General features: G+C 43.1%; 97 protein-coding genes, 1 tRNA gene and 1 pseudogene (2 of these 99 cut by a window edge). 55 read left to right on the top strand and 44 right to left on the bottom strand.

The genetic code is table 11. From position 1 onward, the window contains the following. Window positions 1-287 carry the 3' portion of a hypothetical protein gene (locus CTT31_RS10915; RefSeq protein WP_260491246.1) on the top strand. 115 nt of this gene lie to the left of the window's left edge, so only the last 287 of its 402 coding nucleotides appear in the window; its start codon lies beyond the left edge, outside the window; the stop codon is at window positions 285-287. A gap of 133 nt (window positions 288-420) precedes the next feature. Further along, window positions 421-1,236, top strand: coding sequence for a hypothetical protein (locus CTT31_RS10910; RefSeq protein WP_260491245.1), 816 nt, complete (start codon window positions 421-423; stop codon window positions 1,234-1,236). Here the strand turns inward: CTT31_RS10910 and CTT31_RS10905 are convergent. After that, window positions 1,233-1,811, bottom strand: coding sequence for a TetR/AcrR family transcriptional regulator (locus CTT31_RS10905; protein ID WP_045990613.1), 579 nt, complete (start codon window positions 1,809-1,811; stop codon window positions 1,233-1,235). The two genes, CTT31_RS10910 and CTT31_RS10905, sit on opposite strands and share 4 nt — an antisense overlap. A 156-nt stretch (window positions 1,812-1,967) precedes the next feature. Between CTT31_RS10905 and CTT31_RS10900 the strand changes: the two genes are divergently transcribed. The 5 genes from CTT31_RS10900 to recD all read left to right on the top strand — a co-directional run bounded on the left by CTT31_RS10900 (window position 1,968) and on the right by recD (window position 13,121). Further along, window positions 1,968-3,008: an alkene reductase gene (locus CTT31_RS10900; protein ID WP_260491244.1), complete on the top strand. Its 1,041-nt coding sequence runs from the start codon at window positions 1,968-1,970 to the stop codon at window positions 3,006-3,008. A gap of 305 nt (window positions 3,009-3,313) precedes the next feature. After that, entirely contained in the window at window positions 3,314-4,339 is a 1,026-nt protein-coding gene (locus CTT31_RS10895) for a GGDEF domain-containing protein (protein WP_045990615.1), read from the top strand. Window positions 4,340-4,466: 127 nt separating this feature from the next. After that, entirely contained in the window at window positions 4,467-7,724 is a 3,258-nt protein-coding gene (recC, locus tag CTT31_RS10890) for an exodeoxyribonuclease V subunit gamma (RefSeq protein WP_260491243.1), read from the top strand. After that, a complete protein-coding gene (gene recB, locus CTT31_RS10885; RefSeq protein ID WP_260491242.1) occupies window positions 7,711-11,247 on the top strand; it encodes an exodeoxyribonuclease V subunit beta in 3,537 nt (1,178 codons plus the stop codon). The genes recC and recB overlap by 14 nt, the downstream gene beginning before the upstream one ends. Then, a complete protein-coding gene (gene recD, locus CTT31_RS10880) occupies window positions 11,244-13,121 on the top strand; it encodes an exodeoxyribonuclease V subunit alpha (RefSeq protein WP_260491241.1) in 1,878 nt (625 codons plus the stop codon). The genes recB and recD overlap by 4 nt, the downstream gene beginning before the upstream one ends. Window positions 13,122-13,256: 135 nt before the next feature. Here the strand turns inward: recD and CTT31_RS10875 are convergent, their stop codons facing one another. After that, window positions 13,257-15,443 carry a cation:dicarboxylate symporter family transporter gene (locus CTT31_RS10875; protein WP_260491240.1) on the bottom strand — a complete coding sequence of 729 codons (2,187 nt, stop codon included), beginning with the start codon at window positions 15,441-15,443 and terminating at the stop codon, window positions 13,257-13,259. 94 nt (window positions 15,444-15,537) lie between these two features. Then, window positions 15,538-16,026, bottom strand: a complete 489-nt coding sequence (locus tag CTT31_RS10870) for an aldolase/citrate lyase/malate synthase family protein (RefSeq protein WP_010379126.1) — start codon at window positions 16,024-16,026, stop codon at window positions 15,538-15,540. A 145-nt stretch (window positions 16,027-16,171) separates the two neighbouring features. Here CTT31_RS10870 and CTT31_RS10865 point away from each other — a divergent pair, with 145 nt between their 5' ends. The 3 genes from CTT31_RS10865 to CTT31_RS10855 all read left to right on the top strand — a co-directional run bounded on the left by CTT31_RS10865 (window position 16,172) and on the right by CTT31_RS10855 (window position 20,394). Next, window positions 16,172-17,653, top strand: a complete 1,482-nt coding sequence (locus tag CTT31_RS10865) for a DUF3612 domain-containing protein (RefSeq protein ID WP_211857837.1) — start codon at window positions 16,172-16,174, stop codon at window positions 17,651-17,653. A gap of 653 nt (window positions 17,654-18,306) precedes the next feature. Then, window positions 18,307-19,698, top strand: a complete 1,392-nt coding sequence (locus CTT31_RS10860; protein ID WP_211857836.1) for a pre-peptidase C-terminal domain-containing protein — start codon at window positions 18,307-18,309, stop codon at window positions 19,696-19,698. A gap of 240 nt (window positions 19,699-19,938) precedes the next feature. Next, window positions 19,939-20,394: a GNAT family N-acetyltransferase gene (locus CTT31_RS10855; RefSeq protein ID WP_260491239.1), complete on the top strand. Its 456-nt coding sequence runs from the start codon at window positions 19,939-19,941 to the stop codon at window positions 20,392-20,394. A 55-nt stretch (window positions 20,395-20,449) separates the two neighbouring features. Here the strand turns inward: CTT31_RS10855 and mnmC are convergent, their stop codons facing one another. After that, window positions 20,450-22,435 (bottom strand): bifunctional tRNA (5-methylaminomethyl-2-thiouridine)(34)-methyltransferase MnmC2/FAD-dependent 5-carboxymethylaminomethyl-2-thiouridine(34) oxidoreductase MnmC1, encoded by a 1,986-nt coding sequence (gene mnmC, locus CTT31_RS10850; RefSeq protein ID WP_211857834.1) that lies wholly within the window; start codon window positions 22,433-22,435, stop codon window positions 20,450-20,452. A 176-nt stretch (window positions 22,436-22,611) separates the two neighbouring features. Here mnmC and fabB point away from each other — a divergent pair, with 176 nt between their 5' ends. Next, window positions 22,612-23,826 (top strand): beta-ketoacyl-ACP synthase I, encoded by a 1,215-nt coding sequence (gene fabB, locus CTT31_RS10845; protein WP_211857833.1) that lies wholly within the window; start codon window positions 22,612-22,614, stop codon window positions 23,824-23,826. A gap of 82 nt (window positions 23,827-23,908) precedes the next feature. Here fabB and smpB read toward each other — a convergent pair whose 3' ends face one another. Then, complete coding sequence (gene smpB, locus CTT31_RS10840; protein WP_010379116.1) at window positions 23,909-24,391, bottom strand: SsrA-binding protein SmpB; 483 nt, start codon at window positions 24,389-24,391, stop codon at window positions 23,909-23,911. A gap of 141 nt (window positions 24,392-24,532) precedes the next feature. Between smpB and CTT31_RS10835 the strand changes: the two genes are divergently transcribed. After that, on the top strand, window positions 24,533-24,967 hold the full coding sequence (locus CTT31_RS10835; RefSeq protein ID WP_099028822.1) for a type II toxin-antitoxin system RatA family toxin: 435 nt from the start codon (window positions 24,533-24,535) through the stop codon (window positions 24,965-24,967). After that, window positions 24,967-25,302: an RnfH family protein gene (locus CTT31_RS10830; protein WP_010379113.1), complete on the top strand. Its 336-nt coding sequence runs from the start codon at window positions 24,967-24,969 to the stop codon at window positions 25,300-25,302. The genes CTT31_RS10835 and CTT31_RS10830 overlap by 1 nt, the downstream gene beginning before the upstream one ends. A 305-nt stretch (window positions 25,303-25,607) precedes the next feature. On the opposite strand, the gene CTT31_RS10825 is transcribed toward CTT31_RS10830, so the two are convergent. Continuing rightward, on the bottom strand, window positions 25,608-25,967 hold the full coding sequence (locus CTT31_RS10825; RefSeq protein WP_211857832.1) for an outer membrane protein assembly factor BamE: 360 nt from the start codon (window positions 25,965-25,967) through the stop codon (window positions 25,608-25,610). 181 nt (window positions 25,968-26,148) lie between these two features. Between CTT31_RS10825 and CTT31_RS10820 the strand changes: the two genes are divergently transcribed. Further along, a complete protein-coding gene (locus tag CTT31_RS10820; protein WP_211860033.1) occupies window positions 26,149-26,481 on the top strand; it encodes a GIY-YIG nuclease family protein in 333 nt (110 codons plus the stop codon). Here the strand turns inward: CTT31_RS10820 and CTT31_RS10815 are convergent. The 4 genes from CTT31_RS10815 to ilvC form a co-directional block, all read right to left on the bottom strand. Further along, entirely contained in the window at window positions 26,409-27,344 is a 936-nt protein-coding gene (locus CTT31_RS10815; RefSeq protein ID WP_211857829.1) for a M20/M25/M40 family metallo-hydrolase, read from the bottom strand. The two genes, CTT31_RS10820 and CTT31_RS10815, sit on opposite strands and share 73 nt — an antisense overlap. A gap of 8 nt (window positions 27,345-27,352) precedes the next feature. Then, a complete protein-coding gene (locus tag CTT31_RS10810; RefSeq protein WP_039497346.1) occupies window positions 27,353-28,552 on the bottom strand; it encodes a tetratricopeptide repeat protein in 1,200 nt (399 codons plus the stop codon). Window positions 28,553-28,749: 197 nt separating this feature from the next. After that, on the bottom strand, window positions 28,750-30,651 hold the full coding sequence (locus tag CTT31_RS10805) for a methyl-accepting chemotaxis protein (RefSeq protein ID WP_211857827.1): 1,902 nt from the start codon (window positions 30,649-30,651) through the stop codon (window positions 28,750-28,752). Window positions 30,652-30,921: 270 nt separating this feature from the next. Then, window positions 30,922-32,394 carry a ketol-acid reductoisomerase gene (gene ilvC / locus CTT31_RS10800; protein WP_039497351.1) on the bottom strand — a complete coding sequence of 491 codons (1,473 nt, stop codon included), beginning with the start codon at window positions 32,392-32,394 and terminating at the stop codon, window positions 30,922-30,924. 105 nt (window positions 32,395-32,499) lie between these two features. On the opposite strand from ilvC, the gene ilvY reads away from it, so the two are divergent. The 6 genes from ilvY (at window position 32,500) to CTT31_RS10770 (ending at window position 40,943) form a co-directional block, all read left to right on the top strand. Then, window positions 32,500-33,393: an HTH-type transcriptional activator IlvY gene (gene ilvY / locus CTT31_RS10795; protein WP_010605095.1), complete on the top strand. Its 894-nt coding sequence runs from the start codon at window positions 32,500-32,502 to the stop codon at window positions 33,391-33,393. 63 nt (window positions 33,394-33,456) lie between these two features. Further along, window positions 33,457-34,152, top strand: a complete 696-nt coding sequence (locus CTT31_RS10790) for a response regulator transcription factor (protein ID WP_211857824.1) — start codon at window positions 33,457-33,459, stop codon at window positions 34,150-34,152. A 309-nt stretch (window positions 34,153-34,461) separates the two neighbouring features. Further along, complete coding sequence (locus tag CTT31_RS10785) at window positions 34,462-36,288, top strand: Ig-like domain-containing protein (RefSeq protein ID WP_260491238.1); 1,827 nt, start codon at window positions 34,462-34,464, stop codon at window positions 36,286-36,288. Window positions 36,289-36,370: 82 nt separating this feature from the next. Next, complete coding sequence (locus CTT31_RS10780; protein ID WP_211857820.1) at window positions 36,371-37,639, top strand: imelysin family protein; 1,269 nt, start codon at window positions 36,371-36,373, stop codon at window positions 37,637-37,639. After that, window positions 37,632-39,839: a TonB-dependent receptor family protein gene (locus tag CTT31_RS10775; protein WP_260491237.1), complete on the top strand. Its 2,208-nt coding sequence runs from the start codon at window positions 37,632-37,634 to the stop codon at window positions 39,837-39,839. The genes CTT31_RS10780 and CTT31_RS10775 overlap by 8 nt, the downstream gene beginning before the upstream one ends. Window positions 39,840-39,956: 117 nt before the next feature. Continuing rightward, window positions 39,957-40,943: a sterol desaturase family protein gene (locus CTT31_RS10770; RefSeq protein ID WP_211857818.1), complete on the top strand. Its 987-nt coding sequence runs from the start codon at window positions 39,957-39,959 to the stop codon at window positions 40,941-40,943. 188 nt (window positions 40,944-41,131) lie between these two features. Here the strand turns inward: CTT31_RS10770 and CTT31_RS10765 are convergent, their stop codons facing one another. Both CTT31_RS10765 and CTT31_RS10760 read right to left on the bottom strand, forming a co-directional pair. Beyond that, complete coding sequence (locus tag CTT31_RS10765) at window positions 41,132-41,419, bottom strand: hypothetical protein (protein WP_010373837.1); 288 nt, start codon at window positions 41,417-41,419, stop codon at window positions 41,132-41,134. Between the two features lie 277 nt (window positions 41,420-41,696). Continuing rightward, window positions 41,697-43,268 carry a cation:proton antiporter family protein gene (locus CTT31_RS10760; protein ID WP_045963476.1) on the bottom strand — a complete coding sequence of 524 codons (1,572 nt, stop codon included), beginning with the start codon at window positions 43,266-43,268 and terminating at the stop codon, window positions 41,697-41,699. A 131-nt stretch (window positions 43,269-43,399) separates the two neighbouring features. Between CTT31_RS10760 and CTT31_RS10755 the strand changes: the two genes are divergently transcribed. Continuing rightward, window positions 43,400-44,143: a sporulation protein gene (locus CTT31_RS10755; protein WP_010605088.1), complete on the top strand. Its 744-nt coding sequence runs from the start codon at window positions 43,400-43,402 to the stop codon at window positions 44,141-44,143. Window positions 44,144-44,237: 94 nt separating this feature from the next. Then, complete coding sequence (locus CTT31_RS10750; RefSeq protein ID WP_260491236.1) at window positions 44,238-44,684, top strand: GNAT family N-acetyltransferase; 447 nt, start codon at window positions 44,238-44,240, stop codon at window positions 44,682-44,684. A gap of 35 nt (window positions 44,685-44,719) precedes the next feature. Here CTT31_RS10750 and CTT31_RS10745 read toward each other — a convergent pair whose 3' ends face one another. The 4 genes from CTT31_RS10745 to CTT31_RS10730 form a co-directional block, all read right to left on the bottom strand. Then, window positions 44,720-46,066 carry a sodium-dependent transporter gene (locus tag CTT31_RS10745; protein WP_045987612.1) on the bottom strand — a complete coding sequence of 449 codons (1,347 nt, stop codon included), beginning with the start codon at window positions 46,064-46,066 and terminating at the stop codon, window positions 44,720-44,722. 222 nt (window positions 46,067-46,288) lie between these two features. After that, entirely contained in the window at window positions 46,289-47,575 is a 1,287-nt protein-coding gene (locus CTT31_RS10740; RefSeq protein ID WP_260491235.1) for a sensor histidine kinase, read from the bottom strand. A 21-nt stretch (window positions 47,576-47,596) separates the two neighbouring features. Further along, the gene (locus CTT31_RS10735) at window positions 47,597-48,304 is read right to left on the bottom strand and encodes a response regulator (protein ID WP_039497374.1); all 708 of its coding nucleotides are present in this window, start codon (window positions 48,302-48,304) and stop codon (window positions 47,597-47,599) included. A 119-nt stretch (window positions 48,305-48,423) separates the two neighbouring features. Beyond that, on the bottom strand, window positions 48,424-49,227 hold the full coding sequence (locus CTT31_RS10730; protein WP_211857815.1) for a hypothetical protein: 804 nt from the start codon (window positions 49,225-49,227) through the stop codon (window positions 48,424-48,426). A gap of 98 nt (window positions 49,228-49,325) precedes the next feature. On the opposite strand from CTT31_RS10730, the gene CTT31_RS10725 reads away from it, so the two are divergent. Continuing rightward, window positions 49,326-50,573: a serine hydrolase domain-containing protein gene (locus CTT31_RS10725; protein WP_211857814.1), complete on the top strand. Its 1,248-nt coding sequence runs from the start codon at window positions 49,326-49,328 to the stop codon at window positions 50,571-50,573. Here the strand turns inward: CTT31_RS10725 and yhbY are convergent. Next, the gene (yhbY, locus tag CTT31_RS10720; protein WP_010373854.1) at window positions 50,570-50,866 is read right to left on the bottom strand and encodes a ribosome assembly RNA-binding protein YhbY; all 297 of its coding nucleotides are present in this window, start codon (window positions 50,864-50,866) and stop codon (window positions 50,570-50,572) included. The two genes, CTT31_RS10725 and yhbY, sit on opposite strands and share 4 nt — an antisense overlap. Before the next feature lie 86 nt (window positions 50,867-50,952). On the opposite strand from yhbY, the gene rlmE reads away from it, so the two are divergent. From rlmE to CTT31_RS10670, 10 genes are all read left to right on the top strand, one after another. Then, window positions 50,953-51,582 (top strand): 23S rRNA (uridine(2552)-2'-O)-methyltransferase RlmE, encoded by a 630-nt coding sequence (gene rlmE / locus CTT31_RS10715; RefSeq protein WP_017215956.1) that lies wholly within the window; start codon window positions 50,953-50,955, stop codon window positions 51,580-51,582. A 67-nt stretch (window positions 51,583-51,649) separates the two neighbouring features. Beyond that, window positions 51,650-53,602 (top strand): ATP-dependent zinc metalloprotease FtsH, encoded by a 1,953-nt coding sequence (gene ftsH, locus CTT31_RS10710; RefSeq protein WP_010373856.1) that lies wholly within the window; start codon window positions 51,650-51,652, stop codon window positions 53,600-53,602. A gap of 147 nt (window positions 53,603-53,749) precedes the next feature. Next, the gene (gene folP / locus CTT31_RS10705) at window positions 53,750-54,595 is read left to right on the top strand and encodes a dihydropteroate synthase (RefSeq protein ID WP_260491234.1); all 846 of its coding nucleotides are present in this window, start codon (window positions 53,750-53,752) and stop codon (window positions 54,593-54,595) included. Continuing rightward, window positions 54,592-55,932: a phosphoglucosamine mutase gene (gene glmM, locus CTT31_RS10700; protein ID WP_010373858.1), complete on the top strand. Its 1,341-nt coding sequence runs from the start codon at window positions 54,592-54,594 to the stop codon at window positions 55,930-55,932. The genes folP and glmM overlap by 4 nt, the downstream gene beginning before the upstream one ends. Window positions 55,933-56,011: 79 nt before the next feature. Beyond that, window positions 56,012-56,752, top strand: a complete 741-nt coding sequence (gene tpiA / locus CTT31_RS10695) for a triose-phosphate isomerase (RefSeq protein WP_260491233.1) — start codon at window positions 56,012-56,014, stop codon at window positions 56,750-56,752. A gap of 4 nt (window positions 56,753-56,756) precedes the next feature. Further along, a complete protein-coding gene (secG, locus tag CTT31_RS10690; protein ID WP_010373860.1) occupies window positions 56,757-57,104 on the top strand; it encodes a preprotein translocase subunit SecG in 348 nt (115 codons plus the stop codon). Window positions 57,105-57,127: 23 nt separating this feature from the next. Next, window positions 57,128-57,212, top strand: a tRNA-Leu gene (locus tag CTT31_RS10685). Between the two features lie 580 nt (window positions 57,213-57,792). Beyond that, on the top strand, window positions 57,793-60,036 hold the full coding sequence (locus CTT31_RS10680; protein ID WP_039497382.1) for a TonB-dependent receptor: 2,244 nt from the start codon (window positions 57,793-57,795) through the stop codon (window positions 60,034-60,036). A gap of 241 nt (window positions 60,037-60,277) precedes the next feature. Beyond that, a complete protein-coding gene (locus CTT31_RS10675; RefSeq protein ID WP_260491232.1) occupies window positions 60,278-60,583 on the top strand; it encodes a hypothetical protein in 306 nt (101 codons plus the stop codon). 101 nt (window positions 60,584-60,684) lie between these two features. Beyond that, a complete protein-coding gene (locus CTT31_RS10670) occupies window positions 60,685-61,089 on the top strand; it encodes a PaaI family thioesterase (protein ID WP_249122396.1) in 405 nt (134 codons plus the stop codon). 134 nt (window positions 61,090-61,223) lie between these two features. On the opposite strand, the gene CTT31_RS10665 is transcribed toward CTT31_RS10670, so the two are convergent. Next, complete coding sequence (locus CTT31_RS10665) at window positions 61,224-63,476, bottom strand: TonB-dependent receptor (RefSeq protein WP_211857810.1); 2,253 nt, start codon at window positions 63,474-63,476, stop codon at window positions 61,224-61,226. Between the two features lie 253 nt (window positions 63,477-63,729). On the opposite strand from CTT31_RS10665, the gene CTT31_RS10660 reads away from it, so the two are divergent. From CTT31_RS10660 to CTT31_RS10650, 3 genes are all read left to right on the top strand, one after another. Then, on the top strand, window positions 63,730-64,731 hold the full coding sequence (locus CTT31_RS10660; protein ID WP_017215948.1) for a LacI family DNA-binding transcriptional regulator: 1,002 nt from the start codon (window positions 63,730-63,732) through the stop codon (window positions 64,729-64,731). A 129-nt stretch (window positions 64,732-64,860) separates the two neighbouring features. Further along, window positions 64,861-66,123, top strand: coding sequence for an MFS transporter (locus CTT31_RS10655; protein ID WP_211857809.1), 1,263 nt, complete (start codon window positions 64,861-64,863; stop codon window positions 66,121-66,123). Window positions 66,124-66,131: 8 nt separating this feature from the next. Beyond that, entirely contained in the window at window positions 66,132-67,649 is a 1,518-nt protein-coding gene (locus CTT31_RS10650; protein ID WP_260491231.1) for a trehalase family glycosidase, read from the top strand. On the opposite strand, the gene CTT31_RS10645 is transcribed toward CTT31_RS10650, so the two are convergent. Next, the gene (locus CTT31_RS10645; RefSeq protein WP_260491230.1) at window positions 67,585-68,496 is read right to left on the bottom strand and encodes a helix-turn-helix domain-containing protein; all 912 of its coding nucleotides are present in this window, start codon (window positions 68,494-68,496) and stop codon (window positions 67,585-67,587) included. The genes CTT31_RS10650 and CTT31_RS10645 overlap by 65 nt on opposite strands. A 158-nt stretch (window positions 68,497-68,654) precedes the next feature. On the opposite strand from CTT31_RS10645, the gene exaC reads away from it, so the two are divergent. Further along, window positions 68,655-70,175, top strand: coding sequence for an acetaldehyde dehydrogenase ExaC (gene exaC, locus CTT31_RS10640; RefSeq protein WP_260491229.1), 1,521 nt, complete (start codon window positions 68,655-68,657; stop codon window positions 70,173-70,175). A gap of 61 nt (window positions 70,176-70,236) precedes the next feature. On the opposite strand, the gene CTT31_RS10635 is transcribed toward exaC, so the two are convergent. Both CTT31_RS10635 and CTT31_RS10630 read right to left on the bottom strand, forming a co-directional pair. Next, window positions 70,237-71,880: a sensor histidine kinase gene (locus CTT31_RS10635; RefSeq protein ID WP_260491228.1), complete on the bottom strand. Its 1,644-nt coding sequence runs from the start codon at window positions 71,878-71,880 to the stop codon at window positions 70,237-70,239. A 134-nt stretch (window positions 71,881-72,014) separates the two neighbouring features. Continuing rightward, window positions 72,015-72,731 carry a haloacid dehalogenase type II gene (locus tag CTT31_RS10630; protein ID WP_260491227.1) on the bottom strand — a complete coding sequence of 239 codons (717 nt, stop codon included), beginning with the start codon at window positions 72,729-72,731 and terminating at the stop codon, window positions 72,015-72,017. A 147-nt stretch (window positions 72,732-72,878) separates the two neighbouring features. Here CTT31_RS10630 and CTT31_RS10625 point away from each other — a divergent pair, with 147 nt between their 5' ends. From CTT31_RS10625 to CTT31_RS10605, 4 genes and pseudogenes are all read left to right on the top strand, one after another. Then, entirely contained in the window at window positions 72,879-73,766 is an 888-nt protein-coding gene (locus CTT31_RS10625) for a LysR family transcriptional regulator (protein WP_211857803.1), read from the top strand. A 119-nt stretch (window positions 73,767-73,885) separates the two neighbouring features. Beyond that, a complete protein-coding gene (locus tag CTT31_RS10620) occupies window positions 73,886-74,170 on the top strand; it encodes a hypothetical protein (RefSeq protein ID WP_211857801.1) in 285 nt (94 codons plus the stop codon). A 202-nt stretch (window positions 74,171-74,372) separates the two neighbouring features. Beyond that, window positions 74,373-74,854, top strand: a pseudogene (locus CTT31_RS10615) (YbaK/EbsC family protein). A 331-nt stretch (window positions 74,855-75,185) separates the two neighbouring features. Next, a complete protein-coding gene (locus CTT31_RS10605; protein ID WP_010605063.1) occupies window positions 75,186-75,950 on the top strand; it encodes a class II glutamine amidotransferase in 765 nt (254 codons plus the stop codon). A gap of 64 nt (window positions 75,951-76,014) precedes the next feature. On the opposite strand, the gene CTT31_RS10600 is transcribed toward CTT31_RS10605, so the two are convergent. From CTT31_RS10600 to purM, 3 genes are read right to left on the bottom strand one after another with little or no spacing between them, the layout of a single operon-like run. Then, entirely contained in the window at window positions 76,015-76,710 is a 696-nt protein-coding gene (locus CTT31_RS10600; protein WP_019647394.1) for a DUF3108 domain-containing protein, read from the bottom strand. Between the two features lie 13 nt (window positions 76,711-76,723). Then, entirely contained in the window at window positions 76,724-77,374 is a 651-nt protein-coding gene (purN, locus tag CTT31_RS10595; protein ID WP_010605061.1) for a phosphoribosylglycinamide formyltransferase, read from the bottom strand. Then, window positions 77,374-78,426 (bottom strand): phosphoribosylformylglycinamidine cyclo-ligase, encoded by a 1,053-nt coding sequence (gene purM / locus CTT31_RS10590; protein ID WP_039497406.1) that lies wholly within the window; start codon window positions 78,424-78,426, stop codon window positions 77,374-77,376. The genes purN and purM overlap by 1 nt, the downstream gene beginning before the upstream one ends. A gap of 386 nt (window positions 78,427-78,812) precedes the next feature. On the opposite strand from purM, the gene CTT31_RS10585 reads away from it, so the two are divergent. Then, window positions 78,813-79,055, top strand: coding sequence for a YdcH family protein (locus CTT31_RS10585; protein WP_039497408.1), 243 nt, complete (start codon window positions 78,813-78,815; stop codon window positions 79,053-79,055). Window positions 79,056-79,307: 252 nt separating this feature from the next. Next, the gene (locus tag CTT31_RS10580) at window positions 79,308-80,810 is read left to right on the top strand and encodes a putative bifunctional diguanylate cyclase/phosphodiesterase (RefSeq protein WP_239359244.1); all 1,503 of its coding nucleotides are present in this window, start codon (window positions 79,308-79,310) and stop codon (window positions 80,808-80,810) included. Window positions 80,811-80,871: 61 nt separating this feature from the next. On the opposite strand, the gene CTT31_RS10575 is transcribed toward CTT31_RS10580, so the two are convergent. Further along, entirely contained in the window at window positions 80,872-81,843 is a 972-nt protein-coding gene (locus CTT31_RS10575; protein WP_130126144.1) for a LysR substrate-binding domain-containing protein, read from the bottom strand. Between the two features lie 155 nt (window positions 81,844-81,998). Between CTT31_RS10575 and CTT31_RS10570 the strand changes: the two genes are divergently transcribed. Together CTT31_RS10570 and CTT31_RS10565 are read left to right on the top strand one after the other, a co-directional pair. Beyond that, window positions 81,999-82,979 carry a zinc-binding dehydrogenase gene (locus CTT31_RS10570; RefSeq protein WP_226898914.1) on the top strand — a complete coding sequence of 327 codons (981 nt, stop codon included), beginning with the start codon at window positions 81,999-82,001 and terminating at the stop codon, window positions 82,977-82,979. Window positions 82,980-83,301: 322 nt separating this feature from the next. Beyond that, window positions 83,302-83,889, top strand: a complete 588-nt coding sequence (locus CTT31_RS10565; protein ID WP_039497416.1) for an MlaC/ttg2D family ABC transporter substrate-binding protein — start codon at window positions 83,302-83,304, stop codon at window positions 83,887-83,889. Between the two features lie 78 nt (window positions 83,890-83,967). Here the strand turns inward: CTT31_RS10565 and CTT31_RS10560 are convergent, their stop codons facing one another. Continuing rightward, a complete protein-coding gene (locus tag CTT31_RS10560; RefSeq protein WP_039497418.1) occupies window positions 83,968-84,948 on the bottom strand; it encodes a 2-hydroxyacid dehydrogenase in 981 nt (326 codons plus the stop codon). Then, complete coding sequence (locus tag CTT31_RS10555) at window positions 84,914-85,429, bottom strand: glutathione peroxidase (RefSeq protein WP_010373899.1); 516 nt, start codon at window positions 85,427-85,429, stop codon at window positions 84,914-84,916. Before CTT31_RS10555 ends, CTT31_RS10560 begins: the two co-directional genes overlap by 35 nt. A 128-nt stretch (window positions 85,430-85,557) precedes the next feature. On the opposite strand from CTT31_RS10555, the gene CTT31_RS10550 reads away from it, so the two are divergent. Next, entirely contained in the window at window positions 85,558-86,445 is an 888-nt protein-coding gene (locus tag CTT31_RS10550; protein WP_039497421.1) for an NAD(P)-dependent oxidoreductase, read from the top strand. Window positions 86,446-86,487: 42 nt separating this feature from the next. On the opposite strand, the gene CTT31_RS10545 is transcribed toward CTT31_RS10550, so the two are convergent. The 7 genes from CTT31_RS10545 to CTT31_RS10515 form a co-directional block, all read right to left on the bottom strand. Beyond that, window positions 86,488-87,180, bottom strand: a complete 693-nt coding sequence (locus tag CTT31_RS10545; protein ID WP_211860021.1) for a M15 family metallopeptidase — start codon at window positions 87,178-87,180, stop codon at window positions 86,488-86,490. After that, window positions 87,173-88,300, bottom strand: a complete 1,128-nt coding sequence (dapE, locus tag CTT31_RS10540) for a succinyl-diaminopimelate desuccinylase (RefSeq protein WP_260491226.1) — start codon at window positions 88,298-88,300, stop codon at window positions 87,173-87,175. Before dapE ends, CTT31_RS10545 begins: the two co-directional genes overlap by 8 nt. Next, window positions 88,300-88,647, bottom strand: a complete 348-nt coding sequence (locus CTT31_RS10535) for an ArsC family reductase (RefSeq protein WP_039497426.1) — start codon at window positions 88,645-88,647, stop codon at window positions 88,300-88,302. The genes dapE and CTT31_RS10535 overlap by 1 nt, the downstream gene beginning before the upstream one ends. Then, window positions 88,644-89,156 carry a PTS glucose transporter subunit IIA gene (locus CTT31_RS10530; RefSeq protein ID WP_211857796.1) on the bottom strand — a complete coding sequence of 171 codons (513 nt, stop codon included), beginning with the start codon at window positions 89,154-89,156 and terminating at the stop codon, window positions 88,644-88,646. Before CTT31_RS10530 ends, CTT31_RS10535 begins: the two co-directional genes overlap by 4 nt. Continuing rightward, window positions 89,153-89,533, bottom strand: a complete 381-nt coding sequence (locus tag CTT31_RS10525) for an ACT domain-containing protein (protein WP_010605048.1) — start codon at window positions 89,531-89,533, stop codon at window positions 89,153-89,155. Before CTT31_RS10525 ends, CTT31_RS10530 begins: the two co-directional genes overlap by 4 nt. Before the next feature lie 157 nt (window positions 89,534-89,690). Further along, window positions 89,691-91,838, bottom strand: a complete 2,148-nt coding sequence (gene pta, locus CTT31_RS10520; protein ID WP_211860019.1) for a phosphate acetyltransferase — start codon at window positions 91,836-91,838, stop codon at window positions 89,691-89,693. Between the two features lie 2 nt (window positions 91,839-91,840). After that, entirely contained in the window at window positions 91,841-93,040 is a 1,200-nt protein-coding gene (locus tag CTT31_RS10515) for an acetate kinase (RefSeq protein WP_211857795.1), read from the bottom strand. A 152-nt stretch (window positions 93,041-93,192) separates the two neighbouring features. On the opposite strand from CTT31_RS10515, the gene yfbV reads away from it, so the two are divergent. Further along, window positions 93,193-93,639 carry a terminus macrodomain insulation protein YfbV gene (gene yfbV / locus CTT31_RS10510; RefSeq protein ID WP_017219085.1) on the top strand — a complete coding sequence of 149 codons (447 nt, stop codon included), beginning with the start codon at window positions 93,193-93,195 and terminating at the stop codon, window positions 93,637-93,639. Between the two features lie 67 nt (window positions 93,640-93,706). Here the strand turns inward: yfbV and rlmA are convergent, their stop codons facing one another. The 3 genes from rlmA to xthA all read right to left on the bottom strand — a co-directional run bounded on the left by rlmA (window position 93,707) and on the right by xthA (window position 96,018). Next, a complete protein-coding gene (gene rlmA, locus CTT31_RS10505; RefSeq protein ID WP_039497436.1) occupies window positions 93,707-94,507 on the bottom strand; it encodes a 23S rRNA (guanine(745)-N(1))-methyltransferase in 801 nt (266 codons plus the stop codon). Next, complete coding sequence (locus CTT31_RS10500; protein ID WP_045989339.1) at window positions 94,504-95,127, bottom strand: energy-coupling factor ABC transporter permease; 624 nt, start codon at window positions 95,125-95,127, stop codon at window positions 94,504-94,506. Before CTT31_RS10500 ends, rlmA begins: the two co-directional genes overlap by 4 nt. 81 nt (window positions 95,128-95,208) lie before the next feature. Continuing rightward, on the bottom strand, window positions 95,209-96,018 hold the full coding sequence (gene xthA / locus CTT31_RS10495) for an exodeoxyribonuclease III (RefSeq protein WP_211857794.1): 810 nt from the start codon (window positions 96,016-96,018) through the stop codon (window positions 95,209-95,211). 265 nt (window positions 96,019-96,283) lie between these two features. On the opposite strand from xthA, the gene CTT31_RS10490 reads away from it, so the two are divergent. Then, complete coding sequence (locus tag CTT31_RS10490; protein WP_010373924.1) at window positions 96,284-96,718, top strand: hypothetical protein; 435 nt, start codon at window positions 96,284-96,286, stop codon at window positions 96,716-96,718. A 41-nt stretch (window positions 96,719-96,759) separates the two neighbouring features. On the opposite strand, the gene CTT31_RS10485 is transcribed toward CTT31_RS10490, so the two are convergent. Then, window positions 96,760-97,044, bottom strand: a complete 285-nt coding sequence (locus CTT31_RS10485) for a hypothetical protein (RefSeq protein WP_211857793.1) — start codon at window positions 97,042-97,044, stop codon at window positions 96,760-96,762. Window positions 97,045-97,465: 421 nt separating this feature from the next. On the opposite strand from CTT31_RS10485, the gene CTT31_RS10480 reads away from it, so the two are divergent. Beyond that, window positions 97,466-98,701 (top strand): DEAD/DEAH box helicase, encoded by a 1,236-nt coding sequence (locus CTT31_RS10480; RefSeq protein ID WP_260491225.1) that lies wholly within the window; start codon window positions 97,466-97,468, stop codon window positions 98,699-98,701. 67 nt (window positions 98,702-98,768) lie between these two features. On the opposite strand, the gene CTT31_RS10475 is transcribed toward CTT31_RS10480, so the two are convergent. From CTT31_RS10475 to CTT31_RS10465, 3 genes are all read right to left on the bottom strand, one after another. Further along, window positions 98,769-99,149: a diacylglycerol kinase gene (locus tag CTT31_RS10475; RefSeq protein WP_010605037.1), complete on the bottom strand. Its 381-nt coding sequence runs from the start codon at window positions 99,147-99,149 to the stop codon at window positions 98,769-98,771. After that, window positions 99,139-100,782: a phosphoethanolamine transferase gene (locus tag CTT31_RS10470; RefSeq protein ID WP_260491224.1), complete on the bottom strand. Its 1,644-nt coding sequence runs from the start codon at window positions 100,780-100,782 to the stop codon at window positions 99,139-99,141. Before CTT31_RS10470 ends, CTT31_RS10475 begins: the two co-directional genes overlap by 11 nt. 75 nt (window positions 100,783-100,857) lie before the next feature. After that, window positions 100,858-102,801 carry an LTA synthase family protein gene (locus CTT31_RS10465; protein ID WP_249122390.1) on the bottom strand — a complete coding sequence of 648 codons (1,944 nt, stop codon included), beginning with the start codon at window positions 102,799-102,801 and terminating at the stop codon, window positions 100,858-100,860. Between the two features lie 162 nt (window positions 102,802-102,963). Between CTT31_RS10465 and CTT31_RS10460 the strand changes: the two genes are divergently transcribed. Together CTT31_RS10460 and CTT31_RS10455 are read left to right on the top strand one after the other, a co-directional pair. Next, window positions 102,964-103,641, top strand: a complete 678-nt coding sequence (locus CTT31_RS10460; RefSeq protein WP_102056982.1) for a response regulator transcription factor — start codon at window positions 102,964-102,966, stop codon at window positions 103,639-103,641. After that, complete coding sequence (locus tag CTT31_RS10455; RefSeq protein WP_211857787.1) at window positions 103,638-105,026, top strand: histidine kinase dimerization/phospho-acceptor domain-containing protein; 1,389 nt, start codon at window positions 103,638-103,640, stop codon at window positions 105,024-105,026. The genes CTT31_RS10460 and CTT31_RS10455 overlap by 4 nt, the downstream gene beginning before the upstream one ends. An 8-nt stretch (window positions 105,027-105,034) precedes the next feature. Here the strand turns inward: CTT31_RS10455 and CTT31_RS10450 are convergent, their stop codons facing one another. Both CTT31_RS10450 and CTT31_RS10445 read right to left on the bottom strand, forming a co-directional pair. Then, complete coding sequence (locus CTT31_RS10450) at window positions 105,035-106,693, bottom strand: BamA/TamA family outer membrane protein (RefSeq protein ID WP_211857785.1); 1,659 nt, start codon at window positions 106,691-106,693, stop codon at window positions 105,035-105,037. A gap of 143 nt (window positions 106,694-106,836) precedes the next feature. Further along, window positions 106,837-108,132: an anti-phage deoxyguanosine triphosphatase gene (locus CTT31_RS10445; RefSeq protein ID WP_211857783.1), complete on the bottom strand. Its 1,296-nt coding sequence runs from the start codon at window positions 108,130-108,132 to the stop codon at window positions 106,837-106,839. A gap of 255 nt (window positions 108,133-108,387) precedes the next feature. Between CTT31_RS10445 and CTT31_RS10440 the strand changes: the two genes are divergently transcribed. From CTT31_RS10440 to CTT31_RS10430, 3 genes are all read left to right on the top strand, one after another. Next, window positions 108,388-109,209 (top strand): glucosaminidase domain-containing protein, encoded by an 822-nt coding sequence (locus CTT31_RS10440; RefSeq protein ID WP_130126151.1) that lies wholly within the window; start codon window positions 108,388-108,390, stop codon window positions 109,207-109,209. Continuing rightward, on the top strand, window positions 109,199-109,849 hold the full coding sequence (locus CTT31_RS10435; protein ID WP_211857781.1) for a DUF2987 domain-containing protein: 651 nt from the start codon (window positions 109,199-109,201) through the stop codon (window positions 109,847-109,849). Before CTT31_RS10440 ends, CTT31_RS10435 begins: the two co-directional genes overlap by 11 nt. A 314-nt stretch (window positions 109,850-110,163) precedes the next feature. Then, entirely contained in the window at window positions 110,164-112,830 is a 2,667-nt protein-coding gene (locus CTT31_RS10430; RefSeq protein ID WP_211857779.1) for a TonB-dependent receptor plug domain-containing protein, read from the top strand. A gap of 295 nt (window positions 112,831-113,125) precedes the next feature. Here CTT31_RS10430 and CTT31_RS10425 read toward each other — a convergent pair whose 3' ends face one another. Further along, window positions 113,126-114,460 carry a dicarboxylate/amino acid:cation symporter gene (locus CTT31_RS10425; RefSeq protein WP_211857778.1) on the bottom strand — a complete coding sequence of 445 codons (1,335 nt, stop codon included), beginning with the start codon at window positions 114,458-114,460 and terminating at the stop codon, window positions 113,126-113,128. Between the two features lie 171 nt (window positions 114,461-114,631). Here CTT31_RS10425 and CTT31_RS10420 point away from each other — a divergent pair, with 171 nt between their 5' ends. Continuing rightward, window positions 114,632-115,343 carry the beginning of an Ig-like domain-containing protein gene (locus CTT31_RS10420; RefSeq protein WP_211857777.1) on the top strand. It continues 2,282 nt past the right edge of the window, so the window shows 712 of its 2,994 coding nt (coding positions 1-712); its start codon is at window positions 114,632-114,634; the stop codon falls past the right edge of the window.

The raw sequence follows: 115,343 nt of genomic DNA, 5'->3' as shown, positions 1-115,343 counted from the left end.
GGGACAAAGAATTGGAATTGTTTGAGGCACTTGGGGAAGGTGGTGGGTTCTTTTTTATACTTGGAAATGAAGGCGGTAAGTACGCGTCTTACCAATTGACACCAATAGAAAATAACCGCGGATTACTAACTTTGGATGTTGTGTCTAAGCCAGCTACTTTTGGACTCTTTGGTGGTAAATCTGCTTCAGTCGATTTTGAGCTTGTCTCAATTCCAGAGGCTAAAAGTCATATAAAAGCGCTATTTGAATACTCAATTGATTCTCTGTACGAAAAATATCGAAAGTAACAGTGTTGTATGAAAAGTATCCGTAGATATCAATTCCGGTGATTCATTTATCTTGGGCTTGTTCTCGTTGTATACTCTGCCTTATATCAAACGGTGTGTGGCACGTTTCAACGGGAAATAAAAGGATGTATCAATGAATAGACTTGGCATACTAATTGGCTTGTTATTTTGTTGTAGCTATTCAATCGCTCAGCCCCAGCCGCAAGCAATCACAATTTACAATAACCCTTCTCAAGGTGTTCAAACCGAAAGCCGTGTATTTTCCTATCTGCAAAGCCAATTAACTCAGTTTGAGATTACACAGTCTGATGCCAGTGTTGACCGTGCGCTTAAAAATATTGCAGGAGGTGAAGGGGAGTGCGTTAGAAACTTAGTTGTGAATAAAGCGCGCAGTAAAACATTGCTATTTTCAGAGCCGACCACTTATTTTTTGGGGTTACAAGTTTTTGCTGCACCTTCAGTGCAATTGTTGTCTACACAAACCGAGCAAAACCTAGAGGTATTGTTAACGAGTCATCCCAAATGGTTGTTGGGCGTAGAAAAAGAGCGCTCATATGGTGATATTGCCGATGCCATGATACAGCAGACGCCGCCAGATCAGCTCTACGTGAAAGAAGGCAGCGAAAACGAAGCGCAAATGTATTCTATGTTGATGAGCAAACGTTTTGAGTTGCTGCTTGAATATCCCTCGGTTATTGCATACCACGCGAAAGATGCATCAGAAAAACCCGTACCAATTGCGGTTAGTGGTTTTGCTCCATTTATTACTGGGCATATCGCTTGTCGGGATACACCCGTTACACGCGGGTTTTTAGCGGCGGTTAATTCTGTATTGGCGGGCTTGACGATGGACGAGCGTTTTATTAATTGGCATCTCGAATACATAGACAAGAGTTTACACGATATGTTTAAACAGCAATTTAGCCAAGCGCAAAGCCCTCGGCTTTAAACTGAGACTTCCAATAACCTATCCGCCAGTGCATTTAGGTGTGAGCTATCGCACTGCGTCGCTGCATAAGTTCGAATACCATATACAGACATAATAAAGAAACGGGCCCTCTTTGTGGCTTCATCTTCACTTAATGCTTCACTATCGGGCCAAGCTATCAAAAACTGTTGCCTGATCAGTGATTCAAATTGGTGCAAGTTAGCGCTGAGTGCCGCTTGAATTTCCGCATCCTGCTCGCCAATTTCATTAAGCGTTTTGGTGAGCAAACACACTTTCTTTGACTCGTCGCCTAAACACTCACCGACAAGATCTTGTAAGAATCGCTCAAGTGCACAGCGAAGGCTGGTGCTGTTTTCGAACAGCTTTTGATAATGCACTCGTCGGTCTGCTTGATATTGATCTATGGCGGCTAATAGCAAACCTTTTTTATTTTTGAACGCACAGTAGATAGAACCCGGATGGAGTCCGGTGACTTCGGTCAGTTTGGGCATACTGGTTTTGTTGTAGCCATAAGTCATAAATGCTTGCATGGCATTTCTCAGTACGGTTTCTCTATCAAACTCTGCTGTTCTCATCGATTTCCTAAGTGCACCAAATGTGTTTAAACGTCACCATTATACCAATACTTCACCCCTATTTTTGATAACAATGAAAAAAATGTAAAGGTTTAACTTGAATAATGATTCAAGAATCCCTATCTTGAATGTATATTCAAATATGGAGAGACACGCATGCCACAGATACTTTTTGAAAATGTTAAGCTAAATAACACGATATCACTCAATAATCGCATCTTGATGGCGCCATTGACGCGCTGTATGGCAGACGACGATCTAGTGCCTACCGATGACATGGTGAAGTACTACGCTAAGCGAGCCAAAGCAGGATTAATCATTAGTGAAGCGACGATTATTCGCCCTGATGGGCAAGGCTACCCGAATACCCCAGGTTTGTTTACACAGGCACAAATTGCAGGATGGAAAAAAGTAACAGATGCTGTACATGCCGAAGGCGGCAAGATGTTTGCGCAGTTGTGGCACGTTGGGCGTGTTGCGCACCCGTACTTCTTTGACGGAGAAGTCTTAGCACCGTCGGCTATTGGTATCGAAGGTTCAATTCCAAGAATGCGTGATTTAACCTACCAAACGCCAAAAGCGGCGACGAAGGAAGATATTACAAAACTCATTGCCGACTATGCCCAAGCGGCAGCAAACGCGATTGAAGCTGGTTTTGATGGAGTGGAAATTCACGGTGCCAATGGTTATTTAATTGATCAGTTCTTACATCACGCCGCGAATCAACGTACCGATGAGTATGGTCAAACACCAGAAAATATGAGTCGATTTGCTTTACAAGTCACCGATGCTGTCGCCGATCGTATTGGTGCCGACAGAGTGGGTTTGAGAGTGTCACCCGGTGCTTACTTCAACATGGATGGTGATCAAAGAGACAGAGCGGTATTTGATTTCTTAATCTCGGCATTAAACAGTCGCAACTTAGCCTATCTGCACGTGGGTATCTTTGATGACGCGATGGAGTTTGAATATTTGGGCGGCAGTGCCTCGGCTTATTTGCGTAGCATCTATAAAGGAACGTTAGTTGGTGTGGGGAGCTACACTGCAGCGTCAGGTGCAGAAGCGATTCAAAATCAACAATTTGATTTATTGGCGATTGGTAGACCGTTCATTGCCAATCCTGATTATGTGGAGAAGGTGAAAGCCGGTCAAGCCGTGAAAGAGTATGATGAGTCTATGCTCGCAACATTAGACTAAAACCAACCCATAAGTATGAATTTAGAGAAATGCCAAACACTTAAGTTTGGCATTTTTTTGTACATTGCATAAGCTTAAAGCAGGCGTCAGTGGTAAAGCGAAAACTTTTGATGCAAAAGTTGTCATCTTTATCAATTAAGCTTGAGAGCAGTTAAGTGTTTAACCCTCAAGTATTTGCTAATTAATAATCAACTGGATTGTAGCTTATTTTTTAACATTGATAGGAATAAAGGAGTACTTTGGAGTTTATTTGTTCGCTAAGTGTGTAATAATATGCCAGCAATGCAGTTGTGAGTGCGTCGGACATGCAAGAAGATTTACTAAATTCCGTTATCAAAATAACAAAAACGAGAGACGTTGACTCTCTCGAATACAGCTTAGTGTCTACTATTCAAGAGTTCATAGGCTGTAAAGAGGTCGCTGTTTATAAGGATCTGCTCGTTCCTGGAGAGATCGCGATAGAGAGAAGCTTGTTGCTAAGAAAACTGTCCGATAAGGAATTTGATTGGGAAGAGCGAAGCCTAGTTAAAGAACCTGATAAGGAATTAATTTCTTGCTTGCAGTCAGCCTGTATCATTACGGTACAAGCGAAAGATGGCACCGAGCATCGTTGGGTGCCAATCAGTCTTCAGGAAAAGCCAGTTGGTGCGATAGCGGTTATCAGTACTGGGTTGTCGAGTGCAGATCAAGTATTACTTAATGCATTTTGCCGCATTTTTGAAAATTATCTCACCATTCTTCACGAAAACGAGCGCGATAAACTCACCGGACTACTGAATCGTCAAACGTTTGAAAAGCGCTTGAAACAACTGATTGAAAAGCAAGTTATCAAACAACATAAAACGGTATGGCATGGTGATGTGCGCTCGGTGCATAAAGGTTCAACCTCATGGCTTGCGATCATGGATATCGATCACTTTAAAAAAGTAAACGATAACTACGGACATGTATGCGGAGATGAGGTTTTACTGTTATTAGCACAGCGTATGCGCCAGTTTTTTCGCTCCACAGACTTATTGTTTCGCTTCGGTGGTGAAGAATTCGTACTGGTCTTTGAGCCAACCGATTACGATTCAATCAAAGCCAAGATGGACGAGTTTATGGAGCTGGTACGAAATACCCACTTCCCATTCGTAAAAAAGCTCACCGTCAGTGTCGGAATGTCTCGCATTAGTCCATATGATTTCCCCATCACTGTGCTTGAAAACGCCGACAAAGCGCTTTATTACGCAAAAGATAACGGTCGCGATATGCTTTGTTTTTACGAAGAGTTGCTGTCTGAGCATAAAATTGAAGCGCCGGAAGAGAGCTCTGATATAGATTTGTTCTAACAGTTTAATCTGAGAAGCGACGGTTGTCGCTTTTCTACTCAAGCGCACTCGCATTAACCTCAATAACTACCGCTTATAGGAAGATTCAGATACACTTAACACAGCGTTAAACTGCATGGCAGACAACATGTTACACATCATCCAATCGAATCGAATGGAAATCTTGCAGGCGCAACTCTGCACACTCATAAAATCAGCACCACTCACTAACCCTTTTGCAAAAGAAGTGGTGTTAGTACAATCTCCTGGTATGTCTGAATGGCTCAAACTAGGTATGAGTCAGCACTTAGGAATAAGTGCACAGGTCGACTTTCCATTACCATCTAGCTTCATTTGGAAGCTATACCAAAATTTCATTGATGATGTTCCCAAGGAATCCGCTTTTAATAAAAGCAATATGACTTGGAAGCTATTTACGCTGTTACCTGACTGCATTGATAAGCCTCAATATATTGCGCTTAAGCACTATTTAGGTGACGACCCGTCAGGAATTAAACTCTTTGCCCTGTGTGAAAAAATTGCCGACGTTTTTGACCAATATTTAATGTACCGCCCCCAGTGGGTTGAACTTTGGGAGCAGGGCCAAGATACGCTCATAGATGTGGATGTTGAAGCCATCGCCCCTTGGCAGCCTGATCTCTGGCGTCGTTTAGTCCACCATGTTAAAGCACTTGAACAAAGTCCGTATCACCGTGCCAACATGCACGATCAGTTACTGCAAGGGCTGGCCAATGCACCAGATGGCAAACTTCCCGAGCGGATCTGTATATTTGGACTGTCGGCCATATCGACCAGTCAGCTTGATATTTTTCAAGCGCTTGGCCAAAAAACGAATGTATTTTTATTCTTTTTTAACCCCAGTGAACACTACTGGGGAGATTTAGTCGATGAGAAGACTCAAGCTAAAGTCGCTGCAAAATACGCCAAGATGCCAGAACTTGAAGCGAAAGACGGCGAGTATTACTACATTGGCAATCCACTCCTCTCTTCATGGGGAAAGCTCGGGCGTGACTATTTTGAGCAATTATTGCAGCTTGATGCCAGTTGGATAGATGGATTTGATGACGCGTTTGAGGACAGCCTGCTTGGCCAGGTACAGCAAGAGATCTACCAGTTGGCATTTAAAGGAGAGTCGTTAACCGCTGATCCAAATTGGTTTGTTTCGCAGCAGGGCAAGTTACCCATTATGGCGGATGATACCAGCATCGTTTTTCAGGATTGCCACACGCCACTGCGTGAGGTCGAGCGACTCCATGATTATTTACTCAATCTGTTTGAACAAAATCCAAGCCTGACGCCTAAAGACATTATCGTCATGATGCCTGATGTGGGTACCTATTCGCCATTTATTAAAGCGGTATTTGACAGCAGTGAAGATAGACTACGGATCCCTTATGCGATTTCCGATCTTGCAATCGAGCAAGAGCGTCCTATTTTAACGTCTTTTGTGACACTAACAGACTTACCCAATAACCGTTTTTGCGTGTCGGATATTCTCGATTTGTTGGGCGTTTTGCCGATCGCCGAACAGTTTAACCTTGAAAGCCATGAGTTTGACTTAATTCGCTATTGGCTTGATCAGGTCAGTGTTAAATGGGGCTTAAATGACAGCCATAAAAGTGAATATGGATTGCCAAAAATACCATTAAATACGTGGCAGCATGGACTCAACCGTTTGCTATTAGGGGTTGCAACAAACGACGAACAGACGCCGTTCGCATCTATTTATCCTGCTGATGAAGTCGAAGGTATGTCGGTGGCAGTACTTAACAAGCTTATCGGCTTTGTTGATGCGCTTATCTGGTTAAAACGACAACTCAGCAGCGAAAAGACCTTAACGAACTTCGCAGCAATTCTACGTGAAGCCATGGCGCTATTTTACTCGTCAGATTCTGAACAGAGTTGGGATTTACTTAAGCTTGAGCAGATTATAGAGAACATCGAAAAACACCATGAAAATGGCGATATTCAAGCGCCAGTCTCAGCAAAAATATTAGCGTATTTGGTCAAGCAAGGCGTCAGAGAAAAAGGGGTTGGGCAGCGCTTTTTAGCCGGAGCGGTAAACTTTTGTACGCTGATGCCGATGCGTGCTATTCCATTTAAAGTGGTGTGTATGCTTGGTCTCAATGACGCGGACTATCCTCGTACTGTGCAGCCTATTGGTTTTGATTTAGTCGCACACTCCACGAGACGTAAAGGCGATCGCTCACGAAAACTAGACGACAGATACTTGTTCTTAGAAGCGTTACTCAGTGCTCGAGAAAACTTGTATATCAGTTATATTGGCCGCTCTTGCTTTAACAACGAAGCCCAAGTGCCATCTGTTCTAGTCAGCGAATTGACTGAATATCTAGATCGCAGCTTTTATTTTGAAGATATGCCAAAGCAGTCGCTTGTTACTCGATTAACTTCACAACTGCCATTACAACCTTTTAATCCTGAACATTTTAAAGCAGGCTCACTACAGAGCTACAATCGTACCTGGCTTTGGCAGCATAGAGCGGCGCAAGCTGATGAAATAAAACCGTTGGCACCAGTTTTAGACGCAGAAATTGAGTTTAGCGATTTGCTGCGCGGCGTTTGCGAGCCGCAAAAGTTATTTTATCAGCAAGCGCTGGGCATTAAACTCAAACCAATAGAAGCGTTAACACTCGATGAAGAGCCTTTTGCATTAGATGCTTTGGAGCGCTACCAATATTTAGATGAAGTGTTGGATGCTCAGCTACAACAACAGCCCTTAAATCTTGAACAAATATTACAACGAGGCTCGCTGCCACAAGCAAACATTGGCAAACTACAGCTAGAGGGGCTGCTCAGCCGCGTTGAACCTATGGTTAACGTATTGACCCCGTTGCTGAATGAACCAAAGGAACCTCTAGAGCTAAAACTTGGTGTTGCAGGGCATATACTGGTCGGCTGGCTTGATTGTGTGTATGACAACAGGCAAGTGTATTACCGTAGCGCCAGTATTAAAGCCAAAGATTTGATTAAAGGGTTTTTACATCACTGCGCGGCCTGTGTAATGGGGCATGAAGTCACTACTTATATTGTTGGGCTAGATCAAAGCGTGCACTTTGCCGCTATTTCAAAGCCGCAAGCACAGCAATATTTGGAGCAGTGGCTGGCTTTTTATAAGCAAGCACTGAGTGAACCTGTGGCATTTTTTCCAAGTTCTAGCATGGAATACGCCAAGACACAGGATATTAAAAAGGCGGTAAATAAATTTAAGCCGCAATATGTTGGTCGAGGAGAAGGGGAAGATCCCTATGTTCAACTATGCTTTAGCGATTTGTCAGCTCATGAAGCGCGTTTTTGTGCACTTAGCCTTACTTTGTTAACACCTATTCTTGATGCCGCCGAGGAGGTACGCCATGGAGATGCTTAATCCCATTACTATGCCTCTAAGTGGCCAAAACCTAATTGAAGCCAGTGCAGGTACGGGGAAAACCTACACCATCACTGGTTTATATCTGCGCTATTTACTTGGCTTGCGTACTTCTGATCAACAACATGAGCCGTTAAGCGTCGAACAGATCTTAGTGGTAACCTTCACAGAAGCGGCAACACAAGAGATCAAAGACCGAGTGAGAAAACGCATTATTCAAGCTCGAGACGTGCTACTAGGTGAAGTCTGTAAAGATGAACTGATAGGTGCCATCTTGGCGCAAGTTGAAGATAAAAAGCGCGCCTTTGATCTCCTTGATGCTGCCGCTAAGTCAATGGATGAGGCCGCGATATTCACCATTCACGGCTTTTGCCAAAGAATGCTGAAGCAACATGCTTTTGAGTCTAAGGTGGCATTTAATCTCGAGTTTATTCTCGATGAGAGCGAGCTGATTGACGCCGCGATGGCAGATCATTGGCGACGTTTTGTCTATCCGCTAGACACAGAAAAAACACAGGCTGTGATAGAGCAATTTGCCACGCCGTATGCCCTGGCGAAGCAAGTTAGACCCTTATTAGCAAGAGAGAACGCAGAAATTAAACCCTCTGTTTCCTTAGATGCGGTATTTGCCGCACGTGAAAAATACCAAACATTAGCACTGTGGCTAAAGGCCGAAATAGTCAAAGCCGACTACATCAATGTGTTGAAAAACGCAGGACTGGCAGGCAATCGGGCACCTGGGCGAAAAGCTAATCTTCAAGCTCTGGAGGATTATGTCAACAGTGAGCAGTGGTGGTTTGAGTTTGGTAGCAGTAATCATTCCTTTGGACTTTGGGGCAGTGAAAGCCTTGCCGATGTTGCTCATTATAAAAAGAATACTACGCCGCTGGAGCATAAGCTCATTCGTCACTTTGATACCTTGGCAGAGCTCCATCAATTGGTCGGGAGTGGGCTTAAAATTGCGTTAGTGCAACAAGCGGTGACTGAGGTGAGGGCTTTGCTTCACGCCCACAAAGAAGAATATGGCTTGATCTCTCCCGACGATTTACTTAAGCAGCTGCATCAAGCGCTGATGGGCGACAGTGGTGAGCGCTTAGCCGAAAAAATTGCATTGCAATATCCGGTTGCTATGATAGATGAGTTTCAGGATACCGATCCCATCCAATATGGGATTTTCAGCCGAGTTTATGCAAAGAAAAATACGGCATTAACCTTGATAGGCGACCCAAAACAAGCCATTTACGGCTTTCGTGGAGCGGATATTTTTACTTATATCGGTGCAAAGCAAGGAGTTGCGCAAGACAGGCAGTATACGCTTGCAACCAATTATCGCTCCGATAGTGACGTGGTTGCCGCAGTGAATACGATATTTACTCGCCATCCCAATAGTTTTATCTACAACAAAGATATCCCTTTCATTGAGGTGAGCGCGCAAGGTAAAGCCGAGGATGCGCAATTTACTATCGCGTCTAAAAAGTCGTCAGCTCTGCGCTTTAGTGTATTACCAAATGAGGATGAAGCACTTAGCAAAAGCGCCGCGCAAGCGCGGCTAAGTCAGGCGTTCGCAGGTCGAGTTGCAGCGCTTATCGAGCAAGGGCAGTCGCGGATTGCGAAGATTGGCGAAAACCCAGTAGTGCCAGCGGATATCTGTGTTTTAGTTCGCGACCGCATAGAAGCGAGCTTGATCAAACGAGCCTTAAATCAACTCGATATTGCCAGTGTGTACCTTGCCAGAGATAGTGTATTTAGGCAGCCGTTAGCAATTGCGTTGTATCAACTGCTTGATGTACTGCACGGGAGTTACGACGAAGCGGCGCTCAGAGGCGTGCTTGCGGGACCATTATTTTATTTAAACAATCAAGCGCTGTATGACTTACAGTTTAATGAGCAGCAGTGGCAAGGTTATTTGCAGTTATTTAGTGAGTTAACACAGCTTTGGTATCGCTCTGGTGCAATGGCGATGCTGGAACACTTATTGATAACTTGTGAGCTGCCAGTGATTTGGCAGCAGCAGGGAATGGAAGTGGAGCGTTGGCTAACTGACTTCCGTCATTTGGCTGAGCTTTTACAGCATAAGCAATTAGAGCTCGATGGCACGGGTCGTGTGTTACGTTGGTTTTTATCGCAGCTAAATAACGCCCAGAGTGACAGCAGCCAAATTCGCTTAGAGAGTGATGCCAACCTGGTAAAAATTGTGACCATGCACGCATCAAAAGGTTTGGAGTATCCGATTGTCTTTATGCCATTTGCGCTTGGGTTTCGTGAACCTGATACGTTAGTTTATCACCAAGGGGATAAGCTAGTTGTCGATCTTGAAGCCAGTGACGACGCCAAAGAAAAAGCAGAGCAAGAACGACTGGCTGAGGATATTCGCTTACTTTACGTTGCGCTGACGCGTGCGGTGCATTATTGCGAGCTTGGGCTTTACGACATTCATCAAGGGCGCAGTAAAAAGTCTGCGCTGCACAAAACGGCTTTAGGATTTGCCTTGTTTGGCACGGAAACCTTCGACAGTGCCGAGGCTTGGCAAAGTGCCTTAAGCCAGTTGTGTAAAGCACATGTGGCAATGGAATATGTAAGATTAGATGAAATCACCGCGCCACAGCAAGCGATAAACACTAAACTTGAAGACAAGCCTCTAGCTCTGTCTGCGAAAACCTTCAGCGGTCAGATTGAACGCCACTGGCGTACTACAAGCTTTAGCCAGCTAAGCTATCACACGCATCATGGTGATAAACCAGCTGGGGCCGTGGACGAAAACCATTTACTGGACTTACCTGAGCAGCGTCAAGAGCGGGAAAAAACCTCTTATACTTTTCCTAAGGGCGCCAAGCCGGGTAGCTGTTTGCACGAAATCTTTGAGCTAATAGATTTTACCGCACCGCATTCCCCTAAAAACGAAGATAAGTTTACGCTGACTGAAGCGGTCTCTAAGTCTTTGGATAAGTTTGGTATTGCGACGGAATGGCAAGAGACAACAGAGCGTTGGATAACAAGCTGTTTGGCAGCACCACTTGCGCCACATCCTCATTTACAACTTGGTGTGCTGCCACCGGAAGACTGCATTGTTGAAATGGAGTTTTATTTGCCACTGAAACCACTCAGTGCGGTGAAGCTGAACAAGATCCTCAGTGATATCACTGGACAAAAGTCGTTTTTAAACTTTGATGATGTGAAAGGCATGCTGAAGGGGTTTATCGACTTAATCTTCAAGTGGCAAGGGCAGTTTTTTGTTCTCGATTACAAGTCCAACTACCTTGGTGATAGCCCAGAAGATTATCACTACGATAACCTCAATGCCGCGATGTCGTCTCATCAGTATCATTTGCAGTATATGATTTATACCGTGGCACTTCACCGCTTGTTAAAGCAGCGCCTTGTGGACTATAACCCTGAGCAGCATTTGGGCGGGAACTACTATTTGTTCTTACGCGCATTACCGGACAGTCAGGGGATTTTCTTCAATCAGTTAAGCGTAGAGCAGGTGTTAGAATTAGATGCATTATTTGAGGAGTCTGTATGAGCCAGTTAAGTATGGACTTTGAGGCATTTGACCATCATAGCTTTATAACGTTATTGCTTGAACATAAACGAGTTGGTAAAGCCGATATCGCGTTAGCCAAGTTGCTGAATCAGCAAGGCTACGACGATCACTTCTATGTATTTTTACTATTATTAATCGCTCATGGACGTCAGCATAGTTGTTTAGAGTTAGACAGTATTAATTACCAAGATCCGTTTGAGCTCAGCTACGCGGTTGCGGATGGATCTGTAGAGTTATCGCCATTTTCAAGCACAGGTATAGCCTTTGCAGCGCTTGCACAGCATCCTGCGATCGGTGAAGATAAGCCGCTTCGGCTATACGGTAATAAGCTCTACTTGGCGAGATTAGCAAATTATGAAGCAAGGCTTGCTGGACACTTTGAAATGTTGGCAAAAGCCGATGTTACGCTGGACGAAGCAAAACTGAGTGCACTGTTGGCGTCGTTTTTTCCAGCCAGTGAAGAAGACATTGATTGGCAAAAAGTGGCTTGTACGCTTGCTATTATTAAGCGATTTTGTGTCATCACGGGTGGTCCCGGTACAGGAAAAACCACGACGGTCACAAAACTGCTTGCTATTTTACAGTCGCTTTATAACAGTGCGCCGTTGACCATCAAGCTAGTAGCGCCGACCGGCAAAGCGGCTGCGAGGCTCAGTGAGTCAATTATTGGTGCGAAAGCGAGGTTAAACCTGCCGCCAGCGCTTGCTGATTTACTGCCGGAGCAGGCGCAAACTATTCATCGCTTATTAGGCGTTATTCCTAATAGCGTGCACTATCGTCATAATCAAGATAACCCGCTGCATGTTGATGTGCTGATTGTTGACGAAGCATCCATGGTGGACTTATCGCTTATGGCTAAGCTGGTGGATGCACTACCAAAACATGCACGGCTTATTTTGCTTGGCGATAAAGATCAGCTCGCATCGGTAGATACTGGTAACGTACTCAGCGACTTATGTGAAAACTTAGCGCTTGGGCAAGCACCACATTACAGTCAGGCACTGAAAGCAAAACTAGTTGAGTTGAGTAAACAAAACTTGCCTGAGTCGGGTGATACCAGCGCTGACTTTATGTTGGAAGATAATCTGGCGTTTTTACAAAAAAGTCACCGTTTTGACAGTCGAAGTGGGATTGGTCAGTTAGCATTTGCCGTAAATAGTAACAATAAGCGGCAATTAGACAGCGTGCTGGGGCAAGGTTATAGCGATATACAACATCATGAATTAAATAGTGAAACCTACAATGCCCTAATTGCCAGAGCGGCGGAGCAATACCAACGATACCTTCTTGCCATTCATCATGGTGAGAGTGAGGCCATAATTCATAGCGAGTTTGCCAGTTATCAATTGCTTGCGGCAGTGAGAGAAGGCCCTTACGGTGTGAACGAGTTAAATCGCAGAATAGAGCTTAAGCTTAGTCAAATGGGATTAGTGCAACCGACAGGGCGCTTTTACGTTGGTATGCCCATTATGATCACCCAAAACGATTACCAGTTGAAACTGTTTAACGGCGATATCGGGATCATTTTACGCGATGAACAGGGTGAGCTAAAGGCATCATTTATTGATGAACAGGGCAGCATTAGGCGCTTTTATCCTGCCAGATTGCCGAGCTTTGATAGAGTGTACGTAATGACTATCCACAAATCGCAAGGCTCTGAGTTTGCTTACACGGCAATGATATTACCACCCATTCAACGTGCGCAGCAGGGGATAAATCGCCAGCTTATTTATACTGGGATCACCCGAGCTAAACAGCAGTTTGAATTGGTGGCGCAATATAAAGTATTAGTGCAGGGTATGAATCGAAGTGTAAGTCGCAGTAGTGGTTTGCGAAGTCGGTTATCAAATTAATGAATTTTTTGTTAAAAACTTGTTTTATTTTGTGGTTTGGCTAAGGTTAAAGTGAGCTTGAAAGCTAGCTCGCCCAGTGAGTAGACTTGCCGTCAGTTAACGTGTTAACTGACGGCGTTTTTTATTCCGTTGGTATTAAAACTTCAGTTTATCAATAAGTGTGTTGGGGTCGATTTCCAGTTCATCCATTAACGACCAGCGAGTTTGCTTTTGTACACTACCTTTTCCTAAGATCCAGTAATCATAAGTTTTTTCAATACGGCCATTGGTATGCTGGATAGTCAGCCAAGCATTTACATAACTCAGTAAATCTTGATTACGCTTGGCGACAGCGAATCCAACGGGGTATTTCAAACTCGCCCCTTCCGGTACCACAACACCAAATTCAGGGTAGAACATGCTCCATGCGAAGCCCGCCTCTGCGCTGATCACTAAGGCGTCATATTTTTCTGGGTGCTTAAAATAGCTTTGCAGATTGTTAATGCTGGATACTTTTACCTTAGGATTTTGCTGCGCTAATTGTTTGAGTAGCGGAGCATACTCAACGTGGGCTAAATTCAGCTTATCAAGCGTAAGTAGGGCTGACTTGTCAGCAAATTTCTTTAAATCATGATCTTTGGCCAAGAGCGCCAGTTGCAGCTCCAACACCTTGTCACTAAAGCGCACGCTTTGTAAGTCGGCAATATTAATTTCAAGGCCGGACATTGCAATATCGAAATATCCCTTGTTGAGATACTCTGCCAGTTGTGGCTTTTTAAAAGGAATAAACTCGATTTTAACCCCAAGGTCGGATGCGAGCCTATGTGCGAGGCTGACATCAAAACCCACTAACTGGTCTTTTTGATTAAAGTAACTAAACGGCACATTATCGATAAGATATCCAACACGCAGCAAGTTACGTTTTTTAATCACATCGATATTTGTCAAAGACAACTCACCGCTTTGGTATGCTTTAGGGACATAGCTAAGCACATGAGCAGGTACGGTATCCGAGATCACCATATTAGCTATAGCCTCATCGGCCGATTTAGTTTGCTTACCAAGGTAATTATTTGCTGTAAAACTCAACAACATGAATGCTGGGAGTAGTGCAGATAGTAGCGTTAAATAATAAATCGAGCGCACGCGTTTTAGGTGTAATTGCCTGCGGTTGATGAAAATACATAAAAATACAAATGCGAAGATATATACCACAGTGGTCGGTGAAACCACTTTTGCGGTGAGTACTGACATCGATAAATATAACTGATAAGTATCAGCCGGGACACGCAAGGTATCGAGCAAATAGGGAATCGCGATATGTACGTTTGCAAAGTAACTTAGCATCGCCGATAAAGACACATTAGGAATTTGTTCGATGCCGATTTGGTTGCCGGTAAGCCATGCTGCAAAAGAGACAAAAATGAGGGTCGTAAGCTTTCCTAAACTCGGGAAGGTATAAGCGATAGGCACTAACACCTCAGCGATGTGATCAGAGCTTTCGTCGCTTTGTTTTATTTTGCGTAAATGATCTTTGATCCCCTCGGTGATCACCGGCAATACAATAAAAACGTTTCCGGTACTAAATGCGGTGATCCATGCATTGCGCATAACCATGATGAGGTCGCGGTACTTAACAGGGGTGAGTGCAGCAACAAGCATAGGTAGTAGTACTAACATCAAGTACACGCCGACACATAAAACGACAACCCAGTACACTTGTAATTCAGACAGTTCTTCTGCGCTCATGGTGCCAGCGGTGCTTGCTGTCATCGCAAAAATGCCGATAGGGAAGATGGCAATGATCTTCTTGGAAATCACCGACAGACCTTGACCAACGACTTCTAACACATCGAGTAAACGGTTTTTCTTTTGATTAGAAATAAGCGCCATGCCTAGCGCAATACAAAATATGACTAAGGCCGGTACATTACCTTCTGCCATAGAAGCAAAAGGATTAGAGGGAATATAATGTTTAACGAAGTCTACTTCGGGAGCTGCGGCGACCAATGCTGGGGAGAAAAAGGTCCCGGCATCATGCGCTGGTAATGTCATAATAAAGCACCAGATCACAGCAAGACCTACCACCCAAATGGAGATCATGACTAGCGCTGCTTTTGCAAGAATGCTTTTAACTTGTTCGGGATTAAATTTCCCTAAACCCACGATAAGGCTGACGACAATATAAGGGAGAATGGTGATTTGCATCAGGTTTACAAAACCTGTACCAATAGGTTTTAAAAATGATAACCGTTCACCGAAAACTAAACCAGCAAAAATGCCAAGTATGAGCGCCCAAAGCATCCAGTTAATGTTTTTTAGAAAATTAAGCAATTTAGTCATGTGCTCAGTCGAAAAAAGAGCGGTATTTTAATTAGCTTAGCTTAAAACTTACTGAATGTTTGAGCGATTTGATTACAAATTATCGAGTGTTTACTCAAAGTTCATAATCATCCCCATTTTTGGCACGATAACAGGCTTTTCCTGCTGGTTGTTGCACGCCGTGATAAAAGCTCATCCATAGTTTTTGTAGCTGGGTTTTAGTCTTTTTACCAACCACAGACGCCAGTGGTGTTTCGACGATAATATCTTCGATATGGGCGCTATCAAATTGGCCGAGCATTCCGGTGCGATTGAAGGTAATTTCAATATGTAAGCCATCGTCCTGTTTTAACAAAATAGCCTCCGGTGTTTCACGGTGACCGCAAAGCGCGACGAATTGGCTACAATTTTTTAAACCACAATGGGTGCCGTTGGCAAAAAACGCAAGCAGGTGATTGTAGTAAACCACATAGTCTGTCACCTCCATGTGTGAGCCAAACTCTAAAGGACATTGTTCATCAAGATACTGTTTTGCCAGCATTGACTGTTGCGCTTTCGTATCGTCAATTGGTTGCTCTGTATGCGGTTGTAATTGCGCTGCCATGATCCACCTCACTTGTTCATGTTGTCATAAATTGGGAAATATATTCTGGTTGTTTCGTGTACATTTTGAGTGTAAGTTAAATATTCAAATAATTTCACAAAAAGAATTTCACAGTGTGAATTTCACAAAAATGGGGTGTGAAATCATGGCAAAAGTTGCAAGCTTAATTAGAAAGTCTCACTTTTTGGGCACTAAAATAAGAAATCTAAGAAAGCGTAACCATCTGACTTTAGAAGACTTATCGGCTCGATGCGTTAAGCAAGATCCAGCCAGCGCGCCTTCCGTTTCTTACCTATCAATGATTGAAAGAGGCCAGCGTACGCCAAGCGAAGCGATGCTCGAAAACTTCTCTAATGTATTTCAAAAACCGATTGAGTGGTTTTTAGATAGTCAACCAGAAGCACCGGAGATAGCGCCAGATAAAGGCAATTTCGGTGGGATAGTGGGGATGGCTTTAGAGCCCAACTTTCTATTTGCCAAAGAGATATTACAAATTGCGATCCCAGAAATGCTATCCCAAGCGGGGATCAGTGGTAGGCAGTTTGCGCACCTTTTGATCCGTGCCCACCAAGAACACCATCAAAACCACTTTCCTGATTTAGAGCGAGCAGCCGATGAAGTGGGAGGCAAAAATCTCTATCTCAGCTGTGATGACCTCATGGCAATTTTGCTAGCAAAAGGTCGAAAAGTGGAGTGGTTTGAGCAATCTTCGCCTGACGGAGAGGGGATGATCACTTCTTATTTCAAAGAGCCAAACATGGTGTTTATAAATCGCGCGTTGCACGCACATCCCGCGAGAATGAAATACGATTTAGCCGTTCATATTGGCCATGCAGTGCTTCACAATAGTGAAGGGTTAGAATGTGTACTCACTACCGGAGAAAGTCGTAAAAGTAACGATAACCCCGATCATGATACTCCAAATGCCCAAGATATTTTGAGCGCGTGGCAGGATTTTGAATCGAGCTTCTTCGCAGGGGCCTTATTGTGTCCCCGTACACCATTTCGGCAGTTACTCGAAAGTCGAGGTTACGATGTGCGCGTCCATGAGCAACTTGGTATTTCTGCTTCCGTTGCAATGCGCAGAATGACATCGGTTTCACCTTATCCACATTGGCATTATTTTGATGCTTATCAAGCTGGTAAACTCAAGGCGGTGTATCGGGGCAATGGCATTCCTTTACCTTGGGGTAATATGCGTAGCGTTGCCGATCCGTGTCAACACTGGGCCGTATTTCGTAAATTTCATGATGATAGTAATAGTGCCAGTGCTCAGCTTTCGATCCTGAATGTTAATGGTAAACCGCGTCTGTATTGCTGTGAGTCAGTAAAAATCGTTGATGTGGCGAATCGTCCAAGGGTGCTGTGCGCGGGTCTTGATCTCAATCCTGCTATTAATGCACAAGGAATTGATGCTGACGCCTTGATTGGAGAGTTACAAAAAGCTTGTATTAGCCATGGTGGCGCGAGTGTGGTGCCCTATCATATGAAAACCCAATTACTCCGTGTTGCCAAGATTTTAAATATTCAGTGGATTGAAAGAGGGCTTGAGGGCTCTGTTAGGGTGATCTGTACTCGAGGAAAAAGCTGCCCAAGAAAGCCGAGTTGTTATGTCGAGAGTCCGTAATTGACGTCATTCGATGATTGTTTTGTTGAGTTTTTGATAATAAAAGTTGAAAAGGTACGCGTTGCATGCCATATTTTTTATGCAGGTTGTTTACATCTGCTTAATACTCATTCTTTTAACTATCATCTAGGAGACGTAAATGTTCATCTACAACAAACAACGCCCTAGTGATCTGCATGAATGTTCCGTTAATTACCACTTGAGTGAGTGGTTCGACGAATAGCCTCACCTGAATTTCAATTCTATTCCCACCGACAATTTGTTGGTCGGGTTTTATCACGTTCCGTATCAATGCAAATGTAAGCTCTAACGCTAATTGCGTTTAGGTTTTTCACAAAACCAAATTAATAATACCAGTTGTATTAAGTAAATGATCTATCTTGAAGCGGGGAAATAGCTTTAGTAGCAAGGCAAAAATTTTGCTATTTAGTTGTTCTAAATGAGAAATTTTTAACGAAGCTAATATGCTATTTCACCCTTCAAATTGATTAGAGAATTAATTCAATTGGTATAAGGCTTACTTCTGCACTTTTGGCCATCGTCATCAGTGTATAAGTTGCAGTGGGCGCTTCGTGCAAATACCGTGTGCGGCAGCGTAGCTTTGCAATGCAACGGTACGGATCATAGAAACATATATCATTCAGGTAAATACTATGAAAAACAATAACATTCTATTTGTATCACTAGCTGCTTTAATGCTTGTTGCAAGCCATAGCTACGCTTGCTCAACTACGGAAACTGAATCTAACGACAGCGAAGGTAATGCCAATAGTGGAGTGTGTAATAACACGACAATTAGCGGCGAGTTATCCAGAGGTGATATCGACTGGTTTACTTTTGATGTGGCGGCGCCAGGTTCGATAGATATCTCGCTAGACCATAGCTCTGGTGATGATTTTGACTGGTTCTTATATCAAGAAACAGGCTCAGCAGTTGTCAGTAGGGAAACGAGTCAAATACCAGAAACGGGGAGTTTTTATGCTGAGACTGCAGGTACCTATTATATAAAGCTAACCCGATATAGTGGCTCTGGTTGGTATGATTTGATTGTGAATTTTGTCCAAGGTGAAACTCCTCCGCCGCCAACTGGAGAGTGTAATTACGGTATTCGTCCGTCAAAACCTGGGGCATTAAAGGCTTATCTTGCTGGAAATAGCTCAGACACGTGCAACACGCTCACACCGGATAACGGTGCCACGCTCTTAATGGGAGGGGGAACCGATGTTGATAATGCTTTTAGCCAAAGAGTAGCTCCTCATATTGGTAATGGTGCTGATGTGGTGGTACTGCGTACTTCCGGCACGGACGCGTACAATGATTACTTACTTGGTCTGATGGCGGCAGATTCAGTTGAGACGTTAATTATTGATTCTGTTAGTAAGGCTAATGACCCTTATGTTGATTGGGCTATTCGCAGTGCTGAGTTTGTCTGGTTTGCTGGAGGCGATCAGTCTGATTATCTAAATAAATGGCAAGGAACTTCTGTCCAAAGCGCGGTGCAGCACGTTTTTGATAAGGGAGGTGTTGTTGGTGGTACATCAGCTGGAATGGCGTTACTGGCCGACAGTATTTACGATCCTGATGGTGTGCTCGGTGCTATCTCCAGTGAAGTAGTAACCGATTTTTGTCACGAAACACTGAATTTTAGTAGTCGGTTTGTTTCTATCCCCATGCTAGACAATGCCCTAACAGACACGCACTTTGCTGAGCGTGACAGAATGGGACGTGCAGCCGTATCTTTAGCTCGCCACAGTAGTAACTATTTTAATATTGCAGCGAGTGAAGCAACATCAATTTTCATCAATAGCGAAGGCGAAGGGATCGTGGATGGCAGCGCTGAAGTTTATATTCTCAAAGAAACAGCACAAACTAAAAGAACAGCACTTGCTTGCGGTCAAGCAGTACAATATCAAGACTTTTTGCGGGTTAAAGTGTTGCCGGGGCAGAGTTACAACATCTACACCCACACACATAGTAGCGGTGAACTCGCGCTCTCCATTAACGGAAACTTGAGTAACTTTTATTTACCCAATAACCCGTATTAAGCAGCTAAATACAATTACTTTTCTGACTTAATATTAACCATAACCCAATGCCGTTGCCGGTATTGGGTTTTATATCCGGAGTAAAAGTACCGTGCTAGAGTCGCATGATATTTTTGATCTATGCATTCTAGTTAGTTCATTTCTAATTCCAAGTTCAGATGAAATAGTAATTTTGTCTGTTTAACTTTGTGCACTATTGCTGTAAGTTGCGCCGACTAATTCTGAGTAAAGGTCGGTATTTTGGAAATTCGTCAAGTAGTGGGTTCATTAACACAAGTCTATTTTAATTTGGTGCAAGCATATGAAGCTGAGTTTTCAGTGTTGACGGAAAAATTACCAGATAGTAACGGTTTATTTCAGATAGATACGCCAATAGATGAACAGCACTTTGGCTACTTGGCATATGAAAATGGCCATCCGGTTGGCTTTATCAATATTTTTAAAGCGCAAAATACCTTTGAGGTATGTGAGTTTTATATCGTGTCTACAGCGAGAAAACGTAAACTTGGTTCTTCGTTTATGTCCGAAATATGGCAAATGTATCCTGGGCATTGGCAAGTCAAGCAAATTCAAGGCGCAGATCACGCGATCAATTTTTGGCGCAACGCATTGACGTTAAACGGTATCGACTACAGCGAATCTCAATATCAAGACGACTATTGGGGTGTCGTAAATAGACAGGTCTTTACCGTGTAATGGGTGTATATCGATTAAGGCATAATATCTAGGTGATGTTATGCCTTAGCCATTATTAGATTTTACTTCTAATTAAATCCCTGACGAGCAATCTGGCTGGGTGGATTGCCTGATGTACTCGCTCGCTTAAAGGTCTTGCTTCGCCAAGTAGAGTTGCAACTAAGTGCTCAGTAGCAAGTGGAGCACTGCACAGTCCTCGTGCGCCAAAACCAGTAACAATATGAATTCCTTGATAGGGTAGTGCTGGCTTCCCAAAACCGTAGTGTTTTCCCTTTCTTAAATTAGCAAACGCCGAGCAAAACTCATCGTTATGCTGGACTTGACCAAGCATAGGCAAATGATCGTTAAAGCAGCAACGTACCGCGGCTTTTGCAGAGGTGATCTCGCCAAGACTCGCGGCTAAATCCGTGTCTTTATAAAAGCGTTCAAGCTGGGCGCGGTTAACTGCATCATCTTCGGCTTTTACCTCTCGGCTTTTGCTATTTTTTTCAAATGTCGCACCCATACAATGCTGCCCATTCATTGCGGGAGTAAAGTACCCTTTATGGCAAAGTACGGTATTGAGTTTTTGTGATCCTTCTCCAGCATCAACATGAGAGACCTGACCGCGAACGCCGTGTATAGGAATATGTTTGGTTTGCTCGAATCGGTCAGAGTGCTCACCGCCACAGACAAAAACATCTGAAAACGGCCCAAATGTATTATCTTCACTGTGTAACAGCCAGCCGCTCTCAGTTTTTTCAAGCTTTTGTATATCAGTATTAAAATGAGTCGACACCGCTTTGAATGCGTGAGCTGCATCAAACACCGCTTGCGTTACCTCTGCCGGGTTTAGCCAGCCTGCCTCTGGAATATAAAGACCACCGTAGGGCAGTGCGGTATTTGCTATGACTGAAGCCTGCTTGGCATCAACGGCATGAATTAAGTCATGCGGCCAAGTTGCTTTTTCAGCTAGATTTTGGTGCTGCGCTTGTTTGGCTTCACTAACTGACTGCAAGAGTACGCCACACCAATCGTGTGCGAAGTGGTAGCCTGTATTTGCAATATGCTGATAAAGGCGCTTTGCATATAAAAAGCTGTGGGCGTATAGCTCGCTTGATGGCGTGTGATCTGCTTGCAGGTTTGGATATAGCGCGCCTTGACGATTGTGAGAAGCACCTTTGGCTAACGCGTCGTCTTGGCAAAAAAGTGTTGCGCCAAGATTACGTTTACTAAGGTGATACAACAAACAACTTGAGGCAATACCGCCGCCAATAATAGCGATACTCTCTAGCTTACGCGGTGTGGTGCTGTAATACGCTGGAGTATTGGAGTTTTTATTGGCACGGCTCAGCGTTCCAACCACCATTTCGCGTTTGCGACCAAACCCTTTGACTTTTTTGCACGCAAAGCCGGCGTCTTGTAGTCCTCTGCGGACAAAACCTGCGGCGGTAAATGTTGCTAAAGTAGCGCTATCTCGGCTCATATTGGCCATGGCATCAAATAAGCTTTGCTGCCACATATCTGGGTTTTTACTCGGAGCAAAGCCATCTAAAAACCAAGCATCGACAAATCCGGCTTGCTCAAAACTTAGCTGTGGTAAATTATCGTGAATATCACCAAACCATAAATCTAAGGTCACTTGACCATCGTCAAACTCTAGGCGATGACATCCTTCAAGGGCCATCGGGTATTGTTGGCAAAGTTTTTCGGCGAGCGGGGCAAGCGTAGGCCAAGCTTGTAGCGCTTTAACTAAATCATCAATATGGATTGGATATTTCTCAAATGAGACAAAGTGGAGTTGGTTAACGCATGCGTCTTTGCTACGCTGGTTGAAGTGATACCAAGCGTTGAGAAAGTTTAATCCAGTACCAAAACCAGTTTCTGCGATGACAAATCGGTCTTTGCCATGATTTTGTAACCGCTCGTCGATATGGTTCTGAGTATAAAAGACGTAATGTGACTCAGCTAACCCATCATCGTTGGAAAAATAGACATCGTCAAAACTATCGGCAACAGGGGTACCAGCATCGTTGAAGTGTATTTGAGCGTTTTTTATCATGAAAGACTCTATGTTCGACTATTTGGGAACTATTTTACTGTCTTTCGACTCAATAGTCTGGTTGCATTTTTAGTTATTTAGGTTCAGAGTACATGTGTACGCTGGAAAGCTGACCACTTGGCGCTAAAATTCAGCGTATACTACGCATAATTTGTAATATCGAAGGGAATAAACCCATGAGAAGAGCCGTTATTACGGGGATCGGTGTTGTTTCGAGCATCGGCAACAACAAGCAAGAAGTTTTAGAGTCATTAAAAGCAGGTAAGAGCGGTATTGCTTTTAACCAAGAATTTGCAGACTACAACCTACGTAGCCAAGTGTCTGGTAAAATAGATATCGACGTAAAATCTCTCGTTGACCGTAAGGCACATCGTTTTATGGGGGACGCGGCAGCGTTTTCTTATATCTCGATGGCACAAGCAATTGAAGATTCAGGGCTATCAGAAGAGCAAGTATCAAACGAACGCACAGGCCTTATCGTAGGTTCTGGTGGTGGTTCGTCTAAATACCAAGTTGAAGCCGCTGATATTCTGCGCGAAAAAGGCGTTAAACGTGTAGGGCCTTATATGGTTCCACGTACCATGGCAAGCACGACTTCTGCGTGTTTGGCAACACCATTTAAAATTAAAGGTGTGAACTACTCAATCAGCTCTGCATGTGCAACATCAGCACACTGTATTGGCAATGCAGTTGAACAAATTCAACTAGGCAAACAAGATGTTATTTTTGCTGGTGGTGGTGAAGAGCTACACTGGACGCTCGCGATGGAATTCGACGCCATGGGTGCGTTGTCAACCAAGTACAATGAAACGCCTGAGCGCGCATCACGTACGTACGATGCAAATCGTGATGGTTTTGTAATCTCTGGCGGTGGCGGTATTGTGGTAGTTGAAGAGCTAGAACACGCTCTTGCTCGCGGCGCGCACATTTATGCTGAAATCGTTGGTTATGGTGCGACATCAGATGGTTACGACATGGTAGCACCATCAGGTGAAGGCGCGGTACGTTGTATGAAACAAGCGATGCAAAGTCTTGACGCACCGATTGACTACCTAAACACGCACGGTACTTCAACACCAGTTGGTGACGTGAAAGAGTTAGGTGCTATTCAAGAGTTGTTTGGCGATAATTCTCCAGCTATTAGTGCAACTAAAGCAATGACAGGCCACGCACTCGGTGCGGCTGGCGTGCATGAAGCGATTTACTCTTTGCTGATGCTAGATAATGACTTTATCGCACCATCGATCAATATTGATGAACTAGATGAGCAAGCACAAGGTTTAGACATTGTAACCGAGCGCCGTGATGGGCCGCTTAATACGGTGATGTCAAACAGCTTTGGCTTTGGCGGTACAAATGCAACACTTGTGATGCAAAAGTACAAAGGTTAAGCACTTTACACTTAACTTTATATCAAACACAAAAAAGCAGGCTAAGCCTGCTTTTTTCGTTCTGTTCGTATATTAAAATAAATTAACGTACATTGTGTTTCATCAAACGTTCTTTATCACGTGACCAGTCACGGTCTTTAATATCAGCACGTTTATCGTGTTGCTTTTTACCCTTCGCAAGATAGAACTCGAGTTTTACCCAGCACTTTTTCCAATACATTGCTGTGGCAATCAGAGAATAACCATCACGCTCGGTCGCACCGATAAGACGTGAGATTTCACGTTTATTTAGTAGCAGTTTACGATAACGAAGCGGATCGCATATCACATGTGTAGAGGCACTATTTAGCGGCTGAATTTGACTGGCCAACAAATAGGCTTCGCCGTTTTTGATATGGATGTAAGTATCTGAGATATTGACTTTACCGGCGCGGATACTTTTTACTTCCCAGCCTTGTAATTCGATACCTGCTTCGAACTTTTCATGTAGTGAATACTCATGACGCGCTTTTTTATTTAGCGCTATGGTATTGCTATTTGATTTACTTGAATTTTTCTTTGCCATAATGGCTTAGTCTACCTATAAATCCTGTTTTAAGACAGCGCTTTTTCATTAATGTGACGTATTTTTACTTAGTCAGTGGCTGCAAACAAGATAAATCTGCAAAACCTTGGTAAAATCCTTGTATTAAGATTTGGAGTGTCTATGCCACAGATAGAAAAAAGTGCTTTGGTGATGTATAGCACCAAGGAAATGTTTGAATTGGTCAATGATGTTGACGCTTATCCCGCATTTCTGCCGCATTGCTCAGATGCAAAAGTTATCAGCAATGATGAACAAGGGATGACCGCGAGTCTAGAAATTTCGAAAGCCGGCCTAAAAAAGTGGTTTACCACAAAAAATGAATTTGACGGCAATCGAGTAAAAATGTGCCTAGTAGATGGACCATTTAAGTCTTTAAATGGTTATTGGGAGTTTACCGCGCTTGATGAACAGGCTTGTAAGGTGAGTTTAAAATTAGAGTTTGAATTCGCGAGCAAATTAATTGAGATGGCGTTTGGCAAGCTATTTAATGAAGTGGCCAAGAATATGGTGTCTGCGTTTACCCAGCGAGCCAAAGTTGTTTACGGAGCGAGATGATGATAAAGGTTGAAGTGGTATTTGCATTGCCAGACAGCGCGACGTCATTGTCGGTTGATGTGCCTGAGGGGACGTCTGCTGAGCAAGCAGTACTACAGTCAGGGATTTTAGAAAAATGCCCAGAGATAGATGCGAATGATTTGACGCTCGGGATCTGGAACCGAACGGTAAAATTACAGCAAGTAGTCAGTGATGGTGACAGAATCGAAATCTATCGTCCGTTAATTGCTGACCCGAAAGAAGCGCGCAGGCGCCGTGCGGAGAAAGCAAAAGAAGAAGGTCGTGCAAGCAAAGTTACCGGTGGGCGACCTGTCTCTTTAGGAGATAAGGAATAATTAACCTGAGCTTCGGATAGTTAATGCCTTTCTAGCAGCCAGTTTTAGCGCTAACTGCGTTGAATTCACTTCCAATAGCCAACTATAGGTGCGTAAATTCGCCTTGCCTACAGGATGTAGGTACCTTAGCGAGAGCAGGACGCGGAAGCGGTGTTATCCCTAAAACTGTCTGGCTAGATAAGGGTATAATTTAATGTGGTATTAAAAACAATGAGTTAGCTCATTCCTTATCCAAACCTCAGGTTAATTAAAAAAGGGGAAATACCTTTCCCCTTTGACTACGAAATGATGTGTGCCCTTTGACTCTATGAGTCTAAAGGAGTGTTAAATTCTTCTGGCTCTTCGAAGTCGCCGCTTACGCGAACTAGTTTGTCATTCTCGAAATAAACGCTAAACGACTTTCTGACCTCTGACTCTCTATCAATATTAAATACGTACTGGTAATGCCAGATATTGTTGTTAAAAGTATCTTTAGCAAGCGGTGTACCTAGCACATATAGCACTTGCTCTCTGGTCATTTGCACGCGAAGTTTATCTACATCTGACTGCTCTAAGAAATTACCTTGTGGCACGTTGATGCGATAAATCCAGCTTGAACAGCCAGACATAAATACCGTCATAACTACAGCACTGAGCCAAACAGAAAGGGTTTTATTAGACAGCATGAAATTGTGTATCCTTATTATCAGTTATTTGCATGATACCGATTGCACAGAGAAGGTAAAGTCTCTTAGCGGAATTGGACTGCACTAAGTGTAAAAAGTTCGCAGATAAGTTGCAAGAGCTGCCATGTGTGGTAGAAGTCATTGATAAGATTTTGAGGAGAGCCTGTTAGTGCTAGGAAAAATGTTACTTAGCGAGCCCAATAAAACGGATCACCAAGCTATTTGGAGCTTATATATCCTAGAAACGCGCTTTGGTCATTGGTACACAGGAATAACAACCAATGTAGAGCGACGCATAGAGCAGCATCAGGCTGGGAAGGGGGCAAAAAATTTAAAAGGTAAAGGGCCCTTAACGTTAAAATTTCAATGTGCTGCTGGTACTAAATCTCAAGCTGCAAAACTTGAGTGGCATGTTAAGCAGCTTACAAAAGCACAAAAAATTCAGCTAGTAGAGTCAAAAGGCGAACGCGTTAATGACAAAATAAAGTCATTGATGAGGTTTACCGCTGCCTGATACTTATTTAAATCCATATTCTCTAGTGTATCTCTGGTGGTGTGATGATGTTTATCTTCACCCATACCGAAATAAATATAGGGGATCCCTTGGCGATAAAAGGCGTAGTGATCGCTTGCTTTGTGCCAATCAATTCTAGGATTATTTGTATAACGCTCAATTTGTCGTTGTGACGATACTATGGTCAATTTTATTGAAGATTGCGCCTTGTTCTGAAGCTCTGTTTTATATTCCTTGAAACCCGGTGAAAACAACGCAAATAAACGGTTGTTGTTATTTATCCCTAACATATCAAGGTTGATGTTGAGTTCAACTTCTCGGTTAAGATGCTTGGCATAATGTTTTGCACCATGTAAGCCGCGCTCTTCTGCATCGGTTGCGACAAACAAAATATCGCGAGCGCGATTTGTTTTACTGAGTTGCCTAGCCATGTGTAACATCGCAGCTACGCCAGATGCATTATCATTGGCGCCTGGATAATGTCTCTGTCCTGTGGTTCCTAAATGGTCGTAATGCGCACTGATAACAATGGCCTTGTCACAACGAGGTTGGGTGCAAGGCAAAGTCGCTGTGATGTTGTGACCTGCGTCTTTACTAAAAATGCCGGCTCTAAAGGTAAAGTGCTGATAGCTCGGATTTCCACCTAATTGCTCAAAAGCAGCAAAAATATATTGTGCACTGATGTTAGGCGATTGGGCTCCACTTTTACGGCCTTGGTGACTAATGCTCGTAAGTGTTTGTAAATCCTGCACCAATATATTATCAACATGAACAATACTTGGATGTTGCGTTTGCGCCACTGCACTCGTGGTACATATCGCGGTCAGCATTATGCCGAGTAGTTTGAACGGGAGCTTCTTCATTGTTATTGTTATCTCTCATCGTTGTCTGTGGAATTTAACTGGTTGCTTGCAACACCTCTCAATAAGGCTAATTTGCCTTCGTAGCGTGTTTTGTCGTGCTCGAAGACAGATGCTTTGTATGCTTTATTGAGGTAGTACTCTGCTTTTTCTCTATTCCCTTCCTCAAATGCGACTTTTGCTAATCCAAAGAAACTGCCGTGAATACTATGGTCGAGTTGATAAGCTTTTTGATAAAAATGCTTAGCGCGACTTAAATTTCCATGCTTAAACGCTTCATTACCCAACACTAGCATATAATAGGGATTGCTCTTTCTTAAGTTGTGAATATTGGCTTCGATCACTTTTGCTTCGTGGTCACGCTCTGTGAGGTGGTAAAGTTTTGCAAGATTGCCTAGTGCGTTTCGATTGTCATGATTGATGGCAAGTGCTTGGTTATATGCGCGCTCAGCAAGGTCGTACTGTTGAGTTAGGCGATATAGGATCCCAAGATTACCCCATGCGCCATCGTGATAGGGATCGCTCTCTACCGCTGCTTTGTAGTAACTGTAGGCCATGTCAAGGTCGCCATTAATCATTTCCATGGCGCCTTTGTTGTTATAAAACATGGATAAGATAGTGTTTGTATCTATTGCCGATGTACTAAAATGTTGTGCTCTGCTATTAGGGTCAAAGTCTACGGTAACGGAAGCGGGTTTGACATACAGTGTTTTTACAGAATCTTGGGTATTATCCACTTCAAATATTTTTATGTTTACGTGCCCTGTAAGCAAGCTGTAGCCTTGGCTCTCATCCCAATATTCGGGTATGTGTACACGTTGAAATTGTGTTCTCAAACCCACTTGTCTCGCGATAGCATGGGTTAAAATTGAAAGCGAAAGACAATTGGCATTCATATTACTAAAAGCTTGGTTGGCAGTGAGATTAGCACCAGATAAATATGACATTGAATCGTCGCCACTATTGACCAAAAACGCCATCAACATTTTTGCGCGTTTAACGCCAATTTCGTCGTTATGAAAATATTGCGCGAGTTTTGCTTTAATTTGATTGTTTAGCTGAAATACCTCTGAGTATGACTCTACAGGCTGGATATTAAATTGATGCTTTGAATTGAGAATTGACGTGTCTATCGTCGCTTTGGGAGTGCTATTACAGGCACTAAGTAAAACACTAAGCACAATAATAGAGAACTGAATTACTATCTTCATACAACCTCCAGATTGGGCATTCGGCTGACTTTTAGTTATGGCTTCATTGCTTACCTTTGGCCCTTACTATTATTGAATTTAGACTATAATTGCAAAATTTGCGCGGTGTGATTGTTACACTATGTAACAAAGAGACAATTTGAAAGGGTAAACCTACAAGACCAAACATGCAGGCTTACTTTAGAGTTGAACAGAGGTTAAAAGCTCGCGACGAGATCATCAAGCGCTTTTGCTGATGCAGCAAGACGCTGAATTGATTGTTCCGTGTCAAGTTGCTCGTTCATCACGGCATCGCTTATTTCGCTAATTTGCTCGATGTTGCGGCCGACGTCCGCGACGACATTACTTTGCTCTTCTGTCGCTGTTGCGATAAGCGCGGTCATGTCATTTATTTGATTTGCGGTTTCCGATATTTCCAACATTAACTCCACTGACGATTGCATTGTTTGAACACTTTGCTCTGCTTGTTCACTGGATTGTTGGATTTGGTTTACGACAGCGCCAGACACCTGAGTTAATTCAGATATCGTTGCTTGGATCTCGTCGGTAGATTGTGATGTACGGCTCGCAAGCGCTCTCACCTCATCTGCAACGACGGCAAACCCACGGCCATGCTCACCCGCACGCGCAGACTCAATCGCGGCATTGAGTGCAAGCAAGTTGGTTTGCTCAGATATGCCTCTGATCACATCAACGATGTTGGCAATGGACTGTGTTTTTTCGGCCAATGTAGCGACTTGACCTGCCATATTTTCGATGTCACCAGCAAGTAAGTGAAGTGTTTCTTGGCTTTCTTGCACACCTTGACGGCTGCGCTTAGTTGACGCTTTACTTTCTTCTGTTAATTTTGCCGTATTGGTCGCGCTGCTCGCTATCTCTTGTACTGTCGCACCCATTTCATTGATTGCCGCGGCAACAGACATAGTTTGAGACTTTTGTTCATCCAGAGACTGAGAGTTTTGCTGGCTCTGTTTAAACACGGCTTCGCTCGTCACGCGAATTGAACGGCTCTCTTCCGCAACCATGTGGATAGCTTCTTCGATCTTAGCCATAAACTGGTTGAAGCCGCCAGCCAAAGCATGAAGTTCAGGTTGTGCTGAGTCTGGTAAACGATAATTGAGTTTTGCGTCGCCGCTGCCAAGCTGTTCAAATAAATCTGCCATCTTTTTAAGTGGCGCGCTTAAGTTTTTAGCCAGCAGCATACTAAAAAAGCTCGCCACTAGCGCAATCACCAGCGAAAAACCAATGATTTGCCACTGCAAAGAAGTGATCCCACTATTGATTTCACTGGTTGGCACTTGGGCAATAACAAGCAAATCTGTGTTTGGAATTGGGCTCGCTGCAACTAAATTGGTTTCGCCACCCACTTCCAACTCTTTAACGATAAATCCATGTGTGGAGGTAAAATCGCGACTGTGCTGGCCGTAAAAGTCTTCAATTGAGGACTTTGCGACTTTGCTTGCATCTGGGTGCAATTGCACCGTACCTTGCCTATTAATGACGAAAACAAAGCCACTTTGCTCGATTTTCATATTAGCAAGCATCGCCTGCATGTCATCAATACTTTTCGCAAGTCCAGCTAAACCAACACCGCTTAGCTGTTGATGGTTTACAAACATTTTTACATCGCCCGGTGCTTCTTGATAGATACTAATAGAGTATGGCGAGCCACTAGTGGTAAAGCCGAAAAACCAACCATCCTGCTCTCTATTTAGTACTCGCAGAAAGCCGTTTTGATTCCAATATTGATTGGTTTCGCGGTTAGCCCAAGAAGCCGTAACTAAGTCATACTGCGCCGCAATACGCTTGAGTTCGTTGACAAGAAGTTTTTCGTCCAAAGTATTTTGCTTGGCACTTTGGGTGATTAATAAATTGCTTGAAAGCTGCTCGGCTGCATTTTTCAACGTGTCTATCTGCTTGCTTAATGATTTATTGATACTTTCTATCTTGCTTGGCAATTCAGACTGCATCATGCGTTCATTAATGAGCGTTTTGGCGCTGTAAAGCGAGGTAAACCCGATTAAACAAGCGACAGCAATCGCAATGAGACTACCCAAAAGGGTAATTCTTTGAGTAATTGTTAAACCTGTGTTTTGCATTCGATTAGTGTGTGTAATCCCGTGGAACCGATTATTCTAGCATAGTAAATAACCAGCTCGGAACAAGTAACAATCCAAGTCACAAAAAAATAATTTTGGTTTATAAAATAAAGTTAATCTCAGTATTTAGTGTTAACTGTATTTGAGTTAAATGGGTGGTTATGTTGAGAAATAGAGATAAAAGGCCACAATCTCAGGGTGGAAAGTGGCCTTGGTTACTAACAAGCGAACTAGTTTGCTATATTATTGACGCAAATTTATTTCTACTTACTAAACAATCTTTTTCATATCGGACATGTAACCGCGAAGGATTTCACCTATTTTTTCTACCGGATGGTTACGGATCGCACGGTTTACAGCTATGAGCTTTTGGTTGTCAGCATAATTGTCACTGTCTAACAAGCCTTCACCAATCTCACGTTTTGTGATTGATTCCATAAATGGCTTCAATAGTGGTAGACATGCGTGATTATACAGGTAGCAACCATATTCTGCGGTATCAGAAATAGTACGGTTCATCTCGAACAGCTTTTTGCGCGCAATGGTGTTCGCGATTAGCGGCGTTTCGTGTAGTGATTCGTAGTACGCTGATTCATCAATAATGCCTGCTGCTGTCATGGTTTCGAACGCTAGCTCTACACCAGCTTTGACCATAGCAACCATCAAAATACCTTGGTCGAAGAAAGTCTGCTCTGAAATCTCAGCATCAGTATTCGCTTGCTTTTCAAACGCAGTTTGTGCGGTTTCTGCACGCCATGTAAGCAATTTATTGTCGTTTTCAGCCCAATCAGCCATCATACCTTCTGAAAACTCACCACTGATGATGTCGTCCATATGCTTGTTGTAGAGCGGGCGCATGATGTCTTTTAGTTGCTCACTCAGTTCAAATGCGCGTAACTTAGCGGGGTTAGACAGTCTGTCCATCATATTGGTGATACCACCGTGTTTTAGCGCTTCAGTGATGATCTCCCAGCCATATTGTACGAGCTTTGATGCATATCCAGGTTCAATGCCTTCTTCTACCATTTTGTCAAAGCATAGTAGTGAGCCAGTTTGCAACATACCACATAGGATGGTTTGCTCACCCATTAGATCTGATTTTACCTCAGCAATAAATGATGACTGCAATACGCCAGCACGATGACCACCGGTTCCCGCCGCATATGCCTTAGCTTGCGCGAGACCTTTACCCTCAGGGTCGTTTTCAGGGTGAACTGCAATCAGCGTAGGTACACCAAAACCGCGTTTGTACTCTTCACGTACTTCTGTGCCAGGACATTTTGGTGCAACCATGATTACGGTGATATCTTCACGCACTTGCATACCTTCTTCCACGATGTTGAAGCCGTGAGAGTAGGCAAGTGTTGCGCCTTTTTTCATTAACGGCATGACTGCGTTTACAACAGAAGTATGTTGTTTGTCAGGGGTTAAGTTTAGAACCAAATCAGCTTCAGGAATGAGTTCTTCATAAGTGCCAACAATAAAGCCGTTTTCAGATGCATTAAGAAACGATTGACGTTTTTCTTCAATTGCTGAAGGACGTAGTGCGTAACTGACGTTCAAGCCAGAATCTCTTAAGTTTAGACCTTGGTTCAAGCCTTGTGCGCCACAACCAACGATGACCAGTTTTTTACCAATCAGAACGTCGACACCTTGTTCGAATTCTTTTGGATCCATGAATTCACATTGAGAAAGCTGAGCTAATTGCTCACGTAAAGATAAAGTATTAAAGTAATTCGACATGATATTTCCTGATTCTGTAGAAATAGATTGAAGTCAGAGTAGGGCGAACTTTTGATTGCGTAAAATGATATATTTGAACTATAGTGTTTCAAAAGGTGAAATACTATGAATCACAAACAACTTAAATATTTTTTGGCACTTGCAGATACGCTGCATTTTTCTCGGGCGAGTGAACGTTGCTTTGTAAGTCCTCCGACATTAAGCCGTCAAATCAAGCAGTTAGAAGAGGAAGTTGGCGCGCCTTTATTCCTACGAGATAATCGCACCGTTGAGTTGACTCAGCAAGGCAAGGCGTTTGTTCATTACGCGCAAGCGACATTAGCAAGCTGGCGGCAGTTTAAGAGTGAATGCGTTGACGATGATAAGCCTTTGACTGGTGAGCTGAGTTTATTTTGTTCAGTGACCGCGACTTACAGTTTTATTTATGATCTTTTTTCCAAGTTTCGCCATCTGTACCCGCAAGTAGAGTTAAATCTTATTACTGGTGATCCCGCGCATTCAATAGCAGAAGTGGCTAGTGGTAAGGAAGATGTAGCGGTAGCAGTGAAGCCAAAACATCTACCGAACGGTATTGAGTACTTGCCAATCGGCCGTTCGAGATTGGTGTTTATTGGCCCAACGATGGACTGTCCGCTTAAGTCTATTATTGATGAATATAGTCATAGCGAAATGCCGTGGCAGAGGCTGTCTTTTATTATGCCAGAGCAAGGCGTGTTAAAAGATCGAATCGATAACTTTTGCAAAAAACACAATTTTGTTCCTAAAGTTTATGCGCATGTTTCGGGTCATGAAGCTATGGTTGCGCTCGCGAGTTTAGGGTTTGGTATTGCGTGTGTCCCCGAGATAGTAATTAGTCAAAGTCCATTTAAGAATCAAGTTCAGCTTTTACAGCTTAGATCGGATGAAATTGAAATTGGACTTGTAACTAAGAATAAACGGTTATATGACCCAGTTGTTAAAGCACTTTGGGATACGGCAAAAGGATTATTTACGCTGTAAAGCATCCATTCAGGTTGCGTGACTACACTGTGTTCATCCATGTTGAATGAATGAGGTGCGTCCGTGTCCACTATCTTGGTTGCACAAAGCAATAACAATATATTGACATCACAACAAAAAATGCTTGAAGAGCAAGGCTATACTGTTGAGTTGTTGAGGGAATTAGGTCAATTGAACGGTTTTTCAGGGAAATCTATTAACGGTATCGTGCTTGATCAAGCTATCGCATCCGTACCAACCTGCGATTCAATCAGCCAATTTAGACAAAGATTTAAAGCTCCCGTGATCGTCAGTCTTGACAGCGATGACGAGGATGTTCACAGCCTGTTTTTAGAGCTCGGTGCTGACGAAGTTATTTCCAAAGACGCAAAGCCTAGATTATGGCGAGCTCGACTTGATGCAGTGTTAAGAAGGCAAGCTGCAAACTCGCAGTTTGACGATGAGCCAGAGCAATTAAGCTTTGGCCAGCTGCATATCGACAAAAACACCAGGCGCGTGAGTTATGGGCAGGAGCGCATTGACCTCACAACCCATGAGTTTGAGTTGCTATGGTTACTTGCGAGCAATGGCGGCAAAGTAGTGAAACGTGACTTTGTATACGAGCAGATCCTTGGCAAATATTATCGCCCAGATACTCGGACAATAGACGTTCGCATCTCTCGCTTGCGTAAAAAGCTACACGATAATCCGAGTCGTCCAGAGAAGATCAAAACGATTTGGCGTCAGGGTTACTTATTTGTTACCGACGTTTGGAACTAAAAAGTAACAATTTGATTTAACGCAAAGATACTTCGGATTTTTCGAATGTTCAATTCGGAGAAATTTGTGAAACAGGTTTCTGATACAAAGGGATAACGTCATTTTTATGATGCTATCCCTTTGTTTTATATGGAGTATCAGCATTCTCTTTCACGAGTGATAGCGCTGGAGTAGTTAGCTGTTACGTAGCATTTTTAAAAAAATTGTTATTTATACAATGCAAATAATATTGATTGCTATTTAGGTGTGTGTATACTTTACGCCTAGTTATGAAAATATAAACATAATTAGTCTCAAAGGAACAATTCAATGGCACTTAAAAAGTCTCTGTTAACGACTGCTATTCTCGCTGCAACTTTAGGCCTCACCGCATGTGGTGGCTCTAGCAGCAACTCAAATGACAACGACGATAACAACACAACACCACCTCCTGCCACCAATGCTGCACCTACTATTACCGTAGACAGTGCATCAGTATCTGAGGATACGCTTGGTGCTGCGGTTGCAAATATCTCTTTTTCTGACGATAGCGATGAAGTAAGTGCATTGACACTAACCATCTCTGACAACCGTTTTGAAATTGTTGATGGTGCGGTTAAGCTCAAAGCTGCAAACGCACTAAACTTCGAACAGGTTGAAGGCGGTAAAGTATCGGTAACTATCACTGCAACCGACAGTAAAGGCGAAAAAACAGAAGTTGAAGCTGAAATTGCTGTTCAACAAATTGCTGAAGAAAACAAAGCGGGTGTAAACCGCTATGCCTTTAATAACACACAAGGCGAATCTTCAGTTTCTTATTCTGGCCAAATCGCACGTCACGCAGCTATGGTTCATATTAAGAGCCTAATGGGTAAGCTTAATAATGAAACTGTGGGTAATGCGGCGGAGCAAAAAACAGCTGAAGCGGCAATCACTGAGATTAAAACCTTCTTAATGCCGACAGACACAGTGGTCTTGGATGAAACCCTTGATTTCGCTGTTGCCGCAAACGCTGCACAAACTACATTAGGACAAATTTCAAGTTCACTGAAAAACGTCGCTGGCGAAGGTGGTAAAATTGCGGGACGTGATACCTCTAATATGCATAAAGCATGGGAAGAGGATGGTGTCATGGCTGGTTGGGTTAACTTTGGTACACAGCCAAAAACACCTGAAGGTTTAGCCCTACACTATTTAGACCTGCTACAAGCGCAACTTCAGCAATTTGAAAATGGCTCAACAATCAAAGCAGAGCATAATGGCACAGCTATCACGCTGAACAAACTATATGTAACACCGGAAGGCCTTGATCTTGCCCAGCTAATGCAAAAACACTTAAACGGTGCAGTATCGCTTTCTCAAGGTGCGGACGATTATCTAGATGATTTACTCATTGGTGAAAAGTCAGCTGATAACGCGACATTAGCGGATGGCAAAAGCTACACTGAACTTGAACACAAGTTTGATGAAGGCTATGGCTATTTCGGTGCTGCTGTTGATTATCTAGACTACACAGACGATGAACTTTCAGCTAAAGGTGGCCGTGAAGCGTATGCAAGTGGTTATCATGATTTGGATAATGACGGCAAAATCGATCTACTATCTGAATTTAACTTTGGTAACTCAACCAATGCAGCAAAGCGTGACCGTGGCACTAAATCTAACGCTAACCCAACGGACTTCAGCGCTGAAGCACAATTAGCGTTTATTGAAGCGCGTAAACTTATCAACGCTAATGTTGGTACTAATGTTGCGCAGTGGTCAGACGAGGACAAAGCACGCTTAGAAACATTGCGTAATCAAGCGTTGCTAGCATGGGAAAAGTCTATCGCTGCAACCGTTGTGCATTATATCAATGATACAATCTCAAATGATGATGGTGATTTAGACGATATCGCATCAGGTGATTTTGATGCTGATCAATTCTATGCAGTAGCAAAGCACTGGTCTGAAATGAAAGGCTTCGCATTAAACTTCCAGTTTAATCCGTTTTCTCCTGTTACAGATGCAGATTTTGTTAAAATCCATGAGTTAATGGGTGATAAGCCTGAATTCGCGGCAGATAAAGTGGAAGCTTATAAGACTGCTTTATTGGAAGCGCGAGAAATCATTGCAACTGCATATGATTTCGATGCTGAGAATGTTGCCAACTGGTAATCTAAATTTTCGTTTATAACGTTAAAAGGTTAGCCGTTAATTCTGCTAACCTTTTGTTGTATATAGATAATAGAGAATACAAATGAGAGTATCTAAACGTTTAAGTGCTGCTGCCGTCGCTGTGGCTTTGGTATTGTCGGGTTGTGGTGAAAGTACTTCAAGTAGCCAAGGACCTGGAGTGAAGGATAATAACTCTGGAACGGATAACCCAACTTTACCTACGCAATTTGATGAAGCAGCCTTGGTAAATAACCTTGTGAATAATGTGCTTACCCCTGCAATTGAGCAATTCAATGAACTCGCTGTAACACAACAACTTGAAGTTGCGAGTTATTGTAGTGCTGAAAAAGTACTGGCTGAAAATACCGCTGCGTTAAAGCAAAATGCTCAACAAAGTTGGCGCAACGCTATGGTTGGGTGGCAGTATGTTGAATTGATGCAAATGGGTCCACTTACTGCCAATAGTAAAGAGCTTAAAAATAATATTTATGTTTGGCCCGCTACAGGCTCGTTATGTGATATCGACTTGGATGTGGTGTATTTTGAGGATGGCGTTATTAACGGTAATGCTAGCAATCCTTATAATATCTCTGAGCGTACTGCAAACCGTAAAGGCTTAACTGCCTTAGAGCACCTTCTATTCAATGCCAACCTTGATCACAACTGCTCGTCAGTGAATGATGCTTTGGCACCATGGAATAGCCGTTCAACTCAGGAAAGAGCGGTTGCGCGTTGTGAGTTTGCGACTGAAGTGGCTAAAGACATTGAAGCACAGAGTAGTTCACTTCTGTCTCAATGGACTGGAGAAAATGGCTACGCAGCTAAACTTGTTAATGCAGGACAACCAGGGTCACCGTTTGACACGCCTCACTTAGCGCTCAATGAAATATCAAAGGCGCTATTTTACATGACCGAAGAGCTAAAAGACGGCAAAATAGCGACGCCGTTAGGCCTAGGTTTTCCGAATGCGTGTGGTTTAGAGGCTTGCCCTGAAGCGGTGGAGTCGCCAATTGCAGAACATTCGAAAGAGAATTTACTTGCTAACATCAGAGCATTTAGAAACATCTTCACTGGTAATGGCCAAGATGCTGAGAATACATTGGGCTTTGACGACTTTTTAGATGCTGAGAACGGTAGTGATGTAAAAGAGCGCATGCTTGCAGGGCTAGCGGAGGCAGAAGCTACTCTGCTTGCGATGAATGCGAGCCTGAAAGCTGAGCTTGCAGGTTCTACAGAGCAAGTGACGCAAACGCATACAGACGTTAAAAAAGTGACGGATGATTTAAAGACCGAGTTTATCGAAAAGCTCGCCCTAGAACTTCCACAAACTTCGGCAGGTGACAATGACTAAGCGCATGAACATGAAGAAATCTTTATTAGCGGTGGCGGTAATTTTTGCACTACCTCAAGCGCAAGCTGCGGATGATAATCAAGATATTGAGCATATCTCTATTATCAGCCATCACGATAAATTGCGAAAAGAAGCCGGCTCTGCAACCTTGTTGTCAGAAGCGCAGTTGGCAGAATACGAATACGACGATATTCACCGTATTCTTTCTAATGTACCTGGTGTTAATATTCGTGAAGAAGATGGTTATGGCCTGCGACCAAACATTGGTTTTCGTGGTGTAACACCTGAGCGAAGCAAAAAAATCACCATTATGGAAGACGGTGTGCTCATTGGCCCAGCTCCTTATTCTGCGCCGGCTGCTTATTATTTTCCGGTTACGACTCGTATGACTGCGGTTGAGGTGTTCAAAGGGCCAGCGGCTATCAAGCATGGTCCGCAAACAGTTGCTGGTGCGCTCAACTTAGTGACTCGCCAAGTGCCAGAATTTACAGAAGGCGGTATTGATGTTGCGGCTGGCAGCGACGGTTATTCCAAAGCACACGGTTACTACGGTTCAGTAGTAAATAATGTCGGCTTCTTATTCGAAGCGGTAAATCTACAGGCCGATGGTTTTAAAGAGCTTGATGGCGGTGGTGATACGGGGTTTGAGAAGAACGATATATTAGCTAAGTTTAATTATAAACTTTCTCAAGGTGAGCTAAACCATACATTTGGCTTAAAACTCAGCTATGCCGACGAGTTGTCCGATGAAACCTACCTAGGTTTAACGGATGCTGATTTTGCTGAAAACCCGTATCGTCGATACGCAGCGTCTCAGCCTGCAGAAATGGATACCAAGCATACTCAGGTAATGTTATCTCATGTACTTGATGGCAAAGACTTTAACGTTACAACAAGGCTGTACCGTAATGACTATGAGCGAGCTTGGCTTAAGCTTAATAGTCTAGGTAGTAAAAGTGGGCCATCCCTTTCAAAAATCATGGCAAACCCAGAGACTTTTGCAAATGAGTACGGCGTGATCACAGGGGCAAGGGATTCTGTCGTTGCAGGTTCAAATATCTTTTTGAATATGGGGACTAATGATCGTGAGTATTTCTCTCAAGGTCTTCAAGTCGATGCCAATACCAGCTTTAGCCTGTTTAATTTAACTCATGACATCGCAGTTGGTGTGCGTTTCCACGAAGATGAAATTGAGCGCAAACACTTTGAGCAAGCGTATGCAATGGAAGGTGGTTCACCTGTGTTGCTAGAGGGTTCAAAGCAGTTTACATCACTGAATACTGAAAATACTAAAGCGTGGTCGGTATATCTAGAAGACAAAGTACAACTTGATGCGTTGACACTCGGCCTTGGTCTTCGTGGCGAGCTGATGGACATGTCTTACCAAGATAATAAAGATGCCGATGTTTGGATTGATAAAACCACCCGTATTTGGCTACCTAGCCTAAGTGGTTTCTATCAGCTTTCTGATGATGCCGGTCTTTTATTTGGTGTGCACCAAGGTTTTGTGCCTTCTTCACCACAACAAGATCCAGATATAGAGCTTGAGAGGAGTGTTAACTACGAATTTGGTGGGCGCTTTAATGATGGTGTGACTCAGTTTGAGATTGTGAGCTTTTTCAACGATTATGAGAATCTGAACGAAAGCTGTGGTCAGTCTAATTGTGGTGTTGATGACCAGCAAGATCAGCAATTCAGTGGCGGTGAGGTGGATGTTTACGGTCTCGAAATGCAGTTTGCACAACGTTACCCTTTGAACCTTCAACTGGATATCCCTTATAGTCTCACCTACACCTATACGAAAGGTGAATTCCAGAATGAGCGTGCGACAACGTTCGCACAATGGGGTTATATTAAAAATGGTGATGAGCTTCCGTATTTACCATCTCATCAAGCCACTTTTAACATTGGCCTCGCAGCAAGTGACTGGAAAGTTAACGTAGCCATCAAATACATCAGTGAGATGAGCGAAGCTGCTGGCAGAAGCACTGAAGACTTTGAGCTTGTACTTGAAGGCGCAAAGGTGCCAAACACAACCATCGTTGATGTATCTGCAAGTTACGAGCTAGGCCAGTATGGTCAAATCTATGCTAAAATCGATAACTTGTTCGATGAAGCAGAAATTGTCAGTCGCCGCCCGTATGGCGCGCGCCCAGGCAAACCAAGACAATTTAGTTTAGGCTATAAATACCAGTTTTAATTGATTGTCTATGCGGCTCTTAAAATAAGGGCCGCAGCTTCATGGCGCCTGTCGCTAGACCTATGGAGCTATTCCAAAAATATATGAACTCATTATTTCTTTTTGATGGAAATGACTATGTTAGAGCAATTATGGCAAAGCATTACTGAACTCCCAGGCTACTTGTTCGATGCCAATAAAAGAGTGTATTTGCCATACTTGTTTAGTGCCATTTTGATGGCTGTTCCTGTTTATATCGCCACAGAAAAAGCGCGCTCTGGTAAAGGTTTTTTAAAGTTTCTGTTTCCCAAGCAAGTGTGGTGGTGCAAAAGCGCCAAGCTCGATTACTGTTTATTGGTCACAAATCGATTGATAAAGGCGGCGACGTTCACGCCTATCGTGTTGACTATGGTACCGGTGGCGCTAGGGTTATCCGGTGGGCTTGAAGCGCTTTTTGGTCCAGCTTTACATCTTGAAGCGCCAGAATGGCTGGTGATTGGACTATTTACGTTATTTTTATTTATAGTCGATGACTTCACTCGGTTCTTGCTGCACCTGATCCTACATAAAATCCCATTCTTTTGGGAGTTTCACAAGGTGCACCATTCTGCAAAAGTCCTGACTCCCTTTACCATTTATCGCTCACATCCCGTTGAAAGCTACCTGTACGCCTGTCGTATGGCATTAACTCAGGGGATAGTAGTCGGAATAGGGTATTACGTATTTGGCAGTAGTTTGAGCATGTACGATATTCTTGGTGCGAATGCGTTTGTCTTTTTATTTAATATCTTTGGGGCCAATTTAAGGCATTCACATATCTGGCTGAGTTGGGGTGATAAGTTAGAGAATTGGTTTATTAGTCCGGCACAACACCAAGTGCATCACAGTGACAATCCAATCCATTTTGATACCAATTTAGGTTCAGCGCTAGCCATTTGGGACCGTATGTATGGCTCGCTGATTAAGGCTTCGAGTGCGGGTAAAATTACCATTGGAGTCGGACAATATGATGCAGGGCATGATTCACTGACCGCGATTTATTTGAAGCCATTTGAGCAGGCTTGGAAAACGTTATTACCGAAAAAGAAAAATAACCCACCACTAAAATCTTCGCAGGGTGACTGATCTCGGTTACTCAGCTCCACTTCTTTGCAGGGAAAAATTGGTGTTGCTAATCACCGTAATAGCTTACGCTATTTATTACTTTATTAGGATGCTTGTGAAAGAGGTGAAAGCTTGTGCTTGGAAGAGGAAAATAGGCTGACGACGGGCATTGTCAGCCTATGTGGGAGAGTAGGCTCCCTAAATCTTTACTAGTGTAGTTGCGATGAAGGCTTGCTGCGGAAAAAGCCTAGCTCATTTAACTTCTCAATTAGTTTTGGATCGTCTAAACGGCTCGGAGTTTCTTCATCTCTTAAATAATGATCGTTTGGTACCGCATGCATATCGAGCATTTTATGAAACAGGATATTGCGAATTGCCAGCGCTGTCATGCCGCTGTCCTGAATTGCGTCTAGTCTTTCTTGGAGGTCTGAAAAAGGCGCAGCCTTGACGTCATCCACTACTGCAGAAAATTGACCATTAGATTTATTCTTAATCATAAAACCCCCAGAGGTAGTGCTTGTTCACAATCCAGTGACACGATGTTCAAAAGGCATTCGGTATCAATTTATGTTCATAAAATAGATACTTACGCCATGTCCGATGTGATCAGTTTACTCTGAAGTCGGGGCAAATTACCATCTTGGATGTAAAGCTTTGTAAATCGAATAATGAGAGGAATGAAACAATAAAAATAGACGTCTAGACGTAACACAATGATCTGAATATGAAAATAGTTCTCAGTACCAATTATGATACTGAGAACCAATATCTAATTTAAGTAAATAATTTCTCTTTTACGTGTTCTGCAAAACCACTACCTGCTTCAAGGTAGAAGTTATAGGTAGAATTCACACCCATTTCTTCTAATTCTTTCTGTTGATCAGGATAGTTCGCAATGGCAGTAACTTGGCCGTTGTAACCTGATGCTTTGAGCTGCTCTAGTGCGTAAATGTTCTGCATATGCTTTGGCATCGCGAGCATTACCATTTCTACTTCAGAATGATTTACACGTTGCCAAAAGTCAGGATCGGTTGCGTCAGCGGTCAATACTCTGCGGCCTCTGGATACATGTTTCTCAACTACCTCAGGCTTAATATCTACACCCGCAACGGTGTCTGGGAAGCTAGCTTGTATCGTTTCATAAGCACCTGTTCCAATTCTTCCCATGCCAAATATTACGATTTTGGTATCGGTCAGGTTCACGGGGAGCTCTTCTTCTAAGCGGTCTTGGCTCTCAAACTTTAATAACCAAGGCTCTAATTTAACGTAGATTTCGTTTGAACGTTTGTTTAGCGGAGACGCAATCACAAAAGTAATAGAAACAGCAATAGCCACGACCGCTAACCAGTCAGGGGCAACCGCACCAGAAGCAGATGCAACGGCGCACACGATAAGACCAAACTCGCTATAGTTAGTGAGTGTAAAAGCGCTCAATAGCGATGTACGAGCACGCAATTTGAACATATTGGTGAAGAGATAATAAAGAGAGACTTTAATCGGTAAAACAATTACCAGCAGAATCGCTATTAAAAGTGCGTCCAGTGTAATCGTGGCATTCAAACCAATATTCAAGAAAAAGCCAACAAGCAAGATGTCTTTTACATTCAGTAGTGATTTTGATAACTCACCGGCTTTTTTATGTGGAGCGAAAATCATACCCATGATCAGCGCGCCGAGATCACCTTTGAGACCCGCAAATTCAAAGGCATGATAACCTGCTACTAGCGCAAAAAAGAAGCCAAAAAGAGGAAGTAACTCACCATGCTTTGAACGGCTTAATACCCAAAACATAACTGGGCGTACAAGCGGTAGCACTACAAGCAGTGCCAGTGCCCAAATATTGGGTACTTTGCCCGTACTGACGGCGAGAAAGATAACCGCAAAGATATCTTGCATAACCAAAATACCGATTGAGATTTTACCGTGAAGACTTGCCATTTCACCGCGTTCTTCCAGCACTTTTACCGCAAAAACGGTACTGGAAAAGCTAAATGCAAAGCCAACCAATAAAGCGCTTTGCCAGTCTAGGTCGGTAAATAAAGGTAGGCTCATCGCCCCTAGCATCAACAACAGGCTAGCGAAAAACGCTGTACTGGTAATGATGTGCATACTCGCTGGCGCCCAAACTTGAGGCTTTATCAAGTTACCAACTCGTAACTTTAAGCCGATGCTGAAAAGCAGCAGCGTTACACCAAGATCTGCCAGTTGGGTAAGTAAGTCCGTGGTTTTATGGCCAAGTAGGTTTAAGACAAAGCCTGCCATCAAAAAACCAATCAAAGGAGGAAGCTTTAATTGATAAACAGAAAATCCGCATGCAAATGCGACAGCAAAATAGAGCAGTTCCATAACTTTAAATTTTTATCCAAGATATGAGCAGTGTACCAAAACCTCCTGATATATAAATTATAAATTTTCGCTGACAAGTTGGAAAAAATATGGTTATGATGCAGGTAAGGACATACCGGACAGGAGACGTAATGTTTAAGAAGATCCTAGCATCTGTCGGTATCGGTGCGGCAAAAGTAGATACTGTATTGGAAACAGAGCATTTGCACCCGGGACAGAAATTTCAAGCGCAAATTGTAGTAAAAGGCGGTGACGTTAGCCAAGAAGTAACAGGTTTAGAGCTTGCGCTAATGACAAGAGTTAAGGTTGAAGGGGAAGACGGAGAATACTTTAGTAATCATGTTATTGACCGTTGGCGTGTAGGTAATAATTTCACGATAGGCCCAGGCGAAGAAAAAGTTATTCCTTTTGAAGCTCGACTTCATTCAGAAACACCAATCACAGAAATCAATGCGGGCTTCAACCGTTGTCATGTTTGGATTGAAACTGGTTTAGACATTGATTTAGCAATCGATCCGTCAGACAAAGATGCTTTACACATTTATCCAAATGAAGCGGTGAAAGCATGTATGACAGCGATGGAGCGTTTAGGCTTCCATTTAGTGAAAGCGGATGTAGAAAAGGGCTATTTACGAGCGTCTGAGTTTCAGTCTGTTTCTGGTTGTTACCAAGAATTAGAATACCGACCAAACTCACGTGCATTATTTGGACTACAAGAAGTTGAGCTTTCGTTTGTACCTGAAGCGCATCGTACTCATGTACTGATAGAGTTAGACAGAGCGTTTCGAGGGGATGGTTACGTCGATCTAACGATTGAGCACGATCACGTAAATATCTCTCAATTGTGCGATCAGTTGGAGCGGCTGTTCTCATAATCACTTAATTTACTCTAAAACGCCCAGCTTTGTCTGGGCGTTTTTGTTCCAAGCATAAATGAGAGAATGTTCCAAGCATAAATGAGAGAAGAAAATGAATTGGCAAATTAGAAGTTATGATGCGCTCACTAAAGATGAGCTTTTTGAGATTTTAAAGCTAAGGGTTGATGTATTCGTTGTGGAACAAGCATGTCCCTATCCAGAAATTGATGATACCGATAGGGCGCCTGACACTCGACATCTATTTTTGGTAAAAGATGAACAAATTTTAGCCTATGCACGTTGTTATAGAAAATCCGTAACTACTGCATCCATTGGCCGTGTTATTGTTTCATCAACGCTGCGAGGACAGGGCGTTGCACATGACCTTATGCATCGTGCGATTGCTTGTTGTGAAACGGATATTACCCATGAGACTCTAGTTATTTCTGCGCAGTGTTATCTAGACAAGTTTTATACGGGGCTCGGCTTTGTGAAGCAAGGTGAAGAATATCTAGAAGATGGGATCCCGCATCAGGATATGCTATTTGTTAAAAAGTAAAAGAGGCTACGAGTAGCCTCTTTTTATGAGCGAAATTATAGTGAATTTAAAAATACCGCAGCAATAGCAATTGGACAAACAAAGCGGATGTACCAAGGCCATACTTTCCAGAAAAAACTACTGCCAACTTCCGGGCATCCTGATTCAATTTCTTTAAGCAGTTTTGCTCTGTGCCAAATCCAACCGACAAATACACAGCACAGCATGCCAAGTAATGGCTGACCAAACTTAGTTGTTAGGCTAACAGTAAAGCCGAACAGGGTTTCGATGTTTACCAAAATGGTGAAACTCACGGCTGTTACCAGGGTACCGATGATCCAGGTGGCCTGTACTCTGCCCAATGCAAAACGTTCAACGGCATAGGATACGGGCGCTTCTAGCATCGAAATAGACGAGGTGAGTGCGGCAATACTCATCAGAGCAAAGAAAGCGAAGCTTACCAAAAGGCCAATACTCCCCATGCTATCAAACAATGCTGGCAATACTTGAAACACTAAGGTGTCTTCATTTAGCAGTGAGCCGTCAGCTGCAAAAATCTCTACGCCTTGCGCTTGCGCGACATACATGGCGGGAATGATAAGTAAGCCGGCAACGAATGCGATAAAGACGTCGATTAAGGTAACCATGGCACCAAGTGAGACTAGATTCTCTTTTTTACTAATGTATGAGCCGTAAATGATCATCACGCTGGTACCAAGCGAAAGCGAGAAAAATGCTTGTCCTAGAGCATCAACGAGTAACTGCGGATTAAGCACAGAAGAAAAGTCAGGAACAAGATACACCTTAAGACCTTCAACGGCACCTTCTTGGGTTAATACATACGCAATTAACGAGAATAAAATACCGATAAGTGCAGGCATCAAACGCTTTGACCACTTTTCAATCCCGTTTTCTACGCCTTTACTAATTATAAGCACGGTGAGTGCAATAAAGGCGGCTGTAAAGACGATGTTGCGCGACATAGACGAATCAGCAAGCCAAGATTGCGTTTGAGTCATTGATGCAACTTCCGCGATGGGTTCAAGTGTTGCGCTAAACATCCAACCCGCCACGATGGCATAGAAACTTAAAATAAGACCCGCACAAATTATGCCGCCGAATCCGACAACAAAAGCAAGTTTACTTTGCCATGCTGTATTTGTTAGTTTGCGCAGTGAAGATACGGCATTTGCTTGGCCGTGACGACCAATGACGAGTTCTGCCATTAGTGCTGGATAAGCAAGACAAAAAGCCAAAACCAGATAAACTAAAACAAACGCAGCACCACCATTGGATGCCGTTTGTGTTGGAAATCCCCAAATGTTTCCCAAACCTACCGCCGACCCTGCGGCGGCCATAATAAAACCAAAGCGAGAGCTGAACTCTCCTCGGACATTGCTCATAATTATTATACTTCTCTAAAAATTTCTAACGGCGCTGACAATCTACTGTAATTAAAAAGAAATAAAAAGAGTAAATTATCTTGATTTAGCGCAAGTTTTAGCCTGATATTTAGCCGTAATTAAGTTGTTGCACTCAAAAAGCAAAGCTTAGCTTATAAGCTAATGTTTTCACGATTATTTCTATATGAGATAAGTCGACGTGTAGCGACTTATTTACAATAATTATTTTTCTTTACAGGGTAGCGAAAGCACAAATTTTGCGCCACCTAATCGTTCTGACTGGCTAACGGTGGCTGTACCATGATGCCAATCCATGACTTTTGCAACGATTGCAAGGCCTAAGCCGTAGCTTTTACCTGCACGGTTACGGTGAGTTTGCTCTTGAAAGAAAGGACTAAAGACTTTATCCCAATTTTGTCTCGCGATCCCAGGGCCATCGTCTTCAACGGTAATAATGAGCCAATGCTCGGTGCGGTGTGCACTTAATAACACACTGGCAGTGGCAAAATCACAGGCATTGCTGATCAAATTACTTATCGCTCTTGCAAGCCAATGTAAGTCACCATGGATCATTAAGTGTTCAGGAATTTCTACGCGGCCAGACAGCTGGTTCTTTTGCAGCTTTGGTTGCATTTGCTGCATCAGGTCTTGACCATAGCGAGATAGGGTTGTTACTTCGTGCTTGAGTAAATGAGACTTTTGTTCAAGCGTCGCAAAAGATAGATAGCTCGAGAGCATATCTTCCATTTGATCTAGATCTTTTTCCATGCGCGTTAAATAGTCGTGAATAGCATCGATGTCACTTTCATCTAAAGCTGCATCAAGGCCAAACCTTAAACACGCAACAGGTGTTCGAATGTCATGAGAAAGACTGGAGGCCATTAGCTTATTCTCAGCCATTAACTTCTCTATTTGGCTTGCCATTCGATTAAAGGTATTTTCTAAGTCACGGATGTAAGTGAAATGATTGGGGGCGATGCGCGCGCTTAGATTACCGCTGGCAAAGTGCTTTGCTGCAGTGTTGAGAACGATCAAGCGTTTAACTAACGGAGAGAGAATAAACCATAATATTGCGCAAATGCCACCGTAGAAAAATAACGTCAGCAATACGTCGTAATCTGCTTGTTCAACCTGAGGCTCCCATTCAAGTTCAACGTAATCAGGCGTCATTTCAGGGGTTGTTTTTAGCAGATATACATTCTCATTCTCTATCACTAACCCATCAGGTAGTAACATCTGTTGCTTTAATTCGAGCGGCATGGCTAAAGTATCGCCATCTTTATAACGAATGTTGATGTCGAATTGTTGGGCAATTAACGCCGTTGCATTTTCGCGCTTTTCCTGCTCTATATTTGCAACTTGCTTCGCAAGGCCGGTGATCAGCTTGCTTTGCCACTCAAAACTATCTTCTAAGGGAGCGGTTTGCTGATTGTAGGTGTCGATCACCCAACCCAGTGCAAAGATCGAAATCAATGCACCAGCGAGTAAGTAGATGTAGAGTTTCTTCACGATATTAGCTTGCGACCTTCATTACCAAGCTGATGGTACGAGTAGATATCCTTTACCCCACACCGTTTTAATTTTTTCTGGGTTTTGAGGATCATCATTAAACTTTTTACGCAAGGCAGAAATGAGTACATCAACGCTTCTGTCGAGGCCGTCATACTCTCTCCCTTTTGTCGCTTTAAATACCGCATCGCGAGAGACAACTTCACCAGCGTGACTGGCTAAAAATTGCAGTAGTAGATATTCAGCACTAGAAACGATGACTTCTTGGCCAGCAACACTGACTTTGCGAGCTTGAGTGTCGATACATAGCTGTCCAACTACGAGTTCGTGATTGGCTGCGTGATGATCTTGCGGTTTTTCCTGTGCAGCGCGCACATTTGCTTTGATCCGAGCGAGTAAGGCACGAGGACGAACAGGCTTGATAACGTAATCGCTAGCACCGACTTCCAAACCGATGACTTCATCCATTTCTTCATCTTTGGCAGTGAGCATAATAACAGGCTTGTTATAAAACTGACGTAAGTCGCGGCATACACTGATACCGTCCTTACCAGGGAGCATAAGATCAAGTAAAACAAGGTCGGGGTCTAGTGACTTAACACGTTCAATAACTTCATCACCGCGATAACAGCAATGTGTTTTATAGCCTTGGTTATCAAGATATTCGGCGACCCATTGCGCCAATGAAGTATCATCTTCAACCAATAAGATTGTGCCGTATTGCTCCATGTCTTTACTCCGAACTTTTTATTTTTCTGCGTCGAGTATAATCCTAAAAGCGTTATTGTCTGTAAATAAGTGTAGCGCCAGCCTGCAGTTGACCTCTATCAAACTGGCGAGTACTTATGTTACTTAACGTTTAGCTTTTCAATTAAACTCTCGGCCAAGTGTTTTTGCATATCCGCTGTTAACGCTGATACTTCCGTTTGGGTACATGCACCAGCGGTTTTTTCAAGCGGTGAAACCGTTTTAGTTACCTTGTAAGGAGGAATATCAACGGGCTTCTCGCCACGTTGACGGCGTGCCTCGTCGGTATTTTGTGCGACGATAAACGACAGTACATCGTGTTCGTTTTCTATTTTTTCCACTTCAGTAAAGGTGAATTGTAAAGGGATACCTTGGAAGCCCGCGCTATCTACCGATGACTTGGCAAACCAGACAACATCGGATGACGCTTGATGTGCTAAACGCATACTGACAGAAGCCACAATATTAGTACATTGAAATGCTGGCGAATTTTGAGCAAGTTCAGCAATATGTGGATGTGGATTTCTTGGCCTATCCAGTGCGTACGTTTTATTAGCTGCAAACTCCAAATCAAGTTGATGAATCGTTAGCGTGTAGTTTGCGTTTTTAGCTGCAACAACTTTCAGACCTTTTTTCTCAAGTAAAGCAACAATCTGCTTTCTCAGTGTATCAGTCAAGCTTACCTTATCGGCATTGATGTAGACTGTGTCACCTTGAGTAAGTGGATGAGCGGGCAATTGCACTGATTTAATTCGTGCGGAATTAAGTTCGGTACTATAGCTGATTTGATAAACAGACTTTTTTAGTAGTGGCTTCTTAGGTACATCTAACTTTGGCGCTAATGGCGCTGTGGTGACACATCCAAAAAGTAGACTTGTACATAGAGCTGCTAGCACTAAACGCATTAAAATACCTCAATTAAACAGTTATTTTCTTATATTTAGTGAGTTCCGCCAATTCATCATGTTAGTATGGCGGGCGAGTGTTAATGAAATGAGTCATTATGAAGTCGCTAATTCTCACATTAGTTTGTTTTTTTTGCATTAGTTATCCAAAAATAACGATTGCAAAAACCCCAAACCAGCAATGGTCACAATTTTTAAAGAGCTATTCTAAGCAAGTCGAGCGCAAACTAAAAGAAAAATCGGTGCCCGGTGCTGCTTTATCCGTCGTGCATGTCGAGCACGGCAGCTACGCAGAAGGTTTTGGCAAGACAAAAAGTCGACAAGGAAGTGTGGTCAACGAACAAACTCGCTTTCGCTTGGCATCGGTTTCAAAAACGTTTGCAGGAAGTCTAACGGCTAAATTGGCGAGCGAAGGGTATTTTAATATTGACGATAGAGTGGGTAGCTATTTGCCGCAAGTCGCCCAAGGTGATTATAGCCAACTTAAGCTCTATCATTTGTTAAGTCACTCGAGTGGCTTAGTGCCTAATGCCTACGATAATTTAATCGAGTCTCGCATGGACTACCCACAAATTGTTGAGCGCTTACTGCAAGTCAAAGCGTTATGTCAGCCCGGGGAGTGTTATGGTTATCAAAATGTCATGTTTAGCTTAATTGGAGATGTTATCGAGCAGGCGACGAACATTAGTTACAAAACTTGGATGGAAGAGTTTGTTTTCGCGCCACTTAATATGCATGACGCCGGTCTAGGCTACGAGCAAATGACAAAAAATGATAATTTTGCGTGGCCGCATGTCAGAGGGCGAAAGCGTTGGCATACCGCTAAATTAAAGCCGCATTATTATAAAGTACTCCCCGCAGCTGGTGTAAACGCTAGTGCTGCTGATATGGCGCAGTGGTTAAAAGCACAATTAGGTATGTATCCAAGTGTTTTATCACCAGATGCTCTGAGTAAGCAATCAGTGCCGTATACGTTGACGAAACGTGAGCTGCGCAGGCGCGTTTGGCGTGGCCACGTAGAAGAAGCTTACTATGGACTTGGATGGCGAATTTATCGCTATGATGGCAAACTGCTCTATTACCATAGCGGCTGGGTGCAAGGTTATCGTACCGATGTGGTGATTATTCCAGAGCTTGGAATTGGGTTTAGTCTACTGTTAAATGCAGAGAGTGGCATTATTAATCAGCTTACGAACGACTTTATTGTTGACGCATTGGCGCTTGAGAAGAAATTACTGCCTCAGGTGAGTGAGCAGGAAATTAAGAAAGTAAAAGCAGAAGAAGCGAGTTTATTACAAGAGATTGCGACGTCTTCAGGTGAAAACGTCGCAGACAACAAAGATTAGTTACGAGGTAACTGGATCTTTTTGTCTTCGCTTTGGCGGTACAACACAATGATATGGCCAATGGTTTGTACTTTATGTGCATTTGTTTCACGAACAATTGCTTCAAAAATCAGTTTCTTAGTTTCACGATCATTGGTTGGTACTTTTACCTTGATAAGTTCGTGAATGTTCAGGTTTTGCTCAATTTCAGCCATGACGCCTTCGGTTAGGCCGTTTGCGCCTAGAAGAACAACTGGGTTTAAAGAATGAGCTAGCCCTTTTAGGAACTGCTTTTGTTTATTTGATAAGGTCATATTGATACAATCTTATTTATTAAAAGGCTTGAATTATCGATATTCTAACGCCATCTAGACAATATTACTAATGAGTTGTAGTTAATATGGCAAATAAAAAACATTCCGCCAGTTCGAAACGTTGGTTAAAAGAACACGTAGAAGACCCGTATGTGCATGAAGCCCAAAAACGTGGCTATCGTTCACGAGCGGTTTTTAAGCTGGAAGAAGTCCAGCAAAAGGATAAATTGATCCGTAAAGGAATGACGGTAGTTGATTTAGGAGCTGCTCCGGGGAGCTGGTCGCAGTATCTCGCAGAGCAGGTAGATATTGACGGACAAGTTATTGCTTGTGATATCTTACCGATGGACTCATTAGCGGGTGTCGATTTCCTTCAGGGGGACTTCAGAGAAGAAGCGGTATTAAATGCGTTACTGGATAGAATAAACGGTAAGAATGTTGATGTGGTTTTTTCTGATATGGCACCAAATATGAGCGGAAATATGTCAACCGATCAATCTGGCAGTATGTATCTGGTCGAGCTAGCATTAGATATGTGCCATCAAGTGCTAAAACCAAACGGTGCATTTGCGGTTAAAGTTTTCCAAGGAGAAGGCTTTGATCAATTTGTACAAGAGGTACGTAATTGTTTTAAGGTCGTAAAGATCCGTAAACCAAAAGCGTCTCGTCCTCGTTCACGCGAAGTATATGTAGTGGCGACGGGCTACAAACTGTAGTACAGTTGGAAAGCATCAAGTTGAATTTGAATTTTTTTGGATACAAGAGGTTAACTCCTTGAGCGATATGGCTAAAAATCTAATACTCTGGTTAGTGATTGCAGTAGTGCTAATGACTGTGTTCCAGAGCTTTAACGGTGGCGAACAATATGATCGCCAAACGAGTTACACACAATTTGTAAAGGATGTGCGCAATGGCTCTGTAAGAGAAGTCAGTATTGATCGTCAAACCGGCGTGATTAGTGGCGTTCGTTCAAGTGGAGATCGTTTTCAAACAGTAATTCCATTAACTGATTTGGATTTGGTTAATGACTTACTTAAGAACGACGTAAATATCAAAGGTGTTGCACCGGAAGAGCAATCTTTCCTTGCGAATATCTTTATTTCTTGGTTCCCAATGCTACTGCTTATCGGGGTATGGATTTTCTTCATGCGCCAAATGCAAGGCGGTGGCGGCAAAGGCGCAATGTCGTTTGGTAAAAGTAAAGCTCGATTAATGAGCGAAGACCAAGTTAAGACAACATTTGCGGACGTTGCTGGTTGTGACGAAGCGAAAGAAGATGTTACTGAGCTAGTAGATTTCTTGCGTGACCCGTCAAAGTTCCAAAAGTTGGGCGGTAGCATCCCGAAAGGCGTGTTGATGGTTGGTCCTCCAGGTACGGGTAAAACCCTACTTGCTAAAGCAGTTGCTGGCGAAGCAAAAGTACCATTCTTTACCATTTCCGGTTCTGACTTCGTAGAAATGTTTGTTGGTGTTGGTGCATCTCGTGTTCGTGACATGTTTGAACAGGCAAAGAAAGCTGCGCCTTGTATCATCTTTATCGATGAAATCGACGCGGTAGGCCGTAAACGTGGCGCAGGTATGGGCGGTGGTCACGACGAGCGTGAGCAAACACTTAACCAAATGCTTGTAGAAATGGATGGCTTTGAGGGTAACGAAGGTATTATCGTTATTGCTGCTACTAACCGTCCTGATGTACTAGACCCAGCATTATTACGTCCTGGTCGTTTCGATCGCCAAGTCGTCGTTGGTCTTCCGGATATTCGTGGCCGTGAACAAATCTTAAACGTTCACATGCGTAAAGTGCCTTTAGACGATAATGTTGAAGCGTCTGTGATTGCACGTGGTACGCCGGGCTTTTCTGGTGCTGACTTAGCTAACCTTGTGAATGAAGCTGCACTGTTTGCCGCTCGTGGCAACAAGCGTAAGGTAAGTATGGCGGAATTTGACGCCGCGAAAGATAAAATCATGATGGGTGCTGAGCGTAAGTCCATGGTGATGAGCGAGCAAGAGAAGGAAATGACGGCTTATCACGAAGCCGGTCACGCGATTGTTGGTCGTTTAGTGCCTGAGCATGATCCAGTATATAAAGTGTCTATTATTCCACGTGGTCGCGCATTAGGTGTAACAATGTACTTACCGGAGCAAGACCGTGTAAGTCACTCTAAGCAACACCTAGAATCTATGCTTTCGAGTTTATACGGTGGTCGTATCGCTGAAGCGCTGATTTACGGCGATGACAAAGTAACGACAGGCGCGAGCAACGATATTGAGCGCGCAACCGATATTGCTAAGAAAATGGTTACTCAGTGGGGCTTAAGTCCGAAACTTGGTCCACAGATGTACTTAGAAGAGCAAGGCGAGATGTACATGGGTGGTGGTTCTCACCGCATGTCAGGTATGTCAGATGAAACCGCTAAGCTTATTGATGCTGAAATTAAAGATTTCATCGATCGCAACTACAAACGTGCGGAGCAAATTCTAAAAGATAATATGGATATTCTTCACACGATGAAAGATGCGTTGATGAAATACGAAACGATTGATGCATTGCAGATTGATGATCTAATGGAGCGTCGTGATGTTCGTCCACCAAGGGATGCGCATGACATTAAGCCAGAGAAAAAAGCAGAATCTGCGAAAGTAACAGAAATAAAACCTGAGCCTAAAGCTGAAAAGCCAGCAGAAGAGCAGTCAAACGACACATCATCAAACTCAGAGCTTGATGACAAATCGTAAGATTAGGTAGAATACGACAGCCCCGAGCAATCGGGGCTTTTTTGTATCAGTTGATATAAGTTTTATGACATTAAATGCGAGAACTTAAATCAACTGCTATAAGCCTTTCGTTATCACCAAACTTAGACTACAGAAAATAGGTATAGAATGTACGAGTTACGTTTACCCAAAGGGCGCACCCTTAGTTTAGATAAGCCTCAGGTAATGGGGATTTTAAATGTTACTCCCGACTCATTTTCTGATGGTGGACATTTTACTCACCTTGATAGCGCAATCGAGCAAGCAAATTTAATGCTTTCACAAGGCGCTACCATCTTAGACATAGGTGGAGAGTCCACTCGTCCCGGCGCGCCAGACGTACAATTAGAAGAAGAATTACAGCGCGTAATACCGATTATTAAAGCAATTCGCACACACTCTAACTGTGTGATTTCGGTAGATACCAGTAAAGCTGAGGTGATGAAACAAGCAATAGAGGCTAGCGCTGATATCATTAATGATGTTCGAGCGTTGCAAGAGCCAGGCGCGCTTGAAGTCGCAGCTCAGTACAGTGATGTACCAATTTGTTTAATGCATATGCAAGGTCAACCTCGCTCAATGCAAAATAACCCTCACTATGATGACTTATTTTCAGACATCAGTCAGTTTTTCGAAGCTAGGATCAGTGCGTGCAAGCAAGCTGGGATTGATACCAACCGGCTGATTTTAGATCCTGGTTTTGGCTTCGGTAAATCTCTAGAGCACAACTTTCAGATATTAGGTGGATTGGACAAGTTTCATGCTTTCGATTTGCCTATTCTGACAGGCCTCTCTAGAAAGTCCATGTTTGGACAACTACTCACTCGGGAAACGCATGAGCGCGTAGCTGCGAGTCTAGCTGGTGCATTGATATGTGCGCAGAAAGGCGCGCACATAATTCGTGTTCATGACGTAAAAGAAACAAGCGACGCGCTTAATGTATGGCTAGCGTCGGTCAATGGAGTTACTCAATGACAACAAGAAAGTACTTCGGTACGGATGGTGTAAGGGGCATGGTGGGCGAGTTCCCAATTACGCCTGAATTTGCAATGAAACTAGGCTGGGCGGCTGGAAAAGTGCTGTCTGAGCGTGGTACCAAAAAGGTAATTATTGGCAAAGATACCCGCATTTCTGGCTACCTTCTTGAAACCGCGTTAGAGGCTGGGTTAATTGCCGCTGGGATCAATGTGATTTTATTGGGGCCTATGCCGACACCTGCTGTTGCTTATTTGACGCAAACGTTTAGAGCTGAAGCTGGTATTGTGATCAGTGCATCTCATAATCCATACCATGACAATGGCATCAAGTTTTTTGGTGGCGATGGTAAAAAGCTCCCTGACGAGGTGGAGCTTGCAATAGAAGCAAAGCTGGATGAACCGATGACGTGTGTCGCGTCTGAAAAGCTCGGCAAAGCTAAGCGTCTAGAGAGTGCGGATGGTCGCTATATCGAATTTTGTAAAGGCCAGTTTCCTAAAGAGCTATCGCTTGAAGGGTTGAAAGTGGTGCTGGACTGCGCAAATGGCGCGACTTATCACATTGCGCCAAGTGTCATGCGTGAACTCGGTGCAGACGTGATCACAACCGCGTGTGAACCTAATGGTGTCAACATCAACGAAAAATGCGGTGCAACGCATGTCGAAGCGTTGAAAAAAGCCGTGCTTGAACATCAAGCGGATGTTGGTATTGCTTATGATGGTGATGGTGACCGAGTTATGATGGTCGATCACGACGGTCATGTATTTGATGGTGATGACATCGTCTATATTATCGCTTGCCAAGCTCATGCTGATGGCACATTAGGTGGCGGTGTTGTCGGTACGGTAATGTCTAACATGGGACTCGAAAACGCCCTTAAATCACGCGGAATTGCTTTTGAGCGCAGTAAAGTCGGTGACCGCTATGTAATGGAACTTCTTGGTGAGAAAGGCTGGAAAATCGGCGGCGAAAGTTCAGGTCACGTTTTAAATCTGGATCTGATCAGCACCGGTGATGGCATTGTCTCAAGCTTACAAGTGCTTGCTGCCATGGTTGCGCAGAATAAAACATTAAAAGATTTGGGTGAAGGTTTTAGCAAGTACCCAATGAAGATGATTAACGTGCGCTATAGCACTAAAGATGATCCAACCGAGCAAGACGCTGTTAAAGCAGTTGTCGCTGAAGTTGAAACTCAGCTTGCTGGAAAGGGCAGAGTGCTATTGCGTAAATCTGGTACAGAGCCAGTGGTTCGCGTCATGGTTGAAGCTCAGCAACAGAAGCAAGTTATCGATTTTGCCCAAAAAATCGCTGAAGTTGTTGAATCTGTGAGCAATTAAACCAAAAATTAAATTTATTTCTTGTAACTTCGGGTGAGTAGAGTTAGTATCTCACCCGCTTTCTACTGCGGAGTATCGTATGACAACTAGAAAGCAAATTGTTGCTGGTAACTGGAAAATGAATGGCTCAAAAGCCCTTGTTGACCAAATATCAGAAGCAGTAAGCAATCAAACATTTCAAGCAGATGTAATTGTTTTTCCTCCTGCCATGCTCATTGAGCAAGCAGCAAGTAAAGGGCTTACTGTCGGAACACAAACTGTTTCGGAATATAAAGAAGGCGCATACACTGGAGAGATCCAGGCGTCCCTAGCAAAATCGCTAGGTGCAACATATACCTTAGTTGGTCATTCAGAGCGTCGAGCTATTTATGGCGAAAGCGATGAAGATGTTGCTAATAAATTTGCACATGCTCAAGAACAAGGTTTGACACCAATTTTATGTGTTGGTGAGACTGAAGAAGAAAGAGAAAATGGGCAGACAGAGCAAGTCGTTGCTAGACAAATAAACGCGGTTATTACCAAATTAGGTGTGGCAGCGCTAACTCACTCTGTGATAGCATACGAACCTGTTTGGGCTATTGGTACTGGTAAAACAGCATCTCCAGAGCAAGCGCAAGCGGTACACAAATTTATACGTGATTTGCTTTCAGAAAATGATGAGCAAATTGCACAATCACTGCAACTTCTTTATGGTGGCAGTGTTAATGAACAGAACAGTGAATTGTTATTCGCACAAGACGATATAGACGGTGGACTTATCGGTGGCGCAAGCCTAAAACCTGAGAGTTTCGCCGCAATATGCAGAAGTGCAAAAGGATAAGTAAATGTACGAAATTCTAATGGTTGTTTACTTAATTGTGGCGTTAGCACTAATTGGTATGGTGTTGATTCAGCAAGGTAAAGGCGCAGATATGGGCTCTTCGTTTGGTGCAGGTGCATCAGCGACAGTTTTCGGCTCATCAGGCGCAGGCAACTTTATGACCAAGACAACAACAATCTTAGCAACGATATTCTTTGTGCTAAGTATTGTGCTAGGTAACCTAACTACGGGTCAGATTAAAAAGACTAATGAGTGGGAAAATCTAGAGGCACCAGCTGCTGCAACAACAGTTCCAGCGACAAATGATGTGCCAGCGACAGAAGAAAATCCAGCTTCTGACGTACCTAACTAATCGTTAGAAAATACACCGAATTTGCGAATGTGGTGGAATTGGTAGACACGCCATCTTGAGGGGGTGGTGGCTTCGGCCGTGGGGGTTCAAGTCCCCCCATTCGCACCAAATAAAAAAACCAGCTTATGCTGGTTTTTTTCGTCTATCGTTTGCTACTAAGCCTAATACCCATTAGTCTGATCCTTGCTCAATTTGAAGGATCAAACCTGACGCTACCTGCGTTAAAAATTTCTCATTTAGAACAACTAAATAGCAGAATGCGGTAGCGCTGTTATCGACAAGATTTTCTCGCCTCAAAATTTCAAACGAACCTAGCACCACAGCAAAAACCTAGGCAGAAGTTTCACTTTAGTAACATATCATCCTGCTATTTAGTATAATTATTTGTTCTATAACGCTTTTTTATAAAAATTAATTTCCTAATATTGGTTTTATTATGGTTACAAAAACCCAAAAAGTAATTTTTATTAAATAATTATTTCAATTTATCCCCGTTGTGACTATAATACCCCTCCAGAGGAAAGAGATGCCCCTAGTGCATCTTTTTTTATGCCCAAAATTTGTAGTGTCCAAATCTATTTAGATTTTACGGATTACAGGGCTAGAAGTAATAACACTGAGCTTGTTACTTCTCTAGTTTGCGACCTCTCGCAACTAGTACACACACGGTGATTCCTTTGGAGATTATATGATTACAGTTTTACCTCGCCTTGGTTTATCTGCGATTTCAGCTGCAGTGTTAGCAGCCGTAGCCCTTCCTAGTACAGCATTGGCTGAGCAAGCTAATGTAGAGCAAGAAAAACAAGTGTTTGAAAAAATAGAAGTGACTGCTCGTAAACGTACTGAAAGTTTGTTCGAAACGCCTACAGCGATTACTTCTATCGGTGCTAGTGATATTGATAAAGCCAATATCAGCAATCTAGACGATATTGGTAAGTTCGTTCCAAACTTAAATATTACTCGTTATGGTGTAGGTAACGCTGCACATGCTTCTGTGTTTATCCGTGGTATTGGTCTACAGGACCATGTGATCACAACAGACCCCGGTGTTGGTGTTTATGTTGATGGTGTATACCTTGGCCGTCAGATGGGTTCTAACCTTTCACTGCCCAATGTTGAACGCGTAGAAGTACTACGTGGTCCACAAGGTACACTGTACGGCCGCAACACATTAGGCGGTGCGGTAAATGTGATCACTAAACAACCTGGCGCTGAAGAAGTTGCACGCGTTGAAGCTAAAATAGGTTCTCGCGGTCGTTTAGCGACTGATCTTTATACAAGCCAAACGTTAACAGACACACTAAGCTTTTCTGCAAGTGCTTCTTATAAAGAGCGTGATGGTGTAGGTAAAGCAATCAACTTAGCAAATCCTGAAAAAGAAATCGGCGAAGAGCAAGAGTTTAGTGGTCGCTTAGCAATTAGATGGCAAGCAACGAATGATTTAGTTGTCACTGCTGCATTTGATGGCGTTGAGAACGAGTCTGGTCAATCACCGTATACTATCGAGTTAACAGATCCACTTGACTCAAATGACCCTTTCAATGGTGACTTCCCATTGCTAGATGAGTCAATGCTGCCAAACAATCCTGATGACTTGGCAACAACGGTTGCAGGCATTGAAAGCACAGACTACTCTGGTTGGGGCGGCTCAGTGACTGCTGATTGGCAAGCAAGTGATGTTTACTCGGTTAAATTTATCGCAAGCAAGCGTAGCTCTGAATATACTGGCGGCCTAGATGACGATGCGGTAGCACTTAATCTATCTGAATTCCCGGAAGAGGGCGGTGCAGATCAGTACTCATTTGAACTACAACTAAACGGTACTTATGACTCTTGGGATTTTGTATCGGGTCTTTATTACTTTAACGAAGACGGTTTTACCAGCTCTGGTCCGTTCGTATTTAGCCCGTGGAACACGCCAAATGGCTTATTAAACGATGGTCAGACTGCTTCTTTTGGTGGCTACGGTTACTTTGATATCAACCAAGAAACCGATGCCTATGCGGCTTACATCAATGCAAGCTTTGACGTGACTGAGCTGTTCAGCATTGGTGGTGGTTTACGTTACTCTGAAGACAAAAAAGAGGCAAACGCACTCTTCCCAAGCTTTGGTGCTCGTAAATACGTAAGCGCAGACTTTGACGAAGTGACGTGGGACGTGAATGCGTCATACCAGTTAACTCGTGACATCAATGTTTACGCCCAGGTCCAAAAAGGATACCAAAGTGGCGGCTTCCCACCACGTCCATTTGGTGGCCCAGATCAATTCGCTGCGTTTGATGAAACTAAAGCGATTAACTACGAAATCGGTTTCAAAGGCCAGGTACATGAAAACGTATCTATGATGGTTGCTGCATTTGTAACGGATTACACTGATCTGGCGTTACCTTTCAACGACCCGACTGCTGGCGGTGGTTTCGTCACTATCGTGGAAAATGCAGGTGAGTCGAAAGCACAAGGTATTGAACTTGAAACGACAATCGCAATTACTGATGATTTTTCAGTACGCAGCTCAATCGGTTACCTAGACTCAGAAATTACCCATGTTGATGAAGGTGTTATTGGTATTGGTAAAGGCGATGCGCCAGCACTCACACCTCGATGGACTGTGATGGTGGCACCATCTTACTTCCATGACTTAGAGCATGGTGCAACGATTGCAGTTAACGCAAGCTACTCGTACCGCTCAGACATGCAAGGTCAGTCTGTAACACGTGCAAGCGAGCATATTGATTCTCGCGAATTGTTGGGTTTTAACATCTCATACACCAACGCTGAAGGTGATATGGAAGTAACGCTATACGGTGAAAACGTGCTAAACGAAGTGTACGATGTAGGTCGTCTACAGCAAAGTGGCTTTGTTGGTGTCATGCGCAGCAATGACCGCAGTGAGTTTGGTATTAAGTTCAAAAAAGAGTTCTGGTTAGATTAATTCAGCTCTAGTTTGAATATAGAAAAGCCGCTTAGTTTCTTGCTAAGCGGCTTTTTTGTTTTAAGTCTCTCGTCCTAAATTATATTGAAACTCATTCAGCATAACGAAAAGCATAGATATAACTGCTTGTTTACATTGTGGTTAACCTATGGGAGTCTAGTGATAGGCAATATCTCGATTCCAGTTTTGAATCGTATATTTAGATAGAGCTGTTTTTGCACTTTTAAAAGGTCTTTAGCACATGGAAGAACTTATCCCCATTACCTTGATTACCATACTGCTGTTCATACAAATTAAAATGTATAAGAATTTGTGTAAACACTTGGCAAGATTGTATCCAGAAGAGTGGCATAAACTAACAAAGCACACCCTTGGCACATCGCAATGGTCACTGTTAAATGCTACCGTGAGTGAATCGCTTAAAACAGGTTTTTTCTCGACGGTATCCGACAATAAAGTTAAGACCTATATCCAATTTAGAAAGTATAACCTAGTAGCAATGTCTGCCGTTTTAAGCTGTAATTTTGTTTTAGTCGTGTTTAACTAATCATATCGTGGTTTTAGTGAATCATGTTCTTTACCTATAAACGTGAACACCATTCGCGACGTAGAGTCTATTTGAGCGTAAATATTACTAAGGAGAGAAAGTTGAGCAATACTATGTTAGAGGAAGGAAAGGAGATCCTAGCACAGCAGTCTTTTAGTTTATTGTTAGGTGCTGAGTTGGAGGTGTTTGAGGTTGGCGTTGCGGAGTTAAGCCTCGTTATTCGAGATGATCTTAAACAAAACTATGGCTTTGCACATGGTGGCGTGGTTAGCTATCTAGCTGATAATTGTATTACTTTTGCTGGTGCATCGGTGCTTGGTAGCTGTGTTACCTCAGAGTATAAAGTGAATTATGTTAGACCCGCTATTGGCGATAAGCTAATCGCAAAGTCAACCGTGTTGTATTCGGGTAAACGTCAGGCGACATGCGAATGTAAGGTATATGCGAAAAGCGGTGACGAAGAAAAGTTGGTGGCGGTTTCTCTTGGCACAATAACGAAGGTTTAGGGTAGCAGAGGGCACTCTGAAGTGCATTTGCAAGAAGTTGCCCAGCAATAAACGTGTTAGGTCTTTTTAGCGCTACCAGCCTCAGGCATTTGATATAAGCAGGCAGCGCTATGTTAAACGCTTAGTTACAGCAACTAGAACGTATACGCAACACTAAACTTTACACTTCTTGGCATGATATAGCGGCCATTGGGCGAATCTGGGTTACGAGGATCCCCCTCGGTGATCCCTTGTTTGTCAGTAAGGTTATCTACCGCTAGTTGTAATTTTACGCCCTCTGTTGGCTCTACGATAAGGCCAATATCAAGCTTTTCGTAGCCCTCTAACACGACAGTATTTTCATTATCCCCAAAACGGTCATCTACAGCCGAAAGGGTGCCATACAAGGTGGCGTACATACCCGACATTTCAAAGTCATAGCTCGGTGTAATACGTAGCATCCAGTCAGGTTGGCGCTGCGCTTTATTCCCTTCATTGGTCGGGCTTTCAGTAATTTCAGTGTCTTGCCATGTGGCATTCAAGTTTACCGATAGGCCCGACTCATGGTTGTAACTGTAATCAAGTTCTACACCAGTTGCTTCGTTGGTTAGAATTTCCGCAGGTACTCCTGGACGTCTTACAAACGTGTCGCCTTTTACTTCGTTGGTAAATAAAGTAACAAACAGGTCGCCGGTTTCACCCATATATTTATAGCCAAGCTCAGCTTGTGTGACTGCTTTAATCAGCGACTCGCCCGATTCATAGGTGCTATAATTGTCTCTAAAGTCGTCGAAATAAGGCATTTTGTAGCCTTTGTTCATACGCACAAAAACACCTGAATCTAAGCTCAAACTATAGTCAGCACCTAAGGTCCATGAAGTCTTGCGCTCATCATAGTCAACTGCTTTGGTGATAGCCCCATCTAAACCTTCGTCGACCGAATACTCAACCTCGTGTTGCTCGCTACGTAAGCCTAAATCTAACTTAAGGGCTTCCGTTGCTTGGTAACTTTGGGTGGTGTAGATGGCCCACGTTGTCGCATCACCAGAACTGTTAATGTCGTAGTTGAAGGCACAACCCGCAACATCGCTATTACACGCGATGCCATTCAATGCTTCGCCACCTTGCTCCAACACATGGTAGGCGGTATTACCTAAGCTCCACCAATCTTTTGCTGAGGTAGTTGCTGTATAAATACCAAAGGCACTTGACCAATCACCAAAGGTTTTGCTTAAGGCTAAGTCATTGGTGAAAGCTTCGATATCCTTTAATACAACCCAGCGACCATATTGTTGTACCATAGTATCGCCCGCGTATTCATCGCCCGTGACGCTACCTGTTGCGGTTTCACCATTGTCCGCCACTTCACTTAAACGCATCGCACTGCCAGCAGGCACAAGGCCTAGTGTATTTGCATCGCCTTGCGTTAAGCTAAAGCGGTCATTTAATTGCCAGCCGTTTTTGAATTCTACTTTTAAGCTACCTCCAGAAACATGGCCTTTCCAGCCACGACCATCACCCATATCTACGCTCATCGGTGCATTTTCATCACCGACATAAATAATCGCCTTGCGATTATTCGTTCCCAGCTGAGTAAAGCCTGCATCCACACCCTCCACATTAAGTGGGGTTGGCAGATACCATGCGCCTCTGTCATCAGTTTGACGGGTATAAAGGTTAAACTCACCGTCAGCAAACTCTTTGGTTAGGTTTATGGTGAATTGATGACCTTTTTCTGAGGTAAAGCCCGCATCACGGACCCCAGAAGAGCGTTTGATATAACCGCCAACCATGTAGTAAAGGTCATTGGAAATCTCACCACTTAACACGCCGTCAATGCGGTTTAGACCATAGTCTGTGGTGGTGTATTTAAACGTCCCTTCGGTGTCAGCTTGGCCACGTTTAAGTTGAAAGTTAGTTGTTAAGCCCGGCTGACCATTAGACACCACGGGGTTTGGTCCACCACGCAGGCCTTCCATCATACTGATGGTTTCATCGAGTCTGAAAATCGAGGTGTTTTCTAAAAATGAGAGCGTTGGCGCGGGATAGATAGGGCTACCTTGCAAACTAACCGTTAAGAATGGTGCATCACCACCGCCAGGAAAGCCGCGAACAAAAACGTTGGCACCGGATTCACCTCCTGAACTTTCAACCCAGATCCCAGGCACCGCTTTAAGCAAGTCAGCGGTACTTTTGGGGGCGAGCTTATCAATTTGCACGGCATCGATATTAGTCACAGCAAAGCTTGCATCAATTTTTCTGATCCCTGCGCCACCAGGTGTACCTGAGACAATGATGGTTTCTACTTTTTCTTTGTTATTGTTCGGTTGTTGTTCAGCCTGAGCTGACGCACTTAACGCAAGCGTTATAGCAGTAGCGATCAAGCTTAAGGAGTTAGTTTTTATCACGGCTAAAGCCCTCTTGTTGTTGTCATAGACTGGTATTTAACGACTGTCTATTTTTTAAAATAGATCTTAATGCAAACGTTTGCAATGATGTTGTTTAAAAATTTGTCATAAAATGATGTAAGGCGTTACAAATTTACAGTGATTGCTTATCTTTTCTGCTTGGTTAGGGTAGGAGATTCAATTAGTTATGGTTTAAGTACCAAAAAATTGTAAGAATAGCGATGTAATAACGTGTGCTAAGAAGGGGTTTACGATGGGAACAACACAATTAAAGCTATCGGATCTAGCAAGGCTAGCTGGCGTCTCTACCTCCACAGCTTCCCGTGCACTCAATGATAACCCTCTGATAAAAAAGGAAACTCGAGAGCGCATTCAGGCGCTTGCAAAAGAGCATCACTTTAGTGTTAACGCGGCGGCTAGTCGCTTACGGATGCAAAAAACCAAAGTCATTGCCGTTATTATCAATCTCGAAGCCGAAACCAAACAATCCGTCGACGACCCATTTTTACTTAAAGTAGTGAGCGATATTAATCGTGCAGTGAACCGAAAAGGCTACGAGTTATTGCTCTCCAATTCTTATATGGCGGGGGAAGACTGGCATGGTTATTTTATTTCTGGCCGTCGAGCCGATGGAGTTATTGTCGTCGGCCAAGGCAAGGAGCAAGCACGAATTGAGCGTGCTGCAAGAGCTGGCACGCCGATCGTGGTATGGGGCGACCCTAAAACTTCTGCAAATTATCCTATCGTTGGGAGTGACAATTTTATTGGTGGCCTTAACGCAACGGAGCACTTAATTGCCAGGGGAGCGTCTAAACTTCTATTTTTGGGCGATCCGGGTCATGCCGAACTTGGTGAGCGCTATCGCGGATTTTGCCATGCGGTGGAAAAAGCCAAGGTAGAAGCGCAAATGATTAAAATCGACATTACTTCAGAGGCTGCCTACGCGAGTATAAACGCTTTGTTGCGAGCACAAGGATTAACCTTTGATGGGATCTTTGCATGTAGTGATATGGTCGCGCTTGGAGCATTAAAAGCTCTAAAAGAGCGTTACGTTAGCGTACCAAATGACGTACGAATAGTCGGATTTGACGATATTGCCATGGCACAGATCAGCTTCCCTGCGCTATCTACGATTAAACAAGACACCAATGCGGCGGCACAGTTATTGGTGGAAAAGCTGCTCTCTCAGCTAAGTGGTGAGACATGTGCTTCTCAAGAGGTGCCGTCATTATTAGTGATCAGACAATCTAGTTAAAGCAGCACAATATGCGATAACAATCATTAGCTTAAATTGTTTTGATGTGATTTGAAATGCAAACGATTGCAAAAATAAAAAAGTCTGTCTAGACTAAAAAGGAATCACAGTGTTTTAACGAGAATAACAATGAATCGAGCACGTATCATACTTGCCATGGCCGTTAGTTACTTCCTATTTGCTATTTTGCTCAATAGCGTCGGGACGGTCATCTTGCAGTCTATTCATAGCTTTGGCATTACAAAAGCGCAGGCCGCCACCTTAGAGGCATTTAAAGATCTTCCCATCGCCATCGTTTCATTCCTGGTTGCGTCGGTTATCCCCAGGGTCGGATTTAAAATTGCTTTGACCGCAGTGCTCGCGGGCGTAGCATTGATTTGCAGTATCACTCCTATGGTCGCTGAGTTTTGGATTCTGAAATTAGTGTTTGCTTGTGTGGGGGCGGCATTTGCGGTGGTTAAAGTGTCGGTTTATGCGCTCGTTGGCCAAGTCACTGAAGGAAGCAACCAACATTCAAGCCTGCTTAATTTTATTGAGGGCGTGTTTATGTTAGGGGTCCTCGGCGGTTATTGGATTTTTGCGGCGTTTATTGACAGCGGCGATAACTCTCTTGGCTGGTTAAACGTCTATTTCGTGTTAGCGGTGCTGAGCGCTTTCACCGCATTTATTGTTTGGATCTCCCCAATTGCAAAGCCAGAGCCAACGCAAGCCACCGAGTCTAGTGTCTCTGCATTTATTGCGATGTTAAAGCTTGTGGCTAAGCCGCTTGTGCTGGTATTTGTGATTTCCGCATTTTTATACGTATTGATAGAGCAGAGTATAGGCACTTGGCTGCCTACTTTTAATAATGAGATCTTGTCATTACCGGTGAACATTAGCGTGCAAATTACCAGTGTTTTTGCTGCTTGCTTAGCACTCGGTCGGCTCGGTGCCGGCGTTGTGCTCACCAAAGTACATTGGTATGTGGTGTTAAATGTTTGCCTTGCCGCAATGGCAGGATTAGTGATTTTAACGTTACCGATGACTGAGGGTATTGAGAAAACGCTTATTTCTTCGTTATTTGATGCACCCCTTGTGGCTTTTCTCATGCCGCTGATCGGTCTTTTTATGGCGCCTATTTATCCAGTGATTAATTCGGTAATGCTAAGTAGTTTACCCACTACACAGCACGCGTCGATGACAGGGCTAATCGTTGTATTTTCAGCGCTGGGTGGTAGCACGGGTTCAATGATCACAGGTTTAGTATTTCAACATTTTGGTGGTCAACAAGCGTTTTATGGGGCACTTATTCCCATGCTGGTGATTGCTGTGTGTTTATATTTCTTTAAATCAATGAGTGAGTCTAACCAATCAAATCATGCTCACACGCCAAGTCAACAAAAGGTGAGCTGAGGTTTTACATGCATTACCAATCAAACTTTTATTCCACAGAGATTTTTAAGGCGGTGCAAAGCGCTAGTTTGTTTTCAGACAGTAAAGTTTTTGCAGATGCCATCGCAAAAATTCCGCTCGCAGAGATAGAAAACCAGTATGTGATGCAAAAGCCGACGGGAGAGGCGTTACTTAGATTTGTGCATGCGCATTTTGACTTTGTTGCCAACAAAGAGTTAGATGCCTTACCAGACTTTACTAGTGCGCAGCAGTATATCAGTGCGCTGTGGTCGCGTTTATCTAGAAAGCCGAGCACCGTTGCTAAAGGCTCCTTGCTACCTTTACCCCATCCGTATGTTGTACCGGGTGGACGTTTTAATGAGATTTATTACTGGGATAGCTACTTTACGGCACTCGGGCTTTTGGATGCGAACAGAAGCGATCTCGTTGCGGGAATGTTAGATAACTTTGTGAGTCTTATTGATCGTATTGGACATGTACCTAATGGCAATCGAGATTATTACCAAAGTCGCTCCCAGCCACCTGTAACGGCATTAATGGTTGATTTACTGTGGCAGGAAAAATCTCATGATAAGCAGTGGCTGTCGCGAGTCACTCAGACATTACTGAAAGAACATCAGTTTTGGCAGACCGGAGAGGATTTGAGTTACACGGATAAAAAAGCGCAGTACCGAGTCGTCAACATGCCATGTGGGGGCACACTGAATCGCTACTGGGATCCGCTTGCAGCACCGCGCCCAGAGTCTTTTATTGAGGATATAGAATTAGCCGCAGCGGTTACGGACAGCGAAACCTTTTATCAGCACATTCGTGCGGCTTGTGAGTCGGGGTGGGACTTTAGTAGCCGTTGGTTAGCAAACGCTGACGATTTAGCAAGCATTCGTACAACAGACATTATCCCTGTGGATTTAAATGCACTACTAGTATTGCTTGAGTCGCAAATCGCACGGTGTTTTGAGAAATTAAACGAGCTAACGCAAGCTCAGTACTATGCCAATTTAGCGTCAAATCGCAGTGCACTGATACAGAAATATTGTTGGTGCGATCAAAAAGGCTGGTTTTTCGATGTGGATCTTAATGATTATGCGCGTACCTCCGTTGAATCTCTAGCGGGTGTTGTGCCTATGTTTGCTGAGCTGGTTACACCTGAGCAGGCAGAGCATATTGGCAAAAAACTTGAGGCAGAGTTTTTGCAGCAAGGTGGATTGGTTAGTACCTTAGTCACTACTTCACAGCAGTGGGACAGTCCTAATGGCTGGGCACCACTGCAGTGGTTTGCGGTGTCAGGTTTAAGGGCATATGGTCAAAATCAACTGGCGAATAAGATTATGCAAGCATGGCTTTATGCTGTTGAAACCGGTTTTGAGCAAACCGGCTGTTTGCTTGAGAAGTATAATGTGGTTGAACCGGATAAACAGGCAAGTGGCGGAGAATACGTGGTGCAACAGGGTTTTGGCTGGACTAACGGAGTAACCAGTCGTTTTTATCGGCTTTTAGTGCCTGAAGTTGATAGTCCTTCGGCGTGATATTAAAGGCTTGTTTAAACGCTCGACTGAATTGACTTGGATGCTTAAAGCCGAGTGCAAAACTAATTGCGGTGATCTGAATTCCTGCTTTTAGTTTTGCCTTTGCTTCAGTTAGTCTCCGTGCTTGGAGCCACTGCTGTGGCGTCGTCGCGAATGATTTTTTAAATTGATTGAAAAAGCGACTTCTACTCATGCAGCTAAGTTTACAAAGTTTCTCTACATCTAATGGCTCGTCTAAATGAGTCTCCAAATAATGCACCGCTTGATACAAACCATTATGATCTGGTGCTTGTTTTACTGCGCCTAACAGCAGATCTCGGCTTTGTTGCTGTAGTAGTCTTGCAATTAGTTCGTCCATTGCCAAATCGATAAAGTACCCCCGCTCAGCCTCATTCTCACTGAATAGATGGAGCAATCGCCCCAAGCAGTGCTGGGTTTGCCAGTTATGCTCAGTGTGCACCAGCTGCTTTTGATAATTAAAACCACTAGGAAGCGAAAGCGCTAACTTCTCGCTCACGGTATTAATTTTTTCTCGACAGATCTCAATTGCTAAACAGGTGGTGGGAGCGGATAAGCTGGCGTCGGGAAAGTCTATAAATACGGTTTGTTCTGGTGCCAATACGAAGCTTTGATGAGGTAAAAAGGGCTGGTGATAGTCACAACTGTCTACGTGCATCACTTTTTTGCCAGTGATCATCGCACAAAACAACACTTCATTAGAGGCGAGTTTGACTCTATTGGTACTTTCGTATGTGTCATAGACGCTAAGCTCTACCTGATTGGCAGCAAAACTTATTTTGTTTTCAACTAAGCGTTCGACACGACTGCGATGTTTAGAGATCTGCAAACAATGCACTCCTTCTCGGTTATTTTTGGACTGTGCGTATACATTCCGAGACCCTAAGTTAAGTTTTTAAAGGTGAACTTGGCTAATGTCAAATATTAGTAAAAACAAAATTGGGACGAATGAAGCCCAAATAAATAACACAAGTTGCTGAGGTAAAAATGATATACGCAAATCCAAATACTGAAGGTGCAATCGTCAGCTTTAAGTCGCAATATCAAAACTTTATTGGTGGTGAGTGGACGCCACCCGTTGACGGCCAGTACTTCGACAATATTAGTCCTGTTAATGGCGAAGTATTTTGTCAGATCCCGCGTTCAAATGATGCAGACATTGAACTGGCACTTGACGCCGCCCATGCTGCAAAAGCGGCGTGGGGTAAAACTTCGGTCACTGAACGAAGCAATATATTACTCAAAATCGCAGACCGAATAGAAGCAAACCTTGAATACCTAGCGGTAGCCGAAACATGGGATAATGGTAAAGCTGTACGTGAAACGCTAGCCGCTGATGTTCCCCTTGCTGCTGATCATTTCCGCTATTTTGCAGGTTGTATTCGTGCTCAAGAAGGAGCCATTGGTGAAATTGATGAGTCAACCGTGGCCTATCATTTTCATGAACCTCTGGGCGTTGTGGGACAGATCATCCCATGGAACTTCCCATTACTTATGGCCGCTTGGAAACTGGCACCCGCTCTCGCTGCTGGAAACTGCGTAGTGCTAAAGCCTGCGGAGCAAACGCCTGCGTCTATTTTGTTGTTGATGGAACTTATCGCTGATTTATTACCAAATGGCGTGGTTAATATCGTAAACGGTTTTGGGAAAGAGGCGGGTGAAGCGCTTGCTACGAGTACGCGTATCGCGAAAATTGCGTTTACAGGTTCGACTCCAGTGGGTTCTCACATTCTAAAATGTGCGGCTGAAAATATCATTCCCTCAACGGTGGAGCTAGGGGGTAAGTCGCCTAATATCTACTTTAGTGATGTGATGCAAGCTGACGATGATTACCTAAGTAAGTGTATTGAAGGCGCGGTGTTGGCCTACTTTAACCAAGGCGAAGTATGTACTTGCCCATCGCGATTGCTCGTGCAAGAAGATATATACGACGGTTTTATAGCCAAAGTCATCGAACGCACCAAGGCGATTAAACGCGGCAATCCGCTTGATACAGAGACCATGGTTGGTGCACAAGCCTCACAAGCTCAATTTGATAAAATTCTTAGCTATATTGATATTGGCAAGAAGGAAGGGGCTGAAGTGTTAATCGGTGGCGAAGTCGCAGAGCTTGGCGAGGGTTATCACAAAGGCTTTTATATTCAGCCGACGCTGTTAAAAGGGCATAACCAAATGCGGGTATTCCAAGAGGAAATATTTGGTCCGGTGATCTCTTTATGTACTTTTAAAGATGAAGCGGAGGCGTTGGAATTGGCGAATAGCTCTGAGTTTGGTTTAGGTGCTGGGGTGTGGACTAGAGATATGAATCGCGCATATCAATTTGGTCGCCAAATCGAAGCGGGTCGCGTGTGGACTAACTGTTATCATATGTATCCTGCACACGCGGCATTTGGTGGTTATAAAAAATCAGGTATTGGCAGAGAAACTCACAAAAAGGCGCTGGACCATTACCAACAAACCAAGAACCTCTTGGTGAGCTATAGCACCAGTCCTTTAGGGTTTTTCTAATTTAATTATTATAGAAGTATTGAGTACTGACCATTGTGGCAGTACTCAATCAGTCATCCGGTTAAGAAACGACTTTTAATGGCGTCGCCTGCTTATTAGCAAATGCTATCTTATATTCGAGTCCTTTGCCGGGCTCGCTGACGGTGTGTACATCTCCATCTAGCCCTTGAGTCACCAAGTTATAGATAATATAAGCGCCAAGTCCCATACCGCCACTTCCTCTTTTGGTGGTGTAAAATGGCTCGAATAACTTACTTAATTCAAGCTCCGACATGCCTTTACCATTGTCTTTATAAATAAGATCAATGTGTTCATCATGTTTAAAGAATCCAATGGTGATCTCACCTTGTTCCGACTCTTTAAAGCCATGTGCAATGGAATTTGCGACTAAATTCGAAATGATCTGAAAAATAACACCGGGATAGGTCGTGGCGATAAGGCCGGGATCGCAATGAAACTTGATTTTATGGTCATGCTTTTTAATCTCAGGACTGAGCGCCGCGATGATCTCTTGAACATAATCATGAACATTAAAGGCCCTCACTTGCTCGCAAGATTGATCGACAGCGACTTGTTTAAAGCTATTAATTAAATTAGCGGTGCGTTGGAGGTTCTTTAATAGCAGTTTGCAAGCGCCAGTTGAATCTGAAATAAAGTCCTCCAATACTCCGGTAGAGAGCACTTTGGTTTGGTACTTCATGGTGAGGTCGTCTAAGTGCTGCTGTAGATAAGTGGTGGAAGTGATGCCAATCCCGATGGGGGTGTTGATTTCGTGTGCAACACCCGCAACCAAATCGCCAAGCGATGCCATTTTCTCTCGTTCAAGTAATTGCGTATGAGTACGGTTGAGATAGGCGACGGTTTCTTCTAGCTTTTGATTGGTCTCGACTAGTGAGCGAGTGCGCTCACTCACTAACTCTTCTAACTGCTCTTTATGTTGTTTTAACTCTTGTAAGATTTGCATTCCTTCAACTAGTAAAAACCCTAAAGCGACGATATAGGCCATTAACCTTAAAATATGCCAGCCCCACCAAGCGGTATCCCACAACTTGGATTGCTCGAACATAATAGCGGCTGCGCCAAATAGGAAACAATGTAAGCAAAAGAGCAAATCGCTCACATTATGAGAGTCGCGATATACAAGGAGAATTTTAACTGCGGCGACAAAAAACATAGTACCGCCAATGACGTTGAGTGCCATCGCTGTACCAGTAAAGTGACCTTGCTCAACCATGTGTGGTAAATCCGTAGGGTAAGCTAGGCTCATGGTGCCGATGATGATAGCGGCTGTGCATGCGCTGATCAGCCAATAGCGATTTTTAAACCAAGTAAATCGGTTGTGAGCAAGCAGGGTGATAAAAGTGAGACCACCAAAGAAAGTCGCGATACTGTGAAGCCAAACGAAGGTTTGGCCAACATTTACGGCGGCATGGAATCCATCTAAGATCCCCATTACCAGCAGCGCCGTGGCGATTTCGATATTAAAACTTGTCCCGGTGTTGTACTTTTCAAAAAATAACAACGCTAACGCAATGAAAAGGGCGACAGCGGAGCCGAAGGTTTCAACTACTGCATGCGCTTCTATCAACGGCCAAGTTACATTATTAAGAAGCGTATTGCTCAGTAAAAGGGATGCGCCGTGGATAGTTAAGCTAACACCTATAATTATCCAGATCACAAAGTGGGTGTTTTTATTTATATTCATGGAGGCTATTCCTTCGATTCACCTCCTTAAATCTAGTACATTTATTATGTAGATAAAGCATGCTGAGCATTTTTATCAGCTGGTATCAAGGTGCCAGCTGATACATTTCCAATCCAGCTGATACATTTCCAATGTTACTCGTTTCCAGAAGAGGTGAGCTCGTCAGCCAAACTTGTTAAGTCAGGTAACACATAATTTGGTGTCTTTGCTAGAGGATAGAGTTGCTTTTGTGGTCTTGCAATAAATGCTGTTTGCATGCCCGCGGCTTTAGCGCCGGCAACATCCCAGCCGTGAGCCGCTACCATTAGCGCTTGATCTGGACGAATATTTAATTGCTGTAACGCCCATTCATAGGCTCTACGGTCGGGCTTATACACTTTAATGTCTTCAATACTCAAGCGTTGGTCAAAATAGGTAATTAGACCAGCACTTTCAAATTGCGCTTTGACCCCCGCATTCGATGAATTGGTTAAACTCACGAGTTTAAAGCCTGCTTGCTTGAGCCGTTTTAGTGCCGGAATGACGTCTTTATGTGGGGGCAAAGAGAGCAGAGCGGGCACAATTGCTTGTTTAGCTTGTGCGTCAGTTATCGTCAGGCCTTTGTTTTTTGCAACCATTTGTAGCGCGGCAACGCCTATCTTGCCAAAATCTTGATAATCACCACTTACCGTAGTCACTAACGAGTGATGTAGCATAGTGGAAAACCATAGAGGTAATAGGGACTCATCGCCACCCAAAACTTGGCTAACCGGTTTATTCATTGACTCTAAATCAAGCAAGGTTTCATTGACATCGAAGAAAATAACTTCCGGGCGTTCAACCTTTGAGTTGGCTTGGCTAATATTCGGCATTAGACCTCCTAACATAACGTATAGACTAATTAAGATGCGTTTCATTGATAATTCCAATTTAGTTGCGATGAGAAGCAGTATATTTATTTGATAAATTTAAACAAAGCGCGCATATTCGAAAGTAAGATTCGAAAAAATTAAATCAACATGTATTCAATCGCTGAACTCGAAACATTCTTAGCTATTATTAAACATCAAGGAGTGGTTAATGCTGCGAAGCAATTGAGACTCTCACCCGCGACAGTTAGTCATCGTCTTAATAAGTTAGAGCAACATTTAGGCACAACTTTGCTGTTTAGAGATAGTCGTACGCTAACATTGTCCCCAGCCGGAAGTACTTTTAGAGAGAGGGTGGAGCATATATTAGAGGCGCTATACGATGCTGAGCACGAAATAGGTGCAAGGGGCTCAGCGGTGAGCGGGTTACTTCGTGTCACTATGCCGCCTTGGGTGTTTTCACAATTTGTGATGCCAAACCTAAGTCAATTTGAGCAAGCGCACCCGCAGTTAGCACTTGATTTCCTGATCAACGACCAGTTTGTAAACATAGTTGAAGGTGCTCAAGATGCAGCGATACGCGTTGGACAATTGGCTGATTCTGGGTTGTTGGCAAGAAAACTATGCGATAACCACCGGATATTATGTGCAGCGCCGAGCTATATTGACCGCTATGGCATGCCTGAAAATATCAGCGAATTACAAAATCACTTTTTTGTATGCTTACCTTGGCAACGAGAATTTAAGTTAAAAGAACCAAACGGTAGAACTGTACACTTTAACGCAAACACCCGCTTTACGATTTCAAACTCAGACAACATGACTTCTGCCGCCTTGGCTGGGCATGGCATTGCAGTTAAATCTCACATCGCCATCAGAGATAACCTAAAAAGAGGTGAGTTAGTGCCTATAATTCCTGGTTGTCTCGAAAGTGGAGACGCACCTATTTGGTTTGTCAGGCCTCAGCACTCGCTGAAGACACGCAAGGCAGAGGCATTCTATGAATTTATGAAGGCATTGTTCGAAAATAAGGGCTAATACTTTAGTCTGCTTGTGCTTTTAAACTAATAACTCTAAACTCCGTATTAAAATTAGAAACTAGCCAGCTTGATGATTGTAAAATCGAACTGGTAACACTGATAGCAAACGGAGCTGCTATGTTCAAATTCATTTCTTGGATTTTTTCTGTCACCGCATTTTCACTTACTCTATTCTTTATCGTGCAAGGTAGTTATATGCTTTGTTTAGTCATGCTACTTGCTGGATTGATAGCCTTGCCAAAACATGAAAAAGAATTGCAACCACTCGGTATGAGATTACATGCTAAGCATTTTTCTCGGGAGTCTCGTTCACTTAGCTCAAAAGAGGTAAAGAACTTTTTATTAGCATGCTCATTGGCTGGCGCTAGCCTTGCGTACCAATGGCATGTGGTAACAATATAGACTTTACTGAACTTAATATCTTGAGTGTTTATATACAGCCATGATCCGAGTTCCAATTAATGGGATACTCGGATATTTTTCAATGCTATCCCGCGATAGGGTTACTTCATAACACAAATAGGATAAAACATACTGGATGTTTAAAATTTGCTCAGTCGCTGTTAGATTGGTTTTAGCTATCGCAGCATTGAAGAGCTATTGAATGTCACAGCCGTTAAAACCCTCATCAATACGTGTTCAAGAGTTTCTAGCCAGTCATGGGCGCAATTTCACAGTTACAGAGCTTGCAGACTCTACTCGTACGGCGAAAGATGCTGCAAATGCGATTGGTTGCACTGAGTCTCAAATCGCCAAGTCTCTGATATTTAAAGATAGTAATACAGAAAAAGCAGTCTTGATTATTGCTTCAGGTAGTAACCAAGTGTCCGTGAAAAAAGTGGAAGCTGCAATTAATGTAAAGCTCGAAAAAGCGAACGCAAACTTTGTGCGGGAAAAACCGGGTTTGCCATTGGCTGTGTGCCTCCTGTGGCGCACACTGACTCCGTGTTGACGATAATTGATAAAGATTTAAAGCAATACGATCGTATTTGGGCTGCTGCAGGCACGCCCAACTCGGTTTTTGAGTTAAAAGCGCATGATCTAGATACGCTTACGGGTGGCACTTGGTTAGATATTGCGAAGTAACCGTCAGTTCGTAATCGACCTTATGCCTATGTGATCCATCTATGAGTCAACTTGGGGTGGTCATTAAGGTTCTCAACCAATAAAGTGCTTTCTAGATGAGAACAGCCCGACAGTCATTCAAAATAATCGTATTAATACCGCTCTCAAGGTAGTTGAATTTAAAAGGTAAAGACACAGAGATACATGATAAACTTACCGCCAATAATTCAGTAGTATGACTATCTACGATAATCGAGCTACTAGTCATAAGTGTGACCAAACGTGTGACCTTTTGATATTTGTGATTTGTATTTTAATCATAACTTTATGATATTTAGGGTTTAAGTGATTTATGTGTGAGCTTTTGGGGATGTCGGCGAACGTACCGACGGATATTTGTTTTAGCTTTTCTGGTTTGTTGGAGCGCGGTGGTAATACAGGTCCTCACAAAGATGGCTGGGGTATCACCTTTTACGAGGGGAAAGGATGTCGAACCTTTAAAGATCCAGAGCCTAGCTGTCAGTCTGAAATTGCTAAACTAGTCAAAGCATATCCGATTAAAAGCGTGTCTGTAATAAGTCATATTCGACAGGGAAATAGGGGGCGGACTTGTCTTGAAAATACCCACCCATTTACTCGAGAATTATGGGGTCGGGAGATCACTTATGCTCACAATGGCCAGCTTTCGGACTATAAAGATTTAAAAACTGACTTCTATCGACCTGTTGGGAATACAGACAGTGAACTTGCCTTTTGCTGGATTTTGGACAAAGTAAGAGAAAAATACCCAAGCCGCCCGTCAAACATGGTCTCAGTTTTCAGGTATATCGCAAAGCTAGCGCACACATTGAGAGACAAAGGGGTATTCAACATGTTGATAACCGATGGTATTTATGTGTTGGCGTATTGCACTAATAACCTACATTGGATAACCCGTAGAGCCCCATTTGGAAAGGCTACCTTAATTGATGCGGATATGGTGGTGGATTTTCAAAAAGAAACCACACCAGATGATGTTGTCACTGTTATTGCAACGCGACCGCTGACCAACGATGAACAGTGGCAGAAGCTTGAGCCCGGTGAGTTTGCTTTATTCAAATTAGGTGAGAAGGTGTAGTTCTGAGTTTTTGTAAGCAAAGGCGGCTTAGTTGAACCGCCTTGATGAATTAACGATGTTGCTATCAACTCTCTGATTTGGGTTGGTAGGTTTTAAGCTCTATCTGAAATTGCTCCATACCATCTTTACCTTTGTACATTTTCACCAGCATATGATCATAACTTGGTGCAAACCAAGCAATGGCCTGACGATCGCTATCATCATAAACGCGTTTAACTTTGATGGTTTTGACGTTGCCAAAAGGCAGAGTGATCATTTCCTCGCCGGCCACCTCAAAATCATAGCTTCGCTGGTCGCCTTTTTTGTCTATGATAGGATAGCTAAACTTGGTCTTTCCCGCTTTTAAATCCTCTCGCAGCTGTACCTGATAACTAATTAAATCTTGCTGATTCTCAAGCCATTTCACTTTCAGTGGATACTTTTCTTCACTGGAGGTGATTGCTTGGTTTTGGTGATCAAACTTAATTTTGTAGCTTTTATCTGGGCCAGTCCCTTCACGAGTCATACTGTAATGTAGTGGGCTGACGGTATGTTCAGCGACTTTAAACAATGATTCTTCAGTTCTTACGTCTGAAAAAATCATCCATTCGATATCGCTTTTGTAACGTACAGCGTATGTTGCATCCGCTATTTTTGTGAGGTCTCGCGTGGCACTACCATGAACCTTACCCTTGCGTGAAACTTGGTATTCGGCGTGATATTCAGTGAGTGAGTTTGCGAATGTTGAAGTGGAAAGTAGAGCGCTAATACCAATTAGCACAGCGCTCCATTTTTTATTTTTCTGGGTACGGCGCACCTTGAACTGGTAAGGTTTTGTTATCAAAAACAGCATAGTCTGCTTCCATTGTTAGTCTTTGTTCGCTGAACCATTTGACCACCAAAGGATAAAGAATGTGTTCTTGCTTATGCACACGTTGCGCCAGTGACTCTGCCGTATCATCTGGAAGAACAGCGACCTTGGCCTGACAGACCACAGGACCACCATCTAACTCCTCTGTGACAAAGTGAACGCTAGCACCATGTTCTGCATCGTTTGCATCGATTGCTCTTTGGTGGGTGTTCAGCCCTTGATACTTAGGCAACAAAGAAGGATGAATGTTCAACATTTTTCCTCTAAATTTTTGCACCAAGTTTGGAGTTAGAATACGCATAAATCCAGCTAATACAACCAAATCTGGTGTAAAGCTATCAATTAGTTGACCAAGCGCAACGTCATACTCTTCACGAGAAGCATATTGCTTATGGTCTAAAACAGATGTTGCTATACCAGCCTCTTGCGCTCTGGTTAGGCCGTATGCGTCCGCTTTATTACTAATAACGGCAGCAATTTCACCTTGAATATAGCCAGCTTTGCAAGCATCAATGATTGCTTGCAAATTTGAACCACTACCAGAAATCAGAACAACAAGGCGAGTGGGTGCCATTACTCGGCACCACCTAAGATCTCAACTTGCTCTTCACCAGCCTGAGCGTCTTGAATTTCACCAATATGCCAAGCGTTCTCGCCTTGTGCTTTCAGGATGTCAAGGCTTTGCTCAAGCTTGTCAGCAGGAACAACTAAGATCATGCCAACACCACAGTTGAATGTGCGGTACATCTCGTGAGTTGCAATGTTACCGTTCTCTTGTAACCAGTTGAAGATTGCAGGCCATTGCCAACTATCACCTTTGATCACCGCTTTTGCAGATTCAGGTAGCACGCGAGGGATGTTTTCCCAGAAGCCACCGCCAGTGATGTGAGAAAGTGCGTGAACATCAACTTCTTTTAATAGCGCTAAGATTTGCTTCACGTAGATACGCGTTGGCTCTAGCAGGTGCTCGCCTAGAGTTTTGCCTTCGAACTCTGCGTTAGTATCTGCGCCAGATACTTCTAGTACTTTACGGATTAGAGAGTAGCCGTTTGAGTGCGGACCGCTTGAACCCAACGCAATCAGCTGATCGCCAGCCGCAACTTTAGTTCCATCTATGATTTTAGACTTTTCTACCACGCCAGTACAAAAGCCAGCCATATCGTAGTCATCGCCTTCGTACATGCCTGGCATTTCAGCCGTTTCACCACCGATAAGCGCACAACCAGATAGTTCACAGCCTTTACCAATACCAGATACTACGTCCGCCGCAACATCAACGTCTAACTTGCCTGTAGCATAGTAGTCCAAGAAAAATAGGGGTTCAGCGCCTTGGACAATAAGATCGTTAACACACATAGCAACTAGGTCAATACCTACTGTGTCGTGCTTTTTCAAATCGATAGCTAAGCGTAGCTTAGTACCAACACCGTCAGTGCCAGCAACCAAAACAGGCTCTTTATATCCAGTTGGAAGTTCGCATAGTGCACCAAAACCACCAATGCCACCCATTACTTCTGGGCGACGAGTTTTTTTCACTACGCCTTTAATTCTTTCGACCAATGCGTTGCCCGCATCGATGTCAACGCCAGCGTCTTTATAACTAAGAGACTGTTTTTGTTCGCTCACAGGTTTTCCTCAAAAGTTGCTAGATAGATTTGCTTAGAAACGCCGACATTTTACAACAATTGCATCTAGGCGGCTAGCGACTTTGCGAGAAACCCTAAGAATGTGGTCAAAGGTCCTCGATTTTGTATCTCGAACAGTATAAAGAAACGACAAAAACTTTGATTGTTTATAACTGAATGTGATTTGCGTTAGATCAATATTCAAGGAAGGTAGCAGCGTACTATGAATACAGACCCAATCAGACAGTAACTTCAAAAAATGTATTCGAAATCACTGTCACTAACGGCGCATTGATTGGGTCTACCCAAAACTCAAATGCATTTTCAGCCTTAACCTGAGGTTTGAACCTAAACTCAGATTACCTAGCTAATTATGGGAATAAAACGATGAATATTGAACGCCACAGCCTAGCTAAAGAACTCCCAGAATTTAAAGATAAAATTCACGACTTGAAACTGTCTGATGGACATTTCTCAAAGTTATTTAAAGATTACCATGAAGTAGACAATGAAGTTATTCGAATTGAAGACGGTGTAGAGCACTCAAGTGATGAGTATCTTGAATCACTGAAGAAAAAGAGGCTGTGGTTAAAAGATCAACTTTACCGAATTCTAAAAAGTGCAGATTAACTGTTAATCAAGGCCAACCGGCCGATGTGAGCGGGCTGCCAAGTCCGCTGCTATATTCTCCACCAATTGTTGAATAATTTAGCCTGTCCCGAGCAAGGGCAGATTTATAATCTATACTCTAACCATTGTATTCCATCCACGACGATTCCTTTGATTGCACTTATATTAGTATTAGCTGGCAGCTTTATCATGGGATTAGCTTTTTCTCCGGCCTTTAAGATATGTCGATTAACCTCTTCGGTCGGGTGGCGAGTGTTGTTAATTCTTATGGCTCTGTTTGAACTCGGATACTTGAGCTTTGCCTACTTCCTGTACGATCACAATAGCGCTAGTTTTATTGAGCAAGGCTTAAGTTTAATCCTGTTTCTTGGCTCCATTTTTGTTTTTGTGGTGAATTGTCTAAGTCTAACTAGCCTGCAAGAATTAAATGAAATTGCAACGCAGGCCAAATATAACGCTGAACATGATTTTTTAACGGATTTGGAGAATCGTCAGCGCTGCATTGATGCCATTAATGAACGTAAACATCAGCAGCTCGACTTTAGTGTTATCTTGGTTGATTTGAATAATTTCAAACAGATCAATGATGCAAAAGGGCACTTCTTTGGTGATAAATTACTGGTGGAACTTGCCCACAAAATGCGCGCAGCATTGCTTCCTCGTAGCAAGTTATATCGCATGGGCGGCGATGAATTTATCATTCTGATGGACGTGACTGACGTAAATTGTATTTACTCGCAAAATAATGCACTGCTGAGCGAATTAAAGTCAGGTATAGAAATTGAAGAGTTGCAGCTGGACGTGACGTATAGTGCAGGAGCAAGCTTATGGACTAAATCGCGCCAACTTGATGTGTTTGACCTTTTGAAGCAAGCCGATATTGCCATGTATTCGGCCAAACATAGCCGTCAAAGCATCGTCATCTTCGATGAAGAGCTCCATGAAGGAATTGAGGCTGAATTCCAACTGTTGGCTAACCTCAAAGTTGCGCTCGCCCGAGGTGAACTGACGCTCTATTATCAACCGATAGTGTGTTCTCAAAGCGGTGATATTCATGGAGTAGAAGCGCTATTAAGGTGGCCTCAGTCCGACGGCACAATGATAATGCCAGATCAGTTTATTGAGTTAGCGGAGCGCAATAATTTGATCAGGCAATTGAGTGCGTTTGTGATTAACCGTGTATTCCAAGACCTCGCAATATTGATTGAAATAGATGACAAGTTGGTTGTGCATATCAATCTTTCCTGCCAAGATTTTGCTGAACAGAATCTAATTAATACCCTTGCCATGCTACTGGATACTCATCGAGTAGACCCAACTCATATAGTATTTGAGCTTACAGAAAGCACCGTAATGGAAGAAGTGGAAAAAGCGAGAAGCTTAATTGAAACATTAATAGACATGGGATTTGCAGTGAGTATTGATGATTTTGGGACTGGTTTTTCTTCATTTTCTATTCTAAAAGAGTTACCAATTTCGCAGATTAAAATAGATGGTTCGTTTGTAAGGCTAAGTCATGAAAGTGAAAAAGATCAAGCCATAGTAGAAACCAGTATGTTTTTAGCGCGTAAATTGAATTGCAGTATTGTTGCTGAGGGTGTTGAAAGCGATGCCTGCTTGCAGTATTTATATAGCTTAGACTGTCCTTATATTCAGGGCTTTCAGATATGTGAACCACTCTCGCTAAGCGAATGCGTAAAGTGGATTAATTCCCAGAACATGGTGAGAGGGGCGATGAAAAGGTTAGACGGTTGAGGTCAATACCCTCCCTCTGCAAAAAGCTTGATACCCAGATATACGAATAAATTGCAGTCGATTAGAAAGTTAGCATGGGTTTAGGTGGGACAAAGCCGTACATTTGTTCAAACCCTGGGATTTCAGTTTCCCATATTGGGGTCTCTTCACCAATATATGCCCGGAATGCATCTAAAAAGAGTCTTGTTCTAACAGGCAAGTCGCGGTGGGGGTAGAGCGCATACATCGCAGCAAAATCGACCAGTTTTGTATTAGTTAAAATCGGTTGTAATTTGCCTTCAGTAATTTCTTTGCCGACTAAAAAGGCTGGTGCAACAATATAACAAGTACCGGATAGGACACTTTCCATTAATGTATCTCCGTCGTTGGTTCTGAAGATACTCTTCACTGGCATTTGTTGTTCGATACCTTGCTCGTCTTGATAGGTGATACTGGTAAACCTTAATGCATCACTGGCGTAGGTTGCTGCAGGTAATTCGCTGAGCTCCTCGAGCGAGTTTGGCGTGCCATGGGTTTTTAAGAACGTTGGGCTTGCTAATATGAGCAATCGATTGCGCGCAATTCTGCGGGCGATAAGCGATGAATCTTTCGGCTCGCCGACACGAAAAGCTAAATCAAAACCTTCACCCACTAAGTCCACGAGCCTATCTTCAAGCCTAAGCTCAACTTCAACATGAGGAAAACGTTTTTGAAAGTCATTGATAACAGGTTGTACATAGCGTCGACCTACCACAGTAGAGCTGGCGATTTTAAGCAATCCTTTAGGCTCGGTGTGATAATTCTGTGCGATACGCTGAGTATCGTTTAGTAGCAGCCTTAGCTCTTCTGCTTTTTTTACCATCTCGGAACCTGCAGAGGTGAGCGAGAAGGAACGAGTTGTACGATTCATTAATCTTACACCGAGTTCTTCTTCCAGCTTGGTCATCTGCTTAGAAATGACAGAGCGATCGATATTTCTCAGTTGTGCGGCACTGGCAAAGGAACCACGTTCCACAACGTCTAAAAAGATTAATAATCTGCTGCTAATATCCATAATGCGAGAAAGTTCACTAAGACTGATGCCATTGTGACACTAAACAATTGGAATTGCGAGGGGCATATTTACACTAATAAAGTTGTGGCAAAATGCTAACAATGGTTTAATGAATTTAGTCTCACTACTTTATTTTTAACATAACGCAAAGGCATATGATGAAAGCAGTCCGATTCAATCACACAAATGGACTTACCTTCGAGCAGGGAGAAATTAACTTACCTGAGGCAACCGATGATCAAGTCTTGGTCAAAGTTGAATACGTTGGTTTAAGCTTTATCGATACCAAAGTGGCTAATTGCCCCTGTGATGAGACACCAAACAGAGTGTTTGGTGTGGATGCCGTGGGGGTCGTGGAAAAAGCATGTAAAACGGGGTTTCCTGAACCGGGTACGCGGGTTTTTTGGCACGGTGACATTCGAGAGCAAGGCACGATGAGCGAATTTGCTTTGGTGCCAAGTCACGCGCTTACTGTATTGCCAAAAAATGTTGATGGAAAGTTGGCTGCCGCTTCAATTGCACCGGCAATGTGTGCATTAATAGGGCTATTCAAGCTGCAATTAAATGCAGGGGATACGGTCTTAATCGAGTCGGCTCATCACCCTGTTGGTCAAATGGCAATACAATTTGCGAAACAGCTGGGGCTTGGGGTAGCGGCACGTTCCGAGCTCAAACATAAAAAGCTGCTTGAAAAGCTTGGTGCGGATCTCGTGTATACCCAGCCTGACTTCACCGGCCTAGCCGATGCCCTACAGCTTCATTTTGGTGCAACAGAGGTGCAAGGCGCACTAGATTTAACAGGTACACATACCCAACAATTGATTTCTCATTTGACATTTTGTGGCCGAGTAAGCTGCCTAGCTGGGTTGCCAGCCATTGAACAGCATATATTAATGAAGAAAGCGCCGAACATAGGAATTGTTTCTTTATGTGGTAGTTGGCTCTCTAATAGCGTTTGTGCGCAGCAAAGAATGGCATTTATTGGAAACGCTCTTGCAGAAAAGCTTGAAAAAAATGAAATTACTTTGCAGCAACTTGAATCAATTTCACCGCAGCATGATGCGATAATTGAAACGCTGAAAAAGCTAGAAAGCAACGATAACATCACATTTTTTGCGGCAGATATGAAACTATAGTCCCCATCTGCAACGATAATTTATCCTCTTCACGCAACAATACTGAGTTTGGCTTCATTCGCTAGGCTCAGCTTCCAAATAAATTGATACAATTTCTGACATTTTTCATCGTTTGAACACCGTATACTTCCCTGCAGGCCTCGCCATGAAGGGAATACGCCTTTCCTTTACGACTTCATAAAGAGTCATTGTCATCGTAAGGCGAAATTTTACAATGCGTTAATTGATGTCGGAGGGGCATCAATTTGGTGCGAATTGATATGTTTATTTGCACTCGTCAAATTGGATAGACTAGTGTCATCAGTTTAATAAGGATTAAACAATGAAAAAGTTACTTGTTATTTTCAGTTTTCTCATCTTCTCAGGTGTCGCGTTTGCGAATGACACACCTTATGAATTAATTAACCAAGTTGGCGATAAGCTATTTGCTGATATAAAAACGGTTAATCAAGATGGCAAGGCAACTGAAACTCAGATGAAGGGCATAGTACGTAGTCGCTTGATGCCACACATCGATGTGAAGTTTGTATCTTTTAAATTGCTTGGTAAACATATTAAAGGGTTAAAAAGAGACGAAGCCATCGAGTTTATTAGTGCGGTTGATAATTATCTTGTATCTACCTACGCTAATGCACTTTTACAGTACAAAGGCCAAGACGTATTGTTTGAAGAGTTACCGGTTTCTGATGGTGCTGATTTTGCGACGGTTAAGGTGGTAATAAGAGAGCAATCAAAACCAGATATAGATATGCATTTTAAGTTTCGTCAAAGCAAAGATGGAGACTGGAAAGTGTATGACATGGTTGCTGAAGGTATTTCTTTATTGAGTGCTAAGCAAAAAGAGATCACGATGAGAATTTCAGAAGTAGGTTTAGCTCAGGTTACGGCTGAATTGAAGAGTAAAGCATAAATCAAATTACTTCCCCCGACTTTGAAGTAACCAAAAGAGCACATCATGATTGATATGCTCTTTTTTTTGGTTCTGAAATCAGACTACTTGGTTTATCAACGGCTTTTCCAGTCTTGCTGCGTCGAGGTTTTCACAGGTTATTGTTGCAATTTGTTTTAGTGCTTCTTTGGTAAAGAAGCCTTGATGTCCTGTAACTAGTACATTGGGGAAGCTAACTAAACGCGAGAAAACATCGTCTTGAATTATTTCTTCACTGTGATTTTTAAAAAATAGCTCTGACTCTTGCTCATACACGTCTAAGCCGAGGTAACCGAGGCGTTTAGACTTGAGCGCGGCGATACAGGCTTTGCTATCTAACAGCGCGCCTCTACTGGTATTAATAAGCATCACACCCGCTTTCATTTTGGCAAACGCAGCATCATCAATAATATGATGAGTATATTCATTAAGCGGACAGTGCAAGCTAATAATATCCGATTGTGCTAGTAAGATATCTAGAGAGACCAAAGTATAGGGGCCTTCTCCAATGTTTGGGTCATAAACCAGCACATTGGCACCAAAGCCGTTTAAGATACTGACTAAGGCTTGGCCAATTTTGCCACAGCCGATGATACCAACCGTTTTATTATAAATATTAAAACCGAGTAAGCCGTTGAGATCAAAATTATCTTCCCGAACTCGATTGTAGGCCTTATGTGTCTTGCGGCTGAGCGTTAGCATCAACGCGATACAGTGTTCTGCAACCGCTTCTGGGCTGTAGGCTGGAACACGGACAACCTTTATGTCACGCTGTTTTGCCTGTTGAATATCAACGTTATTGAAACCTGCGCAGCGTAGGGCGATGGTTTTAACGCCATAGTCAGCCAGTTTATCAATCACTTGCGCATTTACAGTATCGTTTACAAATACACAAACCGCGTCATAGTGCTGGCACAGCGAAACCGTTTTTTCATTGAGTGACTCACTAATAAAACTTATTTCAAGTTCAGAGTAGGAATTTACGGCTTGCTCAAAAAACGGCACTTCATAGTTTTGCGAACTGAATAGGGCGATTCTCATGATTAATGTGGCTCTCTATCACTGACTTAAGCGTTTCTGGTTTTGTTCTTGGGGCATATCGAGATACTAGCATGCCTTCAGAGTTTATTAGAAACTTGGTAAAATTCCATTTAATTGCGCGGTTTTGCGCGATACCACGGGTATGAGATTTTAAATAGCTAAATAATGGGTGTGCATCAGGTCCGTTGACTTGTGTTTTAGTACAGATCTTAAAGCTTAAATTGAAATGTGTATTGTAAAACTCTTTAAGCATTTCATCTTCAAGTGGTTCATTGCGACCGAACTGGTTACAAGGAAAGGCCAGTACCTCAAATCCAAAAGGTTTGTATTTGCTGTATAGCTTTTCAAGTGCAGACAGTTGCGGAGCAAAGCTACATTTGCTCGCAATGTTAACGATCAATAGCGGTCTTCCCGCCAGAGACTGTAATGGCAAAACTTGGCCATCAATAAGTTGTGCACTAAAACGATAAATATTCTCCATCCTTTCAGGCTCCGTGTGATTTATTCATGTTATTCGGTATCAAAGCGGTTTTTTCATTTGCTATGACAGAGGTGCTCGGGTATAAAAACTCCATTCTTATTAAGATAACAACGAAATAGGACAGAAATATGTCAGTGAAAGTCGCATTTATAGGATTAGGTGTCATGGGGTATCCAATGGCTGGGCATTTGCAAAAAGCGGGTTACCAAGTCACAGTATACAATCGTACCACCAGCAAAGCCGAAAAATGGGCAGCTGAGTATGCTGGCAACTTTGCAGTTACACCTAAAGACGCAGCGACTGACTGTGATTTTGTATTTATGTGTGTTGGCAATGATGACGATTTACGCTCAGTCGTATATGGCGAAAGTGGTGTATTAGCGGGAGTAAAGCCGGGAGCTGTGATAGTTGACCATACTACAACATCTGCAAAAGTTGCCCGTGAAATAGCGCAAGAAGCCAAGAAATTACAAGTTGAATTCTTAGATGCCCCGGTATCTGGTGGTCAGGCTGGCGCAGAAAATGGCGTGTTGACGGTGATGGTTGGAGGAGACGAAAGTACGTTTGTTAAAGCGCAGCCAATCATGGCCGCGTTTGCTCGTTTTAGCCAATTAATTGGAGAAGTGGGTGCAGGGCAGCTTTGTAAAATGGTTAATCAGATTTGTATCGCGGGTGTGGTGCAGGGACTTGCAGAAGGCTTACACTTTGCTAAAAAAGCGGGTCTTGATGGTGAAAAGGTAATTGAAACGATTGCTAAGGGTGCCGCTGGTTCTTGGCAAATGGAGAATCGTTATAAAACCATGTTAGCGGGCGAATATGACTTTGGTTTTGCAGTCGATTGGATGAGAAAAGATTTAGGCATTGCTCTAGACGAGTCAAGAAGTAACGGCGCAAATTTGGCGCTTACAGCTTTAGTGGACCAATATTATGCAGATGTTCAAGCGCTTGGCGGCAACCGTTTTGATACCTCAAGTCTACTGGCAAGACTTGATGCTATCCACGACAAAAACAAATAACCTTTCGTTTCTAGTCTAAGTAACTTAAGCTCGGATCAGTCGTTATGGCTGCGCTACATTGGTGATAAATTGCTGATGTAGTGCGCTGAGATTCGCCAATATTGCGTCTTTACCTTTGATATCGCTGCGTTTCAGCACGGCATCAATTGCATCAACGGACTGCAGCGTGGCAAGCTTTGATGCCGTTAGCTGGTGGCTAATATGCCAAGGCTCCGCAGCAACTCCCCCTCGATAGCAATCATAAGGCCGGTAGAAACCAAAAGTTGCTAAATGCGCATCAAGCCACAGCGAAAATTCGTGCTGATGCCCATTTTGCTGGTATTCCCATGGTTCTAGTTGAAGTGATTGTCCTGTCGGTACGAGGTTTTTGGCAAACACATCCAGATCAGTGCCCAAATGGTGGCGACTAGCACCAGGTAGGGCGGAGAACAGCATAATTGCTTTTACTTTGTCGATGTCTGAGAGATTACTCAGTTCTATCTCTCGGTTAGTGATATCAAAAACAGGACGGCGCATTGCAAACTTGCTATTCCAAATCGCTTTTTGCCTTTCAAATCCTCGATATGCGGACGCCATGTAGAATTCAAAACCTGCCTTTTTTGCAGCTTGTGAGAGGGCGCTGAGATCGGAAACTATCGTGCTATGCACATGGCGACCATGGTAAAAAGCTAGATGTGATTCGTTGACGCCACAAGCGCTGCATTCAGCGCTGGTAAGCATATAGCGGCTAGGCAAGTAGCTTCTCCAAGATCTTTTCATAGACTAAGGCTAATTGATCTAGGTCTTTGCAACTCACGCATTCATCGACTTGATGGATAGTGGCATTAATTGGGCCAAGTTCAATTACTTTACATCCCGTTTGGGCAATAAATCGGCCATCTGATGTGCCACCTGAAGTTTCCGGTGTGGTTTGTCTTCCCGTTACTTCTTTGATGGCTGCAATCGTCACATCGAGCAATGGACCCGGCTCTGTTAAAAACGGTAAGCCATTCAGTATCCAATTCAGCTCATAATCAAGTTGATGCTTGTCTAAAATTGCAATAACACGTTGTTTGAGCTCACCGGCTGTAACTTCGGTGCTAAAGCGAAAGTTAAACTGTACTTGCAAAGAGCCCGGTATCACATTGCCAGCCCCAGTTCCGCCATTAATATTGGAAACTTGGAAGCTTGTCGCGGGGAAAAATGCATTCCCTTGATCCCACTCGGTCTGACTGAGTTCAGCAATCGCCGCTGCAGACAAGTGAATGGGGTTTTTAGCGAGATGAGGGTAAGCTACGTGACCTTGTTTTCCAATCACTTTTAGGTGTCCGGTGAGTGAACCGCGACGACCATTTTTTACGACGTCGCCAAGCTCATGGCGTGATGAAGGTTCACCAACCAAGCACATATCAATTTTTTCGTTTCGGGCTTCTAATAAATCTACAACTCGAGTAGTGCCATTCACGAAAGGGCCTTCCTCATCAGAGGTTATCAGAAAAGACAATGACCCTTTGTGATTAGGGTGTTTTTTGATAAACCTCTCCGTTGCCACGATCATAGCTGCAAGTGAGCCTTTCATGTCAGCAGCTCCGCGGCCATGTAATATGTCATTTTCAATCACAGCGGCAAATGGCGGGTGCTGCCATTGACTCTCGTCACCAATCGGTACTACATCTGTGTGTCCAGCAAAGCAAAAATGTGGTCCGCTGTCGCCTTTTCGTGCCCACGTGTTGAGCGTATCAACAAAGAAGTGTTCTTCGATGGTAAAGCCAAGCTTTGCCAAACGTTCATTCATTAATTGTTGGCAACCAGCATCATCAGGTGTAACAGAAGCCCTTTGGATCAGAGCTTGAGCGAGCTTAACTACTTCGCTCATTAGGCAAAAATCTCATCATACTGTGCAGCTTTAAAACCCAAGTGATATTGACCTTGGTACTGCAAAATAGGGCGTTTTATCATGGCTGGTGCCGCCAAAAGGTGTTGTTTCGCTGACTGCGCATCGAGATTTTGTTTTTGTTCTTCGCTAAGCGCTCGGTATGTGGTTCCGCGTTTGTTTAACACGTTTTCCCAGCCAAGTTGGTCAATAAAAGCAGTGAGTAGAGCTTCGTCTAATCCATCTTTGCGATAGTCGTGAAAAGTGAATTCGATATTGTTGTCTTGAAGATATTTTTTGGCTTTTTTAATGGTATCGCAGTTGCTGATCCCATACATGGTGATTGTCATAAAGCACACGCCCTTGCAATTGTGATTATCGGCTCTTTGGCCGCAGATACTTGTTTTAAAGGATAATAACACGCACCAAGCTTTTGTGCATTGAGTAGCACAATGGCGGCCATGGTTTTTGCTTCACTGAGTGGAATATCAAAAAAGCATAGCGGCTCTCCAAGCTTTATCGTGGTTTTGCCAAAGCTGTTTGCTTTGAGATATTCGGGTTTGGCAAACTCATTGCCGATTTCTAAGCTAAGTAACATTTTTAAGCCGTTATTGGCGTGTAAAATGTATTCGCAGTTATTTTTTCTGATCTGGATTAGTTTTCCGTTACAAGGAGATAGCAACAAAGGCACGCGCATTTGTACGCACACGCCAATCCCTAACATACCAGACGCAATCGCCGCGTTTGTATATGTACTTAGCGGTAAGACTTTGCCAGAAAAAGGACTTGGAATGTGCGCAATCGGGTTTGCGATTTGGGAGATTGGCCGATATTGGATTGGTGGTGAGAGTTCAATCAAAGTAATAAATATCCATCTTTTTTGAGCGCTTGCATCGCTTGCTGGATTTGGCTTTCTTTTACCAGAATATAATCGGTATCGTATGTTGATAAGGTAAAAATAGAGACGTTGGACTTTGCTAGCACACCAGAAATATTAGCCATAATACCCGTCAGCGAAAACCCCAGCGGGCCAACGACTTCCAATGCTCTCCAATGACTTTCAGCCGCGAGGCTACTGACTGCGATATCTGACGCGCAAACGATAGAGAGTTCATCCTCAGTTTTGGCAATAAAAAAGATTTCACTGTTTAACACAGCTTGTGGAACAGCGTCATCGCAATCCAAGCTATGTATCGTAAATTCTTGTTTGAGCAATTGCAGCGTTTGCTTTGACATTACCAACCCTTGTTTTTGGAAAAATACCAATTGGTATAATTCATAGTATAGCGAAGTCAATTTAAAGACCAGAGCGTTCGCCCGAATTCTAGGCAAAAGAAAGGATTAGTGAGATGAAAACGAAAAGGGCTCATGCATTGAGCCCTTGGTATAAAGATTATTCTTCGATTTGTGTTGCCTGAATAGCAGTCAAGGCAATGGTGTACACGATGTCATCAACCAAAGCCCCGCGGCTTAGGTCGTTAACCGGCTTACGCATACCTTGTAACATAGGTCCGATGCTAACAAGTTCAGCACTTCGCTGCACCGCCTTGTATGTGGTGTTACCTGTATTTAAATCTGGGAAGACAAATACCGTTGCTTTACCAGCGACTTTGCTGTTTGGCGCTTTTTTACGTGCGACATTTTCCATAATGGCAGCATCGTATTGCAGCGGCCCGTCAATATCGAGATCAGGGCGTTTCTTTTGTGCGATCTCTGTGGCTTCACGCACTTTTTCTACATCTGCACCTTGTCCAGATGTTCCTGTGCTGTAACTGATCATGGCAACGCGAGGCTCAATGCCGAATGCTGCAGCGGAATCTGCAGATTGAATTGCAATATCGGCTAACTGCTCTGCCGTTGGATCAGGGTTAATTGCACAGTCGCCGTATACTAGCACTTGGTCCGGTAGCAGCATGAAAAATACTGAACTTACCAACGACGCGCCTGGTGCCGTTTTGATTAACTGTAGTGGTGGGCGAATAGTATTGGCGGTGGTATTTACTGCACCAGATACTAAGCCATCAACTTGGCCTTCGGCTAACATCATGGTGCCGAGCACGACGTTATCTTGCAGTTGCTCTGCTGCAACGACCGCGGTTAGGCCTTTGTTTTTACGTAGCTCAACCATAGGCGCAATGTACTTTTGCAGCTCTTCTTCAGGAGATAAGATAGTCACGTTTTCATTAAGCTCAACACCTTGTTGCTGGGCGATACGTTCAATCTCTTCTCTGTCTCCAAGTAGTACGGTTTTAGCGATATTTCGCGCACCACAGATAGCAGCTGCCTTAATCGTTCTCGGCTCATTACCTTCAGGCAGCACAATGGTTTTGCTTGCACGTCTAGCTAAATCAGTTAGCAGATAACGAAACGCAGGAGGAGAGAGTTTGCGAGTTTTTGCGACCCCTTTGGCCAAACTTTCCAGCCACTCGCTATCGATGTGACGGGCGTTGTGCTGCTTTACGCGCTCGATGCGCTGCTCGTCATCGCTGGGTACTTCCATATTGAAATTGTGTAATAGCAAAGAAGTGCGCCAAGTATCAGCCTCAGTAGCAAGGATAGGTAGACCTGTATCCATCGCTTGCTCACATAAGGTCATGATCTTCTCTTCTGGTTTGAATCCACCAGTTAACAAGATAGCGCCAATCTTGGTGCCATTCATGGCCGATAAACACGCAGCAACTAGGATATCTGAACGATCGCCTGGAGTAACCAACAGGGCACCTGGCGTAAAGTGGTTAAGAATGTTCGATACTGTTCTTGCACAGAAAGTAACACGGCGCAGACGACGGTGCTCCATATCACCCGCATTGATGATTTCGGCTTTTAAATAATTGCTTAAGTCGATAACTCGCGGCGCTACTAAGTCAAAGTCCCATGGTATGGCACCTAAAAGTTGAAATGGGTGTTTTCTGAAAATAGGTAGCGATGCTAAACGATTCATTTCATTTTCAAGCTCTTCTGGTTTGTATTGATCAACCAGATCGGCGCGCGCTCTGCCATCTTCATCCAGCGGTGCATTCACTTTATTGAAAATACAACCCAATACGCGAGGGTGGTTTACACCGCCATAATTACCAGCGGCAATCTCTAAGCGGTCTTCAAGCTCGTCGATAGAGTCATTACCCGGCGTTAAGACAAACACGATATCTGCACCTAATGTTTGCGCAATCTCGCGGTTTACACGGCCAGCGTAAGGTTGACGACGGGTGGGTACCATTCCTTCAATGATGGCAACTTCATCGTCTTGTACTGTGCCTTCAAAGCGCTCCACAATTTCTTCCAACAAATCATCGCCTTTACCATCACCTATCATCTGCTCAGCGTAGCTCAGCTCAAAGGGCGTGGGTGGGGCAATGGTTGAACCTTGCTGAACGATGAGTGTTGACTTCTCAGGGCCGACTTCATCTTTACGAGGTTGTGCGATTGGCTTGAAGAAGTTTACTTTTACCGCTTTTTGTTCCAGTGCTCGGACTATTCCTACAGACACCGACGTCAAACCAACGCCCGTTGAAATAGGAATAAGCATAATACGACGACCCATCATTACACTCCTTTAGCAAGCGTAGCTGCGTCGTTGGCAATCACCCATTCTTCATTGGTTGGGATGACCATAGCGACAGGAGAGTGAGACTCATCAGTGATCACACCTTGATTTCCAAAGCGTGCGTTGAGGTTACGCTCTTTATTGATATGCATGCCAAGGAAGTTAAGCTGGTTTACTACTTTTTCACGGATAACATCAGAGTTTTCGCCAATTCCACCGGTAAATACAAGTGCATCTAAACCGTTTAGTGGTACCAAGAAGCTAGCAATTTGTTTGGCTAAACGATAACAGAAAATATCAAGCGCCAGTGTTGCTTGAGGGTGGTTTTCCTGTGCAGCTTCTTCAATCGTTCGGCAATCGTTAGAAAGCTCACTAATACCTAGAAGGCCACTTTGTTTATTCAACAAAGTGTCAATTTGCTGTGTTGAATAGTTCAGGTGGTTAACTAAAAACGAGAACAAGCCCGGATCAATATCACCACTTCGGGTGCCCATCACTAGACCCTCTAATGGTGTTAAGCCCATGCTGGTGTCCACCGATTTACCGTCTTTAATCGCGGTAACGGAACAACCATTGCCTAAGTGTGCGGTAATAATACGCGATGGTTTACCTTTTAGGCCTAAAATCTCGATGGCCTGCGCCGATACATAAGCATGGCTGGTGCCGTGGAAACCGTAACGTCTAACACCATGTTCACGATATAGTGAATAAGGTAGGGCATAAAGGTACGCTGTTTGATCCATACTTTGATGGAAAGCCGTATCAAAGACAGCAATTTGCGGTAGATGCGCAAATTCGGCTTGAGCTGCGCGGATCCCAAGTAGGTTAGCTGGATTATGTAAAGGCGCCAGACTAGCCGTTTCTTGGATAGCATTTATAACGGAGTCATCGATAATGACAGATTGTGTAAAGCGCTCACCGCCGTGTACAACGCGGTGGCCGACAGCGACAAGATTTGCGTCTAACGCGAGATCTTTGATGAGTTTTACAAGCGTTGTGATCGCAACTTGGTGCGCATCACCACTATTTAGGGGCACGATTTCCTTGTTGCCTTGGAACTTATATTTAATTTGTGGTGATTGTTCAGCTAGGCGTTCAGCCAGACCTGATAATATCTCCTCTCCCGTTGCGTTATCGATGATTGCAAACTTAAGACTGGAGCTTCCACAATTAAGAACCAAAACATGCTGAGATGACATAATGACTTTCCGTTTTGACAATAACAGTTATTGCGTATTAAGCTTAAAGCTATAGCGCATATAAGCTACGCATTTAGACTAAGGTATAGTTGACAGTAAAGACGTCGATTTTACCTCATTTTTTATATAAAAGTTAGCACCTAGGAGTTATGATGCAAAAAAGTCTTATTTCGCAAGTGCAACTTGGACGTCAATACTCGAAAGAGTGGCCTATGCGCAAGGAATTAGCACCGTTGTTCCCCGAATTTAGGGTGATCAAGGCGACAGAACTTGCTTTAAATACAATGCCTATGCTGGCGGTGTTTACCCTGTTTTTGCAGACCAGCCAATTGGGTTTTCAATATCTGCCGCAAGCCATTGCGATTGCTTTGTTCTTTTTATCGCTTCCTGTCCAAGGGTTATTATGGCTTGGTAAAAGAGCTGAAACGCCGTTAAATCCGGCTTTGTATTCTTGGTATACAGAACTACATCAAAAGATGGTTGCTAATGGCTATGATTCGCCGATGTCTTCAAGAAAGCCTAGATACAGAGATTTAGCGCGGTTGCTAAAAGATATGTTCGATAAAATGGACAAAGCGTTTACGCAAGAAAATCTGTAGTTTCTGTTTTCCTGCCTACCAAGCAAGTAGGCAGCGATTTGCTCATAATTAGTGATCTGATGTTGGGTTACTTGCGCTGATATTCGTTTATCAAAAACGAGAGCGTGATTTCGATATGGTCCATCTTTTGTAATCTGTCCATGTGTTGTTGCTTAAATTTCCATGCAAATGGCGTCATCATGATTAAGTGTTCAACACACTCAAATTCCATTCTGTGTGTTTGTTGTAATTTAGTCCGTTCAACCAACTCAAACCCTTGTGGTGTTTCTGGTGCCTTGTGTAGCTTTACATTGTCATAAATCAGAGACTTGAGTTCGAATAGATGGTGTTCACCGGGTGAGACGACATACAAACTGCCTGATGGTTTGCATAGACGGGCGAGTTCTTCGGCGAACACTGGCGCAAAAATACTCACAATCACATCTGCAAATTCATTTTCAAAAGGGGCCTCTTTGATGGAGGCTACGCTAAATTCTACTTGAGGATAGCGTTTAGCGGCATAGCGGACAGCAGGCTTTGCGATATCGACCCCGTAGACTTTGGCATTCTCGCAGCGATTTGCGATTTCATGGGTGTAAAAGCCCTCACCACATCCTAAGTCCAGCAGGGTAGCCGGCACTTTTTCAGAGACGATTTGTGCAAGCCTATCACGTAGAAAGTGATAATGATCGGTTTCGAAGAATGCCCGACGCGCTGCAACCATTTCTTGGTTGTCGCCCGGCTGTTTTGATTTTTTATTTTGCACGGGGAGTAAGTTGACATAGCCTTCTTTGGCAATATCAAATTGATGATTATTATTGCAGCTGTAGCTTGCACCGCCTTGATATAAAGGCAGTTTACACAGTGGACAGCGGTAGTGGGAGATCATTTGTCTAAGTATTCCCTATCAAAAAAAGTTTTTACCCAATGTGGGCGATATGTAATGAGTAAGGTGATGGCCATGCCATTTAACATGGCTTCAGGGAACCACATTATTACGGCAAAATGGAGATAATTGTCTGCCAACTGATACCAAGTATAGGCATCGATTGCATAATAATAGAATGCGCTTAGAAGTATCTTTAAACAGCCCACCGTACCTGCGAAAATAAATGCACAAACAAAAATATAAACGAAAAAGTGCCGCGGTAAATGATGATAGCAAAGGGCAAAGAGTCCATAGCTTAAGTAGACAGGTATCAGTGCAGTAAACAGCCAAAAATTACCAAACTCCACCAAGGTAAAAGCACTAAAGTAACTATGGACGAGGCATGCCAAAGTTGCACTTAACGCACCCAGTCGCCAGCCTAAAATTAACGTTACTGCTGTTATTCCAAGAATATGAATGTTCAGCTCAGGTAAAATGCCTGCTTTTATTTGCCACAGTAACGTGAGGACAACCGCACAACTTAATACGCCAGTTTGTCTAGCTGGTACTTGTAGTAATTGCTGATATTCTTTGCGATGAAAACTGAGTAAAAATAACCCAAGGGCAGCGATAAACGTCACGTTTCTATCCAGTTTTTAAATTTGGTTATTTTGCTCTATGCCGAGCACTGTATTCACAGTCTCGGCGGAAAAAACGGGCGATTAAATGTCGAAAGTTGCCCAAATTGGTGCGTGATCCGAGGGCTTATCAATTCCTCTCAATTCGTAATCTATGTCACTTTCGATACATTTCGCAGTTAATGGAGCGGTTGCTAAAACCACATCTATGCGCAGACCTCGGTTATCATCAAACCCTTTTGAGCGGTAGTCAAACCACGAATATTTTTCGGTTGCATCAGGTGTCAGTACTCTAAATGTATCTTTAAAGCCCCAATCTAGCAGTGTTTTTAACCACTCGCGCTCTTCTGGTTGGAACGAGCACTTACCCGTCTTTAACCAACGCTTGCGGTTTTGCTCACCAATACCAATATCCGCATCCAGTGGAGAAATATTAATATCGCCCATGACAACAAGGTTAGAGTGAGGATCGGCAAAATCATTCAAGTGGGTCATGAGATCTGCATAAAATTGTCTTTTATACGGAAATTTAGTTTCATGGCTGATGTTATCACCTTGAGGGAAGTAACCATTCATAACGGTAACTTCGTTACCTGAATCACTTTCAAACGTACCGCTGATCATGCGGCGTTGTGATTCTTCAGTATCCGTTGCGAAGCCTTTTTGGATAGCTTTTGCAGGTTTCTTGGAGAGTAGTGCCACACCGTAATGCGCCTTTTGACCATGGAAATAAACATGGTAGCCAAGTGCTTCTACATCGTCGATAGGAAAAGCTTCGTCATGGACTTTAATCTCTTGCAGTCCAATGACATCAGGTTGGTGTTTTTCAATCAATGCCTGTAATTGATGCAGTCTAGCTCTGAGGCCGTTTATATTAAACGAAACAATTTTCATAGCGCTCTCTTTAGATTCTTGCTGTTATTTGGCAAAGTTTATCACTTAAAAACGAGAGGGTCAGCGCTTGGGTGAAATTACTTCTTTAGTCAGCTGATAAGCATGTTGGCAGTTGTTAAATTTTGCACAAGTTTAGCGAGAGGATAACGAGGATTTTAGCTTAGTGTAAATAGATCATTAAATAACCAAAATTGCATGATTTAGCTGTTTACTTATTCGTCGTTGTAATTATAATCCGCGCCGAATCGTTCAATTGGGGTATATTATGCTTAAATCTCTCTCTTTCTTTGGTCTTGTTTCTTTGGTTTCTACAACGGCTTTCGCTTCACAGGTTGAGTTCACTCAAGCTGACGCATCACCAGCGACGAAAGTATGTGCTGTTGCAGCAGAGCAAGGTTTCAGTGCAGCACGTAAAGAAGCTGCATCACTAGGCCTATTTATTTCTCGCTTCTCACCAAGCATCCACTGTAATGGTGAAGATATCCGTGAGTTTGCAAAAGCGGCAAAGCGCTCGCAAAAGCAAGAAAAGAAAGTTGAGCTAATTGCTGAAAAAACAGATACCGCAACTGAGCTATGCTTAGATGCAGTACGTCACGGCGTTAATCACCTACGTTTGAATAACCAACAGGTTCGCAACTTACGTTGTAACGATATGCCAGTTAAGCAATTTGTTAAAGAATTCAGAAACGCAGCAATTTAATCAAATTGATGTGAAGAGAAGAGGGGCAGTTAGCCCCTTTTTTATTGGTTGTTATTTAGGTTTGCATCACGGTATTTGGCGTAACAGACCAAAGCCGCCAAGCCTGCCACAGGAATAGAAATCATACTTACCCAACCACCTGTATATAAAATGGCCAGTAGCATTCCAATATCAATACCGCCGATAACACAATCAGAATGACCACTTTCTGAAACCCGACAATCTAGTACTGCAACACTAAGCTCAGCAATGAGTAAACCAAATAAAGGCGCAATGGCGAGAAATGCTAGGCTTACCGCTAAAAGTTTCAATTGCTTTTGTGACATGTGCATCTCCTTATTTATTACTTTTGGGCATTGTGCGTTAGCGTGATTAATCTTATCTGAGAAGTTGTTCTGGCTAAATAAAAATCAGTGGAAAGTAACTAACCTGAGCTGCGGATAATTAATGCCTTTCTAGCAGCCAGTTTTAGCGCTAACTGCGTTGAATTCACTTCCAATAGCCAGCTATTGGTGCGTAAATTCGCTTTGCCTACAGGATGTAGGTACCTTAGCGAGAGCAGGACGCGGAAGCGGTGTTTTCCCTAAAACTCTCTGGCTAGACAAGGAAAAAGCTAAGTTGTTCTTTAGAAACAATGAGTTGGAACGTTTCTTATCCAAACCTCAGGTTAACTAGATTGAACATTACAGTGCTTAGATAATTCTTTGCTATAATCCGCGCAATTTTGGTAATAGATACTGATCTCCAATGACATTTAGCGAGTTACAACTTCACCCTGAACTACTAAGCGCAATTACTGAGCTTGGGTTTGAGTCACCCACACCAATTCAAGAAAAGAGTATTCCACTTCTGCTCAGTGGTTGTGATTTAATTGCAAGTGCCCAAACTGGAACCGGTAAGACTGCCGCCTTCATGCTGCCGATTTTGCACTCCATGCTGATAGGCGCCACGCAAGGTGAGAAATCGGTTAGGGCATTGATACTAACGCCGACTCGTGAGCTGGCACAGCAGGTTGCAGAGCACACTGAAAAGTTAGTGGTGAACACTAACTTAAATGTCGTGTGCTTATATGGCGGTGCAAATATTGGCCCGCAAGAAAAGCGCTTAAGAGCGGGTGTAGACGTAGTGGTTGCGACACCAGGGCGTTTACTTGACCACCTAATCAAAGGCACATTAACACTCAAAAATATTCAACACTTGGTCTTCGATGAAGCAGATCGCATGTTAGATATGGGGTTTATGGGGGAAATTAAGCGGATCATGCGCACTATGCCGCTTAAGCGTCAAACGTTGCTATTTTCAGCTACGGTTGACGATGCTGTGTTATCCCAAGTAAAACCTTGGTTGAACGACCCTAAGCGAGTAGGTGTTGAATCCCAGAACAGCACCGCAAGTACAGTTACGCAAACTTTCTATTCGGTAGACGAAGATCGCAAACGTGAATTGATCGCCCACTTGATTGGCAAAAATAATTGGCATCAGGTACTGGTGTTTACTCGCACAAAAAATAGTGCTGATAGCTACGCAAAAGAATTGAATAAGGATGGCCTTAAAACCGCAGCGATCCACGGTGATAAGTCTCAAGGCGCGCGTGACAAAGCGCTATCTCAATTCAAATCAGGTGAAATTCGCGTCTTGGTCGCAACGGATGTAGCAGCTCGTGGCATTGACATTGACTCGCTAAACTATGTCTTCAATGCTGAGTTACCCTATGTTGCTGAAGACTATGTGCACCGTATCGGCCGTAGTGGTCGTGCTGGACAAAACGGCCAAGCCATTTCGCTTGTGAGTATTGATGAACAGTGGCTACTAGAAGAAATAGAAATTTTCTTAGATGAGCGATTTGCGCCGCAATGGCTGCCAGGCTATGAACCTGATTTAACCAAAGAGCCTAAAGACACTCGCCGTAATTCTGGTAAATCTAAGAAGCAAAGAGACAAAAAGCGTATTTTGGGAACAAGAACCAAGCGTAAAAGGAAGTAATGGCTTAGCGCTAAAGCTTATGTTTGGCTTCTCTCATCCAAACATAAGCATCATGGGCCATTAATTGCTAGTAGAGGTTTTGATATAAACAGCTGCCCCAGATGCAGATAAAAACGATAAGTGCGATCAATACGCCTGCAGAGCCCAAGTCCTTGGCAAGCCCCGACAGTGGATGGATTTCTAAACCGACTCTATCAATTGTTGCTTCAATAGCGGTATTTACTATCTCTGCAAACATCACAAACAGCGTTGCACAAAACAGCATAACGCGCTCATAGAGTGAAAGTTCAAGTGTAAACAGCAAAATGATAGTAACCAGCAGTAGAATAAGCTCTTGCCGAAAGGCGGATTCATTTTTTGTGAGCCAATTAAACGCTCTAAATGAGTGTCCAAGCGCCAGCAATAGTCGTTTTGCTCCAGTTGGCTTATTGGTGTTATCAAAATGCATTAGTTTCTCCATTAGTTGCGAATAATTGAGTTCGACAGGTTGCGAATATGTCATTTTTGGACTGATAGGTTTTCGAATTAACTTGAGTTAAGCCAAGTAACGTATCGTAGATATTGTCATGAGAAAGGGGTTGCTGTTTTACAGCGTCAATGCAATCACTGTAGCTTTTATTTGTTAGGCGATTACTCCAGTAAATCATCGGGATCTGAGTTTGCTCTTTAGGTGCTAGACGATATGGAAAGCCATGTAAATATAATCCGGTTTCACCAAGTGATTCGCCATGATCGGAAACATAGAGCATGTTGACAGTTTCTGCGTCTAACGAGGACAGTTGTGTAATGATTTTGTGCAACACTAAATCTGTGTAAGCGATGGTATTGTCATAGGTGTTCACTAATTCTTGAGGCGTACAATTTTGGATATCGCTACGTTGGCAATCTGGGAGGAATTTTTGCTGTGTTTTAGGGTAACGGCGGTAATAAGTTGGGCCATGCGAGCCAATCATATGTAAGACAACAACAATATTGCTTGTTTGCGCGTTGTTTATGGTATTCATAAGTGATGGGATTAGTACCTCATCAAAGCAATACTTACCGTCGCACAGCGGGTTATCCTTGTTAGTATCAATCCGATAATTCTCAACCCGATTACATACACCTTTACAACTACTATTATTGTCTATCCAAAACACATCGGCGCCAGCCCTGTGGATCACATCAAGCACGTTATCTTGGCTCTGAGCAAGACGGCTATTGTAATGTGCTCTATCTAGCCGTGAAAACATACAGGGTACTGAAATTGCTGTCGCTGTGCCACAAGATGACATTTTACTAAAATATTTGATGCCGTCCTGTTTAGTGTATTCGTTAGTATCTATTTTATAGCCTCCATGTGAAAAGTTGCTTGCACGTGCAGTTTCACCAACAACGACAACGGTAATATTAGCACCTGACTTGGAAGCTAACGCAGGTGTTTTATCTAGTAATCGAAATGGTAGTGGAGGATAAAAGTAGTTATCTCTCAGGTATTTATATCCTGCAATATAAAATGAAAATGGCGTGATATAGCTTGCGACTTCTTTATTGTTTCTACCAACGGAAGCATAGTTTTGATAAAAGCTAAATGCTATCAAAGAGATGAAGGTTATTGAAACAAAATTAATGAGAATAAAGGATTTTAGTCTTTGCTTTAGTGGCTGCCTGATTTTGTTTTTTGTCATTAAATAAGCAGGAATTAAACCCAAAGTTAGTACGAAAAGAACTAGATTTATATTTAAATATGAAAATGCTTCCCCCGTGTCTGTTTCAATAATGTTTTGCATCATGCTTTTATCAAATATTACGCCGTAGTTTATTGATGCGTATAGCAACACACTGGATAGCACAATGGTGATAAATAAAAAAGGCCGTACAAAGGTGATTAAAGAAAACCAACTAAATAGTAACAGTGTCAGGAAAAACAAAAGAATAGGGACAGACGCTAAAAATAGCCAATCGGACCACTCCTGTATTGTAGAAACATTAAAGACTTTGATAATAAATAGGCTATTAAAAGCAATGGTACAATAAAGTGTGGCGAGAACCATCAGGCTGGTATAGCATGATGGGGAGATATGTTTTAAAAATTTAAACATATCCAACTCCTGACGAGAAAATAAAAACTAAGTTATCTTTATTTTCTATAGAAATACTTAAGAGAACCTTATGCTTTACTCTTTTAATCGATAAATTTGCTCCTGATAGGCCAAATTACTAAATAATACATGAGATAGTGCTTTTTCTTTCAAATCAATGGTGTGCGTTGTATTCAGCAATGGTTTTTGCATCTTAGTCGCCGTGTCATATTGCCAATAACTCACTTTGTTGCCTGGCATCAAAATGGCGGCTTTGTCATCTTCAATGTAGGCAAAATTATCGTAATATTGCATCATCGCTCTTTGCACTGGATATTGTTTGGTTAAGTCAAAACCAAGCATAGGCGTTGGGCGTTCAACCCCTATTAAAGAAAGCAAAGTGACAGGTAAATCAATTTGACTGACCAATCTTTTATCTTGTTTCTGATTAAAGTCTGAATTCAAAATAACGGCTGGAATATGAAAAGACTTAATAGGGACGGGCTCGGATCCATACACCCTGACATCATGATCTGCAACGACTAAAAAGATAGTATCTTGCCAATAACGGCTTTGCTTGGCCTTATCAATAAACTTTCCGAGTGCATAGTCGGCGTACTTGATAGCGAGATCTCGCGCAGGTTTATCACTTTTATGATTTGTTGGTAACATTACTTTTCCGTCAGGAATTTCAAACGGGTCGTGATTGCTAGATGTAAAGATCAAACTAAAAAATGGCTTTTCTTCTTCACTCAGCTGAGTTAATTCTTTATCCGCTTGATTAAACAGATCTTCGTCGCTGGCGCCCCAAGACGCAACAAATTCCGGGCTTTCAATATCATCAAAGTCAACGATACGTTGAAAGCCGTTTCCTAAGAAGAAGCTTTTCATGTTATCGAAGTGGCTTTCGCCACCGTAAATAAACTGTGTGGTATAGTTTTCTTTGGCTAAAATATCTGCCAACGTACAAAACTGTTGCTGAGACTTTGAAAGCTTAACGACGGAGCGTGACGGTGAAGGTACAAAGCCGGTGATCACGGCTTCAATTCCGCGAACCGATCGGGTGCCCGTTGCGTAGAGGTTCTCCAGTCCCCAGCCTTCTTGATACAGTTTATCTAACTCTGGGGCTAGATTTGCTCCCCCTAGCGAGCTGACAAAACGCGCGCCTAAGCTTTCCTCTAAGATAATTACTAAGTTTTTCTTTTTGCCCTGATGATATGCCGGATTAGTGGCTAGGGTAGGAAGTGTATTTGAGATAAAACCTTGTTTGTAACTTGCTTTTCTTACTGTATCAAAAACCTTTTCTTTGGATAGCGAACCATAAAGCGCACTGGCACTTTTTTCGCTGCCCATATTTTTTGCTGCGAACGCAACACTATAAGCTGAGTTGATGGTCAGCGAATTAACCAATGCATCTTGTGAGAAATAGACGGTAGCAGGGTTAAGTGGTCTATGACCCAGAGTGCCTCTTGCTAACAGCGCTAAACAGATAAGACTACAAAAAGTAGAGATAGCCATATTCCGCTTTAATGGCACATCGTTGCCAATGCGAGGAAAATATCTCAAGGTGGTTATTAAAGCCAAAGTACATAAAAGTAGGGTGAATATCACTGTGCCCAAGTGACCACTCAACAACATTGAAATAACTTCTTTGGGGTAAATTAGATACTCAATAAATAAACGGTTCGGTCTGATGTCGTATTGCAAAATAAATGCAGGAGTTGCAGCTTCGAGTAGTAGGACAAATGCAATACCCAATGCAATATACACCGTTACTAGTGCAGTAAGTAAAGGCTTCAATGGTTTAGGCATAAAATAGTGCGTGACCATTAACAATAAGAGAGGTATCGCGAGATATGCGATAGTACTCAAATCAACTCGTAGGCCTGATATCACAAAGGTTAAAGGATCAGAGCCTGCCATTCTCTCTAACATCCAAGCTGATAGTCCTAAACGGCTAAGCGTCAAAATCACCAACAAGGACAAGAAAAACACCATGAAAGGTTGTGCATAAGGAGTTGAAAAGTGTACTTTGTTCATAGAATGTTAAGAATAGTTGCATTTATCACAAGACTATCCGACGAAACTTAAGAAAAGCTTAGGAAATCCTTCGGAATTGGTGAAAGTTGAAGTTCTCTTTAGCGAATCTTAAGTTTGAGCAACTAAGCTATGTGATATTAAGCACTAGCCAAAGGTCTATTTATGAATGTGTTACTGATTGAAGATTCTGAATCCCTGCGTCGCAGCTTAACCTTAGGGCTCTCTAAACTGGGTTTTACGGTAGATGATACGGCGGATGGTTCTAGCGGTTTGAGTATGGCGCTGATGGATCACTATGATGTAATTATTTTAGATATTATGTTGCCCAGTTTGGATGGCATAAGTGTGCTTAAAGCGCTAAGACAGCAGAAGAATGACACTCGAGTGTTGGTGTTGTCAGCAAAGTCACAACCTGAAGACCGAGTGCTGGGTTTATTAAGTGGTGCAGACGACTATCTCGCCAAGCCCTTTTCGTTTGATGAGCTGCATGCACGGCTATTAACGCTAATGAGAAGAGGGGCATTTAAACAAGATGGTGATGAAATCGTGCATGGCTTTTTGACCATTGACTTGCAGCTAAAGTCGGCGTTAATTGCAGGGCAGCAAATAGACTTAACACCCAATGAGTATAAAATTTTGGAATGTTTGTTTACTAATCAAAATAAGATTATTACACCAGAAAAATTGAGCACTTATATTACCGGCAATTTCGATAGCGTATCGAAAAATGCCATCGAAGCTCACCTTTCTTCGCTACGTAAAAAGGTTAAAGCGTTGGGTCAATGCTTGCCAGTTAAAACTAAACGCGGGTTTGGATATTATGTTGAGCAACTACTATGAAGTCGATCCGAGGGAACTTAGTTAGCACATTATCAATTACCATCACAGGTGTTGTAGTCGCCATTTTACTCGCTACAGATTTGGCTGTTGACTCTTGGATTGACTCACAATTCGACAAAGCGATGCATACAAAAGTTGGCATGCTGATGACGTTAGTCTCTGAAGATGAAGATCATCTTGAACTGCACTTTTCCGGTGAGTTTTTACCTGAATTTACTGGCAATATCGAGCCCGAATATTATCAAATCTGGTTGAACGACCGAGTTTTTGCACGCTCTGACAGCTTAGATCTTTTTTCGCAACACGAGTTACCTTATTTGTCGTTATCACTTGGCGAAAGTAAAGTGGTAAATGAAACCCTGCCAGATGGTCGTGCGGGACGGATCATATATACCCGTTTTATTCCGCAGATCCATACCCTAAAAGGGGAAAAAAAATCTTTTGACGACGAACTTGTTATTGCCTATGCGGCCTCGTCGGAGGGATTGGACTTTATTCTTTGGCTCATTGATATCGTTTTTATCGTGACTATTGTATGTGTTGTGGTGTTTATTCGTGTCTTTGTGCGCAAAACGGTCGATGTTGGTCTCGCGCCGTTGAATAGCATGAACGCTCAGATAGCCAAACTAAATTTCTCTAAAGATTCAGACACCATAATATTAGAAAAGCCTGTCTCTGAGCTATTACCCGTTGAGCAAAGCCTAAACCGTTTTATTGTTGAAAACAGACAATTGTACTTGCGAGAAAAGCGCCTAACCTCAGATATTTCGCATGAATTAAAAACGCCCATTACGGAGCTTATTAATTTGGCGGAAGTTATTTCACGCTTCCCGGAAGACAATGAACTGGCGGATGACTTTGTGCCAGAAGTATTAAGAATAAGTCAGCGGATGAAAAACATCGTCACCAACGTCATGTTGTTACATAAATACGAGCAGATAAAGCTACCTAAAGACGATGTTGTTGATGTATTGCAAGTCATCAACCGTTCGATTGGTGAGATAGCATTTGATAATGTTGAGATTCAGACAACTTGCTCCGAATGTCCAATTCAGACCAACTTAATGGCAGTCGAGAGCATCATTGGTAACTTACTGAAAAATGCCAAGCGCCACCGAGTACTGGGTTCTGAAGCACTTATCGTTGTTGAAAAGGGGGCGACAAATGGGATAAATGTTCGAGTGAGCAATCAGGTTTCCGGCGAGCTCGAAAACGTGAATTTAGCACAATTATTTGAACCACTATGGCAAAGCGACCAATCGAGAAGCGCGAATGATTGCTTTGGCTTGGGCTTGCCTATTGCTAGGGCCTTTGCTGAAGCCATTGACGCGGAACTCACTGTTGCGTTGGAAGCGAGCACCATCACCTTTACATTGACCCTTTGAAGCGCTATTTAAAAGTGAGTTTCCACTGATAAACCAAGTTCCCAGCTGTCAACTTCAGGGTAGTTACTTAATGGTTTAGTAAAGTCTATATGCACTACGTTTTCATTACTTGAACGGGCGGAATATAAACGAACTCCGAGCCCTACACTACCTAGCATTTTATTGCTTATATTAGGATGTTGTATATTCCCGGATGCTTTTCCCATATCAACAAAGCCAACGAATCCTAAATCAACAAGCTGATAAATATTAATGTTAGGGTACATACGGAGCTCGAATGAAGATTTGACCGTTTGCGTACCTTGTTGATAGCTTTGTGGGAAGCCACGGATCCCTTCTTCTCCACCGAGTGCAAGAGGACGCTCGGCAAATTCCTTGTTTTGCCACGCAGCAATGACATCAGCATAAAAAGCAAAACTATCGCTCCAGCGATAATTTACCTTTGCAGCGAGAGTAGACCATACTCTATCACCTTGCTGCGTACCGATTTGGGCATTGGTTGATGCTTTAAATCGGTATAAGACATCATCATTAAATAGCCATGCTTTATTGGCTGAAAACTCCCAAATTGAGCCAACTCCATCCGCTTCGGTATCAATACCTGTTTTGGCCGCAAGTGACCATCCGAGGTTGAAATCTTCACTGTGATTGATTAAGTCTACGTCCTGCAGCACGATATAATTATCTTCGATATATTGAAGACTTATCCAAGGCGCTAACAATTTGAAGTCATAAAGGTTATCCCTTATGGCTAAGTTTGGCTCGTCATAGCTGACATCTTGGTAATCGACACCAGCTATCCACCTAAGTGTGGTGGTGTTGGTTTGCTGCCATAAACGGCCATAAGCAAACTGCGCAGATGTACCATTATATCGAAACTGACTTTCTGTTTGACCGTTATGATAGATAGAAGTCGTTTGGTCTTGTGCATTAATATAAGCTCTATATAACAAAGAGCTGGAGCGCTGATAGAAAGGTTGATAAATGTCAGTCATAAATATTTGACCGTCATCATAATCATCTGCTTGCACTGTTATCATGGCATGTGGTTGCCATGGCGCAGGCATTTGCAACACGGTATGGTAACCGGAACGTTCATGGTCAGATTTGTATTTTACGGATGCCCTAACGCCATACCCTAACAAGTTTTCTTCTTTAAACCCCAAACTTAACTTATTGTTTCCACTACTTCGGCCAAAGTTGACACTGGGCAGCAAACTCCAGGTGTCCCACGTTTGCACTGATATTTTCTGTGGCTCGCCACTGCTGCATGGCTTGGCGTAGTTGATTTTCGCCTCTCTGATGTATTTTTTAGCGCGCAAGATCCGCTCAGCCTCTAAAATATCGGCCTCGCTGACTAGGTCACCAGCCTGAAAAGGGAGTTGAGAAGCGATAGTCGCATCTCGGGTTTCTATATGCAGCCAGTTTACTAAGTCATGGAAAGAGGTCGTTTCTGGGTCGTCCGGATTAAAAATAGGGTTTGAGTTTATTTCGATAGACTCAATCTTGATGTTTTTCTCTTGGCTCGCTTTATCTGTCTGTCGAGCCATTTTATTACTATGTTCAGCTTTATTATTGCAAAGGGCGTCGATGCTAAATGGGTCACCAGCAAACGCAGGAGTGATTGAAGTGACTAACACGAATACCGCAACGGTTTTGGCTGGCATATATGCTCCAACTGAAAAATATCAAGCTACGTTGAAAACATATATGCCAATACTTAAGAAAGGCTTAAGAAAAATTAAAGAATGAATTAATCGCCAATGTATGTGAATTTTTCATGATTGAGTTTTGCCTTTACGAACAGAGTTTACAGTTCCCCGGTAAATAAGCGTCGATGCGTTTTTCTTGCATACTCATCAGACATGCCACCAAGATAGTCCGCTAACACACGCATTTGCTGCGTTTCGTCGGTTGCATGCTGGTATAATGTTTGGGTTGTATACGGCAATAATCGCATCGGGTCACTAGCAAAAACTTCAAATAAATCAATAAGCAGGTTTTGACCACTAAACTCAATTTGCTGCATTTTAGGTTCACGAATTAATCTTTGATATACGAACACTTTTAATACTTGTAGGATCTCCTGAAATTCGGGTGCCATCTCAACGGTAAAATGAAGTAGGGCGGAGTCAAAATCTGAGTCTTGAACGGTGAGTTTACAATGCACAATAAACAGGTTGACGAGTTCACCTATGGTATCTTTTCGATTAGATTCATCTTCTGAAAATAAACTCTCGCTCACGCGCGGTAAGTTTTGCTTTAACCAAGGTGAGTCTAACTTTTGCAATTCAGGCAGAGCAAAATCATGCCATGCTGCCTCGTTAAGGGTCTCGGTTGCTATCGCATCTTCTAAATCATGAACTGCATAGGCGATATCATCGGCATATTCCATAATGGCGCAATCTAACGATTTAAACTTAGTCTTGCGACGGAAGGTGTCTTTTACCTCGGTTTCTTGCAGCTTTATTTGGTCGTTTTGAGAAAATGGCGAGAGGATCCAATCAAATACCGATTGGTCGCATTGATAAATGCCTTTTGCAGGCAGCCAATCACTGGACAATATGTATTTTCGACTTTGTGTTTGCGTTGGTTGGTGATACCAAAGTGTGTCGATTAATGCAGGGTATTTAATAAAACCTAATAAGGTGCGGCGCGTTAAGTTCATGCCATAACCTTTAGTGTATGGTTCCAGTTTGGTGACAATGCGCAAGGTTTGAGCGTTTCCTTCAAACCCTCCGTGATCGCGCATAAGGTAATTAAGCGCGATTTCTCCACCATGGCCAAAAGGCGGGTGGCCGATATCATGCGCTAGGCACAAAGTTTCAATAAGACTTGTTGAAGGAAAGTGTTCAAATTCAGGGTGTTGTTTTCTTAAATGGCGTAGTAGACCGCTGCCTATTTGCGATACTTCCAAAGAGTGTGTTAGACGAGTCCGGTAAAAGTCGTTGACGCCGATTGCCATAATTTGGGTTTTGGCTTGCAAGCGCCTAAAAGCCGCGGCATGTATGATCCTAGAACGATCTATTTGCCATGCTGAGCGATTGTCGTTAGGGCGGTTTTTTTGCTGCGATAGCAGACGCTGCTGCCAAGCGTTAGACGTCATACTTCTGTTCCTTTTTCTTTATATCTCAAACTCGTCTAAACTATGTACGATAACTGAACGAAAATTCGCGTTTAATTGCGGCTTTTGATATTATCAGCCGCTATTTTTGAATACTGTTATTTTGGCGCAATTTATCAACGCTCTATCAAACTATAGTAACAGAATAAAACTGTTATTGAGCGGGCTTGAGAAAAGTTCTTAGAGACTTAGGGAAAGAGACTCCGTTTCCAGAACAACGCCACTGCGAGGAGAAGTATGCAAGCTAAACTGATTAAACTCATTGTTGCCCTAGTGACCATTTGGGCGTTAATTTATCCTTTTATCCAAGATAAAAGTCCTCAAGATTCTACTTTAGATCAAGAGGATACGAGTGCTGAGGTTGTACCTAAGGTGCCGGAAAAGCCACTCCATAGTGTAAAGCTACCCAATTTTTCAGCCATTCGTGACATTAAGGAAAAGAAAACGGCGTTTTTCGACTTTATTAAACCGCACGTAGAAGCCGAAAATAAACAGATCTTAGAGCAACGGGCAACGCTTGAAATCGCTCTGATGATGGTGCAATTTGATGAAACGCTAACACGCAAACAAATAGAAAAGATTGCGATGATTTTCACAAAGTATGATTTAAAAGGCGAAGCCATTAATGAATCTTCGCTCAAAAGAGCATTGCGCCGAGTGGATATTATTCCTAAAGAGCTGGCGCTGATGCAAGCTGCTAATGAATCAGCCTGGGGTACGTCACGGTTTGCACGAATTGGGTTAAATTTTTTTGGTCAATGGTGTTACACCAAAGGCTGCGGTATGGTGCCTAAGCGGCGAGAAGATGCGGCCGATCATGAAGTTAGAGCATTTCAGTCGGTAAGAGCCGCGGTCAAGTCATACTTTAGAAATATTAACACCAATGATGCATACAGGGAGTTGCGTTCGGTACGAGCAGAGCTGCGAGCTCAAAAAGCGCCGATTGACGCGACAGTATTAACAAGTGGTCTTTTGAGTTATTCAGAGCGTGGTGAGGACTACGTGAACGAACTTAACGATATGATAAGGCATAACCGAGCGTATTTTGATGAAGAGTAAGATTGTACTTGTCCTGATAATGGCACTTTGGAGTGCGATAGCCTCAGCTAAAGCAGTCACCTTTGCATATGACAGCTTTTACGACAGGCTAAAAGTGGTAAGTAAAGGCGAGTTTGAGTTTGCACGTGTGGGTTTTTACCTTGTTGATACAGTAAGTATGCAAGCCTGTAAAATCACGACGGGTAATATTGTGACCGAGGAAGCGAGTTTTCCATTGTCGTACACTGATGAAGCGCAGCTATTGCTGCCATTTGATAAAGAGTTGGACAAAAACAAAGCAAAAGTAGTGATTGAAACGAAGGGCACAAACTCGGACTGCCAGCTAAAAATGCAGATTGAAGCTGAGTTATTTAACACGACATCTTTGAGCAAAGCTGACCTTTATAAAATGCAACAGGAATTTGAAGAGCTACTGGCTGATCTCTCTGGCTTTTTTATTAAAAACTTGCTGTCATTTTTGCTGCCTGAGCAACAAGGGGTTATTGTGACCTTTGGCAGAAGTCAAACCGTCACCGACGCTACAATGAAGTGTGAGTCGCAAGTCTGTCAAATCAGCGTCCCGAAGACGTGGTCAAACGACAATACACATTTTGCAGACTCTGTGAATATAAAATCAGTGCAACCTTGGCTGGCACTATAATTAGCCCATCATTATATAAAGTAACGTCTATAGACTTTAGTCGGAGCTATTCAGACTAACGAAATTCGTTAGACGTTACTTCACCCTTGCATTTCTTACAGATAAAACCCTCTCTCATCACTATTAATCCTTCTTTTGACAATAATTCATACCGGCAAACAGCGATATCTATTCGTCGTGAATTTCTGCCATTAGACCCCCAAAATGGAAACTTAATGTTAAATAAATGCATTGTTAAAGTTGCTTCGGTATGCTAATAATGGCTGGATTATTAAAAAAACTACAGTGTAATTATCAACTTAAGGGGAAACAGGATGACCTATAAATTACCACTCAGTGCGCTCTCTATTGCCGTTTTAATCGGCATGAATCAACAAGTTAAGGCTGAAGAAACGAAGCAAGTTGAACGTATTGAAGTGACCGGTTCTCACATTAAAAGAACAGATTTAGAAGGCCCGTCACCAATCCAAAGTTTATCAGCTGCTGATCTAGCTTCAACGGGATCAACGGACCTTATTGGCGCGTTGCAAAAGCTGCCGGTATCGGGTACTGGTACTTTTAGTACGCAAGGTAACTCCAGCGATGACACAGCAAATGGTGGCTCTAGTGTTGCTCTAAGAGGGTTAGGGGCATCATCGACGCTTGTATTAATCAATGGCCGCCGCGTTGCGGTTAGCCCATTTGCAAAAGATATCGAAACATCATTTGTGGACTTAAATACCATTCCGGTGTCATCGGTTAAACGTATAGATATTCTAAAAGATGGCGCCTCTGCAACTTATGGTTCTGATGCGGTAGCGGGTGTTATTAACATCATTCTTCGTGATGATATCGACGGTTTTGAAGTTGCAGGTAAAATCTCAGACACCGCAGATGGTGGTGCCGAAGAACAAAACTTTACTCTTCTTTGGGGGTCGTCAACACAAAATGGCCACCATAATTTCTCACTCGATTATTTCAAACGTGGTCACTTAACGTATGCAGATCGTGACTATACGGCATCTGCTGATCAGCGTTTTCGTGGTGGTAATAACTCATTAAGTTCTGCTGGTGTTCCTGGTAGTGTTGAAGTGATGAGAAGCATGTTAACAGACGAGCAGTGGGCGAGATTACCTGTAGTTCGTGTTGAAGACGATGGCACTCAGGTAAGACAGACTATCTTTACGGACGTATGGGGTAATGATAAATGCGATCCTGCTTTAGATATTGGTGATATTTGTCGCTACGACTACGCGCCACACATGACCGCAATTCCATCGACAGAGCGTATTAGCTTTAACTATAACGGTGTACAAGAAATCACCGACGGTATTGAAGGTTTTGCAGAAATTTCGGCACAGCACTCTACAACTTTCATTCAAGGTGCAGGTAGTCCAAGCTTTACAGAGCTATTTATGGATGGTGATAACCCAAATCACCCATTGTTTAACGATCCAGACCATTTCTTACATGGTGTAGATATTTCAATGCGTCGTCGTACGGTTGATATCGGTAACCGTAAAAAAGATGTTGATTCTGAATACTACCGCGCCGTCCTTGGTGCTCGTGGTGAGTGGAATGCGTGGTCTTGGGAAGTTGCATATTCTGCTATTCGTTCAAGTGCAGTTGAAAAGGGTTTTGATGGTTTCCCTAACAAGCTAAGAGCGCAGCAAGCGATTGATGAGGGTCTTTGGAACCCATTTGAACCAAGCACGAACACAGAAGCCGGTCTGGCGTTTTTTGAGACCACGACTACGCGTTATGGTGCATCAACCATGCAATCATTAGACGGTACCATTTCAGGCGAACTGTTTGAATTGGGTGCAGGCTACGTTGCTGCAGCGTTTGGTTTCGAACATCGCTACGAGAAAATCGAAGATAACCCAGATAGTCAATACATCAGAGGCGAAATCTTTGGTACAGAAGCAACACAAGCTAATGGTGATAGAGACAATACTGCGCTATTCGCTGAGTTTAGTGTGCCAGTACTGGATAATTTAGAGCTACAACTAGCGCTACGTTATGAAGACTATAGTGACTTTGGAACAACAACCGATCCAAAAGTGGCATTTCGCTGGACACCAATTGACAGTGTTGTAGTTCGAGGCTCTTGGGGAACTGCATTTAGAGCACCTTCTCTTGTGCAGTTACATCTAGGTAGAACTGACGAATCCCCCAGTGTGATAGACCGCGAGCGTTGTCGCCAAACTGGCGCTGATGATGATTGTAGCCCATATGAATACACCGCGATTGTGTCTGGTAACAAAAACCTACAACCAGAAGAGTCAGAAAACTACAACTTAGGTGTTGTGTGGCAAGCGACTGATGACTTTAGTATCGGTGTGGATTACTGGAACTATGATCAAGAAGATCTTATCAAGAAGATTGGTGCACAAAAGTTAGTTGATTGTTGTGGCACTGATCCTAATTTGGTGGTACGTGCGCCTAATCAAGGTAGCACACTTGGTCGTATTCTGACTATTAACGACACCTTTGTTAACATTGGTGGTCGTGAAACTGACGGTTTCGATGTCAACTTAGCCTACGCATTAACTACACGTGAAATGGGTGAGTTTAAGTTCAATTACAACTTAACTTACGCACTTAACTTTGAAGAGCAGTCATTTGAAAGTGACGATCAAGGTAACACATTCAATGTTGCAGAAGATCTCAATGGAGAATACCAGCATCCACAGTTCCGTTGGACCGCAGGCATGGACTGGGCCAAGAACGATTGGCTTGCAAATATCAGCGTAAACTATGTCGATTCGTATAAAGACCTTGCCGATAGTGATGGCAATAAATATGAGATTGATTCATGGACTACCGTTGATACAAGCGTCAGTTATATTGGCGTAGAAAAGCTGACAGTAACACTGGGTGCGTCTAACTTGTTTAATGAGGAAGCGCCGCTTGCTCCTTCAGAGTCTATGGGAATTGACAATAAAACGCACAGTATCCTTGGTCGTCAAGTATACGTGAAGTTTGCATACCAATTCTAATACGTTAACGTTTATTAAGATGAAAGCCGCGCTTTATAGCGCGGTTTTTTTTATACCAATTCGCTTAATTAAGTGGTCTAGCTTTGAGGTGGAGAGGCTTATCGGTAACTCCATGTCCAAATCCTGCAATAACTATGCATAGGCACGGAGAATCTTCTGCTTAATCTTATTCTGTACCTAGGAAAAAGTGGCAATGAAGAAAATGTATGGATAGCAGATATGTCGATAGAAGGGTATTGAGTTGGCTTATTGAGGAGAATAACGCAGCTATTATAACTAGCTGCGTTATTGATATTTACGCTTTTGCTTTAGAAGTGGTTTCTTCCAGTTCTCTTGCTGCATCAGGGTCGTTGAAAACATCAATATCAAATTCGTTTTCAGATTTAGCGACAGCACAAGTTACCATACAGTCACCAGTGACATTAACTGCTGTTCTTGTCATGTCTAGTAGTCTGTCTACACCAATGATAAGCGCGATACCTTCAACTGGCAATCCAACTTGGTTAAGCACCATTGCAAGCATGATCAAACCAACGCCAGGCACACCTGCCGTACCAACTGAGGCAAGAGTAGCAGTCAAGATAACCATGAGATAGTCGTTGATCGTGAGGTCTACGCCAAATACCTGAGCGATGAAGACTGTTGCAACACCTTGCATGATAGCTGTGCCATCCATATTAATGGTTGCACCCAGAGGGATTGTGAAAGAAGCGACTGAGTTATGTGCACCTAGCTTCTTAGTCGCAGTCTCTAATGTTACAGGCATAGTCGCACTTGAACTCGAGGTACTAAAGGCAAACATACATGCGTCTTTCATCTTCTTCAGGAAGATGATTGGACTCAAACCTGTTAACAGCTTAAATAAGATTGAATAGTTAATGAATGCATGAATTAGCAGTGCTGCCAGCACCACCATAAAGTATTTGCCGAGCTCGGCGATTAACCCCATGTCGATGGTTGTAAACAGCTTAGCCATCAAACAAAATACGCCATATGGTGCGACATTCATCAATAAAGTCACTAACTTAAGCACTATTGTATTGAGATCTTCAAATACAGATGCTAGGCGAGCACCGGCATCTCCGCTTAGTGCCATAGCAATACCAAATAGCAGCGCAAAGACGATGATTTGAAGCATGTTACCGTTGGCCATCGCGTCAATTGGGTTAGTCGGGAACATGTTGATTATAACTTGCACAAGTGTCGGCGCTTGCTTTGCATCAAATGACGCGCTGCTTGGAATTTCAACGCCACCGCCCGGTGCAATGAGTAGTGCGAGCGTGATTGCAACCGTGATTGCGATTGCTGTTGTAATGAGATACAAACCAATGGATTTACCACCCAAGCGACCTAATTTCTTTGGGTCACTAAGGCTACATGTGCCACATACAAGGGAGATAAACACTAAAGGAACAACAAGCATTTTTAAGCTTGCAATGAAGATTTGCCCACCTATGTGGAATAAACCGTCAACGAAAAAACCTTTAATGGGGAGGTCAAAGAGACCTAAAGGAATGAGTATTTCTTTATTCTTACCTAGGATGGCTTGAAGAGTGAGGCCTAATACAACACCCAACACCATGCCTATCATAATGCGCGCCGTTAGGCCCATTTTTTGATTTTCTGACATTGTCCTAACACTATGTATCTTAAAACTGCTAAAGCTTAACAGGCTTGGCGCAGATGAACAGCATTTCACGACAGAAAATCTACCTAATCTAATAAAAAATTGTGATTTTATCGCTAAAATTGAGTTACTATTGAACAATAATAAAATTAACTTAGCTAGGGAGATAGGTGAATGCCCTTGATGCGCTATTATAGCATACTGATGCTAGCATTCTTACTGACCGCGTGCGGTGGCGGCGGCAGTATCCAAAAAGATACAGATAATGGTAATGGTGATGATGGTAGCGATGGTACTTATGCCATTACGCTTTCAGGAGCGGATACTAGTGGTAATTCAACGAATACACTTTCATCTTCATCTCCTCTAGTAATCACTGCCACATTAACAAAAGATGGTAGCCCTCTGGCAAATAGTCGAGTCGTTTTTGAGAGCGACGAATTTGCAACCATGGAACCCAGCTCAGGGTCTGTGCTTACAAATACTGAGGGTAAAGCGTCAATTACGTTAAAAGTAACGGCTACTGTGGGTGCTGGACGTATTACGGCGACTTACACTCAAGGTGATAATAGTGCAACGAGATCTTTTGATTTTACCTCTCAAGGTGGTGGTGATGACGGCAATGTGACCGCGTCAGCAAAACTTGAGGTCATGTTATTAAGTAAATGTCCTGCAGGTTGGGATGATAGCCGAAATCAGGCAATGATAGATCCAATTGCTGCTGGGTGTACTCGCGTCAATCAAGTATCGTCAAACGAGACGGCTGATATATTCATCAAAATGACATCTAGCCAAACTGGTGATGCTATTGCCAACGCGTTAATTAGCGCTGAGACTACTTTAGGGGCTATCTTACCATCGACAGGCACCGCGTTAACGGATTCTT

The sequence above is a fragment of the Pseudoalteromonas maricaloris genome (assembly GCF_024746855.1).
GTDB lineage: Bacteria > Pseudomonadota > Gammaproteobacteria > Enterobacterales > Alteromonadaceae > Pseudoalteromonas > Pseudoalteromonas maricaloris.
The sequence above is the reverse complement of the archived record's forward strand: the minus strand, read 5'-3'. Positions and strand labels throughout refer to the sequence as shown.

What these genes read in the sequence shown, in the direction of transcription:
- CTT31_RS10910 (WP_260491245.1), top strand. Translation starts at nt 421, where the DNA reads ATGAATAGACTTGGCATACTAATTGGCTTGTTATTTTGTTGTAGCTAT.
- CTT31_RS10905 (WP_045990613.1), bottom strand. Translation starts at nt 1,811, where the DNA reads ATGAGAACAGCAGAGTTTGATAGAGAAACCGTACTGAGAAATGCCATG.
- CTT31_RS10900 (WP_260491244.1), top strand. Translation starts at nt 1,968, where the DNA reads ATGCCACAGATACTTTTTGAAAATGTTAAGCTAAATAACACGATATCA.
- CTT31_RS10895 (WP_045990615.1), top strand. Translation starts at nt 3,314, where the DNA reads ATGCAAGAAGATTTACTAAATTCCGTTATCAAAATAACAAAAACGAGA.
- recC (WP_260491243.1), top strand. Translation starts at nt 4,467, where the DNA reads ATGTTACACATCATCCAATCGAATCGAATGGAAATCTTGCAGGCGCAA.
- recB (WP_260491242.1), top strand. Translation starts at nt 7,711, where the DNA reads ATGGAGATGCTTAATCCCATTACTATGCCTCTAAGTGGCCAAAACCTA.
- recD (WP_260491241.1), top strand. Translation starts at nt 11,244, where the DNA reads ATGAGCCAGTTAAGTATGGACTTTGAGGCATTTGACCATCATAGCTTT.
- CTT31_RS10875 (WP_260491240.1), bottom strand. Translation starts at nt 15,443, where the DNA reads ATGACTAAATTGCTTAATTTTCTAAAAAACATTAACTGGATGCTTTGG.
- CTT31_RS10870 (WP_010379126.1), bottom strand. Translation starts at nt 16,026, where the DNA reads ATGGCAGCGCAATTACAACCGCATACAGAGCAACCAATTGACGATACG.
- CTT31_RS10865 (WP_211857837.1), top strand. Translation starts at nt 16,172, where the DNA reads ATGGCAAAAGTTGCAAGCTTAATTAGAAAGTCTCACTTTTTGGGCACT.
- CTT31_RS10860 (WP_211857836.1), top strand. Translation starts at nt 18,307, where the DNA reads ATGAAAAACAATAACATTCTATTTGTATCACTAGCTGCTTTAATGCTT.
- mnmC (WP_211857834.1), bottom strand. Translation starts at nt 22,435, where the DNA reads ATGATAAAAAACGCTCAAATACACTTCAACGATGCTGGTACCCCTGTT.
- fabB (WP_211857833.1), top strand. Translation starts at nt 22,612, where the DNA reads ATGAGAAGAGCCGTTATTACGGGGATCGGTGTTGTTTCGAGCATCGGC.
- smpB (WP_010379116.1), bottom strand. Translation starts at nt 24,391, where the DNA reads ATGGCAAAGAAAAATTCAAGTAAATCAAATAGCAATACCATAGCGCTA.
- CTT31_RS10835 (WP_099028822.1), top strand. Translation starts at nt 24,533, where the DNA reads ATGCCACAGATAGAAAAAAGTGCTTTGGTGATGTATAGCACCAAGGAA.
- CTT31_RS10830 (WP_010379113.1), top strand. Translation starts at nt 24,967, where the DNA reads ATGATAAAGGTTGAAGTGGTATTTGCATTGCCAGACAGCGCGACGTCA.
- CTT31_RS10825 (WP_211857832.1), bottom strand. Translation starts at nt 25,967, where the DNA reads ATGCTGTCTAATAAAACCCTTTCTGTTTGGCTCAGTGCTGTAGTTATG.
- CTT31_RS10820 (WP_211860033.1), top strand. Translation starts at nt 26,149, where the DNA reads ATGTTACTTAGCGAGCCCAATAAAACGGATCACCAAGCTATTTGGAGC.
- CTT31_RS10815 (WP_211857829.1), bottom strand. Translation starts at nt 27,344, where the DNA reads ATGAAGAAGCTCCCGTTCAAACTACTCGGCATAATGCTGACCGCGATA.
- CTT31_RS10810 (WP_039497346.1), bottom strand. Translation starts at nt 28,552, where the DNA reads ATGAAGATAGTAATTCAGTTCTCTATTATTGTGCTTAGTGTTTTACTT.
- CTT31_RS10805 (WP_211857827.1), bottom strand. Translation starts at nt 30,651, where the DNA reads ATGCAAAACACAGGTTTAACAATTACTCAAAGAATTACCCTTTTGGGT.
- ilvC (WP_039497351.1), bottom strand. Translation starts at nt 32,394, where the DNA reads ATGTCGAATTACTTTAATACTTTATCTTTACGTGAGCAATTAGCTCAG.
- ilvY (WP_010605095.1), top strand. Translation starts at nt 32,500, where the DNA reads ATGAATCACAAACAACTTAAATATTTTTTGGCACTTGCAGATACGCTG.
- CTT31_RS10785 (WP_260491238.1), top strand. Translation starts at nt 34,462, where the DNA reads ATGGCACTTAAAAAGTCTCTGTTAACGACTGCTATTCTCGCTGCAACT.
- CTT31_RS10780 (WP_211857820.1), top strand. Translation starts at nt 36,371, where the DNA reads ATGAGAGTATCTAAACGTTTAAGTGCTGCTGCCGTCGCTGTGGCTTTG.
- CTT31_RS10775 (WP_260491237.1), top strand. Translation starts at nt 37,632, where the DNA reads ATGACTAAGCGCATGAACATGAAGAAATCTTTATTAGCGGTGGCGGTA.
- CTT31_RS10770 (WP_211857818.1), top strand. Translation starts at nt 39,957, where the DNA reads ATGTTAGAGCAATTATGGCAAAGCATTACTGAACTCCCAGGCTACTTG.
- CTT31_RS10765 (WP_010373837.1), bottom strand. Translation starts at nt 41,419, where the DNA reads ATGATTAAGAATAAATCTAATGGTCAATTTTCTGCAGTAGTGGATGAC.
- CTT31_RS10760 (WP_045963476.1), bottom strand. Translation starts at nt 43,268, where the DNA reads ATGGAACTGCTCTATTTTGCTGTCGCATTTGCATGCGGATTTTCTGTT.
- CTT31_RS10755 (WP_010605088.1), top strand. Translation starts at nt 43,400, where the DNA reads ATGTTTAAGAAGATCCTAGCATCTGTCGGTATCGGTGCGGCAAAAGTA.
- CTT31_RS10750 (WP_260491236.1), top strand. Translation starts at nt 44,238, where the DNA reads ATGAATTGGCAAATTAGAAGTTATGATGCGCTCACTAAAGATGAGCTT.
- CTT31_RS10745 (WP_045987612.1), bottom strand. Translation starts at nt 46,066, where the DNA reads ATGAGCAATGTCCGAGGAGAGTTCAGCTCTCGCTTTGGTTTTATTATG.
- CTT31_RS10735 (WP_039497374.1), bottom strand. Translation starts at nt 48,304, where the DNA reads ATGGAGCAATACGGCACAATCTTATTGGTTGAAGATGATACTTCATTG.
- CTT31_RS10730 (WP_211857815.1), bottom strand. Translation starts at nt 49,227, where the DNA reads ATGCGTTTAGTGCTAGCAGCTCTATGTACAAGTCTACTTTTTGGATGT.
- CTT31_RS10725 (WP_211857814.1), top strand. Translation starts at nt 49,326, where the DNA reads ATGAAGTCGCTAATTCTCACATTAGTTTGTTTTTTTTGCATTAGTTAT.
- yhbY (WP_010373854.1), bottom strand. Translation starts at nt 50,866, where the DNA reads ATGACCTTATCAAATAAACAAAAGCAGTTCCTAAAAGGGCTAGCTCAT.
- rlmE (WP_017215956.1), top strand. Translation starts at nt 50,953, where the DNA reads ATGGCAAATAAAAAACATTCCGCCAGTTCGAAACGTTGGTTAAAAGAA.
- ftsH (WP_010373856.1), top strand. Translation starts at nt 51,650, where the DNA reads ATGGCTAAAAATCTAATACTCTGGTTAGTGATTGCAGTAGTGCTAATG.
- folP (WP_260491234.1), top strand. Translation starts at nt 53,750, where the DNA reads ATGTACGAGTTACGTTTACCCAAAGGGCGCACCCTTAGTTTAGATAAG.
- glmM (WP_010373858.1), top strand. Translation starts at nt 54,592, where the DNA reads ATGACAACAAGAAAGTACTTCGGTACGGATGGTGTAAGGGGCATGGTG.
- tpiA (WP_260491233.1), top strand. Translation starts at nt 56,012, where the DNA reads ATGACAACTAGAAAGCAAATTGTTGCTGGTAACTGGAAAATGAATGGC.
- secG (WP_010373860.1), top strand. Translation starts at nt 56,757, where the DNA reads ATGTACGAAATTCTAATGGTTGTTTACTTAATTGTGGCGTTAGCACTA.
- CTT31_RS10680 (WP_039497382.1), top strand. Translation starts at nt 57,793, where the DNA reads ATGATTACAGTTTTACCTCGCCTTGGTTTATCTGCGATTTCAGCTGCA.
- CTT31_RS10675 (WP_260491232.1), top strand. Translation starts at nt 60,278, where the DNA reads ATGGAAGAACTTATCCCCATTACCTTGATTACCATACTGCTGTTCATA.
- CTT31_RS10660 (WP_017215948.1), top strand. Translation starts at nt 63,730, where the DNA reads ATGGGAACAACACAATTAAAGCTATCGGATCTAGCAAGGCTAGCTGGC.
- CTT31_RS10655 (WP_211857809.1), top strand. Translation starts at nt 64,861, where the DNA reads ATGAATCGAGCACGTATCATACTTGCCATGGCCGTTAGTTACTTCCTA.
- CTT31_RS10650 (WP_260491231.1), top strand. Translation starts at nt 66,132, where the DNA reads ATGCATTACCAATCAAACTTTTATTCCACAGAGATTTTTAAGGCGGTG.
- exaC (WP_260491229.1), top strand. Translation starts at nt 68,655, where the DNA reads ATGATATACGCAAATCCAAATACTGAAGGTGCAATCGTCAGCTTTAAG.
- CTT31_RS10635 (WP_260491228.1), bottom strand. Translation starts at nt 71,880, where the DNA reads ATGAATATAAATAAAAACACCCACTTTGTGATCTGGATAATTATAGGT.
- CTT31_RS10630 (WP_260491227.1), bottom strand. Translation starts at nt 72,731, where the DNA reads ATGCCGAATATTAGCCAAGCCAACTCAAAGGTTGAACGCCCGGAAGTT.
- CTT31_RS10625 (WP_211857803.1), top strand. Translation starts at nt 72,879, where the DNA reads ATGTATTCAATCGCTGAACTCGAAACATTCTTAGCTATTATTAAACAT.
- CTT31_RS10620 (WP_211857801.1), top strand. Translation starts at nt 73,886, where the DNA reads ATGTTCAAATTCATTTCTTGGATTTTTTCTGTCACCGCATTTTCACTT.
- CTT31_RS10605 (WP_010605063.1), top strand. Translation starts at nt 75,186, where the DNA reads ATGTGTGAGCTTTTGGGGATGTCGGCGAACGTACCGACGGATATTTGT.
- purN (WP_010605061.1), bottom strand. Translation starts at nt 77,374, where the DNA reads ATGGCACCCACTCGCCTTGTTGTTCTGATTTCTGGTAGTGGTTCAAAT.
- CTT31_RS10585 (WP_039497408.1), top strand. Translation starts at nt 78,813, where the DNA reads ATGAATATTGAACGCCACAGCCTAGCTAAAGAACTCCCAGAATTTAAA.
- CTT31_RS10575 (WP_130126144.1), bottom strand. Translation starts at nt 81,843, where the DNA reads ATGGATATTAGCAGCAGATTATTAATCTTTTTAGACGTTGTGGAACGT.
- CTT31_RS10570 (WP_226898914.1), top strand. Translation starts at nt 81,999, where the DNA reads ATGATGAAAGCAGTCCGATTCAATCACACAAATGGACTTACCTTCGAG.
- CTT31_RS10565 (WP_039497416.1), top strand. Translation starts at nt 83,302, where the DNA reads ATGAAAAAGTTACTTGTTATTTTCAGTTTTCTCATCTTCTCAGGTGTC.
- CTT31_RS10560 (WP_039497418.1), bottom strand. Translation starts at nt 84,948, where the DNA reads ATGAGAATCGCCCTATTCAGTTCGCAAAACTATGAAGTGCCGTTTTTT.
- CTT31_RS10555 (WP_010373899.1), bottom strand. Translation starts at nt 85,429, where the DNA reads ATGGAGAATATTTATCGTTTTAGTGCACAACTTATTGATGGCCAAGTT.
- CTT31_RS10550 (WP_039497421.1), top strand. Translation starts at nt 85,558, where the DNA reads ATGTCAGTGAAAGTCGCATTTATAGGATTAGGTGTCATGGGGTATCCA.
- dapE (WP_260491226.1), bottom strand. Translation starts at nt 88,300, where the DNA reads ATGAGCGAAGTAGTTAAGCTCGCTCAAGCTCTGATCCAAAGGGCTTCT.
- CTT31_RS10535 (WP_039497426.1), bottom strand. Translation starts at nt 88,647, where the DNA reads ATGACAATCACCATGTATGGGATCAGCAACTGCGATACCATTAAAAAA.
- CTT31_RS10525 (WP_010605048.1), bottom strand. Translation starts at nt 89,533, where the DNA reads ATGTCAAAGCAAACGCTGCAATTGCTCAAACAAGAATTTACGATACAT.
- pta (WP_211860019.1), bottom strand. Translation starts at nt 91,838, where the DNA reads ATGGGTCGTCGTATTATGCTTATTCCTATTTCAACGGGCGTTGGTTTG.
- CTT31_RS10515 (WP_211857795.1), bottom strand. Translation starts at nt 93,040, where the DNA reads ATGTCATCTCAGCATGTTTTGGTTCTTAATTGTGGAAGCTCCAGTCTT.
- yfbV (WP_017219085.1), top strand. Translation starts at nt 93,193, where the DNA reads ATGCAAAAAAGTCTTATTTCGCAAGTGCAACTTGGACGTCAATACTCG.
- rlmA (WP_039497436.1), bottom strand. Translation starts at nt 94,507, where the DNA reads ATGATCTCCCACTACCGCTGTCCACTGTGTAAACTGCCTTTATATCAA.
- xthA (WP_211857794.1), bottom strand. Translation starts at nt 96,018, where the DNA reads ATGAAAATTGTTTCGTTTAATATAAACGGCCTCAGAGCTAGACTGCAT.
- CTT31_RS10490 (WP_010373924.1), top strand. Translation starts at nt 96,284, where the DNA reads ATGCTTAAATCTCTCTCTTTCTTTGGTCTTGTTTCTTTGGTTTCTACA.
- CTT31_RS10485 (WP_211857793.1), bottom strand. Translation starts at nt 97,044, where the DNA reads ATGTCACAAAAGCAATTGAAACTTTTAGCGGTAAGCCTAGCATTTCTC.
- CTT31_RS10480 (WP_260491225.1), top strand. Translation starts at nt 97,466, where the DNA reads ATGACATTTAGCGAGTTACAACTTCACCCTGAACTACTAAGCGCAATT.
- CTT31_RS10475 (WP_010605037.1), bottom strand. Translation starts at nt 99,149, where the DNA reads ATGCATTTTGATAACACCAATAAGCCAACTGGAGCAAAACGACTATTG.
- CTT31_RS10470 (WP_260491224.1), bottom strand. Translation starts at nt 100,782, where the DNA reads ATGTTTAAATTTTTAAAACATATCTCCCCATCATGCTATACCAGCCTG.
- CTT31_RS10465 (WP_249122390.1), bottom strand. Translation starts at nt 102,801, where the DNA reads ATGAACAAAGTACACTTTTCAACTCCTTATGCACAACCTTTCATGGTG.
- CTT31_RS10460 (WP_102056982.1), top strand. Translation starts at nt 102,964, where the DNA reads ATGAATGTGTTACTGATTGAAGATTCTGAATCCCTGCGTCGCAGCTTA.
- CTT31_RS10455 (WP_211857787.1), top strand. Translation starts at nt 103,638, where the DNA reads ATGAAGTCGATCCGAGGGAACTTAGTTAGCACATTATCAATTACCATC.
- CTT31_RS10450 (WP_211857785.1), bottom strand. Translation starts at nt 106,693, where the DNA reads ATGCCAGCCAAAACCGTTGCGGTATTCGTGTTAGTCACTTCAATCACT.
- CTT31_RS10445 (WP_211857783.1), bottom strand. Translation starts at nt 108,132, where the DNA reads ATGACGTCTAACGCTTGGCAGCAGCGTCTGCTATCGCAGCAAAAAAAC.
- CTT31_RS10440 (WP_130126151.1), top strand. Translation starts at nt 108,388, where the DNA reads ATGCAAGCTAAACTGATTAAACTCATTGTTGCCCTAGTGACCATTTGG.
- CTT31_RS10435 (WP_211857781.1), top strand. Translation starts at nt 109,199, where the DNA reads ATGAAGAGTAAGATTGTACTTGTCCTGATAATGGCACTTTGGAGTGCG.
- CTT31_RS10430 (WP_211857779.1), top strand. Translation starts at nt 110,164, where the DNA reads ATGACCTATAAATTACCACTCAGTGCGCTCTCTATTGCCGTTTTAATC.
- CTT31_RS10425 (WP_211857778.1), bottom strand. Translation starts at nt 114,460, where the DNA reads ATGTCAGAAAATCAAAAAATGGGCCTAACGGCGCGCATTATGATAGGC.